Annotated in this window: 109 protein-coding genes and 1 riboswitch (1 of these 110 running past the window's edge); of the genes, 12 read left to right on the top strand and 97 right to left on the bottom strand. The window is 34.0% G+C overall.

Annotation, left to right across the window (positions count from 1 at the left end):
• Positions 1–1,866, bottom strand: partial view of an ABC-F family ATP-binding cassette domain-containing protein gene (locus IAE51_RS00540; RefSeq protein WP_129881580.1) — the 5' portion only. 42 nt of this gene lie to the left of the window's left edge; the window shows 1,866 of its 1,908 coding nt (coding positions 1–1,866); the start codon lies at positions 1,864–1,866; its stop codon lies beyond the left edge, outside the window.
• A 177-nt stretch (positions 1,867–2,043) separates the two neighbouring features.
• Positions 2,044–2,436 carry a Spx/MgsR family RNA polymerase-binding regulatory protein gene (locus IAE51_RS00535; protein WP_033900228.1) on the bottom strand — a complete coding sequence of 131 codons (393 nt, stop codon included), beginning with the start codon at positions 2,434–2,436 and terminating at the stop codon, positions 2,044–2,046.
• Between the two features lie 224 nt (positions 2,437–2,660).
• Between IAE51_RS00535 and IAE51_RS00530 the strand changes: the two genes are divergently transcribed.
• Positions 2,661–3,311 (top strand): redox-sensing transcriptional repressor Rex, encoded by a 651-nt coding sequence (locus IAE51_RS00530; RefSeq protein WP_021464703.1) that lies wholly within the window; start codon positions 2,661–2,663, stop codon positions 3,309–3,311.
• A gap of 86 nt (positions 3,312–3,397) precedes the next feature.
• Here IAE51_RS00530 and radC read toward each other — a convergent pair whose 3' ends face one another.
• The 15 genes from radC to ribD all read right to left on the bottom strand — a co-directional run bounded on the left by radC (position 3,398) and on the right by ribD (position 17,813).
• Positions 3,398–4,078 (bottom strand): DNA repair protein RadC, encoded by a 681-nt coding sequence (radC, locus tag IAE51_RS00525; RefSeq protein ID WP_021722532.1) that lies wholly within the window; start codon positions 4,076–4,078, stop codon positions 3,398–3,400.
• Positions 4,079–4,208: 130 nt separating this feature from the next.
• A complete protein-coding gene (gene glmS, locus IAE51_RS00520) occupies positions 4,209–6,026 on the bottom strand; it encodes a glutamine--fructose-6-phosphate transaminase (isomerizing) (RefSeq protein ID WP_058203696.1) in 1,818 nt (605 codons plus the stop codon).
• Between the two features lie 180 nt (positions 6,027–6,206).
• Positions 6,207–6,863, bottom strand: a complete 657-nt coding sequence (locus tag IAE51_RS00515) for a phosphatase PAP2 family protein (protein WP_033900233.1) — start codon at positions 6,861–6,863, stop codon at positions 6,207–6,209.
• A gap of 6 nt (positions 6,864–6,869) precedes the next feature.
• Positions 6,870–8,195, bottom strand: coding sequence for a cell wall metabolism sensor histidine kinase WalK (locus IAE51_RS00510; protein ID WP_033900236.1), 1,326 nt, complete (start codon positions 8,193–8,195; stop codon positions 6,870–6,872).
• A gap of 3 nt (positions 8,196–8,198) precedes the next feature.
• Complete coding sequence (locus IAE51_RS00505; RefSeq protein WP_058203693.1) at positions 8,199–8,714, bottom strand: DUF2127 domain-containing protein; 516 nt, start codon at positions 8,712–8,714, stop codon at positions 8,199–8,201.
• Positions 8,715–8,733: 19 nt separating this feature from the next.
• The gene (locus IAE51_RS00500; protein WP_023164051.1) at positions 8,734–9,420 is read right to left on the bottom strand and encodes a response regulator transcription factor; all 687 of its coding nucleotides are present in this window, start codon (positions 9,418–9,420) and stop codon (positions 8,734–8,736) included.
• Positions 9,421–9,545: 125 nt separating this feature from the next.
• Positions 9,546–10,502 (bottom strand): glycosyltransferase family 2 protein, encoded by a 957-nt coding sequence (locus IAE51_RS00495; protein WP_015426264.1) that lies wholly within the window; start codon positions 10,500–10,502, stop codon positions 9,546–9,548.
• 2 nt (positions 10,503–10,504) lie between these two features.
• Complete coding sequence (locus tag IAE51_RS00490) at positions 10,505–12,127, bottom strand: glycosyltransferase family 39 protein (RefSeq protein ID WP_129881577.1); 1,623 nt, start codon at positions 12,125–12,127, stop codon at positions 10,505–10,507.
• Between the two features lie 139 nt (positions 12,128–12,266).
• Positions 12,267–12,710 carry a divergent PAP2 family protein gene (locus tag IAE51_RS00485; protein WP_003130996.1) on the bottom strand — a complete coding sequence of 148 codons (444 nt, stop codon included), beginning with the start codon at positions 12,708–12,710 and terminating at the stop codon, positions 12,267–12,269.
• Between the two features lie 146 nt (positions 12,711–12,856).
• Positions 12,857–13,762 (bottom strand): RluA family pseudouridine synthase, encoded by a 906-nt coding sequence (locus IAE51_RS00480; protein WP_200094440.1) that lies wholly within the window; start codon positions 13,760–13,762, stop codon positions 12,857–12,859.
• 60 nt (positions 13,763–13,822) lie between these two features.
• Complete coding sequence (gene lspA / locus IAE51_RS00475) at positions 13,823–14,275, bottom strand: signal peptidase II (RefSeq protein WP_200094437.1); 453 nt, start codon at positions 14,273–14,275, stop codon at positions 13,823–13,825.
• A 102-nt stretch (positions 14,276–14,377) separates the two neighbouring features.
• Entirely contained in the window at positions 14,378–14,842 is a 465-nt protein-coding gene (ribE, locus tag IAE51_RS00470; RefSeq protein WP_003130993.1) for a 6,7-dimethyl-8-ribityllumazine synthase, read from the bottom strand.
• 27 nt (positions 14,843–14,869) lie between these two features.
• Positions 14,870–16,066, bottom strand: a complete 1,197-nt coding sequence (ribA, locus tag IAE51_RS00465) for a GTP cyclohydrolase II (protein ID WP_200094435.1) — start codon at positions 16,064–16,066, stop codon at positions 14,870–14,872.
• Positions 16,067–16,074: 8 nt separating this feature from the next.
• Positions 16,075–16,725, bottom strand: coding sequence for a riboflavin synthase (locus IAE51_RS00460; protein WP_200094433.1), 651 nt, complete (start codon positions 16,723–16,725; stop codon positions 16,075–16,077).
• A complete protein-coding gene (gene ribD, locus IAE51_RS00455) occupies positions 16,725–17,813 on the bottom strand; it encodes a bifunctional diaminohydroxyphosphoribosylaminopyrimidine deaminase/5-amino-6-(5-phosphoribosylamino)uracil reductase RibD (RefSeq protein WP_200094431.1) in 1,089 nt (362 codons plus the stop codon). The genes IAE51_RS00460 and ribD overlap by 1 nt, the downstream gene beginning before the upstream one ends.
• A gap of 181 nt (positions 17,814–17,994) precedes the next feature.
• Positions 17,995–18,111, bottom strand: a riboswitch (FMN riboswitch).
• 170 nt (positions 18,112–18,281) lie between these two features.
• Here ribD and IAE51_RS00450 point away from each other — a divergent pair.
• Positions 18,282–19,187 (top strand): magnesium transporter CorA family protein, encoded by a 906-nt coding sequence (locus IAE51_RS00450; RefSeq protein WP_003130981.1) that lies wholly within the window; start codon positions 18,282–18,284, stop codon positions 19,185–19,187.
• A 26-nt stretch (positions 19,188–19,213) separates the two neighbouring features.
• Here IAE51_RS00450 and parC read toward each other — a convergent pair whose 3' ends face one another.
• The 5 genes from parC to parE form a co-directional block, all read right to left on the bottom strand.
• The gene (gene parC / locus IAE51_RS00445) at positions 19,214–21,688 is read right to left on the bottom strand and encodes a DNA topoisomerase IV subunit A (RefSeq protein WP_032946778.1); all 2,475 of its coding nucleotides are present in this window, start codon (positions 21,686–21,688) and stop codon (positions 19,214–19,216) included.
• 274 nt (positions 21,689–21,962) lie between these two features.
• Positions 21,963–22,412 carry a GNAT family N-acetyltransferase gene (locus tag IAE51_RS00440; protein ID WP_033900027.1) on the bottom strand — a complete coding sequence of 150 codons (450 nt, stop codon included), beginning with the start codon at positions 22,410–22,412 and terminating at the stop codon, positions 21,963–21,965.
• Complete coding sequence (locus tag IAE51_RS00435; RefSeq protein ID WP_058211984.1) at positions 22,409–23,242, bottom strand: PolC-type DNA polymerase III; 834 nt, start codon at positions 23,240–23,242, stop codon at positions 22,409–22,411. The genes IAE51_RS00440 and IAE51_RS00435 overlap by 4 nt, the downstream gene beginning before the upstream one ends.
• On the bottom strand, positions 23,235–23,774 hold the full coding sequence (locus IAE51_RS00430; protein ID WP_058223077.1) for an isochorismatase family cysteine hydrolase: 540 nt from the start codon (positions 23,772–23,774) through the stop codon (positions 23,235–23,237). The genes IAE51_RS00435 and IAE51_RS00430 overlap by 8 nt, the downstream gene beginning before the upstream one ends.
• Before the next feature lie 204 nt (positions 23,775–23,978).
• Complete coding sequence (gene parE, locus IAE51_RS00425; RefSeq protein ID WP_012897614.1) at positions 23,979–25,913, bottom strand: DNA topoisomerase IV subunit B; 1,935 nt, start codon at positions 25,911–25,913, stop codon at positions 23,979–23,981.
• Between the two features lie 274 nt (positions 25,914–26,187).
• Between parE and plsY the strand changes: the two genes are divergently transcribed.
• The 5 genes from plsY to nrdF all read left to right on the top strand — a co-directional run bounded on the left by plsY (position 26,188) and on the right by nrdF (position 31,276).
• A complete protein-coding gene (gene plsY / locus IAE51_RS00420) occupies positions 26,188–26,829 on the top strand; it encodes a glycerol-3-phosphate 1-O-acyltransferase PlsY (protein WP_010905665.1) in 642 nt (213 codons plus the stop codon).
• 173 nt (positions 26,830–27,002) lie between these two features.
• Positions 27,003–27,221, top strand: coding sequence for a redoxin NrdH (locus IAE51_RS00415; RefSeq protein WP_012897612.1), 219 nt, complete (start codon positions 27,003–27,005; stop codon positions 27,219–27,221).
• 1 nt (position 27,222) lies between these two features.
• Positions 27,223–27,645 (top strand): class Ib ribonucleoside-diphosphate reductase assembly flavoprotein NrdI, encoded by a 423-nt coding sequence (nrdI, locus tag IAE51_RS00410; RefSeq protein ID WP_003130968.1) that lies wholly within the window; start codon positions 27,223–27,225, stop codon positions 27,643–27,645.
• A 135-nt stretch (positions 27,646–27,780) separates the two neighbouring features.
• Positions 27,781–29,949 carry a class 1b ribonucleoside-diphosphate reductase subunit alpha gene (nrdE, locus tag IAE51_RS00405; RefSeq protein WP_025016627.1) on the top strand — a complete coding sequence of 723 codons (2,169 nt, stop codon included), beginning with the start codon at positions 27,781–27,783 and terminating at the stop codon, positions 29,947–29,949.
• A gap of 349 nt (positions 29,950–30,298) precedes the next feature.
• On the top strand, positions 30,299–31,276 hold the full coding sequence (gene nrdF / locus IAE51_RS00400) for a class 1b ribonucleoside-diphosphate reductase subunit beta (protein ID WP_012897610.1): 978 nt from the start codon (positions 30,299–30,301) through the stop codon (positions 31,274–31,276).
• 102 nt (positions 31,277–31,378) lie between these two features.
• On the opposite strand, the gene ftsX is transcribed toward nrdF, so the two are convergent.
• The 3 genes from ftsX to prfB form a co-directional block, all read right to left on the bottom strand.
• The gene (ftsX, locus tag IAE51_RS00395; RefSeq protein WP_033900035.1) at positions 31,379–32,314 is read right to left on the bottom strand and encodes a permease-like cell division protein FtsX; all 936 of its coding nucleotides are present in this window, start codon (positions 32,312–32,314) and stop codon (positions 31,379–31,381) included.
• Positions 32,307–32,999 carry a cell division ATP-binding protein FtsE gene (gene ftsE / locus IAE51_RS00390; RefSeq protein WP_003130964.1) on the bottom strand — a complete coding sequence of 231 codons (693 nt, stop codon included), beginning with the start codon at positions 32,997–32,999 and terminating at the stop codon, positions 32,307–32,309. Before ftsE ends, ftsX begins: the two co-directional genes overlap by 8 nt.
• Before the next feature lie 327 nt (positions 33,000–33,326).
• On the bottom strand, positions 33,327–34,424 hold the full coding sequence (gene prfB, locus IAE51_RS00385) for a peptide chain release factor 2 (protein WP_003130963.1): 1,098 nt from the start codon (positions 34,422–34,424) through the stop codon (positions 33,327–33,329).
• A 116-nt stretch (positions 34,425–34,540) separates the two neighbouring features.
• On the opposite strand from prfB, the gene IAE51_RS00380 reads away from it, so the two are divergent.
• Both IAE51_RS00380 and IAE51_RS00375 read left to right on the top strand, forming a co-directional pair.
• Positions 34,541–35,446, top strand: a complete 906-nt coding sequence (locus tag IAE51_RS00380) for a metallophosphoesterase (RefSeq protein WP_058211987.1) — start codon at positions 34,541–34,543, stop codon at positions 35,444–35,446.
• 164 nt (positions 35,447–35,610) lie between these two features.
• A complete protein-coding gene (locus IAE51_RS00375; protein ID WP_003130958.1) occupies positions 35,611–36,141 on the top strand; it encodes a DUF402 domain-containing protein in 531 nt (176 codons plus the stop codon).
• 30 nt (positions 36,142–36,171) lie between these two features.
• Here the strand turns inward: IAE51_RS00375 and IAE51_RS00370 are convergent, their stop codons facing one another.
• The 4 genes from IAE51_RS00370 to IAE51_RS00355 form a co-directional block, all read right to left on the bottom strand.
• Positions 36,172–36,966: a formate/nitrite transporter family protein gene (locus IAE51_RS00370; protein WP_023189387.1), complete on the bottom strand. Its 795-nt coding sequence runs from the start codon at positions 36,964–36,966 to the stop codon at positions 36,172–36,174.
• Positions 36,967–37,109: 143 nt separating this feature from the next.
• The gene (locus IAE51_RS00365; protein WP_109990833.1) at positions 37,110–37,481 is read right to left on the bottom strand and encodes a hypothetical protein; all 372 of its coding nucleotides are present in this window, start codon (positions 37,479–37,481) and stop codon (positions 37,110–37,112) included.
• A gap of 140 nt (positions 37,482–37,621) precedes the next feature.
• A complete protein-coding gene (locus tag IAE51_RS00360) occupies positions 37,622–39,244 on the bottom strand; it encodes an ABC transporter permease (RefSeq protein WP_200094429.1) in 1,623 nt (540 codons plus the stop codon).
• A 10-nt stretch (positions 39,245–39,254) separates the two neighbouring features.
• On the bottom strand, positions 39,255–40,133 hold the full coding sequence (locus IAE51_RS00355; RefSeq protein WP_033900038.1) for an ABC transporter ATP-binding protein: 879 nt from the start codon (positions 40,131–40,133) through the stop codon (positions 39,255–39,257).
• A gap of 155 nt (positions 40,134–40,288) precedes the next feature.
• On the opposite strand from IAE51_RS00355, the gene IAE51_RS00350 reads away from it, so the two are divergent.
• On the top strand, positions 40,289–40,846 hold the full coding sequence (locus tag IAE51_RS00350) for a TetR/AcrR family transcriptional regulator (protein ID WP_058203680.1): 558 nt from the start codon (positions 40,289–40,291) through the stop codon (positions 40,844–40,846).
• 43 nt (positions 40,847–40,889) lie between these two features.
• On the opposite strand, the gene whiA is transcribed toward IAE51_RS00350, so the two are convergent.
• The 18 genes from whiA to IAE51_RS00260 form a co-directional block, all read right to left on the bottom strand.
• Entirely contained in the window at positions 40,890–41,807 is a 918-nt protein-coding gene (gene whiA / locus IAE51_RS00345) for a DNA-binding protein WhiA (protein WP_015426241.1), read from the bottom strand.
• A 103-nt stretch (positions 41,808–41,910) separates the two neighbouring features.
• A complete protein-coding gene (yvcK, locus tag IAE51_RS00340; RefSeq protein WP_033900040.1) occupies positions 41,911–42,894 on the bottom strand; it encodes a YvcK family protein in 984 nt (327 codons plus the stop codon).
• The gene (gene rapZ / locus IAE51_RS00335) at positions 42,891–43,778 is read right to left on the bottom strand and encodes an RNase adapter RapZ (protein WP_200094427.1); all 888 of its coding nucleotides are present in this window, start codon (positions 43,776–43,778) and stop codon (positions 42,891–42,893) included. Before rapZ ends, yvcK begins: the two co-directional genes overlap by 4 nt.
• A gap of 79 nt (positions 43,779–43,857) precedes the next feature.
• Entirely contained in the window at positions 43,858–45,303 is a 1,446-nt protein-coding gene (cls, locus tag IAE51_RS00330; protein WP_010905657.1) for a cardiolipin synthase, read from the bottom strand.
• An 86-nt stretch (positions 45,304–45,389) separates the two neighbouring features.
• Entirely contained in the window at positions 45,390–47,294 is a 1,905-nt protein-coding gene (locus IAE51_RS00325; RefSeq protein ID WP_023189394.1) for a fructose-specific PTS transporter subunit EIIC, read from the bottom strand.
• Positions 47,294–48,211, bottom strand: a complete 918-nt coding sequence (gene pfkB / locus IAE51_RS00320; protein ID WP_200094424.1) for a 1-phosphofructokinase — start codon at positions 48,209–48,211, stop codon at positions 47,294–47,296. The genes IAE51_RS00325 and pfkB overlap by 1 nt, the downstream gene beginning before the upstream one ends.
• A gap of 83 nt (positions 48,212–48,294) precedes the next feature.
• A complete protein-coding gene (locus tag IAE51_RS00315; RefSeq protein ID WP_010905655.1) occupies positions 48,295–48,996 on the bottom strand; it encodes a DeoR/GlpR family DNA-binding transcription regulator in 702 nt (233 codons plus the stop codon).
• A gap of 120 nt (positions 48,997–49,116) precedes the next feature.
• A complete protein-coding gene (locus IAE51_RS00310; RefSeq protein WP_058211992.1) occupies positions 49,117–50,256 on the bottom strand; it encodes a M20 peptidase aminoacylase family protein in 1,140 nt (379 codons plus the stop codon).
• 66 nt (positions 50,257–50,322) lie between these two features.
• Complete coding sequence (locus IAE51_RS00305; RefSeq protein WP_085624504.1) at positions 50,323–52,086, bottom strand: oleate hydratase; 1,764 nt, start codon at positions 52,084–52,086, stop codon at positions 50,323–50,325.
• A gap of 213 nt (positions 52,087–52,299) precedes the next feature.
• On the bottom strand, positions 52,300–54,123 hold the full coding sequence (dnaK, locus tag IAE51_RS00300; protein WP_015426235.1) for a molecular chaperone DnaK: 1,824 nt from the start codon (positions 54,121–54,123) through the stop codon (positions 52,300–52,302).
• Positions 54,124–54,195: 72 nt separating this feature from the next.
• Entirely contained in the window at positions 54,196–54,735 is a 540-nt protein-coding gene (gene grpE, locus IAE51_RS00295) for a nucleotide exchange factor GrpE (RefSeq protein ID WP_200094421.1), read from the bottom strand.
• A 29-nt stretch (positions 54,736–54,764) separates the two neighbouring features.
• Complete coding sequence (gene hrcA, locus IAE51_RS00290; RefSeq protein ID WP_010905650.1) at positions 54,765–55,808, bottom strand: heat-inducible transcriptional repressor HrcA; 1,044 nt, start codon at positions 55,806–55,808, stop codon at positions 54,765–54,767.
• Between the two features lie 220 nt (positions 55,809–56,028).
• Positions 56,029–56,433, bottom strand: a complete 405-nt coding sequence (locus tag IAE51_RS00285; RefSeq protein ID WP_017864407.1) for a hypothetical protein — start codon at positions 56,431–56,433, stop codon at positions 56,029–56,031.
• 13 nt (positions 56,434–56,446) lie between these two features.
• Positions 56,447–57,193 carry a M15 family metallopeptidase gene (locus IAE51_RS00280; RefSeq protein WP_200094419.1) on the bottom strand — a complete coding sequence of 249 codons (747 nt, stop codon included), beginning with the start codon at positions 57,191–57,193 and terminating at the stop codon, positions 56,447–56,449.
• Positions 57,190–57,885, bottom strand: coding sequence for a histidine phosphatase family protein (locus tag IAE51_RS00275; RefSeq protein ID WP_003130927.1), 696 nt, complete (start codon positions 57,883–57,885; stop codon positions 57,190–57,192). Before IAE51_RS00275 ends, IAE51_RS00280 begins: the two co-directional genes overlap by 4 nt.
• A gap of 67 nt (positions 57,886–57,952) precedes the next feature.
• Positions 57,953–58,432 (bottom strand): hypothetical protein, encoded by a 480-nt coding sequence (locus IAE51_RS00270; RefSeq protein WP_033900051.1) that lies wholly within the window; start codon positions 58,430–58,432, stop codon positions 57,953–57,955.
• Between the two features lie 99 nt (positions 58,433–58,531).
• The gene (locus IAE51_RS00265; protein ID WP_003130925.1) at positions 58,532–59,869 is read right to left on the bottom strand and encodes a PFL family protein; all 1,338 of its coding nucleotides are present in this window, start codon (positions 59,867–59,869) and stop codon (positions 58,532–58,534) included.
• 116 nt (positions 59,870–59,985) lie between these two features.
• Positions 59,986–60,249 carry an ACT domain-containing protein gene (locus IAE51_RS00260; RefSeq protein WP_003130922.1) on the bottom strand — a complete coding sequence of 88 codons (264 nt, stop codon included), beginning with the start codon at positions 60,247–60,249 and terminating at the stop codon, positions 59,986–59,988.
• 153 nt (positions 60,250–60,402) lie between these two features.
• Between IAE51_RS00260 and IAE51_RS00255 the strand changes: the two genes are divergently transcribed.
• Positions 60,403–61,344, top strand: coding sequence for a UbiA family prenyltransferase (locus IAE51_RS00255; protein ID WP_010905646.1), 942 nt, complete (start codon positions 60,403–60,405; stop codon positions 61,342–61,344).
• Positions 61,345–61,369: 25 nt separating this feature from the next.
• On the opposite strand, the gene IAE51_RS00250 is transcribed toward IAE51_RS00255, so the two are convergent.
• From IAE51_RS00250 to IAE51_RS00020, 48 genes are all read right to left on the bottom strand, one after another.
• Entirely contained in the window at positions 61,370–62,428 is a 1,059-nt protein-coding gene (locus IAE51_RS00250) for an endonuclease (protein WP_010905645.1), read from the bottom strand.
• A 79-nt stretch (positions 62,429–62,507) separates the two neighbouring features.
• A complete protein-coding gene (locus IAE51_RS00245) occupies positions 62,508–63,095 on the bottom strand; it encodes an isochorismatase family protein (protein WP_129881568.1) in 588 nt (195 codons plus the stop codon).
• An 18-nt stretch (positions 63,096–63,113) separates the two neighbouring features.
• Positions 63,114–65,567: a ribonuclease R gene (gene rnr / locus IAE51_RS00240; RefSeq protein ID WP_200094417.1), complete on the bottom strand. Its 2,454-nt coding sequence runs from the start codon at positions 65,565–65,567 to the stop codon at positions 63,114–63,116.
• Between the two features lie 250 nt (positions 65,568–65,817).
• A complete protein-coding gene (secG, locus tag IAE51_RS00235; RefSeq protein ID WP_003130913.1) occupies positions 65,818–66,066 on the bottom strand; it encodes a preprotein translocase subunit SecG in 249 nt (82 codons plus the stop codon).
• Positions 66,067–66,207: 141 nt separating this feature from the next.
• Positions 66,208–67,134, bottom strand: a complete 927-nt coding sequence (gene trxB, locus IAE51_RS00230) for a thioredoxin-disulfide reductase (protein ID WP_010905642.1) — start codon at positions 67,132–67,134, stop codon at positions 66,208–66,210.
• Positions 67,135–67,328: 194 nt separating this feature from the next.
• The gene (locus IAE51_RS00225; protein ID WP_004255037.1) at positions 67,329–67,556 is read right to left on the bottom strand and encodes a DUF4059 family protein; all 228 of its coding nucleotides are present in this window, start codon (positions 67,554–67,556) and stop codon (positions 67,329–67,331) included.
• Position 67,557: 1 nt separating this feature from the next.
• Entirely contained in the window at positions 67,558–68,310 is a 753-nt protein-coding gene (locus IAE51_RS00220; RefSeq protein WP_200094415.1) for an amino acid ABC transporter ATP-binding protein, read from the bottom strand.
• 11 nt (positions 68,311–68,321) lie between these two features.
• Positions 68,322–69,209, bottom strand: coding sequence for an amino acid ABC transporter permease (locus tag IAE51_RS00215; RefSeq protein ID WP_004255026.1), 888 nt, complete (start codon positions 69,207–69,209; stop codon positions 68,322–68,324).
• Positions 69,210–69,476: 267 nt separating this feature from the next.
• On the bottom strand, positions 69,477–70,322 hold the full coding sequence (locus tag IAE51_RS00210; protein WP_023164024.1) for an amino acid ABC transporter substrate-binding protein: 846 nt from the start codon (positions 70,320–70,322) through the stop codon (positions 69,477–69,479).
• Positions 70,323–70,459: 137 nt separating this feature from the next.
• Positions 70,460–71,035 carry a C40 family peptidase gene (locus tag IAE51_RS00205; protein WP_168784718.1) on the bottom strand — a complete coding sequence of 192 codons (576 nt, stop codon included), beginning with the start codon at positions 71,033–71,035 and terminating at the stop codon, positions 70,460–70,462.
• A gap of 126 nt (positions 71,036–71,161) precedes the next feature.
• On the bottom strand, positions 71,162–72,829 hold the full coding sequence (locus tag IAE51_RS00200; protein WP_200094412.1) for a formate--tetrahydrofolate ligase: 1,668 nt from the start codon (positions 72,827–72,829) through the stop codon (positions 71,162–71,164).
• 155 nt (positions 72,830–72,984) lie between these two features.
• Entirely contained in the window at positions 72,985–73,311 is a 327-nt protein-coding gene (locus IAE51_RS00195) for a heavy metal-binding domain-containing protein (RefSeq protein WP_010905638.1), read from the bottom strand.
• Between the two features lie 83 nt (positions 73,312–73,394).
• Positions 73,395–73,841, bottom strand: coding sequence for an ASCH domain-containing protein (locus tag IAE51_RS00190; RefSeq protein WP_004255012.1), 447 nt, complete (start codon positions 73,839–73,841; stop codon positions 73,395–73,397).
• Positions 73,842–73,980: 139 nt separating this feature from the next.
• Entirely contained in the window at positions 73,981–74,685 is a 705-nt protein-coding gene (gene deoD / locus IAE51_RS00185) for a purine-nucleoside phosphorylase (RefSeq protein ID WP_004255010.1), read from the bottom strand.
• Positions 74,686–74,755: 70 nt separating this feature from the next.
• Positions 74,756–75,025, bottom strand: a complete 270-nt coding sequence (locus IAE51_RS00180; RefSeq protein WP_200094409.1) for a zinc ribbon domain-containing protein — start codon at positions 75,023–75,025, stop codon at positions 74,756–74,758.
• Positions 75,026–75,084: 59 nt separating this feature from the next.
• Positions 75,085–76,320 carry a phosphopentomutase gene (locus IAE51_RS00175; protein WP_004255006.1) on the bottom strand — a complete coding sequence of 412 codons (1,236 nt, stop codon included), beginning with the start codon at positions 76,318–76,320 and terminating at the stop codon, positions 75,085–75,087.
• 185 nt (positions 76,321–76,505) lie between these two features.
• Complete coding sequence (locus IAE51_RS00170) at positions 76,506–77,426, bottom strand: LCP family protein (RefSeq protein ID WP_200094407.1); 921 nt, start codon at positions 77,424–77,426, stop codon at positions 76,506–76,508.
• A 10-nt stretch (positions 77,427–77,436) separates the two neighbouring features.
• On the bottom strand, positions 77,437–78,552 hold the full coding sequence (locus IAE51_RS00165; RefSeq protein WP_058206756.1) for a CDP-glycerol glycerophosphotransferase family protein: 1,116 nt from the start codon (positions 78,550–78,552) through the stop codon (positions 77,437–77,439).
• A complete protein-coding gene (locus IAE51_RS00160) occupies positions 78,542–79,729 on the bottom strand; it encodes a CDP-glycerol glycerophosphotransferase family protein (RefSeq protein ID WP_200094405.1) in 1,188 nt (395 codons plus the stop codon). Before IAE51_RS00160 ends, IAE51_RS00165 begins: the two co-directional genes overlap by 11 nt.
• A 20-nt stretch (positions 79,730–79,749) precedes the next feature.
• Positions 79,750–80,181: a hypothetical protein gene (locus IAE51_RS00155; protein WP_021466628.1), complete on the bottom strand. Its 432-nt coding sequence runs from the start codon at positions 80,179–80,181 to the stop codon at positions 79,750–79,752.
• A gap of 36 nt (positions 80,182–80,217) precedes the next feature.
• Complete coding sequence (gene tagD, locus IAE51_RS00150; RefSeq protein WP_098383748.1) at positions 80,218–80,658, bottom strand: glycerol-3-phosphate cytidylyltransferase; 441 nt, start codon at positions 80,656–80,658, stop codon at positions 80,218–80,220.
• Between the two features lie 17 nt (positions 80,659–80,675).
• Positions 80,676–81,788: a hypothetical protein gene (locus IAE51_RS00145; RefSeq protein WP_233611003.1), complete on the bottom strand. Its 1,113-nt coding sequence runs from the start codon at positions 81,786–81,788 to the stop codon at positions 80,676–80,678.
• A 48-nt stretch (positions 81,789–81,836) separates the two neighbouring features.
• Complete coding sequence (locus tag IAE51_RS00140) at positions 81,837–85,052, bottom strand: CDP-glycerol glycerophosphotransferase family protein (protein ID WP_200094403.1); 3,216 nt, start codon at positions 85,050–85,052, stop codon at positions 81,837–81,839.
• A 9-nt stretch (positions 85,053–85,061) separates the two neighbouring features.
• The gene (locus tag IAE51_RS00135) at positions 85,062–86,414 is read right to left on the bottom strand and encodes a glycerophosphodiester phosphodiesterase family protein (RefSeq protein WP_200094400.1); all 1,353 of its coding nucleotides are present in this window, start codon (positions 86,412–86,414) and stop codon (positions 85,062–85,064) included.
• Positions 86,411–89,869 (bottom strand): CDP-glycerol glycerophosphotransferase family protein, encoded by a 3,459-nt coding sequence (locus tag IAE51_RS00130; RefSeq protein WP_233611002.1) that lies wholly within the window; start codon positions 89,867–89,869, stop codon positions 86,411–86,413. The genes IAE51_RS00135 and IAE51_RS00130 overlap by 4 nt, the downstream gene beginning before the upstream one ends.
• Entirely contained in the window at positions 89,869–91,299 is a 1,431-nt protein-coding gene (locus tag IAE51_RS00125) for a hypothetical protein (RefSeq protein ID WP_200094397.1), read from the bottom strand. Before IAE51_RS00125 ends, IAE51_RS00130 begins: the two co-directional genes overlap by 1 nt.
• 21 nt (positions 91,300–91,320) lie before the next feature.
• On the bottom strand, positions 91,321–92,130 hold the full coding sequence (locus IAE51_RS00120; protein WP_029343723.1) for an ABC transporter permease: 810 nt from the start codon (positions 92,128–92,130) through the stop codon (positions 91,321–91,323).
• A complete protein-coding gene (locus IAE51_RS00115; RefSeq protein WP_200094394.1) occupies positions 92,130–93,530 on the bottom strand; it encodes an ATP-binding cassette domain-containing protein in 1,401 nt (466 codons plus the stop codon). Before IAE51_RS00115 ends, IAE51_RS00120 begins: the two co-directional genes overlap by 1 nt.
• Positions 93,527–94,300 carry an ion channel gene (locus tag IAE51_RS00110; protein WP_023163954.1) on the bottom strand — a complete coding sequence of 258 codons (774 nt, stop codon included), beginning with the start codon at positions 94,298–94,300 and terminating at the stop codon, positions 93,527–93,529. The genes IAE51_RS00115 and IAE51_RS00110 overlap by 4 nt, the downstream gene beginning before the upstream one ends.
• Positions 94,301–94,323: 23 nt before the next feature.
• Positions 94,324–95,169 carry a phosphodiester glycosidase family protein gene (locus IAE51_RS00105; protein WP_161935043.1) on the bottom strand — a complete coding sequence of 282 codons (846 nt, stop codon included), beginning with the start codon at positions 95,167–95,169 and terminating at the stop codon, positions 94,324–94,326.
• Between the two features lie 170 nt (positions 95,170–95,339).
• Entirely contained in the window at positions 95,340–95,666 is a 327-nt protein-coding gene (locus IAE51_RS00100; protein WP_200094391.1) for a helix-turn-helix transcriptional regulator, read from the bottom strand.
• 774 nt (positions 95,667–96,440) lie between these two features.
• Entirely contained in the window at positions 96,441–97,160 is a 720-nt protein-coding gene (locus IAE51_RS00095) for a DUF4811 domain-containing protein (RefSeq protein ID WP_033900091.1), read from the bottom strand.
• Positions 97,160–98,704: an MDR family MFS transporter gene (locus tag IAE51_RS00090; RefSeq protein ID WP_012897559.1), complete on the bottom strand. Its 1,545-nt coding sequence runs from the start codon at positions 98,702–98,704 to the stop codon at positions 97,160–97,162. Before IAE51_RS00090 ends, IAE51_RS00095 begins: the two co-directional genes overlap by 1 nt.
• The gene (locus IAE51_RS00085) at positions 98,697–99,161 is read right to left on the bottom strand and encodes a MarR family winged helix-turn-helix transcriptional regulator (RefSeq protein WP_012897558.1); all 465 of its coding nucleotides are present in this window, start codon (positions 99,159–99,161) and stop codon (positions 98,697–98,699) included. Before IAE51_RS00085 ends, IAE51_RS00090 begins: the two co-directional genes overlap by 8 nt.
• 147 nt (positions 99,162–99,308) lie before the next feature.
• Positions 99,309–99,962 (bottom strand): DUF4767 domain-containing protein, encoded by a 654-nt coding sequence (locus IAE51_RS00080; RefSeq protein ID WP_200094388.1) that lies wholly within the window; start codon positions 99,960–99,962, stop codon positions 99,309–99,311.
• A gap of 132 nt (positions 99,963–100,094) precedes the next feature.
• Positions 100,095–100,832 carry a class I SAM-dependent methyltransferase gene (locus tag IAE51_RS00075; RefSeq protein ID WP_200094386.1) on the bottom strand — a complete coding sequence of 246 codons (738 nt, stop codon included), beginning with the start codon at positions 100,830–100,832 and terminating at the stop codon, positions 100,095–100,097.
• A 213-nt stretch (positions 100,833–101,045) separates the two neighbouring features.
• Positions 101,046–101,234 carry a hypothetical protein gene (locus IAE51_RS00070; protein ID WP_003131422.1) on the bottom strand — a complete coding sequence of 63 codons (189 nt, stop codon included), beginning with the start codon at positions 101,232–101,234 and terminating at the stop codon, positions 101,046–101,048.
• A 105-nt stretch (positions 101,235–101,339) separates the two neighbouring features.
• Positions 101,340–103,295 carry a DNA topoisomerase (ATP-hydrolyzing) subunit B gene (gene gyrB, locus IAE51_RS00065; RefSeq protein WP_003131421.1) on the bottom strand — a complete coding sequence of 652 codons (1,956 nt, stop codon included), beginning with the start codon at positions 103,293–103,295 and terminating at the stop codon, positions 101,340–101,342.
• Positions 103,296–103,447: 152 nt separating this feature from the next.
• Positions 103,448–104,095 (bottom strand): HAD family hydrolase, encoded by a 648-nt coding sequence (locus tag IAE51_RS00060; protein ID WP_003131420.1) that lies wholly within the window; start codon positions 104,093–104,095, stop codon positions 103,448–103,450.
• A 308-nt stretch (positions 104,096–104,403) separates the two neighbouring features.
• The gene (locus tag IAE51_RS00055; protein WP_200094385.1) at positions 104,404–104,652 is read right to left on the bottom strand and encodes a hypothetical protein; all 249 of its coding nucleotides are present in this window, start codon (positions 104,650–104,652) and stop codon (positions 104,404–104,406) included.
• A complete protein-coding gene (locus IAE51_RS12325; RefSeq protein WP_255528835.1) occupies positions 104,649–104,783 on the bottom strand; it encodes a hypothetical protein in 135 nt (44 codons plus the stop codon). The genes IAE51_RS00055 and IAE51_RS12325 overlap by 4 nt, the downstream gene beginning before the upstream one ends.
• 1,621 nt (positions 104,784–106,404) lie before the next feature.
• The gene (locus IAE51_RS00050) at positions 106,405–106,923 is read right to left on the bottom strand and encodes a sugar O-acetyltransferase (protein WP_200094383.1); all 519 of its coding nucleotides are present in this window, start codon (positions 106,921–106,923) and stop codon (positions 106,405–106,407) included.
• Between the two features lie 11 nt (positions 106,924–106,934).
• Positions 106,935–107,297 carry a hypothetical protein gene (locus tag IAE51_RS00045; RefSeq protein WP_200094381.1) on the bottom strand — a complete coding sequence of 121 codons (363 nt, stop codon included), beginning with the start codon at positions 107,295–107,297 and terminating at the stop codon, positions 106,935–106,937.
• Positions 107,298–108,047: 750 nt separating this feature from the next.
• Positions 108,048–108,458 (bottom strand): hypothetical protein, encoded by a 411-nt coding sequence (locus IAE51_RS00040; RefSeq protein ID WP_200094379.1) that lies wholly within the window; start codon positions 108,456–108,458, stop codon positions 108,048–108,050.
• A 59-nt stretch (positions 108,459–108,517) separates the two neighbouring features.
• Positions 108,518–109,450, bottom strand: a complete 933-nt coding sequence (locus IAE51_RS00035) for an immunoglobulin-like domain-containing protein (RefSeq protein ID WP_200094377.1) — start codon at positions 109,448–109,450, stop codon at positions 108,518–108,520.
• A gap of 534 nt (positions 109,451–109,984) precedes the next feature.
• A complete protein-coding gene (locus IAE51_RS00030) occupies positions 109,985–110,704 on the bottom strand; it encodes a hypothetical protein (protein WP_200094375.1) in 720 nt (239 codons plus the stop codon).
• Positions 110,705–111,079: 375 nt separating this feature from the next.
• A complete protein-coding gene (locus IAE51_RS00025; RefSeq protein ID WP_200094372.1) occupies positions 111,080–111,784 on the bottom strand; it encodes a hypothetical protein in 705 nt (234 codons plus the stop codon).
• Positions 111,785–111,957: 173 nt separating this feature from the next.
• Entirely contained in the window at positions 111,958–113,250 is a 1,293-nt protein-coding gene (locus IAE51_RS00020; protein ID WP_200094369.1) for a pectate lyase-like adhesive domain-containing protein, read from the bottom strand.
• 484 nt (positions 113,251–113,734) lie between these two features.
• Here IAE51_RS00020 and IAE51_RS00015 point away from each other — a divergent pair, with 484 nt between their 5' ends.
• Complete coding sequence (locus IAE51_RS00015; protein WP_200094366.1) at positions 113,735–114,070, top strand: hypothetical protein; 336 nt, start codon at positions 113,735–113,737, stop codon at positions 114,068–114,070.
• 675 nt (positions 114,071–114,745) lie between these two features.
• Here IAE51_RS00015 and IAE51_RS00010 read toward each other — a convergent pair.
• Together IAE51_RS00010 and IAE51_RS00005 are read right to left on the bottom strand one after the other, a co-directional pair.
• Positions 114,746–115,090, bottom strand: a complete 345-nt coding sequence (locus tag IAE51_RS00010) for a helix-turn-helix transcriptional regulator (protein ID WP_200094362.1) — start codon at positions 115,088–115,090, stop codon at positions 114,746–114,748.
• 7 nt (positions 115,091–115,097) lie between these two features.
• On the bottom strand, positions 115,098–115,343 hold a 246-nt coding region (locus IAE51_RS00005), incomplete at its 5' end, for an LPXTG cell wall anchor domain-containing protein (RefSeq protein WP_200094359.1).

Here is a 115,343-nt window from a genome sequence, read left to right as displayed (position 1 = left end):
TTCTATCTCATCTTTTTCATCATTACAGAGGTCAATTTCAGCTTGTAATTCTCCTAATTTAACAAAATCAGCGGTATTTTCTTGCATTTCCAATAATAGAGCTGCAATTTTTGCTTCCAAATCGGCTAGTTTCTCTTCACAAGCCTTGATTTCGCGCTCTACTTTACGTCGATTCTTTTGAGCTTCTTTCTGAGCTGTAAAATCTTGTTGAGCTAAACTTTCTATCGGCTCCCCATTTTCTGAAGAATTACTCTCAGCTTGTACTTCTTCTTTTTTCTCGACATAATAATCATAATCTCCCAAAAATTCTGTACTTCCTTCGGGAGCAATTTCTAAAACTTTGGTAGCTACTCTATTGATGAAATAGCGGTCATGAGAAACAAACAAGATTGTTCCTGGAAAATCAATCAAAGCATTCTCCAAGACCTCACGTGAATCAATATCCAAGTGATTGGTTGGTTCATCTAAAACTAAAAAGTTATCGTGATCCATTGCTAATTTAGCAAGTAAAAGACGGGCTTTTTCACCACCCGAAAGCATCCCAACCGTTTTCTTTACATCATCTCCACTAAAAAGAAAGGCTCCAAGCATATTGCGAATTTCAACTTCATTAAGTAAGCGATGCTCATTCCATAATTCGTCTAAGACAGTATTGGAAGCTGTCAATCTTCCTTGTTCTTGGTCATAATATCCCAAAGTAACATTGGCACCCAATTTTGCTTGACCTGCTAAAAATGGAATCTGTCCAACAATTGACTTAATCAATGTTGTCTTACCTACTCCATTTGGTCCAACAATAGCAAGGGACTCACCTTTACGCTCGTCAATGTTAATCGGACCAGAGAGACGATTATCTTCATAACCTACCGTTGCTTCTGAAACGGTTAAAACAACATTTCCAGACGTTTTTTCAGGAGTAAAAGTAACATTGGCCGATTTATCATCACTTGTTGGTGCGTCTAAACGCTCCATTTTCTCCAACTTTTTACGACGCGATTGCGCCATTTTAGTCGTCGAAGCCCGAACTAAATTTCTGGCAACATAGTCCTCTAATTTAGCAATTTCTTTTTGTTGTTTTTCAAAATTTTTGAGTTCTAACAAGAGTTTTTGCTCTCTTTGTTCAACATAGCGAGAATAATTTCCAGAAAAACGAGTCAATTCTCCTCTAGATAATTCTAAGACTTCATTAACCACTTTATCCAAAAAGTAGCGGTCATGACTGACAATTAATAAACTACCTTCGTAATTTTTAAGGTAATTTTCAAGCCAAGCTAAAGTTTCAATATCTAAGTGGTTAGTTGGTTCATCCAAAATCAAAAGTTGTGGTCTTTCAAGCAACATCTTAGCAAGAGCCAAACGTGTTTTTTGTCCCCCCGATAAACTTGAAATTTCTCTTTCCCACATTGTTTCATCAAAGCGAAAACCATTTAAGACAGACTTAATTTCAGATTCATAAGTAAATCCATTTTTCATCCGAAATTCTTCTGATAAAGCATCGTAACGTTTCATCAAAGCTGTCAATTCATCCCCAGCAAGTTCTCCCATTCGCAATTCCATCTGGCGCAATTGTTTTTCCATTTGGCGAAGCGAATCAAAAACAGAGAGCATTTCGGCAAATATTGTCCTTGAGGAATTCAGCCCAGTATCTTGCGCTAAATAATTCATTGTCAAATCTTTGGTCTTGGATACAGTTCCGCGACTCGCTTCTTCAACTCCAGCAATAATTTTAAGCAAGGTTGACTTACCAGCTCCATTTCGGCCAACTAGGGCAATTCTTGAATGGTCTTGTAAACTAAAATTGATATTTTCAAATAAAACATCGCCACCAAAAGTGCGTGCAATTCCATTCCCTTGCAGTAAAATCATGATATTTATCCTCTTCGTTAAATCTCAAAGCATATTTTTAATACTTCGTTTTCCCTTTTCATATGATAGAAAAGCAGTCCTTCTATTATAGCATTTAAGGCAAGTTTTTTGTAGTTCTTCCAAATTCTTAAAATTAAAAAGCTTACCAAATCTGATAAGCTAAAAATAAAATTAATATTAGACTAAAATTAATCTTTCGCGCAATTCAATTCTCCTAACTTCTGGTGGAATAAACGCTCTGATTCCATCCTCGTTAAAACCAATCAATAGACAGTCCTCGTCAAAAATTAATGGTCGTTTTAGAAGACGTGGATTTTCCTGAATTAATTCAAAAGCTTTTTCTAGTCCTAATTCATCGAAATTATAATTTAAAGATGCGTATGTTTTCCCTCGGGTCGCAATTATATCCTCAAATCCGTTTTCAGTCAAGGATAAAATTTTGATTAAATCATCTTTTTCCATAACATCTTTTGATAAATTAATTTCTTCAAATTCAATGTGATGTTTACGTAACCATTTTTTAGCTTTTCTACAAGATGAACATGAACCACTAAGATAAATTTTAATCATATTTTCTCCCTATCTATTTTTTCATATTTCTATTCTAACATGAAAGCGCCTTAATTAAAAGGGGAAAATAAATATTTTTTTAGAATTGTAATCAATTTCTCATTTTTTGTGAATATTCCATTCCTTTTGTTTGATAATTTCACAAATTTTTGATAAAATTATCACAAAGAAACTAAATATTAATTAGTTTTAATAAAATCGAATTAAATTTTTGAGGTATAACAATGACTGATCATAAACCAAGCAAAAGCTTGCCTAAAGCAACTGCTAAACGACTGCCACAGTACTATCGACTGTTCAAAAGTCTTGTCGAAGAAAATGTGACACGCACAAACTCACAACTTATTTCAGAAAAAATTGGAGTAGATGCTGCCACAATTCGCCGAGATTTCTCTTTATTTGGCGAATTAGGCCGACGTGGATACGGCTATGAAACGAAAGTGCTCCGTGATTTCTTTGGAGAACTTCTTGGCCAAGACCAAGAAACGCATATCGCTCTAATTGGTGTCGGAAATCTCGGTCGTGCATTACTTCATTATCAATTCCAAGATAGAAACAAAATGAGAATCACGCAAGCCTATGATATTTCTGGCAATCCCTTAGTTGGAACACAAACAGATGATGGAATTCCAATTTATAATATTTCTGATTTAGAAAAAAATGTTAAAAAATCGGATATCAAAACAGCAATTCTCTCTGTTCGCAAAGAAAATGCCCAAGAAGTTGTTGACACTCTAGTCAAAGCTGGTATCAAAGGTTTCCTAAACTTTGCCCCAATTCGTTTGAAAGTCCCTTCAGATGTGGTTGTTCAATCAATTGACTTAACTAAGGAGCTGCAAACACTACTATTTTTCATGGGAGCTCAAGAAAACTAAATTAGTACAAAATAAAAGAACAGTTTTTATTGACTGTTCTTTTTCTTTTCTTTATAGTTGAGAAGTGATTGTTTGTTATATAATCTTCATTTTCTGATCTCTTCTTCCCGAAAACTAAAATAATTACCAGCCCCTACAATAATATGGTCAATAAAATTGATCCCCACATCCTCACAAGATTTTTTTATTTTGTCAGTAAATATTTTATCAGCCTGACTGGGTCGTAAATTTCCTGAGGGATGATTATGTGCAACTAACAGTCCTACTGAGAGATTTTTTATTGCATGATAAAGAATCTCTCTAGGGCTTGCAGTTGCCTGATTAACCGCCCCTATAAAAATTGTCTTTTTTTCAATAATTCGATTTTGACCATCTAAATAAGTCGCCACAAGATGCTCTTGCTCAAAATTTTGCATTTCAAAAGCAAGACTCAGGCCATACTCTCTGGAACTCAAAACTTGACCGTAACGTTTTCTATTAGTGGTTTGTATTCTTTTTCCAAATTCAATCATTGCTCGAATTTCAATGGATTTTGCCAGTCCAATGCCTGAAATTTCTCTGAGTTCATTAATTGAAGCTTTGCGCAAATTATCCAAAGTTTCAAAATGTTGAAGAATTTCCAAGGCCAAATTTAATGATGAGTATTTTTTTGTCCCTGTTCGCAATAATATCGCTAACAGCTCAACATCAGACAAGCACTCTTCTCCTAAAAATTCTAAGCGTTCCCTAGGTTGCATCGGATACGGATTTTCTCTTAGTTCATACATACTATTATATACGGAAAAATCTGGCCTTTGTCACTGACAAAAGATTAATTAACCAAAAAAGTTCTGATGAATCTCAGAACTTTTTATTTTTAGTTATCATTTTACTGACAGAAATTTCTGTCAGTAACTTTTATTCAACTGTTACTGCTTTAGCTAAATTACGTGGTTTATCAACATCAAGTCCACGTTGCATTGACGCATAATAAGCAATTAACTGTGTTGGAATAACCATTGAAATTGCTGACAAATAAGGATGAACTTGGTTGACAACAATTGTATCATCTTCACGAGCCACTCCTTCTTCAACAATTGTGATAGCTGAGGCTCCACGAGCCACTGTTTCCATTACATTTCCACGAGTATGAGCTGCTACTTCTTCATTATTAGAAATTAAAGCAAGTACTGGAGTTCCTTTTTCAATCAATGAAATCGTTCCATGTTTTAATTCTCCAGCAGCAAATCCTTCACATTGAATATAAGAAATTTCTTTTAATTTGAGAGAAGCTTCCATTGCTACATAATAATCTTGTTTTCGACCAATATAGAAGGCATTGCGAGTAGTTGGCAATAAGTCAGCTACAATTGCTGCAATTTCATCCTTTTCAGATAAAGTGGCTTCAATTGATTGAGCAACTAAAGACAATTCTTTAACTAAATCAAATTCTTTTGCTTTAACTTCCCCTTCAGCCTCACCAACTGCCTTTGCAAGAAAAGCCAAGGTTGCAATTTGTCCTGTATATGCTTTGGTTGAAGCAACTGCAATTTCTGGTCCAGCACCGATTAACATTGTATAAGTTGCTTCGCGTGACAAAGTAGAACCGGGAACATTTGTAACTGTTAAGCTTGGAAGTCCTAATTCATTTACTTTTACTAAAACCTGACGGCTGTCAGCCGTTTCCCCAGACTGTGAAAGGAAAATAAAGAATGGTTTTTGGCTCAGTAAAGGCATATCATAGCCCCATTCTGAAGCAAGACCAAGTTCAACCGGTGTATTTGTCAAAGATTCAAGCATCATTTTTGCCCCAAAACCTGCATGATAAGACGTTCCGGCGGCAATAATATAAATACGATCAGCCTCTTGAATTCCTTTGATAATGTCTTGATCAACTTTCATTGTTCCATCTTCATTTGCATAAGTCGCAATGAGTTTACGCATAACTGCGGGTTGCTCATCAATTTCTTTGAGCATGTAGAAAGGATAAGTTCCTTTTCCAATGTCAGATAAATCAAGTTCAGCTGTGTATGACTCACGTGAAAGTACATTACCTTCGTAATCCATAACTGTAACATTATCTTTTGTTAACACAACAAGCTCTTTATCGTGAATTTCCATAAATTCAGACGTTTCACGAATCATCGCCATAGCATCTGAGCAGACCATGTTGTAGCCTTCGCCAAGGCCGATTAATAATGGTGATTTATTTTTGGCAACATAAATCACTTCTGCATCTTCGCTATCCATAAGAGCAAAGGCATAAGAACCTTGAATTAAGCTTAGAGCTTTTTTGAATGCTTCAAGTGTTGATAGTCCTTCTTCTTCAGCAAATTTAGCAATTAAATGAATCGCAATTTCAGTATCGGTTTGTCCTTTAAAAGTATCATTCATCAAAAATTCGTTTTTAAGTTCAACAAAATTTTCAATCACACCATTATGTACTAAAATAAAGCGACCTGATGTTGAAGTATGTGGATGAGCATTGTCTTCCGTTGGTTTACCATGAGTAGCCCAACGTGTGTGACCAATGCCGGCTGTTCCTGAAACATCAATCCCTAACTTTCCTCTTAAGTCTGCAATACGTCCGACAGATTTAACTAATTTTGCTGCTGTTTCTTGACCATTTACAAAAATACCTGCTGAATCATAACCACGATATTCAAGTTTTTCTAGTCCTTGCATCAAAATATCAGTTGCATTTTTACTACCTACAACACCAACAATCCCACACATAATAAAGCTCCATTTAACTCACCTTTAAAATTGGTATAGTTAATTATTTTTCTAATATTTATTTATAAATAGCATTATATTACACTTATTTGTCATTGTCAAGTATAAAACTTCTAATAAAACTCAAAAAGACGATAATTGGTATAATTTATTTTCAACATTAATAAAAACCAATTGATATCAATTGGTTTTTTTAGATTTTTCTTGATACTTAATGTATGTGGGATAAGTAAGTAATAGAATACTAATTCCTTCGAGAAATCCGCCGATTGTATCACTTGGATAATGTACCCCTACAAAAATTCTTGAAAACATTACTAATGCAATTAATATAATACATAAAATGCCTAATAAAATTTTAGAAGAACGATTTTTAAGTTTTCCTAGACAGATAAAGAAAATACTTCCAAAAATAATTGTTGCAAAAATGGAATGTCCGCTTGGAAAACTTTTCCCAGCTTCATTGGCAAAAGCCGCTAACCGATGAATATCAGGACGCTCTCGACCAATAATTACTTTAATAGCAGTATTTAAAGCAAGGCTTAAAACAACTGTTGCCGCAAACCAGATTGTCGCTTCTTTCTGTTTAAAGAGAAGAAATAAAACCAAAGCAAGTAGAACTGCGACAATTATTCCACCTTTATCTCCAAAAATATTTGTCATATGAGAGAAAAAGTAAGTGAGTCCCGAAGAGCTTTGTAAATGAAAAGCCCAAGTTTGAATTGGTCGATCAAAAGGAAATGGACCATGAGTAAAATCAATTTTAACAAAGAGCGCTAAAATTAAAAAGGCAAGGGTGGTAATAGCACCCGAAATATAATAGATTTTTTTATTCATAATTAATTAGTTTTCTATAGACTCCATTAGGAGATGAAAAGTTGACCCTTTCGGAGAAGTATTTGAAACAAAGACTTTGGCATCATTCAATTGTGCATATTCCTTCGCAATTGCCAAACCAAGTCCTGTTCCAGGAATTTCACTTGAACGAGATTTATCAATTCGATAAAATCGTTCAAAAATATTATCTTTTTCTTCTTCTGGAACGCCAATACCTTCGTCAGCAACCTGAAAATCAACTTGATGATTTTCCAAAGTAATATTTATTGTAATTTCTGAGTTGGAAGGTGAATATTTTCCAGCATTTTCAAGAAAGATAATAATAATTTTGTATAGCGCCATTTTATCCATGCTGACAAATAAATCTGTTTGGATATCAAAGTTTATTTTTTGTCTTAGCGCGAGTTGAATTTCACTGACCACTTTGTCAGTAAATTTACTTAAGTTAATTCTTTCTTTTTTCATTTCTAAATGATTTCCTCTAGAAATGGTCAGTAAATTTTCGATTAAAACTTTCATTCTCATTGATTCTTCATCAATATAGGAAAGTGACTCATCAACAATTTCTGGATGTTCATGCCAACGTCTTTTGAGTAAATTCACATGTCCGCGAATTGCAGCAACTGGCGTTCTTAGCTCATGTGAAGCATCCGAGACAAATTGTTGCTCATTTTCAATTTTTTGATTCAGTCGATTGAGCAAACGATTGAAACTTTGACTTAACTGATGAACTTCAAGAGGATTTTTACTGACAGGAACTTGTTTAACATCCTTTCCATCAGTTGCCACCACAATATCTGTCAAAGGCTGACTAATCGTTCTGGCCGCTTTTTGAATTAAAATCAAAGCAAGGAAAAAGAGGAAAATCATGACAGCAATAATAACTAATATAGCTCTAATCATTGATTTAACTACAACATTTATATTCAACCATAATTCGGCTTTGGTTCCATTTTTAGAAGTTTTTGAACTATATAAAAAGATATCATCTCTTAATAGACTAAAATTTCCCCAAGATTTTCGTGATTTTAAAAAATTTGTTGTTCCTTGACTCTCTTCTCTTTGACCTGAAGGACTTGTCAGTCGAACAAATGTAGCTTTTTCGTCTTTTTCACTATCAAGTTTAAATTCATCCCAATTCACTTGCCCATTAGTTGCTGCCGTTTGAACGGAATTTAAAAGTGCCGCTCCCTCACTCTTACGGATTTGTAAACTTGTAAATGCAACAATTCCGGAAACAATGATTGTAATCAACAGACTAAAAATTAAGAAAATACGGACAAAAGTATCGGTAATAATTTTGGCACTTGTTTTTGATTCTATTTCTTTCATTCGCTAATTTACTTTACTATTTTTTAAGGGAGAGTATGAGCCCTCTTTTGAAATATGTGCTTTTAACTTACGGTATTCTAATAAGGTTAAAATAATCATCAATACGTCAACCGCACATAAAACGAGCATTGAAATTGACCCATGATTAAAAAATTCAAAGATTTGATAAAGAATAAAACCAACTAAAAGTAATATTGATAAGGGGTATGACCATAGAATCTTTTTCCAGAGCAGAGCCAACGTCACCAACTTTAGTGCACCATGTAAAAGTAAATATACAATAGCAAATAAAGTAGCATCATTGGTCAGCCTTTCTCCTGCATTTGTAATCATCGTAGAGAACGGGCTTAGAGAAATAGCCAGTGCAAGATGGTGAATAGTTGCTTTAATTAAATCGAGTGGAACAAAGATTAAAAGTAAACCTGATATAAATTCAACAAAAGCAAAAATACTTTTACCCAGAAGCATTGTGTTAAAACTAACATCTAATAATTCTTCTTTATTTTTCACTTTATTCATGGCTACCTCTTTTCCTCTCTCAGTTTTCGTTATTTAAACGATAACCTATACCACGAACGGTTTCAATGAGAGATTTATGATTTGGCAAATCAATTTTAGCACGAAGGTAGCGAACATAAGCATCCACGGTATTTTCCTGACCGTCAAAATCCATGCCCCATACATCATCCAAAATATCTGCTCGACTTACAACTATACCACGATGTTCTAAAAAATAGCTTAACAAAGAAAATTCTCTTTGGGTCAAATTGACTGTTTTACCAGCCACTTCTGTTGTATGAGCACTTAAATCAACTTTTAAGTAATCAAGTTCATAGACCTTGGAAGAAGAATTTGACCATTTCCTAAAAATCAACCTCAGCCGAGCCAATAGCTCCTCAATTTCAAAAGGTTTAGTAATATAATCATCTGCTCCCGCATCAAGACCGGCGACTTTATCTCCAATATAATCACGCGCCGTCAAGAAGATAATTGGTGTATCAGGCTGAATTTTTTTCATTCGACGTAACACTGTCAAGCCATCTAATTTTGGAATCATCCAATCAAGCAAAACAACATCAATAGCAGGCTTAGCAGTTTCAAATATTTCCAAAGCAGAAAGGCCATCAAAAGCGGTTGAAACTTGATAATCTTCAAAAATCAACTCTTTTTTGACATAATCAGAGAGACTCGGTTCGTCTTCAACAATCAAAACATGGTAGCTCATTTGGCACCTCGCCTTTCTTTAATTGCAAATGTAATCAAAAATTTTTATTTACTTGCTCATTATAACAAGCATAAAACAAAAAAACCATACGGTTTTTCTGAATAATTAATGATAATTTATCATTTTTAATCTTCGTTAATGAAGTCTTCAATCAAATAACGAGGACGTTGTTTAACTTCCAAGAAGATTTTTCCGATATATTCACCAATTACACCTAGAGCTAATAGATTAGCCCCACCAAATCCAACAATAGCCAGCATTGTCGAAGCCCAACCTGCAACGTCAGAACCATTAATAAAATGGCGAGCAATAATATAAATTGCTCCTACAATAGCTAGCAAAAACCAAATTAAACCAATCCAAAAAATCAAACGCATCGGTGCAGCTGATGTTGAAGTAATTCCATCCAGCGCAAAACTAATCATTTTTTTCAAAGGATACTTACTTTCACCGGCAAAACGTTCTCCACGTTTATAATAAACGATATCAGATTTATAGCCAACCAAAGGAACCATTCCTCTTAAAAAGAGATTTTGTTCAGGAAATTGAGCTAAACCGTCAAGGGCACGGCGACTCATTAAACGAAAATCAGCATGATTAGGAACACTTTGGCTCCCCAAACCTTGCATTAATTTATAAAAAGCTCCAGCGGTTCTTCTTTTGAAAACTGTATCAGTATCCCGATTATCCCGTACACCATAAACGATATCACAGTTCTCATTTTCAAATTTTTCAAGCATTTCATCAATTGCATTAATATCATCTTGCAAATCTGCATCCATTGAAATAACGCAATCTGCTAAATTTCTCACGGTCATTAAACCAGCAAGCAAAGCATTTTGATGTCCTCGATTTCTCGAGAGATTAATCCCACTAAACATCGGATTTTCATTATGTTTTTCTTGAATTTTTTCCCAAGTCTTATCTTTTGAGCCATCATTAACATAGACAACTCTACTTTTTGGACTAATAATATTATTTGAAATCAATTGTTCATATTTAGCCTTGAGACGTTCGGAAGTTTCATCAAGTACCAGTTCTTCATTGTAACATGGCACGACCATATAAAGAATCTTAGTCATATTCACTCCTTAATTTTTTTCTTTTTAAACTGCTTATCTATTAAACCTAAACTTGCTAAAGCAATCATAACAGGGGCAAATTGATAAAGGTAACGTGAATTTGTTTCCCATAGAATAAGGAAAAAACTCAATCCAACAAAGGCCAAAGCTGGAATAAACCAGGGATTTGACCAATTTCTCTTGCTGATTAAAATTCGCCAGATTTGACGCCACAGTAAAACAACTAGGCCAATCCAATAAAGGGTTTGAACAGCCTTTAGCATAAACCAACCTGTTATATTACCAGGGCCATCCAAAGAAAATGAGGTTCCTGATAAATAATCAAAGTAACGATTAATAAATTTATTTTCATGATGATAAGTATAAAACGAACTGTTCAAATCACCATATAACCAAGTATAGGCCAATTTACGTCCAATTTGTCGCACAACTCCGACAGGCCCCATCTTCTTAAGATTGTCTATGAAGAGTTGTTTATCAGCCTCTTTTTTCGCTTCATAAGTTGGGAAAGATTCAGAATAGAGCCTCACTTTCTTATTGAATCCACCCGTTTTATTAGTTGGCGACCAAGACATAGCAATCCAGTGCATCATCGGAAGATTACGACGTTCATTAGCCTCTTGAGAAAAAGCTGGCTCGGTCGCAATAGTTGCTTTAACCATGAAATGTCCCCCAACAAATAAAATAGCAAACATTGGAAGTAAAAGCAAAAGTTGTTTCCACTTTTTATTAAGTCCAAGGAAAATCAAAACAGCAATAAGCACAATTAACACCGTTGGCTTAAATTCATAACCTATAACTGCCAATACTGTTGCCAAAAAATACCATAGAACTTGTTGAGTTATTTTTTGTGATTTAATGGCATAAATAAAGAACAACAAACTAAAGGATACAAAAGGAAGTGTAATCGTATCACTATAGAGTTGTGCACCATAAACGTAAAAAGGTAAGAACCCGAGAGCACAAACATTGTATAAGAGCGCATGTCTTTTCCCGCTCAAAGCCTTAACACTTAAGGTTCCAGCTAAAACTCCGAGACTTGTCAACAGTGCAGACACTGCTGTCACAACCCACATTTTTAGTTCAACACTTCCTGCAAATGGAGAGAAAACTTGATTAAATAAAATCCCTAAAAATTGATTATTTGGATAACGAAGAAAATATCCTAAACGCGAAGCAGTTTCAGGTAACAGTCCAAAAGATTGACCATGGAGTTCTGTCGTAGAATTAAATATAACGAAATAGTCCCAAGCATGCTTACTATCAGGCACATGAATCATAAAAAGAAACGGCAAGATAAAAGTTAACAAAGCTACTAACCAAAAGCTTATTCGATAATATTTTGTTACTGACAAGTCTGTAAGTAACTCAATTTTACTGACAGACTTGTCAGTAGTTTCATTTTTATTCTTCGAGTCAAAAAGTTTTTTCGATAATTTATAAATTCCAACAAAATAAAAATAGGCTGCTATTAAAAGAATATTTCCTAACAAAAGCGCAATGATGTGATCTGCGTTCCACACTTGCGTCAAAGAAATAGCAATCCCGTTAATTAAAAGAAAGAGTCCTATCATTAAGGCAAGACAGAATCCTTTTTTATACTTAATAAATACTATATTATTCATATTACCATTTTACCATAGCTTGGCTTTTGTTTCTTACAATAACCTTAATTTTTAGATGATAATTTCTCATTTTTTACTTCGCATTTATAAACTACACTATAGTTAACGCTTACGACTCTGATTGCAACAGAATTTTTTCTTAATTCATTACTAAAGCAACAATTATTCCTAAAATTGTTCCACCCATCACTTGAATTGGTGTATGCCCCAATAATTCTTTTAAATTTTTATCTACTTTGATTCCGGCATTTTCGACATTTTGTAACATTCGATTAATAATTCTGGCTTGATTTCCTGCCTGTCTTCTAATACCTTGGGCATCATATAAAACAACGAAGGCTAAAACAGTAGCAATAGCAAAAAGCGATGAATCAAATCCTTGTCTCAATCCAGTAGCCGTTGCCAAAGCAACAACCAATGAACTATGAGAGCTGGGCATTCCACCTGTTGCAAAAATTAATTGCCAATTAATACGATGTGTCCGAATAAGTTCGATAATTATTTTAATTAACTGAGCCAGAGCCCAACTCACAATGGCTGTCATTAAAATTTGATTATGAAAAATCTGATTAAAAAAGTTCATAATAGTCTCCTTTTACTAATAAAAACCTACTAACTATCAGTAACTCTATTATACATCATCTATCTTTTATTGATGTCTGATTTGCTGACAAATACAGAAAGTCTGTCAGTAAATATAGTTCTTTTTTAAATACAAAAAAAACAAGTTTAAACTTGTTCTCTAAGCTTTTCTAATTGTTCATTGAATATCTCAGGAGCATCAACTTGGAATTCCATAAACTCGCCAGTTGTTGGATGGTCAAAACCTAATGTTTCAGCATGCAAAAATTGCCCTTTATTAGGTGTCAATGTTTTATTTGGCCCATAAAGTGGATCACCAGCCACAGGATGACCAATGTAATTCATATGTACACGAATCTGATGTGTACGCCCAGTTTCCAAGCGCAATGCAATCAAAGTATAGCCATAAAATCGTTCTAAAACCTCAAAATGAGTCACGGCTGGTTTTCCGCCAGAAACTACGGCTTGTTTTTTGCGATCTTTAAGATTACGACCAATTGGCGCTTCAATGGTTCCTTTATCATTAGCAATTTCACCGTGGACAATCGCTAAATAACGACGTTTGCTAGTCTTATCTTTTAATTGTGCTGCCAAACTTTCGTGTGCTTTATCATTTTTGGCAATCATCAAAAGACCACTCGTATCCTTATCAATACGATGCACAATTCCTGGACGAATTACACCATTAATGCTTGAAAGATCTTTGATATGATAGATGATTGCATTAACCAATGTCCCTGAAGCATGACCGGCTGCAGGATGAACTACCATTCCTTGAGGTTTATTTACTACTGCAACATCTGAATCTTCATAAATGATTTCTAGTGGCAAATCTTCAGCAACAATATCAAGAACTTCCGCTTCCGGAACTTCAAATTCAATCCTGTCCCCTACTTTTACTTTATACTTTGCTTTTTTGGCTTCACTGTTAACAAACACTTTATCATTTTTGATAAGTTCTGTCAGTAAACTTCGTGAATATTCTGTTTGATTGGCAAGCGCCTTGTCAAGACGTAAGCCTTTGTTTTCTTCGTTAATTTTTATGATAGGCAAGTGTGTTTTCCTTTTTATAAATGTTAAATAAAACTTTCTGTCAGTGATTTTTTAATCAATTTATTTTGTTTCTTTGTCTGTCAAAATTGCAATGAAAAGAAGAACAAAACCAACAGATAATAAGATATCAGCAATATTAAAAATTGGAAAATTAATAAATTCAGTTTGGAACATATCAACAACAAATCCTTGACGAATTCGGTCAATAAAATTTCCCAAAGCACCCGCAATAATTAAAGTTAATCCAATAAAATACCAGTTTTGTGCCATTTTTTTCCATAAAAACCAAAGGGCAACAACTAAGACGATCGGTGTTAAGACAAGGAAAAACCATTGTTGACCTGAAAATGAAGACCAAGCTGCTCCATCATTTTTGATATAAGTTAAACTAATAACATTAGGCCAAATTTTTTCTGTATCTCCAAGCTGAATATTAGCAACAATCCAATTTTTAAAATTTTGGTCAGCAACAATTCCGACAACGATAATAACAAGTGACAGTAGTTTTTTCATGCTTTAATTATAGCATATTTCGCAATCTGATAGCTCGCTAGAACAGTTTTTATCCTATTTCAAAATAAAAAGCGCATTTAAATAAATGCACTTATAGATAAATTAGCCAATCTTTCTCATTAAATCAACCATTTCAATTGCTCCAACCGCTACTTCAAAACCTTTATTTCCAGCTTTTGTGCCCGCACGCTCAATGGCTTGTTCTATATTTTCAGTTGTTAGTACACCAAACATGACCGGAATATTAGAGTTTAAGGAAACATGAGCAATCCCCTTAGAAACTTCATTACAAACAAAATCATAATGAGAAGTTGAGCCTCTGATGACAGTCCCTAAACATATAATTGCTTCATATTTATTGGAAGTCGCCATTTTTTGGGCAATAATGGGAATTTCAAATGCACCTGGAACCCATGCTATATCAATTTCTTCTTCCTGGACTCCATGTCTTTTGAGTGCATCTAATGCTCCTGACAAAAGTTTTGCATTGATAAATTCATTAAATCGAGCAACTACAATCCCATATTTTGCATTCTCTGTTCTTAAATTTCCTTCAATAATTGTCATATTTCTATCCTTACTTTCTATTTTACTTTAGTCAAACAAATGTCCCATTTTATTTTGTTTTACTTTTAAATAATCACGGTCAAAGGGGTTATCTTTGATTTGGAGAGCTACTCTTTCTTCAACTACTAGACCATATTTTTGAAAATCATTAATCTTTTGCGGATTATTAGTCATTAATTTCAATGATTTCACCCCAATTATTTTTAAAATTTGTGCTCCAATAGAATATTCTCGCTCATCTTCTTCAAACCCCAAAGCTAAATTAGCTTCAACCGTATCAAGTCCTTCATCTTGAAGTGAGTAGGCACGAAGTTTATTAATCAAACCAATTCCACGTCCTTCTTGTCGAAGATATAAAAGCACGCCACGCCCCTCATCATTTATTTTTTTTAATGCCTCTTCTAATTGTCCACCGCAGTCACATTTCAAAGAACCAAAAGCATCACCAGTTAAGCATTCTGAGTGAACGCGGCAAAGAATAGCTTGACCGTCACCAATATCTCCTTTAACTAAAGCAACATGGTGCTCACCATTTATTTTATTGACAAATCCTAAAATATCAAACATACCATATTTCGTCGGTAGTTTAGCTCTAGTCACCTGTTCTACTTGCAGTTCATTTTGCTTAAGATACTCTTGAATAGCTTTAATTGTGATATATTTCAAGCCCCACTCTTGCGCTTTTTCCTTCAGTTTCACCTTATGCATCATTGTTCCATCTTCGTCCATTATTTCAACGCAGACACCTACTTCTTTTAAACCAGCCAGACGCAACAAGTCAACCGTAGCCTCAGTATGACCATTTCGCTCTAAAAGGCCATTTTTCTTGGCAATAAGTGGAAATACATGACCTGGTCTACGAAAATCACTTGGTAAACTCTCGGCATCAACAAGTTTTTTTATGGTTAAGGCCCGTTCAAAAGCCGAAATTCCTGTGCTAGTTTCAATATGATCAACCGAAACTGTAAAAGCTGTTCCATGATTATCTGTATTTTTCTCTACCATTGCTTCTAATTGTAAATTCTTAGCATAAGTTTCACTGAGTGGTGCGCAGATCAAACCTTTGGCCTCACTTGCCATAAAATTAATTATTTCTGGGCTGATAAATTCGGCCGCACAGATAAGGTCGCCCTCATTTTCTCTATTTTCATTGTCACTAACAATAATCATTTCCCCTGCTTTAAGTGCAGCAAGTGCTTCTTCTACTTTATTATATTGGAACATTTTATCTCCTATAAAAATCCGTTGTTAAATAGTTTTTCTTTAGTTACTGAAGATTCTTTCATCGAAGAACTACTATCGCCCCATAATTTTTCTATATATTTCCCCAAAATATCATTTTCTAAATTAACAGTATCACCCACTTTTTTATCTGCAATAATCGTCTCTTTGAGCGTATGTGGAATAATGGAAACACTAAAAGATTTCGACTTAACCTGAGCAACTGTAAGACTAATCCCATCAATCGTAATTGAGCCTTTTTCGACGATATATCTCATTAAATTTAAGCTCGTTTTGATTTCAAACCAGATGGCATTTTCTTCTTTTTTTACTTCTAAAATCTGGCCAACTCCATCAATATGCCCTGACACAATATGCCCACCAAATCGGCCATTTAATGACATCGCTCGTTCTAAGTTAACTTTGGCACCCACATTTAAGGTCCCAAAATTTGAACGATTTAGACTTTCAGGCATAATATCAGCCGTAAATTCTTTTTGATTAAATTCAGAAATGGTCAGGCATAAACCATTTGTTGAAATAGAATCTCCAAGTTTCATATCCTCTAAAATCAAGGAAGCACGGATACTAATTTTGAAGGATTTTTCTCTTTTTTGCAGGCGACTCACTTTCCCTATTTCTTCAATTATTCCTGTAAACATTAAAGAAGCTCACTTTCTAATAAAATATCTTCTCCTAGATAGGTTATTTGAGCCCCTTCTAGGAGATAGGCTTGATTGGGGTGCTCAATTCCATGTCCTTCAACTGGACTTGGTGCTTCTTTTCCACCAAATATTTTAGGGGCAATGTAAGTTTGAACTTTTTGGACTATCCCTGCTTTTAATGCCGAAGCATTTAATGTCCCTCCACCTTCCAAGATGATACTGTCAATCCCTTTTTCTCCTAACTTTTTGGTCAATTCTTTCAAATTCAATCTTCCTTCTAGGCAAGAAACTAAAATAATTTCACAACCCGCTTTAAGAAAAGAAGCTTGTTTTTTGGGGTCAGACTCAGCTGTAGCAATAATCGTTGGAATTTCAGTAGCTGTGGAAACAATCTTGGAAGCTAAAGGACTTCTTAAATGAGTATCACAAATGATTCTTATCGGATTTTTTCCATTTTCCAACCTGACAGAGAGTTGTGGATCATCTAAAATAAGCGTTTCAACACCAATCATAATTGCCATAAAACGTGAACGGTCTTGATGTACTTTCTGTCTTGCAATTTCACCTGTAATCCATTTTGATTGACCTGCTGATGTCGCAATTTTTCCGTCTAAAGTCATTGCATACTTCATCATGACATAAGGAAGCCCTTGACTAACATAATAAAAGAAAATTTTATTTAATTCTTCACATTCTTTTTCTAAGACATTGATAGAAACTTCAATTCCAGCTTTTTTCATTGCTTTAATTCCTTTTCCTGAAACCAAGGGATTGGGGTCTAAATGCCCGATAACAACACGCTTAATTCTATTTTTTATAATCGCTTCAAAACAAGGGGGTTGTTTTCCCTGATGCGCACAAGGCTCTAAGGTCACATAAAGCGTGGCTCCTTCGGGAGATTCGTTACAATCCTTAAAAGCATTGATTTCCGCATGAGCTTCCCCATATTTTTCATGATAACCTTGACCAATAATTATCCCTTCTTTGACAATAAGGGCTCCTACTTGAGGGTTAGGGTTGACATTACCACCTCCTTTTTTTGCAAGTACAATTGCTAAATCCATGTAGTATTCGTCTTTTTTCATCTATTCATCCTTTCTAATAAAAAATAAGACCCTAAAATAAAATTTCAGGGTCTTTTGATAAATTTTCTATTTTTTTCGAGCAAAAATGCAGCTCAAAAAACCAAAAATGGAGTGAATTATATAAATTCACTCCAGAGTTTTAGGCTAAATAGACATAATACTGACTAGAGTATTATGGTTTTATTATCTTCTTTCATCCAGACTATACTGTCGGCCTCGGAGTTTCACCGAATCATGCTGCAAGCAGCTCGCGGGCTATACCGCCGGTAGGGAATTACACCCTGCCCTGAAGATTTATTCAATTGTAGCTAAAGTATAGCATTTAAATTTAAAGATTGTCAAGAAATAAAAACGTATTCTTTAAAATAGCAATTTCTCAAGTTAGTTATTAATAGTTTTCGCCTATTTATTTGCTCAAAAATTACAATTTTGCTAAAATGGCTCTATTAGAACATAGGATATCTTATCATGCAAGAAATAAAAATAAACCCTCAACTCACTTGGCTTTCTTTTAATGTCGAAGACCTTAGAAATACTTCTGAACTTGCTACTTATGGTATTGACTTAGAAACGCTTCAATATGCCGAAGATAAAAATGAACGTCCTCACACGGAGTTCATCCCTGATAGTCAAGACTTTGTACTGATTTTCAATAGTCTGGATTTACTCAATTCAGAAGTTCATTATAAGACGGTTCCCATTACTTTTGTAGCACAAAAAAATCGATTAATTACTCTTTATCATCCAGAAAATGAATATTTAATTAATCAAATTAAAAAATATTGTTTTCAAAATGAACCAGAAACAGTTTATCATCTTCTTTTCATCAGTTTATTTTTGATTTCAGAGGCTTTCTTTCCTTACTTAGAACAAATTGATAAATCAAAAGAAGAAATTAATCAAAAGTTGCGTGAAAAAACAACAAAGAAAAATTTGTTGGCCCTTTCTGATATTGAAACGGGAATGCTGTATATTGTATCTAGTGCCAACCAAAATACTCTACTACTTGAACAACTTAAAACAAAAAGTATTTACAGACAGTTCAATGAAACTGAAAAAGAGCAGCTTGAAGATGCAATTATCGAAGCACAACAGCTTGCCAGTATGACACACCTTAATGCTCAAATTCTTGAACAATTAGCAGGAACTTATAATAATGTCCTTAATAATAATTTGAATGATAATATGACAACTTTGACAATTGTTTCTGTACTTTTGGCAGGATTAGCAGTCATCACCGGTTTTTTTGGAATGAATGTACCACTTCCACTTACTAACCAAAAAGATGCTTGGGTTTGGATTATTGGAGCTTGTATTATTCTTTGGCTACTTTATGCGGCACTCTTTCGTTATATTATTGGTCGAAGACAATAAAAAAAATCAGCCAAAGCTGATTTTTTTTATTTTATTTTTACGCTTGCAATTTTTTCAAGATCATCAGCAATTGGATGTCCATTGCTTGTTCGATCTGATAATGATAAATCGCACAAATTGATATCGTATTTCTTGCCAGTCTCACTGATAACTTCTAATACTTGTTCATCAGTTTCTTTTGTCGCTGGTGCTTTAGCTTGACTGAACAAATCTAATTCTTCGGTCAATGCTGATAAATCAGCAGTTGAATTGATTAAGCCGGCTGCAAAGACGGTATGATTATTTGTCTTCAATGTTCGTAGTACTTGAAGGCCACGATTAGCACGTGAGGTGGCCGGAATATCATCCGTCTTAACACGTTTGATAAATGCCCGTTGAGTCAAAAGGTACCAACTATTTGAGTTAACAAAGAAGGCGGACTTAATTTTATCGCCATTTTTGAGATTCATGGCCTTGACTCCTGCAGCTCTAGCACCCAAAACTGGAACGTCATCAAGATTAAAGCGAAGGGCATAACCATTTTCAGAAATAAGCATGAGGTCTGCAAATTGAACTGGAGTGATTAGAACAATTTCATCATCTTCTCCTTTAAGTTTAGCACATGGAGTAGATTTTGAACGATAGGTCCGCCAAGGGGAGAAACTTTCACGTTCAATTTGTTTTATTTGTCCATTTCTTGTGACAACAACTAGATTTTCACCAGCAAATTCATCCACAATCTGAACAAAAATTACTTTCTCATCAGCTGAGAAATTAGAGAGACTTTGAGATAGATGCTCACCAATATCTTTCCAACGGATATCAGAAAGTTCATGGATTGGGCGATAAATGACATTGCCAAGATTTGTGAAAAGTAAGAGATGTTGAGTTGTTTTAGCATTGGCATAATAAAGGAGCTCGTCATCATCACGTTTACCAATTTCTTCAAGTGCTGAGGAAGCAAATGAACGTGGTGAAGTACGTTTGATGTAACCTGAACGAGTTACTGAAACTACAGTATCCTCTGCCACAATCAATTCGCTCGCTTCAATTTCAATGGTTTGAACTTCATCTTGTAATTCGCTACGGCGTGGTTTGGCAAATTTTTTCTTAACTTCACGAAGTTCGCGTTTCATTAAATTAAACAAGGTACGTTCATCGTTAATAATCGCTTTAAGTTCGAGAATTTTTTGCTCTAATTCAGCTTGTTCATTTTGTAGAGTGACAATATCGGTGTTGGTCAAACGATAAAGTTGTAAAGTGACAATGGCTTCGGCTTGCTCTTCGGTAAATCCAAATGAAACTTTGATATTTTCTTTGGCATCTGCTTTATTTTCTGAAGCACGAATCGTTGCGACCACTTCATCTAAAATAGAAACCATGCGAATCAACCCTTCAACAATATGAAGTCTTTTTTCTGCTTTATTTAAATCAAATTGTGAACGTTTAACGATAACATCTTCACGGTGTTTGACATAAGAACGGAGCATTTGTAATACACCGGTTTGAACAGGAGTCATATTATCAATTGCAACCATGTTGAAGTTATAATTCACTTGTAAATCAGTATTTTTAAACAAGTAATTCAAAACAAGCTGGCTATCAGCTTCTTTCTTTAATTCAATTGCAATCCGAAGCCCTTCACGGTCTGACTCATCTCTGACTTCTGCAATTCCGGGCACTTTAGCATTGACACGAACATCATCAATTTTTTTGACTAAGTTTGCTTTATTGAGCTCAAAAGGAATTTCAGTAACAATAAGTTGCTCACGACCGCCTTTCATTGGTTCAATATCGACTTTTGAACGAACAACGATGCGCCCTTTTCCTTTTTCGTAAGCTTTTCTGATTTCGCCTTTTCCTTGGATAATCCCACCAGTAGGAAAATCTGGTCCTGGTAAGAATTCCATGATTTTTTCTACATCAGCTTTAGGATGGTCAATCATATGAATGGTTGCATCAATGACTTCCCCCAAATTGTGAGGTGGAATATCTGTCGCATAACCAGCTGAAATCCCGGTTGAGCCATTGACTAAAAGATTTGGGAAAGCTGCTGGTAAAACTGTTGGTTCTTTCTCAGTATCATCAAAGTTCCAAGCTTGACTTACTGTATCTTTCTCAATATCTGCTAAAAGATAGCCTGAAATTTCTGAAAGACGGGCTTCAGTATAACGCATAGCGGCTGGTGGGTCACCATCCATTGAACCATTATTACCATGCATTTCGATTAAAGGTTCGCCCATCTTCCAGTCTTGACTCATCCGAATCATTGCTTCATAAATTGAGCTATCTCCATGTGGGTGGAAATTACCCATGACATTTCCGACTGATTTCGCTGATTTACGATAAGACTTATCAAATGTGTTTCCGTCTTTATTCATTGAATAAAGAATACGGCGTTGTACCGGTTTTAAACCATCACGGATATCGGGAAGGGCCCGCTCCTGAATGATATATTTTGAATATCGACCAAATCGGTCACCCATTATATCTTCTAATGGTAAGGTTTGAATGTTTGACATATTTTAACTTTCTTTTTAGAAAATTTGTTTACTTTTTTAATTAATTATTTGCTAATTTATAAATAAATCTTTGATTTTTACTGACAGTTCTCTGCTTTTGGCATTCTACAATACAAAATCACTTTTTCTATTCTACCACAAAATCAAAACGAAAAAAACTTACAAATTATTTATTGGTCAAAATTGATAAGATTGTTTATCTCTTTAAAATCTACTGACAGCTTAATTTGAAGTGAAAAAATTACTGACAAAGCTGTCAGTAAATTATTTCATCTTAGAATTTCAAAATCATATTGACATGTTTAATATCATCTTCGTAAAAGGGTTCAGAATTTTCAACAAAACCAAATGAAGCATAAAAATCACGCAAATAATATTGCGCTTCAATTGTTACTGCTTCTTCCCCATCTTCTTTAAGGACTTCTAAGGCTTTTTCAATGAGTCCTCTTCCCAAATTTTGTCCACGAAATTCAGGATTGACAAGGACACGCCCAATTGAAGCCTCTGCAAATGAAATCCCTTTGGGAAGTAGGCGACAAAGGGCCATCAGTTGACCATTTTCATTTTCTAACCAGAGGTGTTTGGCTACTTGGTCTTTGCCATCAAGCTCTTGATAAGGGCAGTTTTGCTCCACAACAAAGACAGCAGTACGCAGGCTTAAAATTTGATACATTTCATCTAATGTAAGTTGATTAAAACTTTTTTCTTTCCAAATTGCTGTCATTTTTCTTCCTCCATAATCGTCACGAAATTGGTTTTTTGCATTTCTTTTAGAAAATCAGAATGAATTTTCACTTTCTCTGAATTATGTAAACGAATATTTAAACTCGAACCTACGGAGTACTCTCGTTCAATCGAAATTCCAAGAACTTCAAAACGTTCCCATTTTCGCTCAAGATTTTGCTGATAATAGACTAAAGCTTTGGTGATTGGTAAATTTAACTTTCTGCGAAGGCTGTCAGTAATTTCATCAGAGCTGTCACCAAATAAATCTAACTGACCGAGTTCGTCAGTAACTTCTGATTCTACTGACAGCTCAACTTCTTCAATTTTCTGTAAATATTGATAAAGTTTTGCCGTGATTAAGCAGTCGTTGAGCGCGTCATGCGAACGTAAATCATTCATTTCTAGTAGGTCTTTAAAATTTTCTAGAGCATAAGAAGACATAGTTAATAACTTTTTACTTTCTGCCAAAGTATCATAGACACGAAAAGCCTCAACATCAGTAATGGCACAATCAATAATGGCCTGATAAAGAAAAGAAATATCAAAAGGAGCATTATGAGCCACTAATAAATGGCCTTTGATGAAGTCTAAAAATTCAGGTAAAATTTCTTCAATCGTTGGTTGATTTAACAAATCAGCTGGTTTTATGCCAGTCAATTGTGTGATTTCAGTTGAGACATAAGAGCGTTGATTTTTTACTAACTGATTAAATCTAGCTTGCTCTTGATTATTCTCATCATATTTTACCGCTCCAATTTGAATAATTTCATTTTTTTGTGCAGAAAATCCTGTAGTTTCAAAGTCAAATACGACATATTTCTCAGACATTTTTATTCAGTTCCTCGATAATTTCTCTTGTTTTAATTAATTTCCCAAATTTTGGTATTTCGTCAGTTTTTGTTTTCTGGAAGTTTTTTAACTTTCTGTCAGCACAGGCGTCTTCAATTATTATCGCTTCAAATCCCAAGTCCGCCCCATCTCTGGCTGTTTTTAATACTCCATTACTCATAGACACACCAGAAACATAAATTCTACTGACAGAATTATTTTTCAACTCGTCAGCTAAGCCATAATCAGATTGTTTAAATGCTGATGGCCCATATTTTACTAATTGATGTAATCTTGGATTTTTATCCAATTCATCTTGCAAAATCATCCGAGAAAAAGCTTTTTTAGCTGATTGCCAAAGTATTTTTGGTTCAACAGTCACAATATAAACTGGCTGATTTTTTTGGTCAAATGCAGAAATTAAAACTCGATTATTTTCAATAATTTTATCCCAGCCATAAGGAACAGCATCTTTCGCTAATTTTTTAATGAATGCTTGCAAATCAATAATAATTAAAGCTGATTTTTGCATTTTTTCTCTTTTCGTTTTTTATCTTCTTTTACAATTTCTTCCATTATATCATAGCTAACAAAATGAAACAAAGTTTCTCTTGCTAGCTTTGCTGGCTTACGAATAGGCTTGTTGTTACACCTAAAGTGAGCAATAGTGATACTTACATCATAAATTAAAGTAAAAAACCTCGAAAAATCGAGGTTAATTATTAAAGAAAGTAACTTAGAATACTGTTTCTTCTTCCATTGTAAATTTCACATTATTTTCAATCCATTTACGACGAGGTTCAACTTTATCCCCCATCAGTACTGAAACACGTTTCTCTGCTTGAGCTGCATCATCAATGGTCACTTGTATCAATGTCCGAGTTTCTGGGTCCATTGTTGTTTCCCAAAGTTGATCAGCATTCATTTCTCCAAGTCCTTTATAACGTTGCAAATTAGCATTTTTACCAAATTGCTTGCGAAGTTCTGCTAACTCACCATCTGTCCAAGCATACTCAATTTTTTCTTTTTTGCCTTTTCCTTCACTCATTTTATAAAGTGGTGGAAGGGCAATATAGACATGACCCGCTTCAACCAATGGTTTCATATAGCGATAGAAGAAAGTCAATAAGAGCGTTTGAATGTGTGCTCCATCAGTATCGGCATCGGTCATAATAATGATTTTGTCATAATTACGGTCGGCCAAGGTAAAATCTGCCCCAACGCCTGCACCAATGGTATAAATCATTGTATTGATTTCCTCATTTTTGAGAATATCTTGCATCTTAGCTTTTTCGGTGTTAATGACTTTACCACGCAAAGGCAAAATGGCTTGGAATTTACGATCTCGTCCTTGTTTAGCGGACCCTCCGGCAGAATCTCCTTCGACCAAATAAAGTTCATTTTTATTTGGATTTTTTGTTTGAGCAGGGGTTAATTTACCAGACAAAAGTCCTTTGTCTTTTTTAGATTTCTTTCCATTTCGTGAATCTTCACGCGCTTTACGAGCCGCTTCACGAGCTTCACGGGCTTTGATTGCTTTACGAATCAAATTTTGCGCTAATTCGCCATTTTCCATCAAATAGAAACTTAGTTTCTCAGAAACCAAAGAATCAACAACTGGACGAGCTAAAGGAGAACCCAATTTATCTTTGGTTTGTCCTTCAAATTGGAGATGTTCCTCAGGAATTAAAACTGACAAGACGGCTGTCAAACCTTCACGATAATCCGAACCTTCGAGATTTTTATCTTTCTCTTTGAGTAAATTTACTTTACGAGCATATTCATTCATTGCTTTCGTAATTGCCGTCTTCAAACCTGCTTCGTGCGTTCCGCCATCTTTTGTTCGGACATTATTGACGAATGAAAGAATGTTTTCTGAATAGCCATCATTATATTGAAGGGCAACTTCAACTTCAAAACCATCTTGTTTTCCTTCAAAATAAAGAACTGGAGTCAAACTGTCTTTATCTTCATTAAGATAAGAAACGAAATCTTGAACCCCATTTTCATAATGAAATTCTTCTTTTTCATCTGTTCGTTTATCTTCAAGACTAATCGTCACTTCTTTTAAAAGAAAAGCAGACTCATTTAGTCGTTCTGAAATGATATTATATTTAAATTCTGTTGTCGAAAAAATGCTAGAATCCGGCATGAAGGTAACTTTAGTTCCTGTTTTAGACTTTGGTGCTTTCCCAATTTTTTCTAAAGTTGTCGCTGGATGTCCACCATTTTCAAAACGTTGACGATAAACAGTCCCGTCACGAGTAATTTCAACTTCTAACCAAGTCGAGAGGGCATTTACGACTGAAGATCCAACACCATGGAGTCCACCAGAAGTTTTATAACCCCCTTGACCAAATTTACCACCTGCGTGCAAAATAGTAAAAATTACTTCAACAGTTGGAATACCCATGGCGTGTTTCCCAACTGGCATTCCCCGTCCTTCATCTTCTACTGATAAAGAACCATCAGCATTAATGGTCACCGAAATTCTGTTACCAAAGCCAGATAAAGCTTCATCAACCGCATTATCTACAATTTCCCAAACCAAATGGTGCAAACCAGTTCCGTCAGTTGATCCAATATACATTCCTGGACGTTTTCTGACAGCATCCAATCCTTCAAGAACCTGAATCGCACTGTCATCATAGTTATTAATATCTATTACCATTTATTTTCCTCTCATCGAAAGCCTATATCTTCTATCTAAATCACTATTTTTTTATCCACAATGAGCTAATAAAAAATATTCATCTTGATTATTGTACCTTGTTCAGAAAGCTTTGTCAAAGGACTGCTGACAATTTTTTCATCTAATAGTAAGAATTTTTCCAAAAGTAAGTGAAGATGTTTCAATATTGTCAGTAATCTTTATTAAAAATATGATATAATTGTACAGTTAAAAGAGATTATCGATTTTAAACGAAATAAACTTCGGAGAACTTATGCTTACTATTATTCTTCTTCTCATTGCCAGCTATCTTTTAGGGGCAATTCCATTCGGCTTATGGATTGGCAAGATTTTTTTCAAAAAAAATCTCCATGACTATGGCTCAGGAAATACTGGAACAACCAATACTTTTAGAATTCTAGGTGTAAAGGCAGGAATTTCAGTTTTTGCTTTTGACTTACTAAAGGGGACACTTGCTACTCTTTTACCCCTTTTCTTCCATATCAATGGTGTTTCACCTCTAATTTTCGGTCTTCTTGCTGTCATTGGACATACTTTTTCAATATTCGACCGCTTTAAAGGTGGTAAAGCTGTTGCAACTTCTGCTGGTGTGATTCTTGGATTTAGTCCGCTCTTCTTAATTTACCTTCTTGTTGTCTTTATCATTGTCCTATGGCTTTTTAGCATGATTAGTCTCTCTAGTGTGATAGGTGCTGTATTTGCTTTATTGGGAATTCTTATTTTCCCTAGCATCGGATTTATTCTTACTTCCTACGACCTTTTATTCTCAATTATTATTTTTGTTTTAGCAATTATTATTATTTTACGACATAGAACAAATCTCAAAAGAATCAAAAATCATTGCGAATCCCTTGTCCCATTTGGTTTAAACTTATCAAAACAAAAAGAAAAATAGCACAATATGTTGTGTTATTTTTATAATTTTACATAATTCAACACAATATCTAGTATCTTTAATTTGACTAGATATTTTTTTTACGATAAAATAAGACTATAAAAAGTCGAGAAAAAGTCAAAGACTTTTTACTCTCACTAATAAAATACGTTTGTCCTCAAAGGAGATTTAAAATGGTTACAGTCTATTCTAAAAACAATTGTATGCAATGCAAAATGGTCAAAAAATGGCTCTCAGAACATGAAATTGCCTTCGATGAAATCAATATCGATGAACAACCTGAATTTGTTGAAAAAGTGATTGAAATGGGATTTCGTGCTGCACCTGTCATTACTAAAGATGACTTTGCCTTCTCTGGTTTCCGTCCTAGCGAATTAGCAAAGTTGGCTTAATATGAAACTTGCTTATTTCAGTGTGACTGGGCAAACACGTCGCTTTGTTTCCAAAACAAACTTACCAAATGTCGAAATCAGTCCTGACGATGATATAGAAATGAATGAACCTTTTCTTTTGATAACGCCAAGTTATGCCGAAGAATCTCCAACTGTTTCTAAATCAATAGATGTTATGGACCCTGTTTTTGACTTTATGGCTTATAATGATAATTATAAACATTGTCTAGGAATTATTGGTACAGGAAATCGTAATTTCGCAGGTATTTATATTTTTACTGCTAAAGAACTTTCTGCAAAATACCAAATTCCGCTTTTATATGATTTTGAGTTTAATGGTACACCAGCCGATGTTGCTGCTGTCGAAAAACTCGCTACACAGCTTGACAAAGGAGCGAAAGTCACCTTCAAAAATCCGCTGTGATTTTATGGCTTCACCCTATTGAGTGAAGCCTCTTTATTTTTAACTTTTTATTTCTATTAATTAGTTTGAACTTATTATAATATTAGAGTTCATCCCTCTGTTCTTTATGGTTGAACGCTTTAAGAAAGGTCACTTATGTCTCTAAAACAACTTAAAGATGTAACTTATTTCAAGCTTAATAACGAGATTAACATTCCCGTTAATGGTAGCATTCCTCTTGCTAAAGATAAAGAAGCAATTACTGCTTTTTTTAAAGAAAATGTCGAACCTAATCGTTATGAAGCCGATACATATATCGATAAACTCAATTGGCTCGTTAAAGAAGAATATCTAGAAGCTGAGTTTCTTGAAAAATATAAACCAGAATTCATTACCAATCTTCGTAAAGAATTGAGTAAATTTGAATTTCATTTTGATTCATTTATGGCTGCTTACAAATTTTATAATCAATATGCCATGAAAAACAATGACGGTTCTCTCTATCTTGAAGATTTTGAAGATCGTGTGTTAATGAATGCTTTATACATGGCTGACGGCGATGAAAAATTAGCTAATAATCTTGCTTTTGCAATGATTAATCGTCGTTATCAACCTGCGACTCCGACTTTTCTAAATGCTGGACGTAAGCGTCGTGGTGAATTTGTTTCTTGTTTCCTTCTACAATTAACTGATGATATGAATTCAATTGGACGAACAATTAACTCTGCCTTGCAACTTTCTAAAAATGGTGGTGGTGTTGGTCTAAACTTGACTAATTTACGTGCTGCTGGTGCACCTATCAAAGGTTACGATGGAGTGGCAGCTGGTGTCGTTCCTGTCATGAAACTTTTTGAAGACGCCTTTTCTTATGCCAATCAATTGGGGCAACGTCAAGGTGCTGGTGTTGTTTATTTATCACTATTCCATCCAGATATTATGGAATTCTTGTCCACTAAAAAAGAAAATGCGGATGAAAAAATTCGTGTTAAAACACTCTCTCTTGGGGTTACTGTTCCTGATAAATTCTATGAATTGGTCAAAAAGGGAGAAACAATGTATCTCTTTGAACCATATTTTGTTGAAAAATATTATGGCAAACCTTTTGCCGAAGTGGATATCACAGCTGAATATGACAAAATGGTAGCCAATCCAGAAATTCGTAAAACACCGATTAATGCCCGTGAACTTGAACAAGAACTTTCAAAACTTCAACAAGAATCTGGTTATCCTTACATCGTAAATGTTGACACAGTCAATCAAGCTAACCCTGTTGATGGTGTAATTTCAATGTCTAACCTTTGTTCTGAAATTTTGCAAGTCCAAACGCCTTCTGTTTTGAACGATGACCAAACTTATAAGGTGGTTGGAACTGACGTCGCTTGTAACTTGGGTTCAACTAATGTTTTGAATATGATGACTTCTAGCAATGAATTTGGAACTTCTATTGAAGCAATGGTTCGCGCTTTAACTTTCATCTCCGAAACTTCAAACCTCGATACTGTTCCAACTGTTCGTAAAGGTAATGATGAAATGCATGCGATTGGGCTTGGAGCAATGGGCTTACATTCTTTCTTAGCACAAAATCAAATTCATTATGACAGCAAAGAAGCCGTTGAATTTACTAGTGTTTATTTCATGTTGTTGAACTATTATACTTTAGTGGCTTCAAATAAATTAGCTGTTGAAAAAGGATCTAGCTTCAAGAATTTTGAAAAATCTGCCTATGCTGATGGTTCTTATTTTGATAAATATTTAACACATGATTATTTTGCAGCTGTATCTCCTAAAGTTCAAGAACTTTTCAAAGGGATTGCTGTTCCAACAATTGAGGATTGGACTGCTTTACGTGACACAGTAAAAACTTCTGGACTCTATAATTCATATCGTATGGCTGTGGCTCCAAATGGTTCTATTTCTTATATCAATGACTGTTCTTCTTCTATTCATCCAATTGTCAATCGCATCGAAGAACGTCAAGAAAAGAAAGTTGGGAAAATTTATTATCCAGCTGCTGGACTTGCCACTGAAACAATTCCTTATTACAAATCAGCTTATGATACAGATATGCGTGCAGTAATTGACGTTTATGCAGCTGCTACAGAACATGTTGACCAAGGTTTGTCACTCACTTTATTTATGCGTTCAACTTTACCTGAAGGTCTCTATGAATGGAAAGTGGCAAATAATAAAATGACAACTCGTGACTTGTCTATTTTGCGTAACTATGCTTACAAAAAAGGAATCAAAACAATTTACTACATTCGTACATTTACTGACGACCAAGAAGAAGTCGGTGCTAACCAATGTGAAAGTTGCGTTATTTAATACAACAGAAGCATTGGTGCTAAAGCATCTATTGCTTCTACGGAAGCCGCTAAGACGGACTTTCTATTTTCTTACTTGTTTTCATTCATTAAAGTATCATCAATGAATGAAAATGGGGTAAGCATTTGCGAAATGTTCTAAAACGATTATTGACATTAACTTTTGATAAATTATCGAAAGTTTTTGGTCTAATGAGTCCCTATTTTTACTGACAGCTTCGTTGGTAAGTGAAAATTTACTGACAGAATTTATGACTAAGCTAAAAATACTGACAGTATTTTCTGTCAGTAAATAAATGAGAGAAAGGAATTGAGTTTGCCCTTTTTAAAGCAGGCTCATATCTTAAAATATGTCTGAAACTGAAAATCTTACTGTCCCCACTTATTACAGTGCCATTGACTGGAATTCTATTGAGGATTCTATTGACAAATATACTTGGGAAAAATTAACAAGTCAATTTTGGTTAGATACTCGTGTTCCTGTATCTAACGATTTAGATGATTGGCGTAAACTTCCTCAATTGGAACGTGATACCTTTGCTAAGGCCTTTGCTGGTTTGACATTGCTTGATACTTTGCAATCTGTTGATGGTGCTGAAGTGCTCAAACATGATGCAAGAACACCTCAAGAAATTGCCTGTTTCAACAATATCCAATTTATGGAATCTGTTCATGCAAAGTCTTATTCAACAATTTTTTCAACTCTAAACACGAAAAAAGAAATTGAAGAACTTTTTAATTGGGTAGATACCAATGTTTATATGCAAACAAAAGCCGAAATCATCAATAAAATTTATGAATCTGGTACTCCTTTGCAAAAGAAAGTGGCTTCTGTTTTCCTTGAAACTTGCCTCTTCTACTCTGGTTTCTATACCCCTTTGCGCTATCTTGGAAATAACAAAATGATTAACTCAGCGGAAATTATTAAATTAATTATTCGTGATGAGTCAGTTCACGGTACTTATATTGGTTACAAATTCCAACTTGGTTTTAATGAGTTATCTGAAGATGAGCAAGGTGAATTCCGTGATTGGATGTATGAATTGCTTTATCAACTTTATGAAAATGAAGAAAAATATTCTCATTTACTTTATGACAAAGTTGGTTGGACTGATGAAGTTTTAACTTTCTTGCGTTATAATGCCAATAAAGCTTTGATGAATCTTGGACAAGATCCACTTTTCCCTGATACCGCAGCAGACGTTAACCCAGTGGTTATGAATGGAATTTCAACTTCGTCATCAAACCACGACTTCTTCTCACAAGTTGGTAATTCATACCTTCTTGGCGAAGTGGAAGCCATGTCTGATGAAGATTATGATATCTAATTAAACAAATTTAAGAGTCTGTCAGTAAATAAGTAAAAACTTATTTACTGACAGCTTTTTTTAGCAAAAAAAAGAGAAGATTTAACTTCTCTTTTAATTTTATTAAATTTTAAGGAAACGACGCATTGATAAGAGGGCTCCAAATGAACCAATCAAAATACCAATCACGGCCATCAATCCAACTATTGCAGGAATGAATTGATTTGTCGCATACATTTCAAGCTTTTGTGATTGAAGACTTGGTGTCAAGCTAACAAAAGCAAGGCGGTAAGCCCAAGCAACAATAAGTCCTGGAATAATTGAACCTAAAAGTCCAACCCAAGCGCCTTCCAAGAAGAAAGGCCAACGGATATAACCATTTTTAGCCCCAACCAGACGCATAATTTGAATTTCACGTTGTCTTGATAGAATAGTAATTCGAATGGTGTTAGAAATCAAGAAGACAGCAACGAAAATTAACAGAATAGCCGCTGCAGTTCCCCAAGTTCGAATTCCCTGAGCAATTTGGAAAAGTTTTGCAGTATTTGCACCACCATAAGTAGCTTTTTCAATTCCTGAAAGTTTTGATATTTTTGAAGTGACTGATTTTACATTTGCTGGTTTATCAGCTTCAACAATATAAGCATCGTAAAGTGGATTGGCATCACCTTTAAAGAGATTCCAGTTATTTCCTAAGGCCTTTGTTAGTTCTTTCAACTGAGCTTCTTTACTTGAAAAAGTAACAGTTTTTACATTAGGAACTTTTTTGATTGAATCGTAAATCTTCAGGTGGTCAGGATTATTGATTGTTTTTTTATTATCTTTTGGATCTTGAATTTTTGTCTCTTGATCATGAACATCTAATTTCATGTAGGCAACAATCCGAACATTGTTTTCAATCCCATTAGATATTTTTGAAGTATTCAAGATAACTGAAAGGAAAAGTCCAACTAAAACTAAAGTAATTGTTACTGATGAAACAGCCGCAACTGTCATCCAACCATTACGTTTTAAGTTTTTGAGCGACTCCAAAAGGTGTTTGAAGAAATTTCTAATCATCGTAGCCGTAAACTCCTTCCTCTTGGTCGCGGACAATTCGTCCGTTTTCAATTGCGATAACACGGTGTTTTAAAGTGTTAACGATTTGGCTATTGTGGGTTGCCATCAAAATGGTTGTCCCTTGAAGATTAATTTTTTCAAGCAGATTCATGATTTCCCAAGAGTTTTCAGGGTCTAAGTTCCCTGTAGGTTCATCAGCAATCAATACTTTTGGTGCATTGGCAATTGAACGAGCAATTGCTACACGCTGCTGTTCCCCACCTGAGAGTTCATTTGGAAATGAACGAATTTTGTGTTTCAGACCAACAAGGTCAAGCACTTCATTCACTCGTTTTTTAATTTCACGAGGACTTTTCCCAATAACTTCCATGGCGTAGGAGATATTTTCAAAAACAGTTTTCTTTGGCAAAAGTTTATAGTCTTGGAAAACAACTCCAACAGAGCGACGAAGCATTGGCACATCACGACGTTTTAATTTAGATAAATCATATTGCGCAACTGTTCCAGAACCACGGTCAATCTTTAATTCACGATAAAGTAGTTTGATAAAGGTCGATTTCCCGGCTCCTGATGGACCAACGATATAGGTAAATTCTCCCGGCTCAATTTCAAGCGAGATATTACGCAAAGCCGTTGTTCCATTAGAATATTTCTTGGAAACGTTGCTTAATTTTATAATACTCATAGTACCTTTCCTATGCTAGATTTTTCTTCCAAGTCCTAACAAACGTTAGGACTCGTCCGTAAAATCCATTTTTTTAATCACTATGGATGTTTTTAAATTCTGCTCTCAAAAAACAAGAAAACGGGCACACACGTACCTTTTCTTTTTTTCTAAAATAACAGAACTTTTAGCCCTACTGACAGCTTCATAGAATGAATCCATCAATTGAACTCTTATAATTATATCAAAATAAAAGTGCTTTAGGTGGCACTTTTATTTTATAACCTTTTCATTAATAACTTTAATGTTTCGTAAACATTTCAAACATACTAAACTTTAATTTATAATCTACAAGTTCCAACGGAGATAGGCATTTATAAACCCGTCCAATTCTCCGTCCATCACATTTGAAATTTGTCCAGTTTCATAACCAGTACGCGTATCTTTAACTAATTGATAAGGCATGAATACGTATGAACGAATTTGACTTCCCCAAGAAATTTCTGATTGGTCGCCACGAAGTTCATCAACTTCAGCTTGCTTTTTATCCATTTCTAATTGATAGAGTTTCGATTTCAGCATAGCCATCGCTTTATCCCGGTTACCATATTGCGTTCTATCCATTGTAGATTGCACAACAATTCCCGTTGGGATGTGAGTCAAACGCACACCAGTAGAGACTTTATTGACATTTTGTCCACCAGCTCCACCTGAACGGAAAGTATCCATTTTAACATCGGCATCACGAACATCTACTTCAATAGAATCGTCCAACTCAGGCATCACATCAACTGAGGTAAATGAAGTATGACGACGATTGGCTGAATCAAAAGGTGAAATACGTACTAAACGATGTACTCCTTTTTCTCCTCGCAAAAAACCATAAGCATTTCGTCCAACAAATCGAAGGGCAACTGATTTCAATCCGGCAACATCTCCGTCTTGATAGTCGAGAATTTCAACCTTAAATCCATGTGCTTCGCCCCAACGAGTGTACATCCGCATCAACATTGAGCCCCAGTCCTGCGACTCTGTTCCCCCAGAACCTGGGTGAATTTCAAGAACAGCATTCATATGGTCATAAGGTTGATTGAGCATAATTTCAAGCTCATAAGATTCAATTTTTTGACCGAGCGCAATTGTCATTTCCTCTAACTCAGCTTGCATCTCTTCGTCAGCTTCTTCTTGAAGCATCTCAAGCATCGTTTGCGCTTCCTCAAGCATATTATTCATCGCTTGATAATTGTCATACTTGGCTTTCAAAGCATTTGATTCATCAATCACTTTTTGAGCCGCTGCTTGATCATTCCAAAATTCAGGTTGTGCCATATCGTTTTCTAAAAGAGCTATTTCTTCTTCCAAACGCTCAAGATCTAATGATTCCCGAAAGCCATTAATCTTCTCAGCATATCCTTCAAGTAAATTTCTAATTTCTGATAATTCCATAGTAGCATTATACCATATTCACCACTTATAAGCCTAAAGTAAGCTATTCAATAGATAAGGATTCATCAAAAATTTATTTATTAGATAGAACTTCTATCACATGCTATAATTTCATTATGACTAAAAAAAGACGCTTGGCTGTGATTTCTGATTTTCATATGGATTCTAATCATTTTTCTCAAGAAGAAATTGATATTTTTCTGTCTCTTTTAAAGGATTTAAAGATTACAGATTTACATTTTGCTGGTGATATTTCAAATGATTTTCACGGAATTTCCGAACCTTTTTTCAAGCAAATAGAATTACTGACAGAGCTGTCAGTCACTTACAATCTTGGAAATCACGATATGGTTGGTCTTTCTGAAGAAGAAATTTCTGTCAGTAATTTTCAAGTAAAAACTTTTGCTTCTACTGCTTTTGTCAGTTTCCACGGTTGGTATGATTATTCTTTCATGACTGGAAAAATTGATATAAAAAAAATCATAGCTTTTAAAAATTCATTTTATTTTGATAGAAAAATTCATCGTCAATTTGATGATATCAAGATAACAAATCTTGAATTACAGAAATTAGAAAAGTTACTGACAGAACTATCAGCAAATCCTAAGATTGATAAAATTATTGTCAGTACCCATTTCGTTCCTCATCAGCAATTTATCATTAATACTCGTTATGAAAAATTCGCCCGATTTAATGCCTACTTAGGTTCGCAACATTTTCATGAAACCTTTAAGAAATTTCCCAAAATCAGTGATGTTATTTTTGGTCATCTTCATCAAAGACGCTTGCCATTAACTTTTGATAAAGTCCTCTATCACGCTCATCCACTAGGCTATCCTTATGAATGGCAGATGATTAATCACTTTTTAGAAGAATATCCGCAGTATCAAATTGCCGAAAACTGGCATTTGCGCAAAAGATACAATGCGATTCGCAAAAGTTCCGATTGGTTAAAATTTCGTAAAGCCCATTTGCGGGAAGAATTTCAGTCTGCCTTGACAATTTTTGACTTGGATGACTAATATTTCTTGATAGTATAAAAACACAGTTCTACTACATAAAAATAAAAAAATCCGAACAATTATTAGTAATTTATTGCTTAAACTAAACATTTTTACTGTAAATTTCATTTAAAAAATGGTATATTAATAGATGAGAACTTTGAATTGAGAAAGAGAGAATAGCCTTGAAAATTCCGAAAGAAGGCGACTTCATCACGATTCAAAGCTATAAACATGATGGGAATCTTCATCGCACTTGGCGCGATACGATGGTTCTAAAAACAAATGAAAATTCAATTATTGGAGTAAACGATCACACATTAGTGACAGAATCTGACGACCGTCGTTGGGTGACACGCGAACCTGCCATTGTTTACTTCCACAAAAAGTTTTGGTTTAACATCATTGCTATGATTCGTGAGGAAGGCGTTAGCTACTACTGCAATCTAGCGAGCCCCTTCGTCCTCGATAACGAAGCGCTGAAATATATTGATTACGACCTTGACGTGAAGGTCTTCAAAGATGGAGAAAAAAAATTACTCGATGTTGAAGAATATGAACGCCACCGCCGCAAAATGCACTATCCAAAAGAAATTGATCATATTCTAAAAGAAAATGTCAAAATTCTTGTTGACTGGATTAACAATGAAAAAGGACCTTTTTCTAAAGAGTACGTCGAGATTTGGTACAATCGTTATCATCAGTTAAAAAAATAGTTACCGACTTTCTGTCAGTAACTTTTTTATTTATTCTTGATTTTTAAGTTCTTCTTGTTCTCTAGCCTGTCTACGATACCCTAAACTGTAAAAACCAGCTACAAAAATTGATCCACCTAAGAGATTTCCAAGATAAACAAACAAGAAATTATGAGCAAAATCTAGCCAGCTCGCTCCATTTTCAAAAATTGCTGCAGGAATAACAAAAGCATTTGCAATACTATGTTGAAAACCAATCGCAACAAAAGCCATCACTGGAAACCAAACGGCCAATATTTTCCCTGCCGCATCCTTTGCTCCGTAACACATCCACATAGCTAAACCAACGAACCAATTACAACCAATCCCTGATAGAAATTCTTGTGACCAACTCGCATTAATCTTTGCTTGAGCCAAACTCAAAAGTTCCGTCTTATAATCTCCTGTACCAGTCAATCCTACGAGATGTCCAAAGACGAAAGCGACAAAAATTGCTCCAATCACATTAAACAAAGTAATAATCAACCAATTTTTAAGCAAATCACTCAAACTTACCTTTTTAGCAAATAATGAAGTTGATACAGCTGTCATATTTGAAGTGATTAACTCACCACCTCCCAATAAGATAACAATTAAGCCAATTGGAAAGACACTTGCTCCGATTAAGCTCGCAAGACTTCCTAATTCCTCAGCAACGGAAGCTACTACTCTAATATAAAGTAAATAACCAAAGGAAATCATTGCTCCGCCAATAAAACCAAGCACAGCTTTTTCTAAAAATGGACGTTTAATTTTTTCCTGACCGTGGTGAATGGTCGCAGATAAAATTTCTGCCGGATTCATCATGATAATTTTTCTCCTGAAAGCGTATTTATAAAATAACTCATTCATTCTATCATAAATTTCTTATTAATGCTAAGAAATACTGTAAAATCAGGCTTATACGACATTTTGTTGTTCATTTTACAATTTAAAAGTCAAGCTATTCGCTATTTACTTCCTAATATATCATTCATAAAATCTGCAACTGAACGGCTAGTATTTTCCAATGCTTCAGTTGAATTATTATATAGAGCGTATAATTCACCCTTATTCAGTTTATTATCTTTCTTATTTAACTCTTCTTCTACCACCTCATCAATCGCCTTCTCTTTATCAGGTGACGATATAATTATATGGGTATTCTTCGCAAAATTATCTAAACTTTTCTCATTTACTTCATTGTTTTTAGGATTCAATATTTTAGGTGTGACTGCTTTAGTGGCCAAGACTCCCAGCTCACTCCCCGGTTTTTTTAGATAATTAAAAGCGCCAAATGTCAATACACTTGCAAGACCAGCAAAAATAATAATTTTTTTCATAATTCTCCCCTAAATCTTAATTTATATATATTTATTTTACTATACTTAGTAAGTACTATTCTTACACTTTTGAAAGTAATCTATAAAATATCAATTTTCATAAAAAAAAACTATCAATTATGATAGCTTTTTTATTTATTTTACCCAGTGATTAAATCGCGTCTTCTATAAGCTCCAAAGCCAAGTAAAATTAATAAAACAGATAAAATCAATATGAATAAAACGTTAGAAAGATTCATTTTCTCAACTGGCAATTTAGGAATATAGTTATAAATACTTAAATTTTCAAGCCATTTTGGCAAAGATAATAATTTTCCAAGATAAGTCATAAAAAGTAAGAAAGCAAGATATACCCAAATTAATTCTGCCAAACGAGGCACAAGCCCAAGTAACAGACTAAGTATTGCTAAAACAAATATGACAGCAACAAGCCAAATCATGCCAGATTTCATAATTTCTAAGAAGCTCAAAGCATTTTTATTACCCAACTGTTCAATAAATATTCCAAAAAGCGCTAAAAACTGAGCTAAAATTACTGACAGAATAGCTGTCAGTAAATAAGTGGAATACACTTTTAGTCGTGAAAGTGGTAAAGCATAAAGAGCTTCCAGACGATTTTTTCTTTCCTCGCTCACCATTTTTGTCAGTAAAATTACACCAAACGCTGCGATTAAGATTGACAATATCGAAAACAGAGTGACCATGAAGTTTCCTCTAATCGCACTCGCTGCCGTTTCATTCCCAACAAAAAGCTCCTTAACGGTTTTATTACTTGAAATAAATTGGTCCATTTGTCCAAACATTGAACCATAAACTAAGCCCAGAACAAAACTTGCCAAAAGCCAACCGATAATCATCTTTTTTTCAAGATTCAAAACGAGACCAGGAAATCCGAAATGTCCCTTTTTCCCATGAAGTCGCGCCTTTCTTTCGGGAAAATACCCCACTCCCACATCTCTTTTAAGCTCTAGGATATAGGATATTCCTAAAAGTAGAAAAGCTAAGAGAAAAGTCAAAAAGACAGCTAACCAATTTTCATGACCTTTAACATAAGGAAAAGCTAGATAAGACCAAGACAGAGGATTGAACCAACCTATGGAAAGATTTGTTACATCTGTTAGCATTCGAACAATATATAACAAACCCAGTAAACCGAATGTCATCCCTTTAGTTGTACTTGCTTCAGAGAAAATTTGACCGAAAAGTAAAGCAAACATTCCCCAAAGGAAACCCTGAGCACTTGTTGTGAAAGCAAATAGAAAATTACTTTCTAAATGATCCAAGCCAGCCACGTTTTGGGCCTCTATTGAAAGAGCTAATAAGATAGCCATTATTAAATGTAAGAGCAAAAGTTCCATGACTAAAGCAGTCGTATTTGCCAATTTTCCAATAGAGTAAGACCGAAAAAGTTCTGTAATCCCATCATCTTCTTCTTTTCTGCTTCGATTAACAACATAAATAATCGAAATAATAGCGAAAGTCAGCCCCGTAATTAAAGTCATGGTTTGACCAAAAATCGGCCCCAGACTATAATTAGTTGGATTATTTATTGGAGTTGGTCCAAATAATCCGACCATTGCTGGATTTTTGACAAACATTGTATAAAGAGTACTAGCCGTCTCCGGATTCGAGGCAACTTCCATTTTCCCTGCCCCTGAAGCAGCAAAAGCAAGCATTCCTAAAATCCAGAAAGCTAACTTAAACCAATCCCTTTTTATTAAAGTCTTAAATAAAACTCCTGTATTATAAAGTGGTTGTTTCATAGTAAGCCCCCTATTGATAATGTCGCATAAACAGATCTTCAAGTGTTGGTGGCGTGGCTTCCAGCTTCTTTACCCCATAAAGTAAGAGTGTTTTTAAAATTTCATCTATTGCATCTGAATCGGCTTGAAATGTCGCTTCATTCTCTTTAATTTGTAAATCATGAACAGAAGATAATTCTTTTAAGCCAACAGCTTCTTGTTCCGTTTCAACTTTATACTGATATCTGGTCAAATGTCGCAAGTCATCAAGTGTGCCTGTTTCAACAATCTCTCCTTTTCGGATCACCGCTACCCTATCAGCTAATTTTTCAACTTCTGATAAAATATGACTTGATAAAATAATTGCTTTGCCAGCAGCTTTTAGTCCTTTTACTTCTTCTTGAAAAACGGCTTCCATAAGTGGATCCAAACCACTCGTTGGCTCATCAAAAATATAGAGCTCAGCCTCAGTTGCTAAAGCAGCAATGAGCGCAATCTTTTGTCGATTTCCTTTAGAATAAGAGCGAACTTTTTTCTTAGGATTTAAATCAAACTTTTTAATTAATCGGTCTCGTTTTTCTTGATTGATTGCTCCATGAAGTTTTAAAAATAAATCAATCGTTTCTCCGCCAGATAAATTTGGCCAAAGGTAAACATCCCCTGGAACATAAGCAATTTTTTTATGAATCTCAATTGAATCTTGCCAGACATCCTTACCAAAAATTTGAACTTTTCCTTGGGTCGCTCGAATGATTCCAAGCAAAATTCTAATTGTTGTTGATTTCCCAGCACCATTAGGGCCAATATAGCCAAGAACTTCTCCAGCATTTACCTCAAAAGAAACATCTTTTAAGGCTTGAAATTGACCAAAGTTTTTTTGAAGTCCTTTTACCTCAACTAACTTATCCATCTTTCTTCCTCCTGAATTTTATCCTCTATTATCATAAAATGTACTGAATCATTACTTATAGTTCATATTGTACGCTTACATTTGAAATAGTTCAAGAAAAAAGCTATAATTTTTGATAGTAAATACCCAATCCAATCAAGTTGAAAGGAACTTTTATGAATCAAACAGAAAAAAAGAAAAAAGCGATTCTAGAAACCACTTTTCACTTATTAAACCAAAAAACAATTAGAGAAATTACCGTTGACGAAATTGCCCACAAAGCAGACGTTTCAAAAGTGACACTCTTTAAATATTTTCATAGCAAAAATCAATTGATTAACCAGGTTATTAGGCAAAATCTCAATCAATTGTCTATGGAAATTAAAACTCTTATTGAAAGTAATTTAGATTTTAATCAGACTTATCAAGCAATTCTTCAATTAAAAATTCAGCAACTTGAACATTATCAGCCGATTTTTTCAGAAAACATGATGACTCAATATACAAATAGTCCTGAATTACTAGATGATGATGCCCTTTCTTTACAGAAGCAGATTTATCTATTACTTTTTCAAAAAGGCCAGGCGGAAGGAAAAATTTCTAGTGATTATAGCCAAGAAGATTTTCTTCTGATTTTAAGTATTTTCAATTCAGGAATGAAAGGTTTATCAATGAATTTACTTATAGAAAAAGCTGAAATCGTTTCTCGTTTTTTCCTCAATGGGTGGAAATAAGACAAAGTATAAAAAAACTAGCAAGAATATCTAGCTAGTTTTTTTAATTCTCAATTTTTCTTAACTCATTAGCTTGTTCAACAAGTTTTCTAAGTCGGTGATTTACTCCAGACTTCCCTAAAGGGGGTTCAAGCAACTCTCCCAACTCTTTAATTGTTGCTTCAGGATTTTCTAGACGTACACGAGCAATTTCCTTTAAATTCTCTGGAAGTTGTTCTAATTCTTTTCTCTCATTAAGAAATTTAATAGCATTAATTGCTTCTTGAGCCGCCATAACTGATTTAGCAATATTAGCATTTTCAAAATTGGACTGCCGATTAGCTAAACCACGCATTTCACGCATAATCTTCGCCTCTTCAAATTTCAATCTTGCTTTCATCGCTCCAATTAAAGTCAAGAAATCCATTATTTCTTCAGCTTTTGATAAATAGAGTATCCAGCGATTTTTCCTTTCAATAACGCGCGCATTTAAACCAAAATCTCGAAAAATTTCTTGTAAATCTTCCGCATGTTCCTGATATACACTAGCAATTGATAACTGATACTCACCTTTTTCAGGATTATGGAGAGAGCCTGCTGATAAAAAAGCTCCTCGTAAATAGTCCTTTTTGATAAATTCATCATTTTTAACAAATTCTGGCACACCATTATCCAACATCAACGAATCTGCTAAACTTAATTCATCTAATAATTCACTCGCACCCTCAGTTATAAAAACCGTATAAACCCGATTTTTAGAGAGCGTAGTCTTTTGATGAACACGAATTTCAGCATGAACATCGTAGAGTTCTCTTAACATTTGATAAATATATTTAGCAGTTCCAGCATTTTCAGTCGTAATTGATAAAGTTAATCCATTAAAAATACCCACAGAGCCATTCATTCTGACAAGTGCCAAAAGTGCTCCAGTTGTTGCTAAATTACTTGTTAATTCTTTTTTTACATCACTTGTGAAACTCATAATTCTTTCTATACAGGACAGGATATTTTTTCCCTGCTCTATTCTTTCTGTCAGACTTTTTTCTTATAAAAATTTACTGACAAACACTCTGTCAGTAAATTTTTTAATGTCTAAACTCTTGCCTTTGTGAAATTGCGACAATTTCTTTAGCAACAGCTTCACCATTATGAAAGGCTCCGCCGTCACGAAGTTCAAGGAAGTTATTAGAGATAACGTTGACCTCTTCTGCTTTTAATGCCTCAAAATCATGGTCAACTTGAACCAGATATTCATCAAATTTATTCGTATTCATGTATTCTTCAGGAACTTCTTGAATATTCACCAAGACAGTATCAATCACTTTTGTCCCAATATGTTCATTTAATACTCGAACATGGTCAGCATCTGAAAAACGTTCTGTTTCCCCACGCTGAGTCATGATATTACAAACATAGACAATTTTAGCCGAGGTTTTCCAAAGAGCCTCGCAGATTTCTGGAATAACGATATTAGGTAAAATCGAAGTAAAAAGTGAGCCAGGTCCCAAGACAATGGTATCTGCTTCCATAATTGATTTCACTACATTTTTGGACGCAACTGGACTATCACCACTAGCTGTTTGAGTTAAATAAACATGGTCAATCAATCCCTTATAGCTAGCAATATGACTTTCACCTAAGACCTCATGACCATCCTTAAAAACAGCATGTAAGGTCAACGCGGCATCAGACGAAGGATAAATTTTCCCTTCCACATGAAAAAATTGAGCTAATGTTTGAATTGCACGATAAGTTGAACCCTGCATTTCAGAAACTGCTGCAATAATTAGATTACCCAGAGGATGACCAGCTAATTCACCATCAGATTTATCAAAACGATATTGTAAAATATCAGCATAAAACTTGGGCATATCTGACATGGCAATCAATACATTACGCAAATCACCTGGCGGTGCAATATTCACCGCTGAACGAATTCGCCCAGAAGACCCACCATCGTCTGCCACAGTTACAATAGCCGTTAAATCAATTTTTTCTTTACGAAGTGCTTTTAAGACAACTGGAATTCCAGTTCCTCCACCAATAACTACAACTTTTGGATTGCTCATGAACGATTTACCGTTTCCTTTCTACGGTCTTTATCTCTATGACTGACATTGAGATGCCATTTATCCTTCAAAGCCGCAGAGACTCTTTCAGCAAAAGCAACCGACCGGTGTTGACCACCCGTACAACCAAAAGCGATTGTTAAAACTGATTTACCTTCTTTTTTATAAGCTGGAAGAATTGGAACTAACATTTTCATCAAATTTTCATAAAATTCTTCCGACTGTGGATGTTCCATAACATAGTCATAAACTTCTTTATCTGTTCCGTTTTTATCACGTAATTCAGCAATATAATGCGGATTTGGCAAGAAACGGACGTCAAAGACTAAATCGGCATCTAAAGGCAAGCCATACTTAAATCCAAATGACATAACTTCAATTCTAAATGTAGATTCCGTACTAGAAGCAAATTTTTGTAAAATTCTTGCTCGGAGATTTCTTGGAGTCAATTCGCTTGTATCAATAACCACTTCTGAAAGATTTTTTAAATCAGCTAAAATTTCACGTTCTTTAGTAATTCCATCAAGCGTTCTACCAGCAATAGCAAGAGGATGACTTCTTCTAGTTTCCTTATATCTTGAAACCAATTCAGTATCATTTGCATCTAAAAATAAAAGTTTGAAATTAACAGACCCGTTATCAGTCAATTCAGTCACAATACTTTGAATATCTTCAAAGAAAGCGCGTGAACGCATATCGACAACCAAGGCAACTTTATCAATCTTATTATCTGGTGTATTCAAAAGGCCCACAAATTTTTCAATTAAATTTGGTGGCATATTATCTACCGTGAAATAACCCATGTCCTCAAAGGATTGAATGGCAACCGTTTTACCTGCCCCAGACATCCCTGTAATAATCACAATATTGAGTTTATTCTCCATTTCTCTCCTCCATTTTCATCTTACTCTTTTAAATTTTTTCTTCAATAAATCTTACTACTTCAATTTTTAATAATAGGTATCAGAGCATTGGTGCAATTAAACGAGCTAAACCTTCTTTAAAACGAACTAACTTAGAACGTTCTTCATAACGCTCTAAAGTTAATGGACGGCTCAATTTCAAATCCTTCATAAAATCATTTCGTAATTTTTGAGAAATGTCATAATCATAGATAACAACATTAGCTTCAAAACATAATTGCAAACTTCGATAATCTAAATTAGCTGACCCAACTGAGGCATACTCTCCATCAATAATCAATGTTTTAGAGTGAACAAATCCATTTTCGTAAGTATAAACTTTCGCGCCATATTTAACTAAATCAGCAGCATGGAAATAAGTCGCCCAATAAACCAGTGGATGGTCCGGCTTATTTGGAATCAATAATTTAACCTGTACACCCGATAACAATGCTAATTTTATAGATTCATGTAAAGCATCAGACGGAATATAATAAGGGGTTTGAATGATAATTTCTCGCTCTGCACCCGAAATCATCTTCATGTAAGTTAATTTGATTTGCTCCTTGTCCTCATCTGGTCCCGAAGTCACAAGTTGAGTCGCTACATGACCTTCAACAATAGAGTCTGGGAAATAAGGCTCTCCCTCGGTCACTTCAAAATGATGTTGAGAATTCCAGTCTAAAATAAAACGATGTTGTAGGCTATAAACAATATCACCAGTCAAACGTAAATGATTGTCACGCCAATAGCCAAATTTCTTTGTAATTGAAGCATATTCATCACCAACATTAAATCCACCCGTGTATCCAATAATTCCATCAATAACTACAATTTTACGGTGTAAACGATAGTTTGTTCGTGGATTAACTAAAGGCATAATTAATGGAAAAAATTGCGCTACATGCCCACCAGCCTCCTGAAGTTCTTTAAAATTAGACATTTTTGTTTTATTTGAACCCCAAGCGTCAATTAAAAGTTTAACTTCGACTCCTCGTTTTGCAGCTGCAAGTAAAGCATCATAGATTTCATGACCCATTCGATCCATCCGAAAAATATAATATTCCATATGAACGTGATGTTTTGCTTTATTAATATCATCAATCAGAGCATTAAATTTCTGACGTCCATCATTGAAGATTTTCACACCAGTATTTGTTGAAATAATTGATTTTTCTTCAACATAAAGCATATGAATCAACTGACCAATTACATGATTTTGTCTCATTTTTTTAATAAATAATCGATCTGTGTAAGATTTTTCAGCATGTTCTAATTGTTTTTCAAAACCCAACTGAAACCTTTTTCGGTCTTTAAAAATACGATAATGCGAAATGCCACGTCCAATGAGTAAATATAAAATAAAGCCTATGATAGGCAGTAAATTAACTACAAAGAGCCATGACCAAGTTGCCGCTGTTGATTTTCTTTCCCTAAAAATAATGACAAAGGATAATATAACATTAAGGAAAAAAAGCGCCAGCTCAAAAAGTGCAATAAAACTCAAAATAATCTCTCCCAATCCCCCAGTTTACTTCCTCTATTATATCAAAAAAAGCGGTATTAAACCGCTCTTATTATTCTCATTCATTTTTATTTTGCTTTTTTCAATGCACCAAATAATAGGCCTGAAACAATTGCGCCAATCAAGATGAACAAGAGATAAAGTAAAGGATTGTTTGTCAAAGCGAGAACGAAGACTCCACCATGTGGTGCCATCAATTTAATGTTTGCCATACCAGTCAAACCACCGGCTACTGCTGCTCCAATCATAAATGATGGAATTGCGCGTGCGGGGTCAGATGCACCAAACGGAATTGACCCTTCAGTGATGAATGAAAGCCCCATAACGATATTTGTCAAACCAGCATTGCGTTCTTCTTTAGTAAATTTATTTTTAAACAAGATAACAGCGACTGTAGTTGCGAGTGGTGGAACCATCCCACCAGCCATAACGGCAGCCATTGTTACTGAACCACCAGTTGAAACTGTTGCTGCTAAAGTACCAGTTGCAAAGATATAAGCAGCTTTGTTAATTGGACCCCCAAGGTCAATAGCCATCATTCCACCAACAACTAAACCAAGTACAAGGGCAGATGCTCCTGATAGACTCGCTAAGAAGTTAGAGAGACCGGTATTAATTGCTGCCATTGGGATATTGACAAAGAGCATTAGGAAACCTGTAATAAATGTTCCAACTAATGGATAAATCAAGATAGCTTTAATTCCATCAAGTGAACGAGGAAGTTTTGCAAAAGCTTTACGTAAAAGGATAATGACACCACCGGCAAGGAAACCACCAACTAGGGCTCCTAAGAAACCAGACGGAATCATTTTAGCAGGATCTAAATGACCAAATGCAAGACCAGAAGATGCCATAGAACCAGCGACAAAACCAGCAACTAAACCAGGTTTATCAGCAATAGAGTTGGCAATGAAACCAGCTAGAACAGGTAACATAAAGGCAAAAGCTGCACCACCAACATTTTTAAAGTAAGCTGCTAAAGGATGATAAACTCCTAGATTAGCCAATTGACTTTGAGGAACTCCCATTGCTTGGTCAATCAAGAAAGCAAGAGCAATAAGTATCCCACCACCAACAACGAATGGAAGCATTGCAGAAACCCCACCCATTAAGTGTTTATAGAATGCTTTTCCTAATCCACCAGATGATTCTTCTTTTACTTCATCAGATCCGTCTGCTTCATAGATTGGTGCTTTACCTGAAAGTGCACGATTAATTAATTCTTCCGTATCTCGAATGGCATGTGCAACTGGAACTTGAACCATTTCTTTACCAGCAAAACGATTCATTTCAACTTTCTTATCCGCAGCCACAATAACAGCATCTGCTTTTTGGATATCAGCTGCACTTAATTTATTATCAATTCCACGCGCACCATTGGTTTCAACTTTAATTCCAACGCCCATTTCCAAGGCTTGTTTTTTAAGCGCTTCTTCAGCCATATAAGTATGAGCAATACCCGTTGTACAAGCCGTTACAGCTACAATATAATGTTCAGCATTTTCAACAGTCTTAATTTCTTCTTGTTTTTCAGAAAAAAGCTGAATGACCTCTCTTGGATACTCAACTTTTCTCAAACGATCTTGGAAACCGTCTTTAAGAAGATAAGTTGAAAGTTGTGCTAAAGCTTCCAAGTGAGTATCATTAGCACCGTCTGGTGCTGCTATCATGAAGAAAAGATTGACAGGTTGTCCATCTAATGCGGCGTAGTCAACACCAACTTTTGATTTTGCAAAGAGAACGACTGGCTCATTGACCGCTGTATTTTTACTGTGAGGCATTGCAATTCCGTCGCCAAGTCCGGTTGAAGTCTGTGCCTCACGGGCCATAATTCCTGCTTTAAAAGTTGCGAAATCATTGACATAACCTTCAGAAACTAATTTATTGACCATTTCATCAATAACGGCTTCTTTGCTAGTTGCTTGGAGGTCAAGAATCATAACCTCTGTTTTAAGTAAATCTTTTATTTCCATCATTTCACCTCTGAAATATTAACTTTTTTATAAATTTCTTCCAAAAATGCTCGGCTTGGCATATCATCTGAGAATGCCTTTGAAGTTCCACAAGCGATTGCTTGTCTAAATGCTAATAGCGGGTCTTTAGACTGGCTATATTCAGCTAAAAATCCTGCAACGGTCGAATCACCAGCACCAATAGAATTTTTTAACTCTCCTTTAATCCCTTGAGCAAAATAAACTTTCTCATTTGTAAAGAGGAGCGCTCCATCACCAGCCATTGATACGATAACATTTTGAGCACCCATTTCTAAAAGTTTTTGACCATAAGGAATGATTTGCTCATTATTTTTGAAGCTTGTTTCAAAGATTGCTTCTAGTTCTTCTCGGTTTGGTTTAATGAGTAGGGGATGAGCAGGAAGCGAATCAAGTAATTTTTGACCATCAACATCCATGACAAAAGTTGCTTTTTGCTTTTGGACTTTAGCAATCAAACGCTCATAGAAATCTTCACCAAGACTTTTAGGGATTGTACCTGCAAAGACAACGATATCATCTTCTTTCAAATGATCAAATTTTTCAAGAAAATGATTAATTTCACTTTCTTGAAGTTTTGGTCCAGCCGCATCAAGACTTGTTTCGCTTTCCTGACTTTTCAGCTTGACATTAATTCTTGTCAAATCTTCTATTTCTGTGAAATCCGAATCAATCTGATTCTCATCTAAGAAATCTTTAATATATTGACCAGAAAATCCACCTAGAAAGCCTAGTGCCTTGCTTTTGGCACCTACAAGACTTAGCATGCGACTTTCCATAATTCCTTTACCACCTGCTGAAATCTGTGTTTTCCCTGTTCGGTTCACCTCACCAAGTGCTAACTCTTCATAATTCATGAAGTAGTCAAGTGCTGGGTTGAGTGTTACTGTATAAATCATAATTCTCCTTTATGTAAGACGTAGGTTTGCAAATACTAACTTTTAGTGAAATTTTTTTCACACGATTCATTTAAAAACAAACGCTAATTGTTCTCGGTAATTAATTCAACTTCTTCAGAATTAGCAAATTTGACAAAACTCATTTGTCCTAATTTAGAAGAATCGGCTAATATGAAAGCATTCTGGCTTTGTTTGACTGCTAGTCCTTTTATTGCTGCTTCTTCATGGTCTGGCGTCATTGCTCCGTGTTCATTGTCAAAGCCGTTAGCTCCAACAAAAGCACTATTGAATTGATAAGCAGAAAGTTGTTCTAAAGCCTGACTCCCAATTATTGCATCTGTTACCTTTTTCACTCGTCCACCGAGCAGATAGACGATTAATCGGTCATCTGTTAATTTCGCCAAATGACTGACAGAGTTGGTTACAATCGTTAAATAAAGATGAGATTGATTGATAAGTTCAGCTAAGATACCAGTTGTAGTCCCAGCATCTAAAAAAATAATATCCCCATCTTTAATTTTCGATAATGCTTTTTGAGCGATTTCTTCTTTTTCTTGAATGTTTTTGGAAGTTTTTTCGGAAATACTTAATTCTTCCGATAAGTCTTGTGTAAGTTCTGCACCACCATGAACTCGTCTTAAAGATTTTTCTTTTTCCAATTCATTCAAATCTCGCCTAAGCGTCGATATAGAGCAATCCATTAACGTAAGAAGTTCTTCAATCGTTGCTCTTCTTTTTAATTTTAGATAGTCAACAATCCGTCTTTTTCTTTCATTTGCTAACATTTCCATCTCCTGAATTCGTTTACAAAAATCATTATAACACCTTTATCTTTCAAAATCAATCATTAACTATCATTTTCTTCCAAAAAAACTCAAAAATAAAAAACTATCTAATAATAGTTTTTATTTAAAGTGTTCAAGTAATTGATGAGCGCTTTCCAAATAGTAGTCAACAGCAACTTTTAGAGTTTCATCTTGAACGACCATATCAGCAAAATGAAGTCCAGAGGCCCCTTGTTCATTTGAGCCAATAAAAGCAAAGACACTTGGAGCTTGCTTTTGATAATTAGCGAAGTCTTCCCCCGCACTTGACGGCTCTGGATATACTACCTTATCATGCCATTGCTCGGTTCTTTTCCTGATAACATCTGTCAACTCGAAATCGTTGAACGTAAGGTCCGCTTCCATTAACCATTTAATCTCTAGTTCAACATCATAAGCTTTTGCAGTGGCTTCGATAATTTGGCTGAATCTTCTCTTTGTTAAAGAACGTACTTCATTGTCAAAAGTTCTTATTGTCCCTTCTAAGCGGGCATTGTTTGGTAGAACATTCCAAGTATTTCCGGCTTCAATGTGTGTGACAGATACAACAGCAGCTCTCAGTGGTGAAATATTTCTAGAAACAATCTGTTGTAGATTTTGAACAATTGCAGCACTAGCTAAAATCAAATCTTGACCTTCTTGCGGATATGCCGCATGACTTCCTTGACCTTTTATTAAAATTTCAAAACGTTCAACGGCTGCCATTACTCCACCCTCACGTAAGCCAATTACTCCAGCTGACAAAGTAGGCATATTATGGTAGCCAATAAAAGCTTGAACATCTGAAACTAATCCTGTTTTTAGAACTTCTTTGGCTCCTTCGCCAATTTCTTCGGCAGGTTGAAATATAAGTTTGATTGTCCCACTAAACTGACTTTCCTTCTCTTTTAGAATTTTAGCAGCTCCTAAAAGACTAGTCATATGTAAGTCATGACCACAAGCATGCATTGCTCCTTTGTTTACAGAGGAAAATTCTAATCCTGTTTCTTCTAGAATAGGTAAGGCGTCAATATCTGCTCTTAGCGCAATAATCGGTTTTCCTGAGCCAATTTTTGCAACAAGTCCTGTTTTAAGCTGACTATCCATTATTTCAATTTGCCAATCTGCTAATTTTTGACGAATAAATTTTGTCGTTTCAACTTCTTTTTCTGATATTTCGGGATGAGCATGAAGATAATGTCTAATTTCAACAAGCTCTTGGTATAAATTTTCTTCAATCATAAGAATAATTGTATCAAAAATAGCGAAGGTTGCTCCTTCGCTATTTCTTGTGACTTCATTTAATTTTTAAATCAAACCCGCATCTTCTAGAAGTTCTTCAATATATGTTCCTTTGATTTTCTTAAGTCCAACTTTGAGCGCTTGTTTTTTAATAAATGAGAGCTCTAAATCTTCTAATTTTTGCTTATCTGATAGATAGTAGGCTGAACTTGCTAAAGTTCGTAAATCATAAGCCGAAGCATAGACTTCCGGAACACCGCGATCAACATTTAATAATTGATAAACAGCTTCCATCGCAGTTCTGACTGAATACTCGGTTGTAAAGACTGTATCACGCTCAGTTTCCGCAAAATTTCCTAAAAACGCTAAATTGACTGATTGTTCAGGTACTACAAGAGGGCGATCCCCTGGTTCACGAAGCATGAAATAAGAAGTAATGAAAGGCATATATACTGGAATTGTATTAGTATTTTCTTTAACAAATGCTTCAATTTCTTCTTCTGGCATTCCTAAATGATAAAGTAATTCTTGAGTAATTTCTTCACCTGTACAATCTTCAATTGGTTTTTTGATATAGTTCCCAGGTGTATTTGAAAGAAGACCATAAACCCAAGTTACTGTTTCTTGGTCATTTTGTTCTTTAAAATGAGGTTGGCGGTGAGTTGTAAATGAAAGGAGCCAATTTGAATCTTTAACAGTAATAATTCCTCCTGTGACAACTTTTCCTGAACGCAATTGACGATGTGTTAATTTTTCAAAATAAGGTTGAATCTTTAAATTTTTCCAAGTGACAGTTGCTGATACAACCCAAGCTTCTTTTGGAATGTCCTTACAAAAAACATCTGGATGTCCAAATTCTTCTGATTGTTTAGCTAAATTTTGCCAAAGTTTCCAAGAGCCACCAAGTTCACTAGTTTTCGGAGCAGCTTGTGTTGGTGAACCTTGAGTTGAACTTTCTGTAATTGAACCATTTGTGACAAAAACTAAGTCATTTTCTGTCAGTTCTTTTATTTTTTTGTCAGCAAATACAATAGCTTTTGCTACCTTTTTGCCATTTGAAAAGTCAACTTCAACATTTTCAACCTGTGCTCCATATTTAAAATCAACTCCATGATCTTTTAAGTATGAAATTAATGGTTTTACTAGCGATTCATATTGATTATATTTTGTAAATTTTAGGGCAGAAAAATCAGGTAACCCCTCAATATGGTGGATGAAACGCATAATGTAACGACGCATTTCAATAGCTGAATGCCATTTTTCAAAAGCAAACATTGAACACCAATAAAGCCAAAAATTTGATTCGAAGAACTCATCAGTAAAGCAATCTTCTATTGTTTTACCTACAAGTAGTTCTTCTTTAGTCATGAATAATTTGATTATTTCTTCTTGAGCTTTTGGACTTAGGGTAAATTTTCCATCATCATCAACCCGTTCACCACGATTATGGATAATACGACAGTTAGATGAATTTGGGTCATCCCGGTCAATTCGATAAAATTCATCTAAAACAGATGCATTGTCCACTTCTAATGACGGAATTGTTCGGAATAAATCCCAAAGACATTCAAAATGGTTTTCCATTTCACGTCCACCACGAACAACGAAACCATCATGTGGAATAAAGGAACCGTCAAGAGAACCTCCTGACAATGGTAACTCTTCTAAAATATGAATACGGTCCCCTGACATTTGACCGTCACGAATTAAAAATACTGCTGTTGCAAGCCCTGCAAGGCCTGCCCCAATAATATAAGCTGATTTTTGATCAACATTTTCTGGTTTTCTTGGGTGAACGAAAGCTTCATAATTTCCATTTGTATAACGCATAATAATTAACCTCCTCTAATCTAAACAACATCAGTTTGACTAAATTTTTTAGTCTCTTTACTTCTAATTCTCCTCCAATCTCTTACTAATTTCATCATAGTACAAGAAGAAAATGATTGCAAGAATCTGAAATAGTTTTTAGACAACATGTCTATTTTGTCCAATTTTTATAAAAAAAAGCACTGAAAAAAGAATCAGTGCTTTTATAAATTATTATTTGCTTTCTTCAAAGTCACCATCAAATGTATTATCATCTTTTGGAGCTTCTTGAGCATCAGTTGCTTGTCCAGCTTCACCTTGAGCTGCATTTGCTTGTTCATAAAGTTTTACAGCGAGGTTTTGAGCGATTTCAGAAAGTGCTTCTGATTTAGCTTTGATATCATCAATATCTTCACCTTCAAGCGCTTTTTTGAGTTCTTCTTTAGCGTCTTCAGCTTTTTTAACTTCAGCTTCTTCTACTTTTCCTTCAAGGTCTTTCAAAGTTTTTTCAGTTTGGAAAACTAAAGCATCAGCTTCATTACGTGTATCAACTTCTTCTTTACGTTTTGCATCAGCGTCAGCATTTGCTTCAGCATCTTTCATCATTTTATCAATTTCTTCATCAGAAAGACCTGAGTTTGATTTGATAACGATTGTTTGTTCTTTTTGTGTACCAAGGTCTTTAGCTTTAACAGAAACAATACCATTTTTATCAATATCAAATGTTACTTCGATTTGTGGAATACCACGTGGTGCTGCAGGGATATCTGTTAATTGGAAACGACCCAAAGTTTTGTTATCAGCTGCCATTGGACGTTCACCTTGAAGGACATGAATATCTACAGCGGGTTGATTATCAGCAGCAGTTGAGAAGACTTGTGATTTAGAAGTTGGGATAGTTGTGTTACGGTCAATCAATTTTGTGAAGACACCACCCATTGTTTCAATACCAAGTGAAAGTGGAGTAACGTCAAGGAGAACAACATCTTTAACGTCACCAGTAATCACACCACCTTGAATTGCTGCACCCATAGCAACAACTTCATCAGGGTTTACTGATTTATTTGGTTCTTTGTTTGTTTCGTGACGAACAAGTTCAACAACAGCAGGGATACGAGTTGAACCACCAACCAAGAGAACTTCGTCAATATCAGAAGTTGACAAGCCAGCATCAGAAAGGGCTTGGCGAACTGGTTGACGTGTCGCTTCAACAAGATCATGTGTCAATTCATCAAATTTAGCACGAGTCAAAGCCATTTCCAAGTGAAGAGGGCCAGCAGCACCGGCTGTGATGAACGGCAAGCTGATTTGAGTAGTTGTTACACCTGAAAGGTCTTTTTTCGCTTTTTCCGCTGCATCTTTCAAACGTTGCAAAGCCATTTTATCTTGGGCAAGGTCAATTCCGTTTTCTTTCTTGAATTCGGCAACCATCCAGTCAATGATTTTTTGGTCAAAATCATCACCACCGAGTTTGTTGTTACCAGCAGTTGCAAGAACATCAAAGACACCATCACCTAGTTCAAGAATTGAAACGTCGAATGTACCACCACCAAGGTCAAATACAAGAATCTTTTCATCTTTATCTGTTTTATCAAGACCATAAGCAAGAGCTGCTGCTGTTGGTTCGTTAACGATACGTTCTACTTCAAGACCAGCAATTTTACCAGCATCTTTAGTTGCTTGACGTTGAGCGTCATTGAAGTATGCAGGTACAGTAATAACTGCTTTTTCTACTTTTTCTCCAAGATAAGCTTCTGCTGTAGCTTTCAAGTTTTGAAGAATCATTGCTGAAATTTCTTGTGGTGTGTATTCTTTACCATTTGCAGAAACTTTTTCAGATGTTCCCATTTTTGATTTAATAGAAATAATTGTTTCTGGGTTAGTTACCGCTTGACGTTTTGCAGCGTCACCGACAATGATTTCACCATTTTTGAAAGCTACAACTGAAGGTGTTGTACGATTTCCTTCTGGATTTGGAATAATTTTTGATTCAGTTCCTTCAAGAACTGCTACTGCTGAGTTTGTTGTACCAAGGTCAATACCGATAATTTTAGACATATTATTAAATCTCCTTTATTTCTTATTACTTATGAATAGTTTAAAGACTTTGCGGTCAATTTATTTTTTAATTTACTGTGCTACGACAACCATTGCTGGACGAAGTAAACGTTCGTGAAGTTGGTAACCTTTTTGGAAAACTTGCACGATGCTATCAGCTGGATGTTCATCATCAGCTGGGACAGTTTGAACAGCCATGTGAAGATTATGGTCGAAACTGTCATAAGAAACTTCTTCAACGCCTTCTTCTTTAAGTGCTGAAATCAAGCTTTCTTGGACCATTTCAAGGCCTTTTTTAACATCATCCGTTAATCCTTCAACAGCAAGTGCACGTTCAAGATTATCTAGTGAAGATAAGATTTTTTTTGCTAAATCTTGTGAACGATATTTGATAAGTTGCAAACGTTCTTCATTTCCACGACGTTGTACGTTTTGCATTTCTGCAGAAACGCGAAGGAATTTATTTTCCCACTCAGTCGCTAACTTTTGTGCTTCATCAAGTTCATTGATTTCTTCTTCAACAATATCCTCAAGTGCTTCCTCTGTTAACTCCTCAGTCACTTCTTCATCAACTTTTTTATTTTTGATTTCTTCTTTAGTTTCTTCGGACATAGGCCCTCCTTTTTTAAATAACTTTTTTATCATTTGCTAATTTCATAATGGTTACCATCAAGATAACGATAATAGTCACTCAGCTTCATAGTTAAAACTTTAGCAACTAAGTCAAGAACTGATAATGTCCTTTGATAATCCATTTCTACAGGTCCAACGACTGTTAGAGTACCAAAACCGCGATATGGGATAACAAATTTTTGCGAAATAATCGTTAAATTTTTCATGTATTTTTCGTCATTGTCAAATTTAACGGCACGCATTTCATCGTTATTAGTGATTTCGCGAATTTCATGAAGCATCCGTTCATCATCGCTAAAGAGTTTATATAATTCTGCAAGATTGTCAGTTGCATAATCAAAGATATTTTTACGCCCAGCGACGGTCAGCCGTTCTTTGAACAAATCATCAAAAATTGATTCAAAGAGTTGGAGAACTTCACTCGTAACTTTGAAATAACGCTGAACAATCTGTGGAATCTCTGTTCGTAAAGTATAGTGAATATCAATCACTTTTTTACCAACCAGACGTTCTTTAACTAGATTACTAAAGACTGCTAAATCAGCTTCGGTCATCGATTTTGGAAGAATAAATTGATTTGTTCTTACTTCACCAGTCCCTAATGTTATAACTGAAAGTACTGAATGACTATCCAGCATGACCATTTCAAATGAAACTAATTGTTGGTCACGTTGGGGAGCATTAAGAACAAAGCTTGTCAAACCAGTGAGTCCTGATAAACTTTTAGCTGCTGTTTTAAACAGGTCAGATAGGCGATAAAAATCACCATCAAAAGCTTTCATCACTTTAAATAAGTCATTTTGACTAAATTCATCTAACTGGATGACATTTTCTACAAAATACTTATAACCTGAAACACTTGGAACACGTCCACTTGAGGTGTGTTCTTTTTGAATCAAGCCTAGTTTTTCCAAAACTTTCATGTCGTTTCGGATTGTAGCGCTAGAAGCTTGAATACTATCAAGGAGCGACTTTGAACCGATTGGTGTATGCTCTTTGGCATAAAGAGAAACAATCAAATTTAAAATTTGTCTTTGACGTTCTGTAATCATGACTACTCCTTTCTCCACAGATAAGAAGTTCGGCAAAACTTCTTTCGCAAGCTCAAAAATTTCTTGAGCCTTTGACTTCTGTTTAGTATCTACAAGCTTTTTCTGTTTTAGCACTCTTCATCTCTAAGTGCTAACAAATTTATTATAACCCTTTGTTTATACCTTGTCAAGCAAAAAGACATAAAAATTAGCACTCTTTTTATTAGAGTGCTAATTTCATTTATAAAAGATTGGAATCTTTGGATGTTTGCCAAATATTCATGACTGTAATTACCATTACAGCAATGACAAAGAGGCTTTCATACTTTACTTCATGTTGAATGAAAAGTATGGCATAATCTATAATCAAAAGTGCCGAAATAATTTCTAAAAGTATAAAAGTAAAACGCCAAAATTTCAATAATAGAAAGATTAATAAAGCAAAAATCAATAAATAGATTAAACTTTGCCAACTCGTAATTGTTGACGAAATTTTAGTCGTTAATGTTTTTATATTTGTCGATAAGTTATTAAAAAATTGACTAAAGAAATTATTATGAACAAGGAGAACTTTAATCATTTCCGAGACACTGTAAATAAATAGAGCAACATTAACATAGAGTAGAAGTCTGGTTCGGTTTAGCATGATTTCATTTCCTTTATGCTGGTAATAGTTTTAGATATTCTTCTAAAGTAAGATTGTGTTCGGTCATATATTTAGCATTTTCTAAACCAACATATCTAAAATGCCAGTCTTCATAACCAATTCCTGTCTCTGCCTTTTTCCCTTCTGGAAAACGAAGAACAAATCCATATTTGGGAGCAATTACTGCAACTTGTTTTGCATATTGACTCTCATTTAGGCTATCAATATTACTCATATCAATCGCTAATCCTGTTTGATGTTCTGAACTTCTTGGCGGCTGAGAATAAGTTTGTACATTTTTTATCGCTTCTTCTTCTGAAATTGGATTTCCACTAGAATTTACTGTTCCTTGACCATTCATTTCTGCTTGGACATAAGATTGATAAAGCCCTTCTTGATATGAGACTGACCGATAACCTGAGATTAAATGTTCAGCTGGTGATATTTGTTGGGCTGCTGCTAAAAATTGTTGAACCGCTGATGCTATCCTTTGATCAACTTGAATCCCATTTACGGTTGCCAGTGTTGGGTTCATTTCATCTTTAGGTGATTTTCGACTCACCAATACTAAATCCCAATCTGATTGTTTAGCGTCAGGTAAATCTTTTTTCTTTGCCGCCTCTTTAGAAGACGAAATACTTGTTTTTTTAGATGATTCGTTTGTTGAATTTGACTTATCATTGGTAAATAAAATAAATCCCAAAGCGCCAATGATCAAAAGAACAAGCACGATTAAACTAAATGTTATTCTTTTTTTCATTTTTTAGCTAACTTTTCACTCCCTATTTCTCGATAAGACATGTCTCCGACTTTTCCAATGGTAAATTTTCCATCCTCAAAACTTAAATGAGTGACAGAACCATTATCAAGACCATGTGGACGAGGGAGTTCTGGGTGAGCGAGTTTTACAAAAGTTCCAATGGTCATTCCATGGCTGACAATAACAATATTTTTAGCCCCTTTTGCTTCAGATTCCTTGGCAATATCTGTAAAACCGTCCATGATACGTCCTGAAAGTTTTTCCCATGGTTCAGCCCAGCCAGCCGTATCAACTTCAAAAATCGCATTAGCAATTACTTCATCTGGAGGAAATTCGTCGGTATGATGATTTCCAGTTTCAGTAAATATTCTTGGTAGAACGCCATCAAAAAGTTCTCCGTCATAGCCACCATCAAATGAACCAAAACACCACTCACGGATTCTTTTATCATAAGTGTATGGAATTCCTTCATTATCAGAATTAGCTAAGATAAAGCCCATTGTCTGGATTGTACGTCCAGAATCAGATGAATAAGCTCGGTCAAATTTAATACCTTTTTCTTTGAAGCCTAGACCAAGTTCAATAATTCCTTGTTCTCCTGCCGCAGTTAAAGGTGTATCAGACCAACCTTGCGCTCTACCAATTGTATTAAACATTGTCTTTCCATGTCGAACTAAATAAATATTTACCATTTCTACTCCCCTTTTTAATGATTCTAACAAAAAAATTACGATAGGATATTTCTATCTATATAGAAAATTACAGCCATTCCTGTTTAATTGTAAAGTAGGAACCTCTTATCTCACCTGCGAGTTTTGAACGTTGGCGTGCAAATTTGAATTTTCCCTCAAGTTCTTTGGGGATTTCCATACCCACTGACAACTTTATTCCAACTGCCCGTTTTGGTTTCTTGCCCGCTTGTCCAACTTTTTCATAGAGTAGATTTAAAACCATACCATCTTCGTAATAGAATTCAGGCCAATAGAGTTCATCATTTTCATAGATAGCAACTTCGAGTATTTTTGCTGAAAATTTTAAATTACGTTCTTCAAGTAAAATTTTCTCAAACAAAGCGACTTCGTCGGCTTTTTCATGAGCTGGATATGTGAAATACTCAAATTTATACTTATTCCAAAAGTAACGTGCTTCATTAGCTCGTAAACCTGCTAAAGCATCAGCTACCGGCGAAGTTTCCAAGCCAACTGTTTCTACATCTTTAAAATTCACTTTGTAAGCCATAAAATAACCTCCGTATTTTTTCACTTCTTCTATTATATCATTTTTGGAAGCGCTCATCATTTTTTAGAAATATTTAGGAGCTGAATTTTAAAAGTATTTTTAGTTTTTAAATGAATGAATTGGTGCTGGAATTTGACCGCCACGAGCAATAAAATCTGCTGACGACGCTTTGTTTACTCTCATAACTGGTGCTACACCGAAAAGTCCACCAAATTCAATTTGTTCGCCTTCTTTGCCCATTGGAATAATCCGTACTGCTGTCGTTTTTTGATTAATGACCCCGATGGCGGCTTCGTCAGCAATCATTGCTGCAATGGTAGATGCCGGTGTCTCTTCAGGAATTGCAATCATATCCAAGCCAACTGAACAAACACAAGTCATGGCCTCTAATTTTTCAATATTCAATGCCCCAGAATTGACAGCGGCAATCATTCCTTCATCTTCTGAAACTGGGATAAAGGCGCCTGAAAGTCCACCAACACGTTCAGCTGCCATAACTCCGCCTTTTTTCACAGCGTCATTAAGCATGGCTAGGGCGGCTGTTGTTCCATGAGTCCCAACAGTTTCAAGTCCCATTTCTTCCAAAACGCGTGCAACCGAATCGCCAATTGCTGGTGTAGGTGCAAGTGATAAATCAACTATTCCAAATTCAACATTAAGTCTTTCTGAAGCCATTTGACCAACAAGTTGACCAATTCTTGTAATTTTAAAAGCTGTCTTTTTAATGGTTTCGGCTAAAATATCAAAAGATTCTCCGCGGACTTTTTCAAGAGCACGTTTAACTACACCAGGTCCTGAAACTCCGACGTTGATAATCGTATCTGCTTCCCCAACTCCATGAAAAGCTCCTGCCATAAATGGATTGTCTTCAACGGCATTAGCAAAGACAACAAGTTTGGCATTGAGCCATTTATCACCTTTAGACATGATTTTGATGGTTTCACCCATATCTCGAACTGCTGTCATATTAATACCTGTTTTAGTTGAACCAACATTTACCGAAGCACATACGCGCTCAGTTGCTGCTAGTGCTTTAGGCATTGATTTAATCAAAATTTCATCACCTTTTTGATAGCCTTTTTGCACAAGAGCAGAATAGCCACCAATAAAGTCAATGCCAATCTCTTTTGCTGCACGATCCATCGCAAGAGCAAGTGGTGTGTAATCATCAGCAGCTGTTGCTGCTCCAATAATTGCAATGGGTGTTACAGAAACACGTTTATTAACAATTTTAATACCGAGTTCATGTCCAATCTCGTTACCTACTTCAACAAGTTTTCCTGCTTTTTTGACAATTTTTTGATAGATTTTTTCAGCTGCTTTATCAATATCAGCATCGATACAATCAAGAAGACTGATTCCCATTGTTATTGTGCGAATGTCGAAATTTTGTTCTTCAATCATCGCAATTGTTTCTTTGATATTTTGAATATCCATTATTTAATTTCCTTAGTTTTGATTAAAATTTTACTGACAGAAATTTTTTTCGTGCTGTCAGTAAAAATACTTTTAAATAAAAGTCATTTATTGGCTAATTTTTTTCTGTCAGTAAATTATAATTTGTGCATGGCGTTAAAAATTGCTTCATTTTGAACATGAATATTGACACCCAAGGCTTCACCTTTTCTTGAAAGTTCTGCTTGAAAGGCTGAAAAATCACTATTTTGAGTTTCAACTACCATCATCATGGTAAAAGCTCCACTCATCAAGGTTTGTGAAATTTCAATGATATTTGCTTCAAGTTCTGCCAATGTTGCTGTGACTCCAGCAACAATCCCAATTTTATCTGCTCCTACTACTGTTACAACTGCGCGCATTTTGTTTCTCCATTCAAATTTTTATCCTATTATAACATTTTTATTTAAATTTTCAGTCAATTTTCTTGTCAGTAAAATAAACTTTTGCTGACAGCTCTGTCAGTCAAAATCATTCATGATTTATTGGCTAGTTTTTGCTATAATCAGCTTATCATGACTTTAAAAACTTTTTTTAATTTTACACGTATTCAAACCTTGCCCGCAGCATTATTATCACCGATTGCTGGCTGTCTTTTTGCCTTTTGGTACTTTGGAAGTTTTCATTTTTGGCCTACGCTTCTATTTTTTATTGGTTTAGCAAGCATTAATCTTTTTGTTTCGGCTTGGAATAATCTGATGGATTATCAAAAAGCACTTGATCCTGAGTATAAGAAATGGAATATTATCGTTGCTAAATCGATTAATCCTAAACTTGCTTTAAACATTTGTTTGGCACTTTTAGCGATTGATGTAGTCGTTGGACTAATTGTTCTTTTCTTGACTAATCTTGCGATTTTACCAATTGGTGGACTTTGTTTCTTAATTGCTATTTTCTACACTTATGGTCCTTTTGCTTTTTCTCGTTTTCCTTTGGGCGAAATTTTAGCGGGTCTTTGCGAAGGGTTCTTTGGTTTTTTCCTTGCTGTCTATATTAATTCTTATGATAAAGGCTATTTTTTCATTAATTTTGACAGGAATTGGTTCATGACATGGACTTGGGACTTTAAAATTCTTTTACCAATCCTTCTAGTCGGTCTAATGTGTTTTGTTCAAAATTTTAATATTATGTTTTCTGATAATATTTGCGATTTAGAACAGGACATTCGCAATGAGCGTTATACTTTACCTTATTATCTAAAGATTCCACTCAGTTTAAAAGTATTTACTGGACTATATTTATTTGCTGGACTTTGTATTTTAATTGCCATTGCTTTGGGAATTTTACCAATTTGGTCATTATTAATGAGCATCATTGCCCTGAAAGTTATTCCTAATATTAAAAAGTTTAGAGCCAAACAAAGTAAATCAGAGACTTTCCACCTTCAAATTGACAATCTGATGTTATTTAATGCTTCTCTTGCCCTTACGTTGTTACTGGGAATTATTTTTAAGTAAAATAAAAAAGCGCTTAGCGCTTTTTTTACTTTTCCAAAGAGAAATCCATGACGACCGGCTGGTGGTCCGATGATTTGAACTGATTATCAATGGTTTGTATTTTTAAGTCTTTTATATTATTTGAAACAAGAAATCCGTCAATAATTCCAAATGTATTTTTTGGATTTTTCTTATCATAGGCATAATCAAGTGAACGAACAGTTGGGGCATTGGTTGGTGCGACCACTCGCATTCCTTTTGTCAAATTTTCCGTGGGAAATTCCTTCATCCATGTTAATTCTGGATGAGCTTTACCAGCTAGGGCATGGTTATAATCAGCCCCACAAATGACATAATCTCCTTTAGAAACATACTTTTTCATCTCATCAAATAAAGTCAATAATTGTTGTTTTTGAATTTTTTGGTCAGTGATAAATGCTGACAGATGTGTATTAAAGATGACGAATTTTTTATCTGAATTCTTAATTGGCAAAATACTGACAGAAAAAGCTCGGTCTAAATCAAAAAATTTATTAAAATTAGTTTCGATAGGCAACTTATATCTTGTTGAACTTTCAATTTCATATTTAGAATAAGTCATAATTCCAGATTTAGCTTTTCCAATTGGCTTGGTCACCGGATAAAAAAGATAGGCTGAATCGTAATTCTGTGTCAGAACACTGGTATAATCGGGAAGGCCAGCACGAACCATTTGAGGTTCATTTACTTGTTGGCTGCGATCTCCTTGCCAATCAATTTCTTGAATATTTCCAAAGTCTGGCTTCTCTTTATTAATAAGTCTGATATCTTCTTGAATTGCAGATTTGACAGCAGATTTACTATAAGCTCGCACATCATCCCCACCATCCATGAAAAAATTGAAAGAAGGAGGGTAAGACCCATAACCGATATTAAAAGTCATCATTTTATAGGTTTGCCCCAGCTCAACTTGCTGAGTTTGAGGATTTTTAATTGTCTGCTTCATATCATTAGGAAGGCGATGATATTGTGCATAAACATAGATGACATAAGACCCAATAATCAGAGCAAATACTAAAATAATGCTGACAAGGATTTTTCCAATTAACTTTAAGCGATTTTTCATATTATTCACTAAATAATTCTAGGAAAATTTACTGACAGCCACTCCTAAACAGTCTGTCAGTAAAATATTTATCCCAAACTTATTTACTTTCTTCAATCATTTTTAAAACTTCTTGTGTTGAGCGAACTCGTCCAAGGCGTGGGAAAATTCCCTCAACAATTCCTTGATGGAGTTGCCCATTAAAATCTGTCATTGCATCTTCAATAGCAATAACTTGATAACCATGCTGGAAAGCTTCACGGGCCGTAGTATCACAACCGATCGTTGTAGCAATTCCAGTCAAGAGAATTTCATCAATTCCACGACGACGTAATTGGACATCTAAATCCGTGCCGTAAAATGCGCCCCAGTTATGTTTAGCGACATGAATGACATTATTATATTCTTTATCATAAGCTTCAGGCATGACAAAATCAGCAAAATCTGCCGGAATTCGTCCTTGTGCAACAGCTGGATTGTCAGTTTTTGGTTTTAAAGTTTCGCCACCGTAGTTTTTGACGTGAACAAAAACAATTAAAGCGCCTGTATTTTTTAAACTTGTTACAAGTTCTTTATTTTTAGCTAAAACCTCTTGGGCAGAATAAGGAGCAAATCCCTCACGCCCTGCAATTCCTTTTTGTAGGTCAATAATAACCAAGGCTGTTTTTTCTAAATTCAAAATTGTCATATTTTTTTCTCTCAAATTTTAGCCTCTTTTATGTGGCTTTTTTCTTCCGTCAGTAAATTTTTTGCCATTACCTTTTTTGTCAGTAAATTTGCCCTTAGCAGCTTTACTGTAAAATGGTTTCTTGGCTGATTTCTTTTTCTTTTTATCAAATTCAGATTTCTCGTCAGCTCTTTTGCCATTTTTTGATTTATTAGCAGATTTGTCAGTAGATTTTGGCGCTACTGATTTAACCTTAAGAGATTGATTTGATTTTTTGCGACCTTTATGATCAGGTTTTTTCTTCGCTTTCGCTGCTTTATCAATCAAATCTAATTCTGAAGGTAGATATTCAAAATCAATCTCCCCAGTCATTCTATCAGCTTTGACAACTTTTATTTTAATAGGCTGACCAATTTTAAAGGTAAGTCCACTTCGTTCGCCAATAAGCGCCAACATTCGTTCTTGATAATTAAAATAATCACCTTTAAGCGTTGAAATATGAACTAAACCTTCAATCGTATTTTCAAGTTCAATAAACATTCCAAAACGAGTAACTGAAGCAATAATCCCTTCAAACTCTTCACCCACATGTTCTTCCATGAATTCGGCTTTTTTCATTTTTTCAACTTCACGTTCAGCATCAACCGCCCGGCGTTCACGATGACTAGAATGTTCTGCAATTTCAGGAATTTTATCTTCCCATTTTTGTAAAATATTAGCTGATGTTTTTCCCTCACCAATTTCACGAATCAATCGATGAACCAACAAATCGGGATATCGACGAATTGGTGAAGTAAAGTGCGTATAATTTTCCGCAGCTAAACCAAAGTGACCCTCATTGTTTTCTGAATAACGCGCTTGCTGCATACTCCGTAACAACATAGTTGACAAGACCATTTCGCCAGGCTGACCTTTAATTTTCTTCATGAAAGCTTGTAAAACCTTCTGATCAATGCCATTTGAAGTTCCTTCAATCTGCATTCCAAAAGTTGCCGCAAAATCAATAAAACGTTGCAATCTATCAGCTTTTGGTTGTTCGTGAATCCGATAGATAAAAGGCAGACCATGCGCTTCAAAATGTGTCGCAACTGTTTCATTCGCTTCAAGCATGAATGATTCAATCATTCGCTCAGCAATGCCACGTGTTCGTTTTCTAATTTCAATTGGCAGTCCTTTTTCATTGACAATGATTTTAGCTTCTACTGTATCAAAATCAATGGCCCCGCGTCTTTTACGCATGGCTTCTAAAATATGGTGAAGTTCAACCATTATTTTTACAGAATCTGCAATTTTAGCATATTTTTCAAGTGCTGCTTCATCTCCTGCAATCATTTGATTAACGGCATCATAAGTCATTCTTTCTGTCGTTTTAATAATTGATTGAGAAATTTGATAGTTGATCACTCGACCTTCAGGACTAATTTCCATGACACAAGACTGTGTTAGACGATTGATTCGAGGATTCAATGAACAAATTCCATTAGAGAGACGTTCTGGTAGCATTGGAACTACTCGATCCGTCACATAAACAGATGTTCCACGTTCGTAAGCTTCTTTATCTAATGGAGAATTTTCAGTGACGTAGTGTGAAACATCCGCAATATGTACTCCTAATTCATAGTTTCCATTTTCCAAACGTTTAGCATGCACAGCATCATCAAGGTCTTTTGCGTCTGCTCCATCAATTGTAAAAGTGATTTCATTACGATAATCGACCCGTCCCACAATTTCATTTTCTGGAACTTCTTCTGGAACAGCTTCAGCTTGGTCTAAAACTTCTTTTGGAAATTCAGAAACAATATCCATTGAAGCCAAAACTTCCAAAACGTCAATTCCTTGGTCATCTGCTTGACCAATAATTTCAGTGACTAATCCTTGCATTGTCTGTGGAAATTCCTTATCTGGATAATGAGTGATTTCAACACGAACAATCGCTTTATTTTCAGGAATTAATCCTTCATTTCCTAAATAAACACGATAAGGGATTTTTTTATTCCGAGATTTAACAAAACCAATCAGTCCTGTTTGCTCTTTTTCATCATCATTCAAAGCTACAAAAGTTCCAACAACCTGATGGACGTCATGGCGAATGATTTCGACAACATGCCCTTCAGCAGAAGTTCCTTTGAGCGCATTGGCATTTTTATCAATTTCAATAAAAACTTCGTCACCATCAAGGGCGAAAGCCGTTTGGCCTCTTGCGACAAAAACGTCTGGTTCTTCAGCATCAATGCTGACAAAACCAAAGCCAGCTGCATTGGCCCGGAAAATTCCGCTGATGACAACTTTTGCCTCTTCTTTTTCGGCTAGTTCAACTTTACCTTTTGCAGTAAAATTAAGCAAATGCTCGGCTTCTAGTGAAGCTAAAGTTTTGACAAATACTTTGTAATCTTTAGCCTTATTCATATGTAACGCAACTGACAATTCTTCTACTGACAGTGCTTTTTTTGAACTATTCTCAAGATAGTCCATGATTACTTCTCTAATACTCATTATATTCTCTCAATGAACTTTTTGACCACAAAAATTGGACAAAAAGCCCCTTTCTTTTTTTTATTTCAAATATTAACTTGATTTTTTAGCTAATATTTTAAGAGATTATCAGTGGTATTAATCATTTTATCAGACATTTTTGACTGATAGAATCAATTCTACCACTGACAATTTGGACAATTAAACATTTGACGCACTTAGAAAAACATTTATAAGAAAATAAAATACGGACTGTTTTCAGCCCGCAATTTTAACGTGTTGATAAAACAACAAGAGCAAATCCAATAACTAGCCATAAGCCAATCATGATTGCTGTAAAACGCTGCATCACTGCCTCAAAACCGCGCGCTTTACGACGTTCAAACAATTCACCTGTTCCACCCGAAAAAGCATCTGCTGCTCCATCTTGTTTTGAAGGTTGCATGAAAATCGCTACAATAATAAATGCTGAAACTACAAGCATTGCAACAAGCAAAATGTCATAAATTACTTTTTCCATAGTCTTATAAATTACTTAGGCGATAAACCTAATCTCCTTTTTCAAAATTGCGTTACTTACATTTTACCATATTTTCGATTAAAAGTCATTCCGAATCCTTTAATAAAAAATTACTGACGATTTTGTCAGTAATTTTTTATTTTAATCAAGTTCAGCTACAAATTTATAAGCTTCTTGAGCTGCTTGCGCTCCATCACCAATAGCTGTAGTGATTTGACGGAAATCTTTTTGACGAACATCACCTACGGCAAAAATACCAGGTAGACTTGTTCTCATATGGTCATCGGTAATAATCCAACCGGCTTCATCAGTAATTCCAAGATTACCAGCAAATTCAGCAACTGGGTCAAGTCCCACATAAATGAAGATTCCACCAAAAGCTTTTTCAGTTACTTCACCCGTTTTAACGTTTTTATAAACAACGGATTGAACTTTTTTGTCATCCCCTTTAATTTCCATAGGAACAGAATCCCAAATAAAGTTGATTTTTTCTTCTTTGAAAGCTCTTTGTTGGATAATTTCTTGTGCACGCAATTTATCACGGCGATGCATAATTGTTACGGATTGACCAAAACGAGTCAAGTAGAGAGCTTCTTCAACAGCAGAGTCACCACCACCAATAACTAAAATTTCTTGGTTTCTAAAGAAAGCACCATCACAAACGGCACAGTAGGAAACTCCGCGAGCTCCATATTCTTCCTCACCGGGAATTTCAAGCTTACGGTGATTAGCCCCTGTCGCAATAATGATTGATTTAGTGACAAACTCATCATCTTCTGTGATAATTTTTTTGTAATCCCCATGGTCTTCAATAGCCGTCACAAAACCATAAGCATTTTCTACACCTAAACCTTCCAATGGTTCAGCCATTTTCATTGAAAGTTCAGGACCCATGATTGTTTCATAGCCAGGATAATTTTCAATCTCAGCTGTGTTATTCATTTGACCACCAGGAACACCACGTTCTAAAAGCAAAGTTTTCATTTCAGAACGTGCAGTATACATCGCTGCAGTCATTCCCGCAGGGCCTGAACCAATGATGACAACATCATATTTCTTTTCTGTCATTTTTAATCCCTTTTCTAAGAGCTAAAGAACTCCCCTTAAATTCATAAACTCAAGCTAGCATTTCAGCAAACTTGAGCCCTTTTTTATTAGTTCTAAAAACTCTTTTTTCTAATATCTAAAATCTTATAGCACCATTTTACATTGTCAAACGATATTTTTCCATTAATTAGATTTATTTAAAGCATAAATAGAAATCAAAGTCCACGAATTCTTAGTATTACAAGTACTCCTAAAACAGCAAAACTCAGGATAGGCGTCGTTAAAATACCAACTAAAATTAAATCAAAAATTCGGTTTCTTCTTTCAGTCCACGGTTTTTTCGTATTTCGCACAAGGTAAGTGAAAGCATATAATCCACCTACCAATAAAACAAAGATAGCTGAAATTAATAGACCTTTTAAATAAAACTGTAAAATCATCATTTTAGTTATTAACCTCTAAATTCTTGACATGACGTGATAAAAACTCTCGTGTACGAGGATTTTTTGGTGAGTAGAAAACTTCTTGAGGAGTTCCCGCTTCAATGATTTTCCCTTGTTCAAGAAAAAGCACTTTTGTTGCTACATTATAAACAAAGTCCATTTCATGACTGACAAGAACCATTGTTTGCTTATTTTGAGCTGCATTTAAAATTACTTCTTGAACTTCACCAACTAATTCAGGGTCAAGGGCAGATGTCGGTTCATCTAAAAGTAAAAGTTTTGGTTGCATCGCTAAAGCACGAGCGATTCCAACCCTTTGTTTTTGACCACCTGATAAAAATTTTGGATAGTAATCTTTCCGGTCAGTTAGACCAACCTTATCTAATTCATCTTCGGCAATCTCTTTTGCTTGCGCCTTAGATAATTTTTTAACCTGAATCAACCCTTCCATTACATTTTCAAGGGCAGTCCGACGTTCAAAAAGATTAAATTGTTGAAAAACCATTCCAGTCTTTCTGCGAAGTTCAAGTACTTCTTGCTTTGTGATTGTCGAATAATCAATCTTTAAGTCATCAATTTCAATTTGACCACTATCTGGTCTTTCAAGATCATTTAAAGCGCGGAGAAAGGTTGATTTCCCAGCACCAGAAGCGCCAATAAGTGCAACAACATCTCCTTCTTCAATTTCCAAGCTAATGTCATTGAGAACTTGATTACCCGAAAATGTTTTACTTATATTTGTAATTTTAATCATTATCGTCCTCCTTAGGCTTGGTTAAATGGGTTTTTGCTCAATGAAATTTGTGCACGATTTTTACGTTTGTCATTTGGCATTCTTACGTCTAATTTACGCTCTAATCCACGAATTAAGAGTTCAAAAATAATACAAATTGGCCAGTAAACTAAAGCTAAGGCTAAATAAGTTTCAAATAAACGGAAGGTTGAGCCCCCAATAATTTGAGCACGAGCTGTCATTTCTACCACACCTGCAACGAAGGCAAGTGAAGTTGATTTCAAAAGTCCAATCAGAGCGTTTCCTAAAGGAGCCGTTGCAACGGTTGCTGCTTCAGGTAAAGTCACACGCATAAAAACTTGGAAGTTTGTCATTCCGAGTGATTTGGCTGCTTCGATTTGCCCTTTATCAACGGATTGAATTGCAGCACGAATTGTTTCCGAGTTATAAGCTCCTTCATTGAGTGCGAAAGCAACAATGACAAAAAGCATAGCTGGAATTGTATTGACATTAAAATTCGTTCCATAATTCATATTGATTGCTTTTAAAATCAACGGAATCCCCGTATATGAAAGGTATAATTGTACCAAAATAGGGGTTCCACGAATGAAACTAACAAACAAAGCACGCAATTGATTCAAAATTGGAATTTTATTAATACGAACCAAAGCAAGAATGAGTCCTAAAAGTAACCCAAAGACCATGGCAATTATTGTCATTTCAAGAGACGACGGAATCATTTTTATAATTGGTAAAAAGGCATCTACAAATGCTGACCAACTAAAAATCTTTGTGAAAAACATGGTCCAAAAGTCATGAAAATTATACTGACCTTTGATTAAGAGAAAGGGAAGAGCTGGCAAGATAATTAAAGCCAAAAGCAAGACAATCCCAAGAATTATTTTTTTATTTTTTTTCATATTTTTTATTTTTCTAATAGGGAAAACTCTGTCAGTAAAAAAGTGACAGAGTTTATTCGGATTTATTGAACTTATTATTTAATATTTTTACATTTACTTATAAGTTCGATTTTTTACCTGACCATCACTTCTACTATTATACAAAATTTTGGTCTTTTTTTCTCCTATTTTTTACGAACTGAACTGTCAGTAAATTTTGATTGGTCAAGAGACAAATATTTTACTGACAGCTCTTCGATTTTAGGTTAAATTTCTTGTCAGTAAAATTTACTTAAACATTTCTGCTTTTGGCACGAAATCCCCACCAAGATATTTCTTGGAAATTTTCGCCAAACTACCATCAGCCTGCATTTTTGCCAAAACTCCATTCACATCTTTTTGAAGTTTTTTACCTTGCGAATCTTTGCCAAAGAGGAAATATTCATAACCGTCATGTTCAGCATCACCAGTATCCATACTGATATCTTCAATTTTTAGATTGTCAAAACCTTGTTCTTTAACTGCAGACTCTAAAGAAATCTTATCATAAAGCATGAAATCAATTTTTCCTGATTCAACTTGCGTGAATCTTGTGTTAATTGAAGTAGAATCTGCTGAGTAACTAATTTTGATTTCTTTATCTGGATTGGCTTTGTTCCAATCTTGAATTGACTTTGTATAATTTGATGCTGGATTACCAATTGTCGATTTCCCAGCCAAATCCGCCAAAGTTTTATAAGTCCCAGATTTCACAAGAACTGCATTGTTTGATTTTGAAAGTGGTGATGAGAAATAATATTTTTCAGCTCTACTTTTTTCCCAACCAAAATCATTAGCACCCATTTGGTAACGGCCAGAATCAATCCCTGGTGAAATCCCAGAAAAATCTGTCACTTGAAATTTCACTTTATACTGTGGCAATTTCTTGAAAACCGCACGAGCAACCTCAATATCGTAACCCGTTAAATTTCCTTGACTATCTGAATAAGTAAATGGCTTTGTTGCCCCATCTGTCGCAATCACAACAGATGTTGCTTTATCTGATGAATCTTTTGAACCTGATGAGCATGCAACCAAAGTTCCAGCAGCGATAAGTGAAAGAGCGGCAAATGTGACCTTTAGTGATGTTCTCATAAAAGTTCCCCTTTAAAAATTTGATAGACCTATCTTAACACGAACTTAAGACCTTTGCCATAAAAAAAACTTATAGCCAGATTTAGCTATAAGAATAACAAAAAAATAGCAATAAATGCTATTTTCTTCTATTATATTTAATACTCTAATGCAAAATCAGCCGACATATCAGTAACTGAACTGATTTTAACTGACTCACCAGGTTGTGGTGCATGAATCACTTGGCCATTTCCAAGATAAATTCCCACATGGTCTCCACCATAAAAGATAATCAAATCTCCAACTTTGGCTTGGTCAAGTCCGACTTGTTTTCCACTTGCAATTTGGTCCCAAGTTGTACGACCAATTTCTTTACCTAAAACTTCTCTATAGACGTAACTTGTGAATCCTGAACAATCAAAGCCAGCTGGTGTAGTTCCACCCCAAACATAGGGAACACCTAAATATTTTTTGGCTGTACTGACAAGTTTGTCAGCTCGTGTCTGAACTTCTTTAGCCGCACTTTGTGTTTTTTCTACTTTTGAAACGGCACTGACAGTATCATTCATTGTTTTTGTTAAAACATCAAGTGAATTTGTTGCTGCTGACAAATCTGTCAGTGAACTTTGTGCCTTATTATCATCAAATACTGAATCTGCTTTTGCAGGATTCGCAATCAGGGCAGCACTAAAACTTGTAATAAGTGCTGCAGAAATAATTATTTTTTTCAACATTGTTAGCAAGTATAACACAAAAAAACCGCCTGACAAGCGGTTTTACAAGCTTTTAATTTTTTGTAAATTTGTTACCGAAAAAATTTACATTTAATCTTTACGTAACAAAATCACTTAAACTCATTTCTAAAATAATCCTGAGATTTTTCCATCATCAGTGACATCCATTTTTAAAGCTGCTGGATTTTTAGGAAGCCCTGGCATTGTCATCACATCCCCCAAAAGAGCAACGATAAATCCAGCTCCAATTTTTGGAAGTAGCTCACGAACTGTAACTTCAAAGCCTTCTGGCGCCGCTAAAAGATTTGGTTGGTCTGAAAATGAATATTGAGTTTTAGCCATGCATACTGGCAAATCATTCCAACCATTTTCTTCAATTTCTCTCATCTGACGCTTAGCCTTTGGTGAATAATTGACTTTGGAACCGCCATAAATTTCTGTCACAATTTTGTCAATTTTAGCTGTTAATGGCTCTTTTAGGTCATAAAGATAGCTAAAATCAGATTTTTCTTGTAACATTCCTGACAGTTTTTCGGCCAAATCTAAACCACCTTCACCCCCCTTAGCAAAGACTTGGGTCAATGAAACTGGGACTCCCAATGCTTCTGTCAGCTCTTTTAATACTGAAATTTCAGATTTAGTATCTGATGCAAACTCATTAATTGCTACAATCACTGGCAAACCGTAACTTTGCATATTTTTAATATGACGTTCTAAATTAGCAAAGCCCTTTTTAACGGCCTCTACGTTTTCCTTAGTCAATTCTTTTTTATCAAGGCCACCATGCATTTTAAGTGCACGAAGTGTAGCCACAATTACTACCGCATCAGGTTGTTTTCCGAGCTGACGAGTTTTGATATCTAAAAATTTCTCACCACCAAGGTCAGCTCCAAACCCAGCTTCTGTAATGACAATATCAGATAATTTTAAGGCTGTTTTTGTTGCCAAAACAGAATTACAACCATGTGCAATATTGGCAAAAGGCCCACCGTGAATCAAAGCTGGCGTTCCCTCAATTGTCTGAACAAGGTTTGGTTTCAGTGCATCTTTCAAGAGCATCGCAATAGCCCCTTGAACCCCTAAATCACCAAGGGTTACAGGTTTACGGTCATAAGACTGAGCCAGAACAATTTTTCCCAAACGTTCTTTCAAATCGCTGATTGAAGTTGCCAAACATAAAACCGCCATAATTTCACTGGCTACTGTAATATCAAAACCATCTTCACGGGGCACACCATTTAAAGGGCCACCAAGTCCAACAGTGACATGACGAAGGGCACGGTCATTCAAATCAACAACACGTTTCCAAATGATTCTTCTTGGGTCGATATTTAACGGATTTCCTTGATGAAGCGAATTATCAAGAAATGCCGAAATAGCATTATTGGCAGTTGTAATCGCATGAATATCCCCTGTAAAATGAAGATTAATATCTTCCATTGGTAATACCTGTGCAAAACCACCACCAGCAGCTCCACCCTTAATTCCCATAACAGGCCCTAAAGAAGGTTCACGCAAGGCCACCATTACATTTTCACCTTGTCTTGCAAATGCATCGGCCAAACCGACAGTAACTGTCGATTTTCCTTCACCAGCAGGTGTGGGATTAATTGATGTCACCAAAACAAGTTTTCCTTCAGACTGTTGGTCAAACTTATCTAAAACCTCTAAAGGGATTTTAGCTTTGTATTTACCATAAAGTTCGATATCATCAAATGATAGTCCAATCTTTTCAGCAATTTTGGTAATAGGTTGAATGTCAGCAGCTTGAGCAATTTCAATATCCGTTTTCATAATTCTCCTCTAAAGGCTTCTCATATTTGAGTTTAATTATACTAATTTTAATATTATTCTAACAAAAAATAAAGGAATTTTCCCTTAATAGTATTTCTTTTGACAGGCTTAACTAAAAATTGTTCGGAAATAAAAAAACCAGCTCTCGCTAGTCTTTAGATTTTTTCAATTTTAACAGCTGTTCCATAAGCAGCGACAGAATCAATATTTTGGAAAGTCGATGAGTCAAAACGCATCGCAACAATTGCATTTGCTCCTTTGGCTTTAGCTTCCTCTCTCATACGATCAATCGAAGTTTCACGGGTTTCATGTTGAAGTTTTGTATAACCATTTATTTCGCCACCTACAACAGTTTTCATCTGTTGACCGGCACTTGAAAATAAATTTCTTGAACGCGTTGTTAATCCGAAAACTTCACCATATACTTCAGTAATTCGATAACCAGCCACTTCATTTGTAGTCACAATAAGTATTTCTTCCATTTTATTCCTCTTTTCATAAAGCATAATTTTAAAATAATTATAGCATGACTTAAAAAATAGTCAACAATTTTTATTTACCACTTTTAGTTTTGGTAAAGAACTTCAAATTCTTCGCAAAGAACTTCCATATTAGGACTATATACTTTTAAGTCACTCCAAAAGTCTTGATGCACTTTCCGCCAGTAGTCTAAACTTTGATCCCCTTCCCCTTCTTTAAAAGCATGTTCAGCGCTGACATCAAAAAAATTTCGCACATAAACTTTAGAAGTTGTAATAGCAGCTCTTGGTTGACCTTTTCCATCTAGTAAAATATCAAATTTTCCATCAACTGAAGGGAATGGTTCATCTTCACCATATTCAGCTACAGCGCTAGCCGTCGCACTTTTCTTTCCTTCTAATACTAAATCTAAAAGTTTATCAGCCAATTCTGGCTCAGTTATTGGACCATCAACCTCATTACAAAATGCCCAAGCCCATCTAAAATTTTCTCTTGCCAATCCTGCTTCTTTGATAAAATCTTCGTAAGTCATCTTTTCTCCTTTGTTTGAAGGAAAATTTAATTTCCTAGTTTATTCCATCATATCAAAATTTTTTAAGCACAGATGATTAAATGCATTTTTATTGATAATAAATAAAAAAGTCCTGTCATTAAGACAGAACTTTAACTAATTATTCAGAAATCAAAGTTTCCAATCCAACTTTCATCATATCTGTGAAAGTCAATTGACGCTCTTCAGAAGTTGTTGATTCTCCAGTCAAAATATGGTCAGAAATTGTCATAATTCCCAAAGTTTGAACTTTATATTTTGCCCCAAGGTAATAAAGGCCAGCAGCTTCCATTTCAACAGCCTTCACACCAAGTTTTCCAACTTTAACTGCATCTGGTCCACCGTAGAACAAATCAGAGCTGAGAATATTTCCAACGTGAGTTGTAATTCCAAGGTCTTTTGCAATATGATAAGCTTTATCAAGCAAATCAAAATCAGCAATTTGTGGGAAATCAAAATCAGGGAAATCATTACGGATAATCGCTGAAGTTGTCGCAGCTGCTTGTCCAATGACAAGGTCACGAATATGAACATCTTCATTTACAGAACCAGCAGTCCCAACACGAATTAATCTTTTTACACCGTATTCTGTAATTAATTCATTAGCATAGATTGAGATTGAAGGAATTCCCATTCCTGTTCCCATAACAGAAACACGATGGCCCTTGTAAGTTCCAGTAAAGCCAAGCATTCCGCGAACTTGGTTAAATTGCACAGCATCTTCAAGGAAGTTTTCTGCGATAAATTTTGCGCGAAGTGGATCTCCTGGTAAGAGAATTTTATCTGCGATTTCGCCTTTTTGAGCTTCGATATGTGGTGTTGGCATTTTTAATTTCCTTTTCTTTTAATATAATTATCAAATTTACTGACAGCATTTCTATCAGTAAGTTAAGAACTTAATTTTTCCAGCGTTTCAAACCTTTGAGTTGCATTGGATAAAGCTTTTTGAAAAGCCATTTTTGCATTTTGGGCATTGAATTATTATCTAAACCTTTTCGCCCAATTTCAACCATTTCAGCAAAAGTAAGTTTTGGTTGGACAAATCGTCCTTGCATATAGCAATAGATACAATAGTCTGTTGAAAACTCTCCATTTGCTTGCGTTCCCTTATAAGAATCATCAGCAATTGGCATTCCACAAGATTGACAAAATGCTTTCTTAGCCATTAATAAATATTTCTTTCTAAACTCTGTCAGTAAAATTTACTGACAGAAATTTTTTCCTATTAAACCAAAGCATCCAAGAATGATTCACCAGTTTGAGCCTTCTTAACAGAGAAGTTTTCGGCAACAGTTGCTGAAATATCAGCAAAATGTCCCACTGGTAAAACTTTAGGGTCTTTCAATGATTTAGAGAAAATCACGAGTGGAATATATTCACGAGTATGGTCAGTTCCTACGTATGAAGGGTCATTTCCGTGGTCAGCAGTAATCATCAACAAATCATCTTCTTTCATTGCATCAATGATTTCTGGCAAACGACCGTCAAAGTCTTCAATTGCTTTTCCGTAACCTTCAACATCGCGACGATGTCCATATTTAGCATCGAAGTCAACTAAGTTTGTGAAAGAAAATCCTTCAGTAAACTCAGCTTTTGTCATTGCTTTAAGCAGACGGTCAACCCCGTCCATATCGTTATGATTATGCCCCATATCATATTTCACACCTACTGTGTTGAAAATATCTGAAATCTTCCCAACTGAATAAGTATCAATTCCAGCCTTATAAAGTTTTTCCAAAACTGTTTCAGCAAATGGTGACAAAGCATAGTCACGACGTCCATCAGTCCGTTCAAAGTTTCCAGCTTCTCCAACATAAGGGCGAGCGATGATTCGGCCAATCATGATTCCAGACCCTTCAAGGGTAATTGAACGAACATATTCACAAATTTTATAAAGTTCTTCACGAGAAATGACATCTTCATGTGCCGCAATTTGCAAAACAGGGTCTGCTGAAGTATAAATAATCAACTCACCAGTTTCCAATTGACGAGGACCAAAATCTTCAATGACTGCTGTTCCAGAATAAGGTTTATTTGCTTCACGAATGATTTTACGGCCAGAAAATTCTTCAATTTTTTCAAGTAAATCCTCTGGATAACCTTCTGGATAAGTTGGGAATGGCGTTTGAATATTTAAGCCCATAATTTCCCAGTGCCCAGTCATTGTATCCTTACCTTTTGAAATTTCTTCTAGTTTAGTGACATATGCTGCTGGTTTATCAGCTTTTGGAACCGTTTTGAGCGGACTTTCGCGCGGGATATTTCCCCAACCTAATTTTTGAAGGTTAGGCACATCAAGCCCACGAATTTCTGAAATATGACCAATCGTGTCTGAGTTCACATCATTAATTGCTTCATGCGTTTCAACGTCATGATTAAAGAATTTGTCAGCATCTGGTGCAGCACCAATTCCGACAGAGTCCATTACAACAAGATGAATACGACCAAATTTTTTAGGCATTATATCTCTCCATTTCTGCTGCTATATCAATAGCAAAACTAACTAATTCTATTATACATAAACTCTTCCAAAAAGGGCAGTCAAAGCTGTTAAAAAAATACATTCTTTTTGTCAAAAATTGCATTTTCTACTAAATAGATGTCATAAAAAAATCATTAGATGTTTGTCCAATGATTTTTTTCTTTTTATTTTAAACTTTCTTGAAATTGTATTTTTGCCAAATCAAGATTTGATTGTGAAATTGCTGTAACTTCTGACTGACCTGCTACTTTGCTACTACGGACATTAATTTTTTTAATCCTTATTGCTCCATTATAATTTAATGCTAAAGCCTTAACATTTCCAAAGTTAAAACTTGTTTTAAAAACCTTAGGGAATGCCGTCAAAATTTGACCATAATGTCTAATTAAAACACGTGGACTTTTGAGTTTGCTAACGACTGCCATCACTACTTCTTGCTGACGTGCAAAAGCTTTTTTAGTATCTCCAGCATTTAACAAAGTAAAATATGCTGCCACTTCCTCTGCTTTATTTAAAGCAACTGTTCCTTGAGGAAATTTAAACCCTTGTGCCGAAAATTCATTAGCATTTTGAATGGATACGCCACCAATCGCTTGAACTAATTCTCCCATTTGATCTAAATTCATTCCTACAAATTTATTAATTTTAACCTGAAGTAGTTTTTCCATTTCTTTAATAACCGCAGCTTCTCCCTTAGAATTATAGAGAGTTAATAAGGTTTGTTTGTCTGGAAGTATGGCACTTGTAGAAAGATTGATAACGGTTGTTTGTTGTAAACGAGGGTTTGTTGCTGCCAAATTTGCCGACACCAATACATCTTTCCCATCAATTTTACTTATTCCAAGAATTGCCGTCGTAAATGGCTCTTTCTTTTTTAAGGAAATAGAGGTCATTTGCGTTGGCGGATTCACATAAGCCTTCGTTACGGCTGTTTTCAAATCAAAATAAACTTTTCCACCAACAGCTCCTAAAATAATGATAAAAAACAAAAGTACAAATAAAAATATTTTTAAAACTTTTCTCTTCTTCTTTTTGTTTCCACGTTTTATTTGCCTTCCATTTTCTGCCACTCTGGATTTAACCATTTTATTCTCCTTAACCTCTCATAATTGACTCAATCAAATCTAAGACTCGGTCCGTTGATTTTCCATCTCTAAATTTATACATTTTATCAGTAAATAATTGCCGTTTCAAATCATCACTCTCTGTTTCATCATTAACAGCTATTATTGCTTTAATTAACTCATCTTCATTTTTAGTGACTTGCCCTGGAAATTCATTTTCATAATCAATCGTAAATCCAGGCTTATGTGAATATGTCATTAAATCAGGACTATAAGCAATAATTGGTTTATTAAAGACCATCCAATCAATTGCAATTGCCGAATAATCTGTCACTAAAATATCTGTCACACAAAAGAGTGAGGAAATCAACTCATCTTGAATATATAAAACATGTTCATTTTTTTCATAATTTGAATGCTGAATAAGTGGGTGGCTTTTATAAATGACTATATAATCATTTCCAATTGCCTGATGAATCTTTTCTAAATCAATCAGTGCTTCCTTAAAATGCGTACTAATCCGTCCTCTAAATGTTGGAGCATATGTGATAATTTTCTTTCCTTTTAAAAGAGGATATTTTCCTACCAATCTCTGACAAGTCAGGTCAACAAAATTTTGGTCGAAAATCTTATCATTATTTGGAATTCCAGTAACAAAAACCTGATCCTCTATGACATTAAATGCACGCGCAAAAATTGGTTTTAAAAAATCAGAGTTAACAATCGTATAGTCATAATGATTAACGATATAGTCTCGCTCCACATCATTTCCAAATTTTTTCAAAGCGCCTGTCGCATGCCACAACTGTAAAACTTTAACATTCTTACGGTGTGGGAACTTGGAAACAACAAAATTATTGTAATCAATAATGACTAAACGTGAACTTTCAATCAAAAATAATTGGCGAATACAAGCATAACCATATTTTATATTTCCCCAAAGTGATGATTCAAATTTGAACAAAACTGTCCGCAATTCATATTGATCTTTTTTCTTCAAACGATCATAAATCAACTTAAAATCTTTTGATAAATTATCATGTTCCAGAGAAATAAAAGTAATCCGATTCTTCTTCACCCTCAAAATGAGGGAAAAAGGATAAAAAATTCCAAGAATTATTGTCAAAATAATTGATTTAGTTTTCATAAAAAATCCTCTTAGCAACTTTAGAACTAACTTTACCATCACTCCATGAATTAAAGACTTGATTAAATACCTGCAAACGGTCATAGTCAAAGATATCTTCTTTAATTCTTCTCAACAATTCTTTTTCTGTTCTAATAACATCATTAGGCAACTCATCAGGAACATTTAAGTAGAATCCCCTTAATTCTTGCTCATATTGTTCAAAGTCATACATATAAAAATAAATTGGACGGTTTAAATTCGCATAATCAAAAAATACACTAGAGTAATCCGTAATTAGAACATCACTCATTAAATAAGCATCATTAATATCCGCACTTGCTGCCATAAGATACACAAAATCACTCAAATCATTCGGAACCTGATAAACATTAAAAATCAAATAATGTGGTTTAAATAAAATAACCGTATCATCACCTAACTGATTCTTCCACTTATAAAAATCAACAGCCAATTCAAATCTATATCCTCTTATTCCAAACGAATCATCACGCCAAGTTGGAGCATAGAGAACAACTTTTTTATCAAGTGGTAGACCATATCGGCGTTTCAGTTCCATGCATTTATTAGAATCAGCATTAACCAAAAAATCAACCCTCGGATATCCAACTTCCAATAGTTTCCCTTTATCTAGATTAAAAGCGCTAGTAAAAGCTTGACTTGAAAAAGGATTAGGCGAAATCAAATAATCCCAATGCCTACTATCCTCGTCATAACTCCTAAGCATCTGCTGATAAGATAAACGACTTCGATAATAAGTAATACCATTATCTAAAATATCATGTCCCAAACGTTTCAAAGGCGTTCCATGCCAAGTTTGTAAATAAACCTGCTCCCCTTTTTTATGATAATAAGGAGCCATTTTTGAATTAAATACCCAATACTTTGCTTTGGAAAGTAAATAATAATAACTAAATGAGTTAAATTTAACTACCTTAGCCCTATTAACGGACCGTTTTACTTTAAAAGCCCAGACAAAATGATAACTAGCAAATTCCTCATGATCTCTTAAATATTCAAAAAGATATCTTGGATTATCTGAATAAGCCTTTCCATTAAAAGAAGCGAAAATAACCAATTTATCATCTGTTTTTACAAATTTCCCTAAAATCAAAAGGAAAAGAGATAACATTTTTCTAAGTATTAATAATCGCATTTTGACTAATAAATTTAGCATTTTTCCCCTTTCAAATGATTTTAGCCCATTTGTTTTCGAATAATTTTTATCAACTCTTTAATTGATAAATTTGTTAAAAACGAATCTGAAATTTCATTAATAATTTCTTGACATTTTTTCAAATCCTTTTCTTTACGCAAAGCTTTTAAAATTTGATTAAGATCACCATCTTCCGGTTTATCTACAATTTTTAAAGAATTGGCAAGCGCCAATTTTGAAAGAATAATCACGTTTGCTCCGTTTGGTAAAATCACTTCTTTAATAAACTTTTTCTTATGCAATCGATAGATATCATCTTCGACTTTAACGTATAATACATCACTGACATCTGGCTTAGGATAATTTGATTTTTGTTTTTTTATCAAATTTTCAAGTTGCAAAAATATTTTGATTAGTTTAGTTGGATTTCCTAAAAAAGAAAATTTAGAAAAAATCAGACTTAAATCGCTCATAAACTCATTTTCTATTAATTAGCTCTTACCACTTATTCATTTGGTAGTATTATCACTGCTTTCCTTTTTTGAATAAAGTTTTCCAATTTCCTTTTTTATATGTGAAGAAGAAACTTTACCACGTGGAAAATACATAATTTTTAAATTAGGAAATTCTTCTTTTAGAAAATCAAATTTCCCTTTCCAGTCATCACCCATCGCAAAAATATCAACATCAAACATATCAATATAAAGGCTCTTATCATCCCAAGATTGCTCTGGCACAACCAAATCCACATAGCGAATTGATTCTAAAACATACTTTCTTGTATCATAATCTTGAAAAGCTTGTTTACCTTTTCCAGCATTAAACTCATCAGTTGAAAGCATAACAATCAACTTACTCCCCAAATTTTTCGCATTTCGTAACATATTAACATGACTCTCATGTAAAATATCAAACGTCCCTGCAACTAAAACAACTTTTTCTTTATCCATTTTTTCTCCCTTAATTACTAGTTTTTATACCAAGCAACATATCGACTATTCAAAAGATACCCATTTTTTTTAGAATTTCCATGTTGATTGATAAAATTATTTTTACTTTGGTAAATAAAATCAAGTTTAGGATTTCTAAAATGAATAGGGTATAAACGACTATCAGTGGTTGTCAATTCTGAATATATCGTGTTTTCAAAAGTATTGTCCATAATTGTTACTTTAGGTGTTCCTGTCCCACTGTGAGAACCGATAGCTGTAGCCGAAAAATATTGTCGTGCCATATATCGTTCATTATCAATTTTCCCCTGACCTATTACACCAGTATAAGGCCCAAAATAGGAGTTTTTTAATGTTATATTAGTTGATATTTTGGCTTTACTGTCTGCATTTTTAGGCAAACCCTTTTTCTCTTTGTTAAAAATAATATTAGTTGAATCTGAAAATCCATAAGTTCCAAAGCATCCTTCATAAGCCGAATCAACTTGTATTGCTTCCGAATAAAGAGCGTGTGGATTGCTTTTATATAATCGGTCTCTGTCTAAAGAAGATAAGCCTGCCTTTCCAAATCCCCGTACTTCTAAATCGTTAAAAATAAAATTATCTACAGCTGCTAAATCAAATAAATGATATCCCATACTTTGTGCATCATAAAAACTTAAATGTTCAAAATGAACATTATGAGCTTTTAAAGCATTCAGCCCAAAACGTCCTTTACCTTCTTCTGTATTTGAAGCACTACCATAAAAAGAAGCATTTTTTATAGTTTCATAATTTGAACTTTCTCCTCCACAAATCATTTGAATCAAATAATTCCCAGTAATTCCAATATAAAATGTTGAATTATTAAAATCAATATCAGCCCCACTAGACCCTACTAGATTAATAACTAAATTGCCTTCCGTTATTTTATACACCTTTTGAGGAAACACAATTGAAGATGGATTATCAATCGTAAGTGTAAGGCCCCCCAAATTATTACGATGGGACTTTAAGACTTTTTCCAATTCAGCAGTATTTGTTATTTTATAATCCGAACTATTATTAACGGCTTTTGATTTAAAGATTATCCCAACAGTAATGATTAAAATTAAAGCAATTAAGAAATATGTTACTTTTTTTCTCCTCATTTTTGACTTTCTATTTAAAGCTAACGCCCTACGAATGTAGTGCATAATCTATAAAATCAACTTAATCCTATTTATCACATTTTTATTATAAGATTCCAAGTCAAAACTAGAAAATTTTTCTTTTTTTAATGACTTCATCATTGCTAATGCAAGTCCTTGTTCATCATTACTTTCAGAAATAATCCCATAATTTCCTCCAGCCACAATCTCTCTGGATGTAGGAATATCGCTCACAATTGGCAAAAGTCCAACAGACATGGCTTCTAGCAAAGCCATTCCTTGTCCTTCATAGAGAGAGGGAAATATAAAATAATCCATCAATGACAGAAAGTTTCTAATATTATCTATATGCCCTAAAAGTTGAACTGAACCACTTAAATTTAATTCAATGATTTTAGTTTCTAACTCTTCTTTTAATATTCCTGAACCTAAAATATATAGTTTAGCTTCCACTCCTGTAGTCTTCAATTTTGCGAAAGCTTCTATTAAAACTTTTTGATTTTTTTCAGGAGAAAGTCGAGCAACATTTACGAATTGAGGGATTTTATCCTTTTTATCAGACATAATTTTTTGGATTATATCATCAAAAGAGTTTTCGTTTTTATTTATCGAACTTATACCATCGATTAACTCAATATCTGCTAGTTTCAACCAGCACACAAATTTACCATTATTATAAGTTTTTACCCACCAAGTCCCTTTTACCATCTGTTGTTCATCCGTTGAATAATCTAGCAGTTGATTTAAGAAACCTGCTTCTAACTTTTTACTAAACTTCAAACCTTTAGGTCTCGAATAGTAACTCGTACTATTTTTTCTTAACTTAAACTGATACTTCTCAAATGTAATTTTACTTGAGGTCAAACATTTATTGCGAAGATTATGGATTAAAAATCCCAATGCTAGATATGGTTTATTCGCAAGATTATGAAATCTATTTAAAGCACCATAACGCACCCATCCTTTTATGCCCAATCCATTAGAGATATAAGCTACCTTACCTTGTTTGGTGAACAAAACTTTATTCACAAACCAGTATTGTTGAGTGACATATTTTGTTTCCGTAACTGCTTCATCTTTTTCCCCAGGAAAAAAATTGGGTATATTCTGATATATTAAGAAATTTTGTTTCTTTACAATGCTTGCGACTTTTTTTACTTTCACTACCTTTTTTGTTTCGTTACCCGAAAACTTAAGTTCAGAAAACTCAACCCAGCCAAGGTAGATATCGTTAACTAAAATCTTTACAAAAATTATATCCTGAACTTTTTTAGTCGATAAAACTTTTACAATCTCATTTTTAGAAAACGATTTAACTTCAAATACGGAATTAACTTTTGGATTTTGAAAAATCCGAATCTCTGAATTTATGAAAGAATAAATACCATTCAAATTAAAAAGAGCTTCCTCTTTTTTTTCGCTAACAAAATCATTTCCTAAAAAAATCAAATTAGGCAGATAGTCAAGTTGTTCTGCTTCAATATATTTTGATAACTTATGAGAATTAATAGTCATTAAAGCTTTTGAAACACTTATCACTTTATCAAAATAATGATAGAGTTCAAAAACTCCTGTAAGTTTTTTATGAGGAAACTTTCCATCAATTTCTTTTGTCATTTCAGCGTATAAATCATTGTGCTGAAAAATCATCTTGACTCTAGAATCCGAAAAAGCTACAAACTTACTCCAATAAAAACTATAACCGGAAAAATCAATCGCCTTATCAAAGGACAATCCAGAAAATAATCGATGAGCCTCACGTTTAAAGGCAACCTCGGGAAGACTAGTGATATGCCCAGATTTATTTATTTTATCATGTAACATCTGCTCTTTTTCACTAAAGTTTGGGGAACCAGTTCTAAAAATTAGTCTAATATTTTTATTTAATTTTTGATAATTGTGAAAAAAATGAGATTTAGGAGTATTTGTAAATACAGTCACATCATATTTTTGATAATCAAGAGCATTTGTTAGATTGATAAATGATTGAGTAATCCCATTATTATCCAAATTTCCAGGATAAAATAATAATTTTTCTTTCTCAGAATCAATTTTTTTAACAACTAACTGACTTGACTTCTCTTTTTTAAATATATAATCTACAATTCTCTCAGAAACATTCCCATCATCATAAGGAACGTACTTTTCTTTCGCTCGTAGATACTTACCAAGATAATCTTGAGAAAGTTGGTCAATATCAGACAAATAATCAGCAATTTCAATGACAGTCTTTAAAATAGGCCCTGGTAGTTCAGCCATGTCAAGATACATTCCTCTATCTTCTGAATATATATCCTGATCCCAAGCATAGAAAATTATTGGCTTATCAGTAACTAGATAATCAAAAAAAACCGATGAAAAATCTGTAATTAAAATATCCGTTGCAGCTAATACAAGATTAGCATCCATTGCATCATCAATTAAGATTCCACTCAATTCCTTATAATTTTTAGCTTTTTTATAAAGATAAGGATGGACTTTTAAGATAATGTTATACTTACCCAAAAATTCTTTTCTTAAATACTTTAATTCAGCAATAACTTGAGCAATTGAATCAGATGGATTTTGTGTATCATTTCCTCGCCATGTTGGCATATAAACAACCACTGGAAGATTTGAGTCCAACTCAATTCTTAGTTCTTTTAATAACTTTTTGGCATCATCACTTGGAATTTCTTTAGTCAAATCAATTCTTGGATAACCTGACTCTACAATCTCTCCCTTGTAAATTCCTCGCATCTTATAACCAGAACCTGCAAAAATTTCAGTTGTATGCGTATTTGGAGAAAGAAAATAGTCAGTCATTAAAAGATTTCTTAAGACATTTTGAGTATTCCCTAACTGATTTTCAATATCAAATCCCATCGCTTTCAAAGGAGTACCGTGCCACGTATTGATATAAACTTGTTCTTCCTTCTTAGAAAACCATGATTGAAAAGTTGAATTTGTAATTAAATATTTGGCAGTGAGCATATAGTCAACATACTCTTTAGAATTCCGTGCCACAAAAGTTATTGTTGATTTTAGACTTTCTGGAACATTGATTAGATTCAAACTGGACAATTTATCCTTAACAACCCAAACATGTTGAAAATTAGCATAGTCTTTGTTATTAGCAAGTGATAAGAAAAGCGCCAGAGGAGAATCTGTAATCGCCCCTCCATCTCTGCTTTCATAAAGGATTACATTTTTTTCAATTTCAGTTTTTTCATAATTTTCCGCATAATAGTGCCTAGGAGAAAATTTATCTAAAATATTTTTCATCCACTCAATCTACATTCTTTTTTTTAGTTCTATCGCTTTTTTAGTGTCATTTGTAAAAATGCCCTCTGGATTTTCTTTGAATAACTTAAAAAGTGTTTGATCATCTTCCGTTCGCCACACTCTAAATTTTTTGGTTGACTTTTCTATAATCTCAGCATTTTTTAAAAACCACGATACATTGGGATGAATACCCGAAATAAAGGGTGTTTTTTCTGCTTGGAGCATTTTTTCTGTATCATTTTCCATGATATAAGCATACTCTGCACTTGGTTCTACCGAATGCATTTTTTCAAGACTACTAAAGCTAAATGAAGAATAAATATATGTAAATGTCCATTTAACAGAACGCAAAAGTCCGCTTACTTTTTCTTCAATCCCTTCATAATTATTTTTATCCGTTTTTAACTCAACATTGAGCTCTCCAGTAAATTTTAATTCATGGAGAGTTTCTAAAACTTCTTCTAAAGTAGGAACTTTTTCATCTTTGAACTTCTCATCAAACCAACTTCCAGCATCTAACTTCTTAATCTCGGCTAACGATAATTCTTTTATTTCGCCTTTACCATTTGTTGTACGATCAACATTTTCATCATGCATCACAACAATAAAGCCATCTTGTGATAAATGAACATCTAGTTCAATACCATCGGCACCAGACTCAACCGCTTTTTTAAACGCACTAAGTGTATTTTCTGGAGCAAAACTTTTCGCTCCTCTGTGTGCAAAAATCTTGCTTTTTACATTAATTTTATTCAAATTTTTCGCTGGATTCCCAACCAGTTTACTATTTTCTGGGAACGACTTTGTCACGACTGCTCCACCACCGATGACAGAATTAGAACCTATTGTGATATTTCCAAAAATATTTGCATTACTTCCAATAAAAACATTATCGCCAATTTCAGGAATAGCATCGAATGGTGCTGAAGATTTTGATGTGCCTATCGTCGTGAATTGTCGAATTTTACATTTTTTTCCAATTTTCGCTTTAGGATGAATAACAACACCATGAGGATGAGTAATCGTTGTCCCAAACCCAATTTGTGCTTGAATTGGTAATAAAACTCCTAACTTTCCTTCGAGTATTTGTTGATTCATATCTGTGTAAACTTTCATCCAAAACTCTGAATCACAGTGATATTTTATAAACCTTCCAAACCTATAGACAAACATTGCTACTTTTCCCCAATGTTCTCTTTGCTCTTTACTTTGCAGAATAACTCGTTTATAAAAACTGACATCATTACCTTGTTTTTGTTTAAAAAATCTTTTCACAAAATCTACATCTTCCCATAATGGCATGGATAATAAGTTTTCTATATCCTTTTCCACCATCTCTACAAAATAATCAGTATTCATCATTCTACTTCTCCCCAAATTACTTTAGATATTTGCTCACTTGCATTTCCTTGGTCATATTGGGCAAATTTTTCCTTAAATTGTGATATTTTATCTTCAAATTCTACAGGAATTTCTTCTAAATGACTCAACCAGTTTTCCAAATCTTTTTGTTCCTTAATAAAAGGTCCGGGTGCTTCCGTGCTCAAATCAAAATTTATCCCACGATTTTCTACATACTCTTCATAATCAGGAGCCCAAAAAATCATAGGCTTATTCAATAAACAATAATCAAACATTACTGATGAGTAGTCAGTAATTACCGCATCACTTACAAGATATAATTCTTCTATTTGAGCATCATCAGGAGCAAAAATAATTTTATTTGAATATTTTGATGCAATTCCATTTAATTGTTCAAAAGGATGATTTTTTATTATCACTAAAGTATCATCAGATAAATTTTTATACAATGAATCAACATCTAATAATTTAGATATATTGGTAGCATTTTTATTATCTTTTTCTCGCCAAGTGGGCGTAAATAACACAATCTTTTTCTCCAAAGAAATTTTCAATCGCTTCTTCCGATTATTATTTTCTTCTGAAGAAAATTTATTAAAGAAAACGTCATTTCTTGGATATCCTGTAGGAAGGAGTTTTGGAGAAATTCTGAACGCCTCTTTAGCATAATTTGCCACCCAATCACTTGGAACAACCAAGTAATCGTAGTTTTTAAATCTACGATGATAATTATTGTAAGTAGCATCTTTCCACTCCTCCAAAACATCAAATCCCAATGTTTTTAAAGGTGTTCCGTGCATTGTTTGAATTTCAACTTGCTCTTCTCTTTTTTGACGTTGACTCTCTGTAAAATTTACATCATTAACAAAATATTTTGCTTTAGCTAGATAATACCAGTAGTCTTTTGTTCCAAAAGAGATTACTTTTGTATTTTTAAATTCGGGATAACTTCGAATCGCATTTTTTATTACAATGATATGTTTTAAATTAGGATAGTGTTCAACGACATAATCATAAAGGGCCCGTGGATTCCCACCAAACTTATTATCTCTTCCCCAATAAGCTGACCAAATTACTACATCCTCTAATATTGGTTCTTTTTGCCACCTTTGATAGTCAATTTGCAGAAATTCATCTAATCCACCAATTTGCATAGTTTTTGAAAGTTGATCGGAGGTGCGTAACAATGCAAAGCCACCATGTTTCATTTTTTCAACAGAGCGGAAAAACCAACCAATACCATTCGCTGACACCCATTCATTTTTCAATGCAAACTCTTTTTTTCCCCAACGTAACAGCTCATTTGTCTGATAACCGTCATTAAAAGTAAGACGCACGTGAAAATTAAGCCATTCTTTATCTGAAAAACCATCTAATGTCAAAGGTAAGGAAAGTTGATACAAGTTTTCATTTATCTTCTCTGTTTCCCAAATGATTGACAAAGTAGGATCTGCAACTATCTGTACCTTTGCAGCTTCTGCCATCCAACCTTTGAGACTAAAAGCTAATTTTAAAACATTTTCTTCAACTTGTAGTTTTTCTATAAGTGGATAGAGATAAGAAATACCAAGAGTCGCTACCCCATTGTTCGAAAATAGGATTTCTAAATTACTATCATTTTGGAAATTTTTAGGAAAACCAGAATAATAAATTGACTTTTCTTTTCCATTAACGTAAGTAATAAATTGCCACCAATGAAATACAGATTTATCAAACGATTTAATCTTTTCTTGAACCGCTTGTGAAATCATCACCCGTCCACCAACAAGTTTTAAAGGTAATTTTGTTTTTCCAGATTTCAAAGCAATTTTAGTGGCATTTCCTTTTATCCGTAGCTCTTTACCATCTTCTGAAAAATAAAGTTCTTCTACACTTCTCTCTTTTAACGAAAGAACCAAACTCCAATCGGTTTTATAGGAAACCGAAAATACTTGTGCATTCGATAATCCAACTTTAGGACGCGGCTTATCACCTGAAATCGGATTTTTGATAGGTACTTCAAATTTCAAACCATCTATCTCTACTTCCAATACAAAAGCAAGGGAATTAGTTGTTTCAAACTCTAAATGATTAAGTGGAATTTTTAGCTCATATCCAGAATAATCATAGTTGAAATCAGCACCGTCTTTTACAAAATGATTGAGATTATAACCAAATTTTGCAGTGATTCTTTGATTTTCAAAATTCCTTTTCTCTCCTACAATCTCATTAATAGTGTTTCCATCATCTGATAAAGCAGAAATTCCTAATATTTTTACGTTTTCAGGTGCAGACATATCTGAGTATTTTGCATAGAAATATCCTTGAATCTTTAATGAATCATCTTCAAATACAACTTCTTCTATTTTTGGATGAATTTCTAAATCATCTGATGTCACAATTTTTTCTAAATCTGAATAATCACTTTTCAAAACATACTGTCCAGCATCATTCCAGTATCCAGAAAAGCCGATTTCATTTTTTAGATATTTAGAAGTTATTTCATCAAATTCTTCTTGAGTTTTGGCTTTCAGAACTTTATCAAAATAGATGAGTTTATCAAACTTTGCTTGATATAATGTATCAGAAGGAAATTTTTCAAGATATTCCTTTAAGGAATTAAATAATTCTTGCTTTCTTTCAAGCGATATATACTCATACTTTTCTTTTCTTAACATTGATATTATCCCCAAATTTAGAGATTTCAAATACAGTATATCTAATATTTCATTTGGAGCATTATATTTTTTTAGTCCAGCTAAGGCGATTTCAGTTATCGTGATACGGTCTAGCACAGCTTTTGCATCTGTCGAAGATTCTGTAATAGATCCTTCTCTTGCTCGCCACAAATAAACCATTCTTTTAACAATATCAATACTTTTAGCAGCTGCAAATGCAGGATTTATCATAGGAATATCTTCATATAAAACTCCTTCTGGAAAATATAAATTATTTTCTTTCAAAAAGTCTAAACAGAAAATTTTATTCCATGAAGTTGAGTCCCAGATTAATTCAGGATGTTCTTTTAAGCTCGTGTTTTCGAAGTCTCCCAAATGACTCCTGGCATGAATATTATTAAGCCATTCCTTTTTCGAGTTAAAACGGTGTACATTTCCGGTTATAATTTGACTTCCTGTTCTTTCTAATATACCGAGCATATATTCGTAACTGTTCGGAGCAACTATATCATCTGAATCAACATATGTGATAAACCTTGCGCGAGCTAATCTTGTCCCTCTATTACGCGCAGCCCCTAGTCCCGCATTTTCAAACTGATGTAATTCGAAGAAATTAGGATATTTTTCAACAAATTTTTGAGCAATTTGAGCGCTATTGTCCGTTGACCCATCATCAACTAAAATGATTTGAAGCTCTTTCTCTGGAACCCCTTGTTTAAGTAAGCTATTCAAACAATCTTTTAAATAATCCGCTACATTATAGATTGGAACGATAATTGCTAATTTTTTTTCTTCCATTATAACGCCTCCAATTCATCCTGTACAATTAGATCTGAGATCTTTTTATATGTATAATAAAATTTATCACTCACTTGATAGACAATATGAAGCCCAATAAAATTTTTCAAAAATTCTTTGTTTTTTAAAGACTCTGATTCAATGTGATAGTCACCAATTTTATTAATTTCAATTTTCTTAAAAACAGGACGTTCTATATATCTAAGGTAAACAGCCGTTACCTCAAATGCAGGATTAGACAAAAGCAAAGTTTTTGAATCTTCATTATCAAAAAGACAATCAAAATTTCCATTTTTTTGCAAAAAGTTGAACTTATCATCTTCCAACTGAGCGATAAGAATATCTGATTCTTCATTTGGAGTGTTAATGACTAGTTTAGATAAAACAGATGTGTCTTCTTCTAAGTTTCTGCAAATGTAAAGTGTCGATGCAAAATCTTTGATTAAGTCTTCATTTTTGTTTTCAAGCGTTATCGTATTCTCACTGACTGATGCAGAAAGTGTTGTAATTTTATTGTATCGTTTCGCAACAACACTCAAAGAATTATTCCAACCAATAATCATATTTTGAGTCTTCAAAATAATTTTATTTTCTTGTTTAATAGCTTCGATAACTGGGAATTTTTCTGTTACTACCTGCACTTTTACTAGATTTTGAATCAAATTACTTGATAAAGTGATTGTCAAACCTATTAAAGGAATCACTGTTTTTGCTTCCAAAAGTGCAAAATGAAGTTCGTCTATTTGTTGATTTTTATAATTGATAATTTCATTTATGGAGAGTGATAAATCTTCTTTTGAATTTTTATTCAAAAGAAGTTTACCATTAGATGTCAATAATTCTTTATCTTCTTTGTTAGAAAAGTTTTTTAATTTAAGTATTTCTAGTTCTTCATCAATTTCATACAGTACTAAACCTTCGTCAAATTTATTAAAAACTAAAGCATAATATCCATCAAGAGTAGTATAAATTTTTATTAATTCTACTTTGTCATCAGAAACATTTTGATAAGCGAACTGATTTGACTCTTTAGGCAACATAGATTTCAAACGAATCCAATGACCATTACCGAAATCTGCAAAAAAATCAAAACGTTCAATTTTTTCTTCCATTTTTTGCAATTCACCCAAAAAAGTTTCTATTGGGATGATAATTTTTGAAGAAGAATAGTTTCCACCTATAATTTCTTGCTCTACTTTTCCTCTTTTTCTTATAGAGATTTTTGTATTTTCCGAAAATTTCTCATTTTCAAAAATGACATTCAAATTATCTGAAAAAACAGCAACCGTTTCCGATTTAATTGCACTTGTTTTTGCTTTGGTTCTAGTAGTTTTTTCTTCGTCAGCCTCAGTCTTAATTTTGAACTGTTCTTTTAATTTCTGTCTAAATTCTTTAGGTAATACTTTTCTTACTGCTTTTCTTACACTCATAATCAAATCCTGTCTTTTAAATTACAAATAATCTGAGATTCTATCACGAATCTTCATATGGAAATTAGCTGCTACAATTAATATAAATATAGTGAGCAACCAAAAACTTACATTAAATATTCCTTTTTGCCAAAACCAAGCTCGCCCAAAAGCAATATCTCGAAACCCCTCTATCAAATAGTAAAACGGATCTACCATTTGTGCTTGGATTAAAAATTTTGGTATAACTTTGAATTGACTTAAATCAAAAATAACACCTGAACCATACATCAAAAATTTAAAGATATAATTTAAAAAGAATTTAAAATCAGGAAAGACAATTTCAATTGAAGAACATAATAATGACAATGAAAGAGAAAAAATAATTAACATTGGTAAGTAATATAGTAATTGCAACCAATAAAGCGATGGATAATATCCAGAAAACATTGCAATCACAAGTCCAGCGCCAACCATGATATAAAATTCCGTAAGGAACCCAATCATCGAAGCGGTTGGCATAATACTTACTGGAAATTTCATTTTAGCAGTCATTTTAAACTGAGTTGAGACACTTTTTGAACCTGTTACGATGATATGTTGAGCAAAAGAATAAACACCCATCCCAATAAACATCCAAGAAAGAGGCGGTAACCCTGCGGGTGCAGAACGGTGCATTAAAATACCAAAGATAATGTAATTTATCGCCAATTGCACCAAGGGATCAAGAATCTCCCATAAGCGCCCTAAACGGTTTTGCATTGAGGTACTCTTTGTACTATATTTTGATAGATTGACTGCTATTCGGAAATATTTAATTTGTTCTTTGATGTAAAGAATCGCATCTTTCATTATTGATTGGCCCCGTCTGATTGTTCTGTTGTTGAGTTTGCGCTTGTTGTTGGTTCTGGTAGATTTATTTCTTGTCCTGGATGAATGACGCTAAAGTCTACTCCTGGATTTACTTGTTGAATTTCCTCAACAGAATACCCATGATTTTCGGCAATAATACTTAATGAATCTCCCGCTTGGACGATATACGTATTTTGATTTGATGTTGAGCTTGATGAACTCGTATTCTTCTGAGTAGATGAAACTTTTGTAGTCTTTTTAGCTTGAGATACTTTTTTCTTTGGACTTGAAGAAGTTTTAACTACAGCTTCTTTTTTTGTTGTTGAAGTCATATTTCTGGTATCTGATTTGAAAAGACGTTCAGTAAAAAATGTTTTAGGATGTCTCAAAGACTCTGCCAAAGTTGCATTGCTTAAAGAAACAAGGGTAATCCATATAAATGCAAGAAGGCAAAGCCAAACAATAACTTTAGACGTAAGTGATAATTTATGATTGTCTTTCTTATTTTTTAATTCTTCTGTTACTTCTCTTTGAACTCTTCTACTTTTAGAAGGATTTTGGCTCACAATCTCCGCTTTTAACTCTTCAACAGAATAATCAAGTTGTGCTTGCCTTTGATCAGTTTTAAATTTTTCTTGTTCTTTTTTAGGAAGTTTTTTGAACCATTGAACAAATTTTTCATATTCAGGAATGACTTCTTCTGGTCTTCCGTAAGCCTTAACTTCCCCATAATTTAACCAAATTACTCGATCACACCATTCTTTTATTGTGCGCATATCGTGAGATACGAGAAGAATTGTTTTTCCTTCATCTCGAAATTCAAACATTTTCTTTTGAGATTTATCTACAAAGGTTTTATCTCCAACAGATAACCCTTCATCTATAATCATAATATCTGGATTTTGATGAACCATAATGGAAAAGCCTAACTTAGCTTTCATCCCTGATGAGTATGTTTTCACAGGTTGATCAATGAATGGTCCTAGTTCTGAAAATTCGATGATGTCATCCATTTTTGACTTAATTTCTTTATTAGTCATCCCAACCATCAACGCCTTAAGACGAATATTTTCACGACCAGAAAGGTTATTTTGCATCCCTGCACTAGCTGCAATAATAGATACATCACCATTTATTTCCACCCGTCCAGTAGTCTGAGCAATTTGACCACTAATGATATTGGAAAGTGTAGATTTCCCTGCACCATTTAATCCAATTACTCCTATACACTCACCATCTCGAATCTCAAAACTTATATTTCTTAAAGCCCAGAAGTCTTTTTCGTTTTTACTATTAGATCCTATTAATGATTTGGCTTTATTTTTACTACTTTTTGCTGGAAGCAATTCAAATTTTTTAGTTAGATATTCAGCTTTTATCTTTACTTTATTGGTGTTCATTTATTTTTTCTATTATTTCCTTCTAAGGTTTCTATTTTATTGACAAGTAAATCTATTTTTCTTTCTAGTGATTCTATTTTTGAAATTTGTTCGAGCTCTTGGCTTTTTTCTTTTTGTTCCATATCATTTGTAAAATAATTTGTAATTGTTGATGTAAGATAACCAATCAAACCAATCCCCAAAAACATCAAAATAGCTGCTGCAAATTTCCCAACAATAGTTTTAGGATAAAAATCCCCATAACCAACTGTCGTTGTCGTTACAATCGCCCACCATACAGCATCTCCAAAAGAAATTTTTTCGAAAAGGGAAAAAACAAAACTATCTGTCATTATTATCGCTACCGCAATATTAGCAACTTGATAAAAACTATTAGTATTTAAAAATCGATTAGAGGAGCGATTAAACTTTCCAAACATTCCTATCAAGCGACCAATAAGAGCAAACTTTGAAATTTGTCCCAAGCTGATGAAAGAAGTTAAACCTACGATAGAAAATAAAAAACTAAATGGTAAAATTGCAATTAAATCATAAATATTATTTTTAATGAACTTCCATTTTTTTTTTGCTCTCTTTAGGCGCCATAAATAGTCCACTGTGAAGAAGAAAATCATTGTATTGATAATCCAATCATAAGGAGGCTTATCTATATCTATAAAAGCAAAAAGTTCTCCTCCAATAAGTAGAAGAATCATAATTGTTGCAGCTATCAGAAAAACGCCATAAACTTTTCTCCAACGACTTTCTTTACTGGTGTCTATTTTAATCATCTTTATTCGTCAATCTAGCTCTATCATTTCAAAACAATATAGTCATTTACCGAGCGATTATCTTGACTCGGATAAATTGGTTGTCCATTTAATGACATCTGGCTAGAACCTCCCCCGTCCATTACTATGGCATTTTCCAAGTGAAGAGCTTGAAGTTCTGACATGATTGCTTGGTAGCCTGTACTAGTATCTGAAATTATTAAATAGATGTTATTATTTTTATCATTCCCTAAAAAAGAATGAATTTCCCAATTCACTGTTCCGTCACTAGGTAAACTTTTACCATCTTTTATCAAGATTGAACCAAAGCTAAAGCTCGTCTCAGCACCATTTTGCAAAATTTTACTTGCTGGCGTTGATGAATCATATACCTTCACTGAACCATCTTTGTTAAAAACAAAAGCATTTTTGGCTCTTTTATCGGAATTCCAATCTTTAAATAACTTTCCATTGTTAATTTGAAATCCTGTAACTTTACCTGTACTCATATTAAAACCCGAAGCGTTCATAATTAAACTGTTGGGATATTTACTTACAACTTCTGACATACTCATCACGGGACTATCGGCAGAGGTTGCTGTTTTCAAGAGTTGCGGACTATGGGCTTTATATATTTTAAAGTTACCATCTGAAAGATCTGTAAATTTTTTTCCGGATCCTTGAGAAACTATCTGAAGCCAACCAGCTTTACCTGTATCTTCTACTGAAATATCTGGTTGATCATTTTCTTTTAATCTATCAGAATTTGAAATTTGAGAATCTGAAAGACTATAACCATTTGATTTTGAGGTTTTTTTTACTTGTTGAGTTTGTACTGCTGAATTTTTTGTACTTCTGCCGTGTATGTGCCCTAATGATAGGATTAGCAAAAAGCATATAATTACTACCAAAAATAATATAACTAAGCTTTTTGACAATATTTTTTTAAACATCAACTTTTCTTTCTTTATTTAATCTATACCTTAAAACTATTTCTGGTATTTTTAGTAAATAATTTTAACAGCAAGTTCTTATATTTAAACTAGACTATTTTTCTAACTTAACTATAAGGAAGTGATAATAACCATTCCTGACAAAGCTCGGCTATTTCATGCCGCTGTGATAACGACATGTTATTAAATATCTCTCTACTCGTAAGATCCTGTTTTTTCTTTAATAGCGAATCTTTACCGATTAAAAATTCGGGAGTAACATCAAAATAATTAGCAAGTTCCATTAATCTTATCCCTGAAGGAATAGATCCTCCTTTTTTATAGTTATGTAAAGCATTTCTTGGATATCCTAAATCTTTTTCTACCCTATTGATAGATTTACAATGCTTTTGCGCTAAACTAATTAACTGATTATAAAAAATACTTTCTACCACTTTAATCAAACTCCTTTATTACATTTATTTATTTCAGAAAAATTTGTGTTTTTCGGAAACTATCGTAATGTAATGAATACAAATAATATTGTAAATCCTGAGATAGAGCTAAGTTTATGACTACACTTAATTTATCAAGATACTTTAGAGAAAAGTAAAAGCAATCTAAGTAATTTAACTATTACATTTTATGTTGTTTTACCAGTAAAATCATAAAAGAGTATAAAAAAAGTTTCCGAAAAACACAAATTTTTCGGAAACTTTTAAAATAATCACCCTTGAAATCTCTTAAAAAATCCAAAACCCCTACTAAATAAGGCCTAGACTATAGTAATTATTGATACATAGTTTGTTATAAATGCAATTTTAAGAAATACCAGTACATCATTGTACACTTCATTATACAAAATGTTTGTAAATATTTCCACTCTTAATAAGTTATTTTATTCACGAAGCTATTAGTTAACATACCTGATGAATTCCTGGTAATGTAAAACCTCTAATATTATATCATTATGACCAGCTAGATATTAAAAAAAATAAACAATTATATAAAAATGCATTACCTTACAAGCGATAATTTTATTATTCGTTATTTTTTTAAGGTTTTTTTACTACACATGAATTTTAAGTTGCGTTTATTTATCGATTGTATTATTAGTTTCATTTATTGTCAAGAAAAATAACGCGAAGTAACTTTCTTTGCGCTATTTATATTTACTTAACTTTAATGTAATAAAAAGACCTCAAATATTTTTGAAGTCTTTTTATTATTTATTCAGTAATTCCAAGAAGTTGCTTAATTTGTTTTACTTGCATCTTAGCATATTCTGTTGGATTTGATTTTTGAAGTGCAGCAAGTTGAGCCGCTTTTTGTGGGTCAGCTTTAAGTTGAGCTTCCATTTGTTTTTGCATTGCTGGAGCTTCTTGACTCAATTTTTTAACTTGATCTTGAGTCAAAACTAACCATGTATCTTTAGGTACTGAAACAACTGAATTTTGTTTAACTAATTCATTTTGTTCACCACCTACACTAAATAGTAATTTATAAAAGTCAGATGACCAAACGCGTCTTGTCGTTTTAGTTGTAACTGTTGCTTTAGTATCATCCACTAATTTATAAGTCGCTGATTTTTTAACAGCTTCTGAAATGTGTTTTTCATCAGGTTTAAAATTAGTGTCGGCTTTTTCCGAGTTTTCATTATTTCGGTAAACAAAGACATAATTATCAGTGTTTTTACCAATTTCTGCTTTAATCATCATTCCATAAGGAGCTGATTTATCTCCAGCAGTATAAATTTGGTGCGTAGTTGAAGTTGTTACTTCTTTCATTCCCCAGTTATCTCTGATATGCATAGTTAGCATGGTCACAGAACCAGCTAATAAGAGAAAGGAAATTCCACCAACTAACCAATGAGCGATTGTGTTTTTTATAAACATGAAACCAAAGAAAGTTCCAATCATAAACACTACCAATAATAATATAATTAGCATTATTTATTTTCTCCTTTCAAGTCTTGTTCTTCAACAGGGACACCAGAAATCATTCGACCACTCTTCAAGAAGAGAGCAACTCCGATACCAATAATGGCAAAGACGAGTCCAATTGCGAATGAAGCGTGGTAACCTTGTAACATTGCTTCGATTGCTTTATTTGCAAATTGCAATGGATTTGTTGATTTTAATGATGAAGCAGGCATATTGTTAGTAATTACATTTTGAGCGACTGAGGAAAGGAGGGCAACAACAACTGATGACGCGACTTGACGCGCTGTATTGTTTGAAGCTGTTGCTTGAGCGACTTCATTAACTGGAACTGCATTCATGGCACTAGTTGTTAATGGCATCATTACCATACCAACACCAACCATACGTAATCCATAAAGAAGAGTAACAAAGTGGTCAGGAGTCGTAGCTGTAAAGAACATAAATGGTATAGTTCCCAGTGCTAAAACGAGGAAACCAATCACCGCAAGACGTTTTGAACCAATTCGGTCATAAACTCCACCAGCAAGTGGGGCAACAACAGCCATCATTAATGACCCAGGTAAGAGAACCAAACCTGAATTAAAGGCAGAAAGTCCATGAACATCTTGAAGGTAAAGAGGAAGCATCATTTCAACACCCATCATTGCCATTGTACTTAAAGCAAGTGCAAGAGTTACCAAAGTAAACTGTCTAATTTTAAAGACGCGAATATCAAGGAATGGATCGTCCATTTTAAGTTGACGTAAACCAAAGAGGAAGATAATAATCAACCCTCCAACAATTGGGGCGATAACGGTGTTGAATTTACCCCATCCGTCAGTTGCAACATTAGTGAATCCCCAAAGGAAAGCACCAAAACCAACAACTGAAAGTAAAACTGACAAGAAGTCTAATTTCATTGGACGGTTCGGAATAACATCACGCATTGCAAAGATTGAAATAAGGAAAACAACTCCGACAACAATCATTGGAATAAGGAAAATTGTTCTCCAACTTGCTGCAAATGTCCAAAAGATAAGGTTAAATTTATGAGTAATTAACCAACCTGCAAATGTTGGACCTAAGGCTGGCGCAAGGACAAGAACAACTCCGGCAACCCCCATGATTGCTCCCATTTGTTTAGCTGGAAACATATTAACAAGGGCAACTTGCATCAAAGGCATTGTAATCCCAACTGCAATAGCTTGCAGAATCCGACCTGCTAGGAAAACCCACCAGCTTGATGTTGGGGCCGAGTAAGCAACAAACATTCCGATAAATAAAATTGCGTATGCTGTAACGTAAAGCCAACGTGTAGGGAATTTTGTTGCTAAATATGCTGAAATAGGAACCATAATCCCATTGGCTAATAAAAACCATGTTGTTGCTTGTTGTGCTGTTGACATGGAGATGTTGAAGTCATTCATCAATGTTGGAATTGCTGTCCCGAGTGATGTTTGCATCAACATGGCTCCAAATGTACCAACCAGAATCAAAATAAGCATTCCGATTCGGCTATAATGTTTACCATGTATATCTAAATGGTAATCTTTTTCGTATGTATCAGGCATTTTTTTCCTCCTCTTTTTCTTTGTCTTCTTTAGCTAGCTTCATTCCAATTTCTAAAAATAATTTGAAATTTTCAATGAAACTTTCTGTTCGTTCTTCACCCATTTCTTCAAAAACGCGTGCTAAATTTGAGCAAGCTTCTACTCGAATTTCTTCCGCAACATGACGTCCTTTATCAGTAATGGCTACTAAAATTTTTCGACGGTCTGTTCTTGAAATCTCACGGGTAACTAAATTTTTACTCTCAAGATTATTCAAGATTGTCGCAATTCTTGCAGTACTTGTATGCGTAAATTTTGCAATCTTACTTGGAACAATTTGCTTACCAGCTTCCTTATAAAGATAGCCCAATACCAAATGCTCCCCTTGGGAGTAGGTATTAAAGCGGTGCATCATCTCTGCTTTTCCTCTTTTGATAACAGTTGTGAGGAAAACCTCCGCTGCCTTATTGTAATCCATTTTCACTCCTCCCTAACGGTAATATTTACTAACGACGTTAACTATTATAATCCGTTCACTATCTTTTGTCAAGAATAAAAATTTTAGTTTTTATTTTTTTTTTTAAATAAAAAAACCTATTCCAAAATAGGCTTTTTATTTAAAAAATTATCCAACAATTCGTGCGAAGGCATTTTTTAATTCATTATTCTCTGTTTCTTTTAGATATAAATAATTATTTGTATTTCCTTGATTTTGTGCGGTATAAAGCACCATGGGATTTCCTGATTTAATAACAAAGAGATAAACATGATTAACACCAGAGTTTTTCTCATTCATATCTGAATAAACATCAACTAATTGATATCCTCCTGAATCTTCTCCTGTTTCTGACCATTTTAATTCGATAGGCTGATTATTTATTGCTGCTTTCCAAGTTGAATTATTATCTATAACTGACCAAGGAATAGAGAGACCATATAAATTAAGATTGTGATTAGGACCATACTGACTGTAAGATTGTCCCATTTCTATCCCCCACGCTGACATAAACTCTGCAAGACGTTGATTTTTTTCTGGATTCCATTTTCTTATTTGTGTAGAAGTTGAGGGGGAAATTGATTTTTCTATTGATGAAGAGGACTCTTTAATAATACTTGATGATTGGGTAGTACTCGAAGTGCTCTGAGTTATTGAAGAGATTCGTGAGCTTTGGCTACTTTTAGAACTTTCTTTTGTTGTTTGAGAATTTTGTTTTGAACTACAGGCTGACATTCCAAGTGTTGCTACTAAAAAAATTGCAACAAGATATATTTTTTTCATCTTTTCTTCTCCTAACTACAATTTTACTTCAAAAGTAATTAAAAAACTACTAATATCATTAAACGAACTAAATAAAAAATAAGAGTCCCATACTTTATTCAAATAGGAACTCTTATTATTGTTACTTTATGACTATGATTTTTTATTTCTTGCAGAAATAAGCAACATCATTGGACGTCTCATCTCATTTTTCATTTCTTCGAGCTCTCTCATTTCTACAGGAGGTTTGGGTTCAATTAAATTTATAAGTTCAAAACCAGAACTTAACAAAGAACTTACATAACTTGTTAATGTCCGATGATACTTAATAATTGGTTCACCTAAGAAATTGACTTCACGTTTTCCTTCATAATAATAATTATCAACTGGAAAATGAAGAATTTTACCTTCTGCATCATAGCACCAACCCTGTTTCCCTGATGAGGTATAGAGAGGATGTTCAACAGAGAAAATAAATTCACCATTCTTTTTAAGACACTTTGAAATTTTGCAGACCAGGTCTTCAAAATTTGAAATGTAGTGAAAAGCTAATGAACTAAAAACAACATCAAAAGTATCTGCAGGAAAGTTAATATCCTCTATTGCGGATTGTTGATAGGTAATTTTTTTATCATTATTAATATCAAGAGCAACTTCAAGCATCTTGTGTGAAAGGTCTATTCCTACTACTTCTTTAGCCCCATGATTGACTGCATATTTACAGTGCCATCCATATCCACACCCTAAATCCAAAACTTCTTTATCCTGAAAATTTGGGAGTAGTTTTTCTAATTCAGACCATTCACCAGCGGCCTTCAATCCCTTTTGGGACCTTGACATTGATGCATAATTTTTGAAAAAACGTTCATTATCATATTTATTTTGTTTCATTTTTTATTCTCCATGTAAATATAGTTCATCATTTTATAAATATTTACATGGAAACTACAATTTTTTGAGCAATAATTCCTTTGTTCATCTATCTTCTTTCATAATTCGATTAGTTATTTTTTATATATTTTATAGTCATATTCTATCATAAGCACTTTAAAAAATCATTAAGTAGATAAATAAATACATCTTAATAATAAAAAGTAGGAGAACCTACTTTTCTTTCTCTTCAACTTCTTTGAGCGCTTTTGAAGCTTCACTAAACAGCTCCTCAGCTTTACTTGTGGTCTTTTCAAAGGTATCTTGAATTCCTGTTTGCGTACCAACTGTTGCATTTCGGAGTGCTTCATCTTCAAGTTCCTTCATTTGCTCATTGCTTAATTTGGGGTTTATTTCAGGCATAATCCACCTCCTTCTTGACTTCATTATATTACACTTTTCGATAAAGCGCTAACATTATGTTCAATAAAAAAACAACTCAAACAAAAATGAGTTGTTTTTACTATATTATGCATCAATTGTCGAGTACTGAGCATTATTTTCAATAAATTCACGACGAGGTTCAACTCTGTCTCCCATGAGCATATCAAAGATTTTGTCAGCTTCTGCTGCGTCTTCAACAGATACACGTGCCATTAAACGGTGTTCAGGATCCATTGTTGTATCCCAAAGTTGATGGTCATCCATTTCCCCTAAACCTTTATAACGTTGTACAGTAGGCTTTGTTCTTCCTTGAGCCCAACGTGCTAAAGCTTCTTGTAAATCTTTTTCTTGATTTTCACCTGGTTGAATGTATTCTTTTGTTTCTGAACCAACTTTGATACCGTAAATTGGTGGCTGAGCAATATAAACATATCCTGCTTCAACGACTGGGCGCATATAACGGTAGAAGAGTGTTAGTAAAAGCGTACGGATGTGTGCTCCATCGACATCGGCATCGGTCATGATAACAAGTTTATGATAACGTGCTTTCGACAAATCATAATCTGCTCCAAAACCAGTTCCCATTGCAGTGAATAGAGAACGAATTTCTTCATTGGCCAAAATTTTATCCATCGTTGCTTTTTCCACATTCAAAATCTTACCACGAATAGGTAAAATTGCTTGGAATTCACGATTACGTCCTGATTTAGCCGAACCTCCAGCCGAATCTCCTTCGACGATGAATAATTCTGTTTGTTCTGGATTATTTGATGAACAGTCAGCTAATTTACCGGGAAGGTTGGAAATTTCAAGCCCTGATTTTTTACGTGTCACTTCACGCGCACGTTTTGCTGCAATTCTTGCTTTACTTGCCAAAATCCCTTTTTCAACGATTTTACGAGCAACTTGTGGATTTTCTAACATAAATGTTGTCAAAGCTTCCGCAAAGAGTTTGTTAACAATTCCTGTTACTTCTGAGTTCCCAAGTTTTGTTTTGGTTTGCCCTTCAAATTGTGGATTAGGATGCTTAACCGAAATAACTGCTGTCAATCCTTCGCGGACATCATCCCCAGTTAAATTATCTTCGTTTTCTTTAAGAATTTTATTTTGTTTTGCGTAATTATTAATAACACGAGTAAGGGCTGTTCTAAAACCTTGCTCATGTGTTCCACCTTCGTGAGTGTTGATGTTGTTAGCAAAGGACATGACTACTGAATGATAAGTATCAGTATATTGCATTGCTACTTCAACAGCAATTCCATCCATTTCACCTTCAGTAAAAATTGCTGGTTCAAAAATGACTGTCTTATTTTCATTTAAATATTCAACATAAGACTGAATTCCACCTTCATAATGGAAATGAACTTCATTTTTTTCATTTCCTTCACGTTTATCTGTTAAGGAAATACGAAGACCGCGATTCAAAAAGGCTAACTCACGAACACGTGTTGCAAGCTTATCAAAATCAAATTCAACAGTTTCTGTAAAAATTTCTGGGTCTGGTACAAAGTGAACAGTTGTCCCTCTACGGTCAGTTTCACCAATAATTTTTAAATCATCTCCAACGAGACCACGATGATATTCCTGATAATATTTTTGGCCATCTTTATGAACAGTAACATCTAGTACGGTTGATAAAGCATTAACAACAGATGAACCAACACCGTGCAATCCACCAGAAACTTTATAGCCGCCTCCGCCAAATTTACCTCCAGCATGCAACACTGTGAAGACTGTTTCCACGGCTGGACGACCCGTTTTTTCTTGAATATCAACCGGAATTCCACGTCCATCATCAACAACAGTAATTGAATTATCAGGCTCAATAAAAACCTCAATATGGCTTGCAAATCCTGCAAGTGCTTCATCAATTGAATTGTCAACAATTTCCCAGACTAAATGGTGCAAACCTTCTTTTGAGGTTGAACCAATATACATCCCTGGACGCATACGTACAGCTTCAAGACCTTCAAGTACTTGAATTTGACTGGCGTCATATTCGTCTGCAAGCATTTCTAAATTTTTATTTTCTTCGTTCAAAGTTAACTCTCATTTCTATGAAAAACTTACTACTATTATACCATAAATCAGCAATTTTAGCTCTAGTGCATGGTATTTTGTCACTCAAACTTGTAAAAAAAATAAGCAATTTTGACTAAAAATCTGCTTATCATTAATTCATTTTTTTAAGATTACAAAATAATCTCTGTCAGCTGATGAATAATGTGAGTTGGCTTGCTATTAAGCGAACCATCACTTACAGTGTTAATCGCTTGTCCTGACAGAGTTGAATCTGTTGAGCTATCAAAATAAATTGTTGATATCCCAGCAGCATTTCCTGCTTCAATATCTAAAGGACGATCGCCAATCATCACTGTCTTCTTTGGATTGAGTTTATATTTATTTAACAAATAGTTAATTGATTCTGGTGCTGGTTTTCGTTTGAAGCCATTATCAGACGTGACAACCTCTGTAAAATATGAATCAATTTCAGCTGCTGACAGAATTGTCAGAACTTGATGATTGCGATGTGAAATCATAAAATTCTTATTTCCTTTTACTGATAGGTCTGTCAGTACTTTTTTAGCACCGGAAAAGAGAATTGGTTTTTCTAATTCCTCTGCTTCTAGCTTTTTGTATTCTTCCAAAAAGCCTGGCAAATCACTGGCATATTTTTCAACAGCGTAAGCCGTTGAAACTTTTAGCGCATCATATACATCAGTGCGCAAAACAACACGCTCTGCCATTGACCAAAGCGTTGCAGCAAATGCATGACTAGAACTTTCATAATTGTCCAATAAAGTTCCGCCTAAATCCCAGATATAATTTTCGTAGTCCATGTTAATATTATAGCATATCGCGTCAATAAGGTTCAATACGTTTCTCAAAACATGCTTTTTATGATTTTATTAAATCATACCCTCAATAAGGTTCAATACGTTTCACCTATAACGTAGTTAAAAACGTAACTAAATATTTTTGCTAGGCAAGGTACTGTATATATAATATATACAGTTTTTTTACGCATTAAAAAACTACTCATAATATGAGTAGCCCTAATTTATTCAAAAGGATTTGCGCCTTTTTCTAAATTGTAACATAATCTTTTGGTTTCACAAAATATATCTATAATTTTCCGTTTTGATTTTTAATCAACCTTTTTACATTCGATACTATAATCAACATCTGGATCTTGTCCAGTGCTTAGAAAGATTCTATCCACATCTGAGGCATCATTATATGAGTTATAATTTGACGATTCTTCTTGATTATTATAAGGGGTGAACGTAGCTGGTAAAAAGTTAATTTGTGAGTATGCTGTGATTGTATATGACCCTAAACAAACAAAATTGTAGCTTAATTTTGAATTTTTACCAGAATCACTAAAAGCTCTCATTTTTTTGTATATAAAGGGCTTCCTTTATAATCATTATCGTCCTCAATAACTTTAGGATTTCCATTAGCATCAGTTTGACTTGGAATATTTATGGTAAGCCCCTTTATAGTCGCTGGCGCGTCTCCAGACATATGCCATTGTTCTTCCTGACTTGAAAGAACCCCCTACTTATCTAAAAATTAATCACTTAATTTCGGTTACTGGTTGCTGGAGTTAAAAAATGACGTAACTTCATCTTTTATAGTTTCATACAAAACCTGTATCTCACAATACTCTCTCTTAAGAACACGCGTTCTCAATTGCCTTGACTAAAAAGATATAAATTGGAATATATTTATTTAATAATCGATATTGATAGAAAAACTCTATAAAAATAGTGTTATCAAATATTAGTAGTAATAAATGAAAAATATTAGTATGGAGAAACAATATCAATTAATAAAAAATAACCAACAATATAAATTGTAGATGGGGCTGACCGAAGGTCAAATAAGTTTAATTTTTGTATATGCTTAGATTATCTCAAAAAAAAGAGACCTCATTTAATCCCTTTTTTACTATTTTATTCCTCTTTATAAGTTTAACTTCCTATATCGGTAGGTTTTTCTGGTAAACCTGTGCATTTTTAAATAAGTCTAATAAAAAATATCGTAAAGATTTATTTTATTAATATCAAAATTGTGAGAAACTTTTTCTACTAAATTTTTTAGAAAATAATTTATCAGTTAAATTTTCTAAATATAACTGTTTATTCAAAAAACTTTTCTTTTAATTATAGAGGGTTGCCATTCTTCCTATTTTAAGTCGAGAGGACATACAACTACTGTTATTTATATGATTATACCTCATAGAAACAATATATAAATCATTATTTCGTAAACCATATATTATATCATATTAAAAAAGTTGATTCTTTTTTATCACTTTTTTTATTGGAAATATGAAAAAAACATGCATATCAATATAATGTGCACTCAAAAACTAGAATTTTGAACGAGATAGAAATATCTCATTTTTTTAGTTAATTTTGACGAGAAGAAGATATCACAGAATAACTTACTTCTCTGGGATACACACCACTTGTATCTTTTTCTGATAATAAGTCTTTATAATACAGTTTAAGTTTGCTTGACAAATTACCACAAATCATTAACTTATAGTCAATATTTGAAGTAGTTAGTTCACCAATATTATAAACTTTATTCTTATTACTATTAGAAATGACAACGCTCCTCCCTTCTCAAGTAAAGATATTATATAAACCAAAACTTTCTTCTCTTACTATAAAATTTTTCATTACTAGTTTAGAATTAGAGTTGTAACCGTCGCCATCATTAATCGTCCATATGTGCTGCTGGCTTAAATCTGTCTGTCAATTAAAACATTTAACTTAGTAGAAAATATTTAAAGGTACTTTATTTGAGCTTATACTATATTCTTAACAAATTACTTCTTATGGTTGCTAATATCACTTATAAAAGAATGAAAAAGAACTCTCAAAAATTTGAAAGTCCTTTTTTTATTTGAATTCAATAAAATTTGATGTAAATTATATGGTGTTAGAAGCTGAAATTATCAATTCCCATGGTTTTTAGATATCATTATTGAACATCAACATCTTGCTTTGGTATGGAAATTCTCCAAAATTGGAGTTCTATATTTTTCGATTATAACATAAAAAGAAGATAGGCGAGTACTTTAACCTATCTTTTCTTCTTTCATTTTTTGATAAGATACTTAACTTTACTAAACTCAATCTTCATCGAAAGTTCTAATTACTTTAGCGGGAACTCCACCTACCAATGTATTTGGTAGGACCGATTTAGTCACAACACTTCCTGAAGCTACAACAGAATTTTTTCCAATAGTAACTCCAGCATTTATAATTGAACCACCACCAATAAAAACATTATCTTCTATAACTACTTGTCTAAGATATATCGCACTATTTTTGGATCTTTTGATATCTGAAGGATGGCTATGATCAGTTGTATAAATCTGAACCCTAGGACCTAATGTTACATTACTTCCAAAGTAAATGTCAGTAGTATCTAAAAAAAGACAATCCCTATTAGCATAAAAACGACCTGAAAAATGGATATTTGTACCATAATCAAATTGAAAAGGAGGTTCAATATAAACATGTTGATTCTTAAGATTAAATAGTTCTCGTTCCTTTTCTTTTAAATCTTCTCCAAAGTAACATTCATTAATTATCTTTCTCAAAAATTTTTGATTTACATTTTTTTGTTTTTCATCTCTAATTGCCACTAATCTATCACCTAACCAACAAAATACGATTTATATGCAGAAAATAGCGTCAAAGGACCAGCCTCTTCAACTGCTTCAAAAAGAATATACCCTTCTGCAGTTATTACAATATTTGCTACATAACCACTGGATAATAGAGTTACTTCACGTACCTCTAGACCTGATGATGGCAATAATTCATTAGGTAATTTAGCCATTATAACAGACACTTTAGGAGGTACTTCAGGCGTCCGTATTCCATTCAAAGCTATGGTAACCTCATTATCTCTAATAGAATATTTAGCTGCTCCAGCAACTAAAAAATTATTCATCAAGGTAATATCAACCCACTCAACATTAGCTTCAGTTTTCATATAAATACCTCTACTTTCCATTGATTAATTATATGAGTTATATTATATCATAATCCCCAAAAAGTTTTCAACTTCTTAAAAAATATTGCCAAAAATTTATATTTAATTCTATTTTCACTTCTTGTTTATCATCCAATATTTTCTTTGTAAAAATTTATTGTTAGTCGAAAGCTTACTGAAACATATAAACATATTTATCTTTTTTTAAACTGTGTCTTAAAAAAAAAAAGAAATCTTATGTTCAAATTCACTATTGAATTCAATAGTAATTTTAACAAGTTTAACCTCCACAATTGGTGAATAATCTTATTTTGTAGATTGTTGTCGCATTTCAGACCATCCTTTTTTCGTAATATAACTTTCATTATTTTTAAAATATATTGAGTTTACAAAAAGAAAAAATGTAAATATGGATAATATATCCTATTGCTTTTTTTTAAATTGTTTCGACTCTCTCTTGTTAACATTTTCCTACATTTTATACTAAATTAAAACTTTTGGTATACTTTGCAAAAGAACCCTATGCTTTACAAATGATAAAAATATAGATATAATTAGTTAAGTTTTTTTCATAGGGAACTTTCTACGTTTTACGTAAGCATTTTTTTAATTAGTAATTGATAAAAAATATATTAACGAAAAGCGCTTTATAAAAACCAAGGGATAAAGGCCTTGGTTTTTTTATTACATTCTTGAGCATATAATTTATGGTTTAGTGCCAGAATTAGCCGCTTCTCCTTTGTCAGTGAGACCAGTAGCGCCACCTTCAGGTCAAATGTTAATCCAATCATCATCAGTTAACATTCCTTTAAATGTGTAGCCTCCTGCTTTTGAATCAGGGATGATTTTTTTATAATCAAATGATCCATCTTGTCCTAAACCATTTAGAATTTTACCGTAATCAATTTGAATTTTAATCTTGGTCATTTCTCCAATATTAATCAAACTCGTTGCAGATAATTTGAAATCAACTTGTCCTTCATATTCTGTTGTAATATCTTCTGGAGTAAAGTCAGTATAGTCAGTTTCACCAGGTAATTTGTAAGAAGCGTTAATTGCCCTTTTCAAATCAGATCCTCCATCTTTACCTGAAATCAAGTTAAATTCTTCTGGGAGAAGTAAATTAAAGAGTTTAGTCTCTCCTGCTGCAATTGTGAATAAGCTCTTTGAATCATATCCCAATCCAACTGTAAATAGTGTTAACTCTTATTGTACAGAAGTAATGTGAAATTAAAATATTACTAAACCACTGTTACAGTTATTGTTTTGTCTGATGTAATTCCTGAAGAATTTGTTACACGGTAAGTTACATGGTAGATACCAGGTTTGGTTGTATCTACGTTATTAGATATAATGACAACTTTGTTGGTAATATCTCCGTCGACATCATCACTAGCAGTCACTTGAGCCATTGGGTCAAAAGTATCACCAACTTTTAGTTCAATATCAGAGGCATTAATAGTGGGTGCAGAAAAAGCAGCCATACCTCGATCAGTTATTCCAGTAGCACCACCTTCAGGCCAAATGTTAATCCAATCATCATCAGTTAACATTCCTTTAAATGTGTAGCCTCCTGCTTTTGAATCAGGGATGATTTTTTTATAATCAAATGAGCGATCTTGTCCTAAACCGTCTAGAATCTTACCGTAATCAATTTGGATTTTAATCTTGGTCGTTTCTCCAATATTAATCAAACTTGTTGCAGATAATTTGAAATCAACTTGTCCTTCATATTCTGTTGTAATATCTTCTGGAGTAAAGTCAGTATAGTCAGTTTCACCAGGTAATTTGTAAGAAGCAGTAATTGCCCCTTTCAAATCAGCTCCGCCATCTTTACCTGAAATCAAGTTAAATTCTTCTGGAAGTAGTAGATTAAAGTGTTTAGTTTCCCCAAGCGCAATTGTGAACAGACTCTTTGAATCATATTCCATGACTACTTTTCCTGTGCTAAATCCTGCATGGTTAAGATCATAGTCGTATGTATCTAAAGTGAGAGGATTAACAAATTCTCCCTTGTCAAGAATAGTAATCCCAGGATCACTAACTTGAACTCCATTACTGTTAATGGAAGTTTGAGGAGTAGCAACATCGGCATGTGCAAGTTGGGATCCTGTAGTTAATCCAATAGAACCAAGAGCAAGAACAGAAGCGGTTAGTAGTGTAACTTTTTTCATAGGGTAAAACCTCTTTCTTTATTTGATAAGAATATTATAATAAAAAAATTAGAGAAATGCAACCCCTTTCAAAATGAATTTTTAAATAACTTATAACTTCTGTTGCAAAATTTGAAAGTCAAAAATAACCTTTCTGAATCTTGATCATATTAAACAAGTATTCTCATTAATATTTTGAAGTAAGTCTTGAAAAAATAAAATACAATACAATAAAATTTTATTGTTTAATTTAAGCAATAAAATGGTTAGAAGATCAAACCTCTAACAATGGACTAATTCTAAAATAAAAAAACTATTTAAAAAAAGCTCAAATTATATCCTATTGCTTGATATTAGTCAAAATATATGTAAACACCATACCTTACAAATAACAGATATAATTAGTTAAGTTTTTTTCACAGAGGACTTCTACTTTTTTCGTAAGCATTTTTTATTAATTAGTAATTGATAAAAATTAAATTAATGAAAAGCTCCATAATAAAATCCAAGAGCTTTAGCTCTTGGATTTTTTATTACACTCTTAAGCAATATAATTTATGGTTTAGTGCCAGAATTAGCCGCTTCTCCTTTATCAGTGAGACCAGTAGCGCCACCTTCAGGCCAAATGTTAATCCAATCATCATCAGTTAACATTCCTTTAAATGTGTAGCCTCCTGCTTTTGAATCAGGGATGATTTTTTTATAATCAAATGATCCATCTTGTCCTAAACCATCTAGAATTTTACCGTAATCAATTTGAATTTTAATCTTGGTCGTTTCTCCAATATTAATCAAACTTGTTGCAGATAATTTGAAATCAACTTGTCCTTCATATTCTGTTGTAATATCTTCTGGAGTAAAGTCAGTATAGTCAGTTTCACCAGGTAATTTGTAAGAAGCAGTAATTGCCCCTTTCAAATCAGCTCCGCCATCTTTACCTGAGATCAGATTAAATTCTTCTGGAAGTTGTAAATTAAAGTGTTTAGTTTCCCCAAGAGCGATTGTGAACAGACTCTTTGAATCATATTCCATGACTACTTTTCCTGTGCTAAATCCCAAGGAATTTAAGGTATAGTCATAGGTATCAATCATGATTGGATTAACAAATTCTCCCTTGTCGAGAATAGTAATCCCAGGATCACTAACTTGGACTCCATTACTATTAATGGAAGTTTGAGGAGTAGCAACATCGGCATGTGCAAGTTGGGATCCTGTAGTTAATCCAATAGAACCAAGAGCAAGAACAGAAGCGGTTAGTAGTGTAACTTTTTTCATAGGGTAAAACCTCTTTCTTTATTTGATAAGATTATTATAAAATAAATATGAGAAAAATGCAACCCTTTACAAAGAATGGATTTCGACAAAATATACATATAATTCGCATGAATTTTCATAACACTATTCCACTTTATCTATATTATATTGTTTTTAAATTTATTTTCAATTTTATGTATGAATAAATATACTGAATCAAAAAAATAATAAGTCGATTATAAAGAAATTAGAATAAGATTATAATATGGTTAATAAAAATTTAATATTAGATATTGTAAAATGAAAAAAAATACCCCTCAAGAGCAAAATTGCTTGAGGGGTATAAGAAATGATGATTTCTTGTTAAGTTTTATCAGTATTAGTTACAAGAACATGTTATTTTATAGCTTTTCCACCGTTTGTATAACCCAATGCAGCACCTTCAGGCAGAGCTTTGAAATGACTTGAAGAGCTCAAAGCCCCTTTGAGATGATAGGAACCATCAGAGGCATTTGGAATCTGTTGAGTATAATCATAATCTTCTCCTAGTTTCAAGCTATCTAGGATTTTACCGAAATCAATTTGAATTCTAAAATTAGTAATCTCTCCAGTAGAAATTATAGCAGAAGTTGGCAATGTAAAATTAATTTGTCCTTTATGACTAGTATCAATGGCTTCTCCTGATAGCTTTTTATAATCTGATTGTCCTGGCAATTTGTAGGAAGCGGTAATTGCCTCTCTCATATCTTCTCCACCGTCCTTATCAGAAATTAAGTTGAATTCTTTAGGAAGCTTCAAATTAAAGTATTTTTCGACTGTTTCATCTAAATCAACCAAACTTGTAGATGTATAGCTAAAGACTAATTTTCCTGTGTTGAAACCTAGAGAATTCAAAGAATAATCATACGGATCCAGAAGCATAGGAGAATTAAATTCTCCTTTATCTAAAATTACTACTTCAGAATCAATAGAATCCACTGATGACGTAGATCCGAAAGATTTTGTTGTATTTGCTTGAACAGAAGTTAATGTAGAAGTAGATATTACTGCCACTGTTCCAAGGGTGAAGAGTGAAGAGGCTAAGAGTAAAGTTTTTTTCATAGGATAAACTCACTTTCTATATATTATGAATTTATTATAATATATCACACTTCATCTTGCAAACGATTTCATCAATTCATTTCAATATAACATTAAAAAGTCCAAAAGATGCCACTACCTTTGGACTTTTTTTCTAAAATTGGAATAATCATTATTCTTTTTCTTAAGATTTTTTAGGGTTTAGTTACTATCCCACTGATGCGCCCAAATAAGATAGAGTGAAAGTATTGTTGAGCCGCATCATCTGTTGAGGTGGTATTAAATGAATCCCCATTTTGGATGATTGTTGACAGTTTTAAGGTATTCCAAGCAAACATCGGAAGCCCAGAATAATCACCACCTGTTTTATCCCAGACACTCATTGTCACTCCACTAAAATTTAAAAATGTATTTTGACATTCAAAAATAGGACTTCCTGCTGTGCTATTTCTCAAATCATAATCAGCATTAGTAATATTAATAATACTATTTTTGGCCGTTTCAATGACCTTGTTTCCTTTGCCTTCAATATAAAGGGTAGAACCTTCCTTGGCATTTAATTGTGAATTAGGTTGTTGAAAGTTAATCGTTGAATAATTGGCTGTCCCATGGCCCACGAGGTGGAGCGTCCCACCTTTTTCAACGTTGACACTAGGAACCTCATCGTAATCTCCTCGTGGGATGAATTGTAAGGCATGACCTGCCGCAGTAATGTTTAAAGTTGCACCTTCATTGACATCAACCCGATCCACTTTATCATAGAAAGCGGGATAATAAAATTCGGAATCATTATTAGGAGAGACAGTGATATTTACCTTTGCTTGAGTGTCTACTTTTACTTTACCAACTGCTTTTCCTCCAACAAGGTCACCATTAAAATAAAAGGCCGCAAATTCTCCTTCAGTAGCTGCTGTGGAAGTATATTCGGAACTTGACGCAAAGTTAATACTTCTTACCCAAGCATTTTCAGCTGAAGTATGAACCATATTCTTTCCTGAAAAAGTCACGACACTATTTTGAACTTCTAAGAAGCGTTCTCCAGTGTAATCTACACCTCCTGCCACATTGACCGCCCAATTCTCGCTTGGAGTGACAAAAAAGGCTGCAACCGGATTTCCTAAAGCATCCAAGTTTGTAATGGTGGCATTTTTTATAGTTAATGTCCCACCAGCGGCTCCAAGAGCGCCAGTCATCAAAAAGTATTGAAGTTTGAGACTATGTCCTTGCCCATCTATGGTGATGGCACGTTGTGGGATATCTAAGATTGATCCTGTAAAAGTAATATCCCCTCCAATTTTGATTGATCCTACCCCTGTATCCTTAAGGGCTGTAGAAAGTTCACTAAAAGTGCTCACGGTAACTTCTTGTCCAGCAGCTTGATCAACCTTTGGAGAGTCGTTCAATACAGAAGCATTCGCTTGACCCACTACACCTCCAACAACTGCCAAGGTAATTCCACATATCCCAACATATAACGCTTTTCTCATATTATTCTCCTTTATATTTCTTTTATGAACGCGTTTTCATAATTAAGTATACTCTTTTTTTTTAATATTGCAAGCTATATATTATCAAAAACTCATTTTTTTATTATTAAGTAATTAGAAAAATAAAAAAAATTATAAATCCGCTTTCTAAAACTTTCTTAAATGCCATACCTAGTGATACAGATACCTATTTATTCTTCTTCCGAGTTTAGAAATAAAATAATATCATTTTTTGTTAAAGAGGACGAATATGATAGTTTTTGATACAAAGAATAAACGTCGTATGAAAAAACATAAATATATCTCTGTGTCGTAATTACTGCGTAACCATATTACTCTACATCTGATAATAAGTTATAATCAAATACTGGAGATTATATCATTTGAAAAATAAATTCATACTCTATTTAATGTACTCGTTTCTAATAATTGGAGCTTTAAGCAACTCCTCTGTAGCAATAGCAACAGAGGCAACACACCCCAATTGAAATCCTCAGAAAGCAAAGATACTGCAGTTGATCTAATGTCTTCTGATTCTAATACTGATGGTATAAAATCACAATTGATAACGATAGCTGATGAACCTATTGACTCATGGATACCAGACGAAAATGTTCAAACTTCTGTGACAAAGACTTTAGGTATTGCAGTCTCTCAGTTGACTAAAAATAAGGTTTCTGAGATTGGTACCAAACAAGCATTTAATCATTTAAATATTATAGGAGCTGCTTCTTTAAAAGGTTTGGAATATGCAACAGGAGGAACTTCATTTGCTATTAATGCTATAAATATGATTATTATCCACAGATATTTGATTTAAGCTGGAGAAGTTTAAAGGGTATAAATCACTAATTTCATTATCATCTTCCAGAAAACTGTATAGTGCTTTACCTTTCATACGATAATCTCTAAATAAGTCTGACAAAAAAAATTGAAAATATAACTAAACACAATTAAATTATGACTGTCGTTTTTTTATAGAACTCATAAAATATTCAAATAATAGTATACTGAAAAAATAGCAAATTTCAGACCTTACCGACAAATATATTTATTTATCACATTCCCTTATTTCAATAACTATTTTAGTTTATTAGTAAAAAATCTCATTCATTTATAATAATAATACTACACCTACGCTTTCATAAAAGCACAAAATGTCTCATTAATATCTCTTGAAAAACTATATCTACCTCATTACAATTAACTTGTTTAAATCAAAAATAGTTTTAGTTCCCGATTCAAAGTAAATCAAATATTAAATAGGTTTTTATTGTATATCTATTTCGTCCAAAAATATGTAAAAATAGAGGTTTCCATGAAAATACTCTTATTACATGTTATTGGTAAACTAGATAATCACTAAAAATTGTAAGGTGTTCAAGAATTTCTATGGATCATCGACAAATAAAGATTTAAATTTTAATTATAAAAGAGTATACCATTTTATGAATATACTCTTTTATTGTTGCATTATTTTCTAAGTTTGCCAAATTCACTCGTCTTCAAGATTGATTGCTTCATTCTTAGATAACCATGCAAGGCATATTTGACAGATTTCTCTTTTATTTTTGAGATTTAATCGGCTAAATAACGATTCTAATTTTAAAATTGGCTTATCGTTAGACCTATTCATTAAATACTCTGGATCTACCCCAAAGAAACTGGAAACTTCCAATAACCTTTCTGCTGAAGGTCCTCGGATACTCTTATAATTTGATAAAGCATTTCTCGGATATCCTAATTGTTTTTCTAAAGCATTTAGAGACATATTTCGCTCTTTGCTTAGTTCTAAGACTCTTTGATAAAACACTGTTTCTTCATTAAAATTTTTATTCATTGTCTTATTACTTTTCTTTTTTTATCATTTTTTTTATAATCAAGGCAAAAGTCACTAAACCTAAAAGTACAACTCCAACAATGGTATAAAAGAATGAATTCGATTCACCTGTTTTTGGAAGATCCTTTTTATTTGTTTTATTCGATGTATGTCCTGTTGGTTCTATCATATTATTCTTAGGTGTGAGAGGATTATTACCTAATTTATCCTTAACCGTTACTTTAGCAGTACTTGTCATACCATCATAGCTGTA

Origin of the sequence: Lactococcus sp. S64 (assembly GCF_016516525.1) — a bacterium.
Taxonomy (GTDB): domain Bacteria; phylum Bacillota; class Bacilli; order Lactobacillales; family Streptococcaceae; genus Lactococcus; species Lactococcus lactis.
Note: the sequence above shows the minus strand (reverse complement) of the source record. Positions and strands in the feature narration are given on the sequence as shown.

Excerpts from the sequence above, each read along its gene's own strand:
- IAE51_RS00515 (WP_033900233.1), bottom strand. The coding sequence starts at position 6,863 with ATGAATAAAAAAATCTATTATATTTCGGGTGCTATTACCACCCTTGCC.
- IAE51_RS00255 (WP_010905646.1), top strand. The coding sequence starts at position 60,403 with ATGACTTTAAAAACTTTTTTTAATTTTACACGTATTCAAACCTTGCCC.
- IAE51_RS00310 (WP_058211992.1), bottom strand. The coding sequence starts at position 50,256 with ATGATTGAAGAAAATTTATACCAAGAGCTTGTTGAAATTAGACATTAT.
- rnr (WP_200094417.1), bottom strand. The coding sequence starts at position 65,567 with ATGAGTATTAGAGAAGTAATCATGGACTATCTTGAGAATAGTTCAAAA.
- IAE51_RS00510 (WP_033900236.1), bottom strand. The coding sequence starts at position 8,195 with ATGAAAGAAATAGAATCAAAAACAAGTGCCAAAATTATTACCGATACT.
- IAE51_RS00490 (WP_129881577.1), bottom strand. The coding sequence starts at position 12,127 with ATGAATAATATAGTATTTATTAAGTATAAAAAAGGATTCTGTCTTGCC.
- IAE51_RS00285 (WP_017864407.1), bottom strand. The coding sequence starts at position 56,433 with ATGCTAAACCGAACCAGACTTCTACTCTATGTTAATGTTGCTCTATTT.
- dnaK (WP_015426235.1), bottom strand. The coding sequence starts at position 54,123 with ATGTCTAAAATTATCGGTATTGACCTTGGTACAACAAACTCAGCAGTA.
- IAE51_RS00140 (WP_200094403.1), bottom strand. The coding sequence starts at position 85,052 with ATGAAAAATATTTTAGATAAATTTTCTCCTAGGCACTATTATGCGGAA.
- IAE51_RS00155 (WP_021466628.1), bottom strand. The coding sequence starts at position 80,181 with ATGAGCGATTTAAGTCTGATTTTTTCTAAATTTTCTTTTTTAGGAAAT.
- IAE51_RS00035 (WP_200094377.1), bottom strand. The coding sequence starts at position 109,450 with ATGAAAAAAGTTACACTACTAACCGCTTCTGTTCTTGCTCTTGGTTCT.
- ribD (WP_200094431.1), bottom strand. The coding sequence starts at position 17,813 with ATGAAAAAAGACGAATACTACATGGATTTAGCAATTGTACTTGCAAAA.
- grpE (WP_200094421.1), bottom strand. The coding sequence starts at position 54,735 with ATGTCCGAAGAAACTAAAGAAGAAATCAAAAATAAAAAAGTTGATGAA.
- IAE51_RS12325 (WP_255528835.1), bottom strand. The coding sequence starts at position 104,783 with ATGTCTGGAGACGCGCCAGCGACTATAAAGGGGCTTACCATAAATATT.
- IAE51_RS00025 (WP_200094372.1), bottom strand. The coding sequence starts at position 111,784 with ATGAAAAAAACTTTACTCTTAGCCTCTTCACTCTTCACCCTTGGAACA.
- IAE51_RS00170 (WP_200094407.1), bottom strand. The coding sequence starts at position 77,426 with ATGGTTAAATCCAGAGTGGCAGAAAATGGAAGGCAAATAAAACGTGGA.
- yvcK (WP_033900040.1), bottom strand. The coding sequence starts at position 42,894 with ATGAGCAATCCAAAAGTTGTAGTTATTGGTGGAGGAACTGGAATTCCA.
- IAE51_RS00165 (WP_058206756.1), bottom strand. The coding sequence starts at position 78,552 with ATGAAAACTAAATCAATTATTTTGACAATAATTCTTGGAATTTTTTAT.
- IAE51_RS00485 (WP_003130996.1), bottom strand. The coding sequence starts at position 12,710 with ATGAACTTTTTTAATCAGATTTTTCATAATCAAATTTTAATGACAGCC.
- IAE51_RS00095 (WP_033900091.1), bottom strand. The coding sequence starts at position 97,160 with ATGCTAATTATATTATTATTGGTAGTGTTTATGATTGGAACTTTCTTT.
- IAE51_RS00450 (WP_003130981.1), top strand. The coding sequence starts at position 18,282 with ATGCAAGAAATAAAAATAAACCCTCAACTCACTTGGCTTTCTTTTAAT.
- IAE51_RS00500 (WP_023164051.1), bottom strand. The coding sequence starts at position 9,420 with ATGAGCTACCATGTTTTGATTGTTGAAGACGAACCGAGTCTCTCTGAT.
- IAE51_RS00020 (WP_200094369.1), bottom strand. The coding sequence starts at position 113,250 with ATGAGAAAAGCGTTATATGTTGGGATATGTGGAATTACCTTGGCAGTT.
- IAE51_RS00135 (WP_200094400.1), bottom strand. The coding sequence starts at position 86,414 with ATGATGAATACTGATTATTTTGTAGAGATGGTGGAAAAGGATATAGAA.
- IAE51_RS00085 (WP_012897558.1), bottom strand. The coding sequence starts at position 99,161 with ATGGATTACAATAAGGCAGCGGAGGTTTTCCTCACAACTGTTATCAAA.
- IAE51_RS00380 (WP_058211987.1), top strand. The coding sequence starts at position 34,541 with ATGACTAAAAAAAGACGCTTGGCTGTGATTTCTGATTTTCATATGGAT.
- IAE51_RS00305 (WP_085624504.1), bottom strand. The coding sequence starts at position 52,086 with ATGCGTTATACAAATGGAAATTATGAAGCTTTCGTTCACCCAAGAAAA.
- IAE51_RS00210 (WP_023164024.1), bottom strand. The coding sequence starts at position 70,322 with ATGAGAACATCACTAAAGGTCACATTTGCCGCTCTTTCACTTATCGCT.
- IAE51_RS00270 (WP_033900051.1), bottom strand. The coding sequence starts at position 58,432 with ATGGCTTACAAAGTGAATTTTAAAGATGTAGAAACAGTTGGCTTGGAA.
- IAE51_RS00145 (WP_233611003.1), bottom strand. The coding sequence starts at position 81,788 with ATGAGGAGAAAAAAAGTAACATATTTCTTAATTGCTTTAATTTTAATC.
- IAE51_RS00245 (WP_129881568.1), bottom strand. The coding sequence starts at position 63,095 with ATGACAATTTTGAATTTAGAAAAAACAGCCTTGGTTATTATTGACCTA.
- IAE51_RS00370 (WP_023189387.1), bottom strand. The coding sequence starts at position 36,966 with ATGATGAATCCGGCAGAAATTTTATCTGCGACCATTCACCACGGTCAG.
- IAE51_RS00115 (WP_200094394.1), bottom strand. The coding sequence starts at position 93,530 with ATGAACACCAATAAAGTAAAGATAAAAGCTGAATATCTAACTAAAAAA.
- IAE51_RS00495 (WP_015426264.1), bottom strand. The coding sequence starts at position 10,502 with ATGACTAAGATTCTTTATATGGTCGTGCCATGTTACAATGAAGAACTG.
- ribA (WP_200094435.1), bottom strand. The coding sequence starts at position 16,066 with ATGTTCCAATATAATAAAGTAGAAGAAGCACTTGCTGCACTTAAAGCA.
- IAE51_RS00225 (WP_004255037.1), bottom strand. The coding sequence starts at position 67,556 with ATGATGATTTTACAGTTTTATTTAAAAGGTCTATTAATTTCAGCTATC.
- IAE51_RS00275 (WP_003130927.1), bottom strand. The coding sequence starts at position 57,885 with ATGGTAAATATTTATTTAGTTCGACATGGAAAGACAATGTTTAATACA.
- ribE (WP_003130993.1), bottom strand. The coding sequence starts at position 14,842 with ATGACAATTATTGAAGGAAATTTAAGAACAGAGAATGCAAAATATGGG.
- rapZ (WP_200094427.1), bottom strand. The coding sequence starts at position 43,778 with ATGGAGAATAAACTCAATATTGTGATTATTACAGGGATGTCTGGGGCA.
- nrdF (WP_012897610.1), top strand. The coding sequence starts at position 30,299 with ATGTCTGAAACTGAAAATCTTACTGTCCCCACTTATTACAGTGCCATT.
- parC (WP_032946778.1), bottom strand. The coding sequence starts at position 21,688 with ATGTCAAACATTCAAACCTTACCATTAGAAGATATAATGGGTGACCGA.
- IAE51_RS00440 (WP_033900027.1), bottom strand. The coding sequence starts at position 22,412 with ATGACAGCAATTTGGAAAGAAAAAAGTTTTAATCAACTTACATTAGAT.
- IAE51_RS00030 (WP_200094375.1), bottom strand. The coding sequence starts at position 110,704 with ATGAAAAAAGTTACACTACTAACCGCTTCTGTTCTTGCTCTTGGTTCT.
- IAE51_RS00350 (WP_058203680.1), top strand. The coding sequence starts at position 40,289 with ATGAATCAAACAGAAAAAAAGAAAAAAGCGATTCTAGAAACCACTTTT.
- pfkB (WP_200094424.1), bottom strand. The coding sequence starts at position 48,211 with ATGATTTATACAGTAACACTCAACCCAGCACTTGACTACTTCATGAAT.
- ftsX (WP_033900035.1), bottom strand. The coding sequence starts at position 32,314 with ATGATTAGAAATTTCTTCAAACACCTTTTGGAGTCGCTCAAAAACTTA.
- IAE51_RS00325 (WP_023189394.1), bottom strand. The coding sequence starts at position 47,294 with ATGGAAATAAAAGATTTACTTAAAACAGAGGTTATGATTCTTGACCTC.
- IAE51_RS00060 (WP_003131420.1), bottom strand. The coding sequence starts at position 104,095 with ATGGACTACGAAAATTATATCTGGGATTTAGGCGGAACTTTATTGGAC.
- IAE51_RS00220 (WP_200094415.1), bottom strand. The coding sequence starts at position 68,310 with ATGATTAAAATTACAAATATAAGTAAAACATTTTCGGGTAATCAAGTT.
- IAE51_RS00505 (WP_058203693.1), bottom strand. The coding sequence starts at position 8,714 with ATGAATAAAGTGAAAAATAAAGAAGAATTATTAGATGTTAGTTTTAAC.
- IAE51_RS00010 (WP_200094362.1), bottom strand. The coding sequence starts at position 115,090 with ATGAATAAAAATTTTAATGAAGAAACAGTGTTTTATCAAAGAGTCTTA.
- IAE51_RS00080 (WP_200094388.1), bottom strand. The coding sequence starts at position 99,962 with ATGAAAAAAATATATCTTGTTGCAATTTTTTTAGTAGCAACACTTGGA.
- IAE51_RS00365 (WP_109990833.1), bottom strand. The coding sequence starts at position 37,481 with ATGAAAAAAATTATTATTTTTGCTGGTCTTGCAAGTGTATTGACATTT.
- secG (WP_003130913.1), bottom strand. The coding sequence starts at position 66,066 with ATGGAAAAAGTAATTTATGACATTTTGCTTGTTGCAATGCTTGTAGTT.
- IAE51_RS00120 (WP_029343723.1), bottom strand. The coding sequence starts at position 92,130 with ATGAAAGATGCGATTCTTTACATCAAAGAACAAATTAAATATTTCCGA.
- plsY (WP_010905665.1), top strand. The coding sequence starts at position 26,188 with ATGCTTACTATTATTCTTCTTCTCATTGCCAGCTATCTTTTAGGGGCA.
- IAE51_RS00530 (WP_021464703.1), top strand. The coding sequence starts at position 2,661 with ATGACTGATCATAAACCAAGCAAAAGCTTGCCTAAAGCAACTGCTAAA.
- IAE51_RS00125 (WP_200094397.1), bottom strand. The coding sequence starts at position 91,299 with ATGAGTGTAAGAAAAGCAGTAAGAAAAGTATTACCTAAAGAATTTAGA.
- glmS (WP_058203696.1), bottom strand. The coding sequence starts at position 6,026 with ATGTGTGGGATTGTTGGTGTTGTAGGTAGTAAAAATGCAACTGATATT.
- whiA (WP_015426241.1), bottom strand. The coding sequence starts at position 41,807 with ATGAGTTTCACAAGTGATGTAAAAAAAGAATTAACAAGTAATTTAGCA.
- IAE51_RS00205 (WP_168784718.1), bottom strand. The coding sequence starts at position 71,035 with ATGTTGAAAAAAATAATTATTTCTGCAGCACTTATTACAAGTTTTAGT.
- IAE51_RS00435 (WP_058211984.1), bottom strand. The coding sequence starts at position 23,242 with ATGTCTGAGAAATATGTCGTATTTGACTTTGAAACTACAGGATTTTCT.
- IAE51_RS00315 (WP_010905655.1), bottom strand. The coding sequence starts at position 48,996 with ATGTTAGCAAATGAAAGAAAAAGACGGATTGTTGACTATCTAAAATTA.
- IAE51_RS00215 (WP_004255026.1), bottom strand. The coding sequence starts at position 69,209 with ATGAAAAAAAATAAAAAAATAATTCTTGGGATTGTCTTGCTTTTGGCT.
- nrdE (WP_025016627.1), top strand. The coding sequence starts at position 27,781 with ATGTCTCTAAAACAACTTAAAGATGTAACTTATTTCAAGCTTAATAAC.
- IAE51_RS00360 (WP_200094429.1), bottom strand. The coding sequence starts at position 39,244 with ATGAAACAACCACTTTATAATACAGGAGTTTTATTTAAGACTTTAATA.
- IAE51_RS00160 (WP_200094405.1), bottom strand. The coding sequence starts at position 79,729 with ATGCTAAATTTATTAGTCAAAATGCGATTATTAATACTTAGAAAAATG.
- hrcA (WP_010905650.1), bottom strand. The coding sequence starts at position 55,808 with ATGATTACAGAACGTCAAAGACAAATTTTAAATTTGATTGTTTCTCTT.
- IAE51_RS00045 (WP_200094381.1), bottom strand. The coding sequence starts at position 107,297 with ATGGAAAGTAGAGGTATTTATATGAAAACTGAAGCTAATGTTGAGTGG.
- prfB (WP_003130963.1), bottom strand. The coding sequence starts at position 34,424 with ATGGAATTATCAGAAATTAGAAATTTACTTGAAGGATATGCTGAGAAG.
- IAE51_RS00260 (WP_003130922.1), bottom strand. The coding sequence starts at position 60,249 with ATGCGCGCAGTTGTAACAGTAGTAGGAGCAGATAAAATTGGGATTGTT.
- trxB (WP_010905642.1), bottom strand. The coding sequence starts at position 67,134 with ATGACAGAAAAGAAATATGATGTTGTCATCATTGGTTCAGGCCCTGCG.
- deoD (WP_004255010.1), bottom strand. The coding sequence starts at position 74,685 with ATGCCAACACCACATATCGAAGCTCAAAAAGGCGAAATCGCAGATAAA.
- tagD (WP_098383748.1), bottom strand. The coding sequence starts at position 80,658 with ATGGATAAAGAAAAAGTTGTTTTAGTTGCAGGGACGTTTGATATTTTA.
- IAE51_RS00130 (WP_233611002.1), bottom strand. The coding sequence starts at position 89,869 with ATGGAAGAAAAAAAATTAGCAATTATCGTTCCAATCTATAATGTAGCG.
- IAE51_RS00195 (WP_010905638.1), bottom strand. The coding sequence starts at position 73,311 with ATGGAAGAAATACTTATTGTGACTACAAATGAAGTGGCTGGTTATCGA.
- IAE51_RS00070 (WP_003131422.1), bottom strand. The coding sequence starts at position 101,234 with ATGCCTGAAATAAACCCCAAATTAAGCAATGAGCAAATGAAGGAACTT.
- IAE51_RS00055 (WP_200094385.1), bottom strand. The coding sequence starts at position 104,652 with ATGAGAGCTTTTAGTGATTCTGGTAAAAATTCAAAATTAAGCTACAAT.
- IAE51_RS00180 (WP_200094409.1), bottom strand. The coding sequence starts at position 75,025 with ATGGCTAAGAAAGCATTTTGTCAATCTTGTGGAATGCCAATTGCTGAT.
- IAE51_RS00460 (WP_200094433.1), bottom strand. The coding sequence starts at position 16,725 with ATGTTTACAGGAATAATTGAAGAAATAGGGAAAGTGAGTCGCCTGCAA.
- lspA (WP_200094437.1), bottom strand. The coding sequence starts at position 14,275 with ATGAAAAAACTACTGTCACTTGTTATTATCGTTGTCGGAATTGTTGCT.
- IAE51_RS00090 (WP_012897559.1), bottom strand. The coding sequence starts at position 98,704 with ATGCCTGATACATACGAAAAAGATTACCATTTAGATATACATGGTAAA.
- ftsE (WP_003130964.1), bottom strand. The coding sequence starts at position 32,999 with ATGAGTATTATAAAATTAAGCAACGTTTCCAAGAAATATTCTAATGGA.
- IAE51_RS00280 (WP_200094419.1), bottom strand. The coding sequence starts at position 57,193 with ATGAAAAAAAGAATAACATTTAGTTTAATCGTGCTTGTTCTTTTGATC.
- IAE51_RS00430 (WP_058223077.1), bottom strand. The coding sequence starts at position 23,774 with ATGCAAAAATCAGCTTTAATTATTATTGATTTGCAAGCATTCATTAAA.
- IAE51_RS00190 (WP_004255012.1), bottom strand. The coding sequence starts at position 73,841 with ATGACTTACGAAGATTTTATCAAAGAAGCAGGATTGGCAAGAGAAAAT.
- IAE51_RS00250 (WP_010905645.1), bottom strand. The coding sequence starts at position 62,428 with ATGAAAAATCGCTTAAAGTTAATTGGAAAAATCCTTGTCAGCATTATT.
- IAE51_RS00355 (WP_033900038.1), bottom strand. The coding sequence starts at position 40,133 with ATGGATAAGTTAGTTGAGGTAAAAGGACTTCAAAAAAACTTTGGTCAA.
- radC (WP_021722532.1), bottom strand. The coding sequence starts at position 4,078 with ATGTATGAACTAAGAGAAAATCCGTATCCGATGCAACCTAGGGAACGC.
- IAE51_RS00175 (WP_004255006.1), bottom strand. The coding sequence starts at position 76,320 with ATGCCTAAAAAATTTGGTCGTATTCATCTTGTTGTAATGGACTCTGTC.
- parE (WP_012897614.1), bottom strand. The coding sequence starts at position 25,913 with ATGGTAATAGATATTAATAACTATGATGACAGTGCGATTCAGGTTCTT.
- nrdI (WP_003130968.1), top strand. The coding sequence starts at position 27,223 with ATGAAACTTGCTTATTTCAGTGTGACTGGGCAAACACGTCGCTTTGTT.
- IAE51_RS00415 (WP_012897612.1), top strand. The coding sequence starts at position 27,003 with ATGGTTACAGTCTATTCTAAAAACAATTGTATGCAATGCAAAATGGTC.
- IAE51_RS00535 (WP_033900228.1), bottom strand. The coding sequence starts at position 2,436 with ATGATTAAAATTTATCTTAGTGGTTCATGTTCATCTTGTAGAAAAGCT.
- IAE51_RS00110 (WP_023163954.1), bottom strand. The coding sequence starts at position 94,300 with ATGATTAAAATAGACACCAGTAAAGAAAGTCGTTGGAGAAAAGTTTAT.
- IAE51_RS00200 (WP_200094412.1), bottom strand. The coding sequence starts at position 72,829 with ATGAAAACGGATATTGAAATTGCTCAAGCTGCTGACATTCAACCTATT.
- IAE51_RS00075 (WP_200094386.1), bottom strand. The coding sequence starts at position 100,832 with ATGAAACAAAATAAATATGATAATGAACGTTTTTTCAAAAATTATGCA.
- IAE51_RS00265 (WP_003130925.1), bottom strand. The coding sequence starts at position 59,869 with ATGGATATTCAAAATATCAAAGAAACAATTGCGATGATTGAAGAACAA.